Here is a 115343-nt window from a genome sequence, read left to right on the forward strand (position 1 = left end):
ACCAGTCCTTGATGAACACTCGCCCCGGGCCGGCTACGAGGCCATATGCCTCGAGGTTCACCGAGATGCGCTCGGGGGCCTCGTCGGTCAGGAGTACGAGGCTGCGCTGGGCGTCGGCGTGCTGCAGGGTGCCCGTGAGCTCGATGACGCCGAAGTCGACGGCGACGCTGTGCTTGATGACGGGCGGTGCGATGGTCTGGTCCATGGTTCTTCTCGCTTTCGATGCCTGCACAGGCAGGTGAATGGTTGTTGACCCCGGGCCGCCGTGGCTTCGTTGCCGGGCTGCGGCAGGAACGGTGTGTCCGGCGCTTCTCGCGACGGCCCGGGGCTGTTCGTGGTGCGGCAGTGGGCCGCATGAAGTCTTGACCCAGCCCCGCAGGAGGCCAGGGGGGCCGGAAGGGGTCTCTTTAGATTCCCCGGCGGGCCCAGTCGTAGACCTCGGCGGGACCGCGACGGGACCTCGCGGAGCCCTGGTGGCCCTGCCCCTGGATGAGACGAAGGGTCGGGCGGGCGGTGGGTACAGGAATGGGAACGAGCGAGCTGTCTGCCTCCTCGGCCTGCGGCTGCTGTGCTGCCGCCTTGTCTGTATGTCTGCGCCGGAGCGCAGCCTCGGCCTCGGCGTAGAGCCAGATGAGCCCGAGCACAAAGACGGCGAGCAGCACGATGAGGGCCCAGCTCTGTAGTGGTGTCATGGGCATGAGCGGGACGCTCCTTCGCTGGTCGGTGGTTCAGTCGATGAGTCCCCCGGCGCAGCTGCGCTGCGTCGCTGCATCCCTGCCCCGGGTCAGGAGGCCCGGCGGGCAACGGTGTGCCCACAGGCGAGGTACGCGATGTCGTAGAGCGGGGCCGGGCCCCAGGCGGCCTTCCAGGCCGCGGGCAGCGGCAGCGGCTCCGTCGTACGCAGGACGACGTCCTGCGGCATGCCAGGGATGCCGCCCTCGACATCGGGCACCGGATCGTCCCCGGGGGTGCAGCCGCCGCACCACTCCTGTTCGGGCAGGAGCGCAGCGGCGGCCTGCAGTTGGATCTGCTGTGCGATGGCGTCCGACGGCCGTGCGTCGTCGATGACGTCATGGAGGGGGCGGGCGATCGTCATGATGGAGTCCTTCGGTCTGTGTGCGGTCAGTGGGATGAGCGGGATGGCAGCCACCCGCGTCAGGGCCGCCGGCTCATCCCACGGCGAGCTGCGTGGCCCGCGACCAGCTGCCCATCCGGAACCGGATGGTGGCCGCCGGCGGGACATGGGTCCGGCAAATGCCGTCGGTGCCGCCGGTGCGCCAGGCCTCGTAGGCGAGCACGGCGATGGAGCCGGTCTTGATCCAGCACTCGCGCAGGGCGTCGAGGATCATCTCCTCGGTCCACTTCGTGGTCGCGCCCTGGAAGTGCAGCGGCTGCTCGGTGGTGTTCAGGCCCGCTCTCTCCAGGGCTGCATTCCAGGAGCCGAACCGGCGCTCCAGCAGCGGCGCGGATGGTTCGTCGTCGTGTCTGCGGCGGATGTAGTCGTTGCGCGGGAGGCTGTCCTGATCCGCGGCGCAGCGCAGGAGCGCGTCGACCATCTGCTGTTCGGTGTAGGTCTGGACAGGCCCTTGGAAGGCTCGGGCCGGCTCTGCGGGGTCGAACGCCGTGCAGGCGTAGCCGTTTCCGGCCAGCGCGTGGGAAATTGTGTGCTCCGAGATCCAGTGATCGTCCGTGTGTGGATCGGGGTTCTCGCACTGCACGCCGCCGCTCTCGTGGTGCTGGCACGGCAGGTGCTCCTGCACCTGCGGGTCTGCGATCTGGCAGCGCGGCATCAGGTCCGTCGGCACAGTCGTCCGGGTCATTGGCAGTCCCTCTCTCGCTCGGCGTCGTCCGGGCGCAGCAAGCCGTCCCGACCCGGCCCACCCAGGGACCGGGTGACGCGCTCGGGACGCGTCGAGCACCCGTCCGGATCAACTCCGTTGATCCCTCCCAGCCCAGCTGCCCCCTGGCGATACCAGGCATCGCCAGGGCCTGGCGCAGACCTTCTGTCAGCCGTCTTTTGTGTCGCTCTTCGCGCATCAACCGATAGACCATTCGATTGACCTATCGGATAAGATGTACTGGAAGACCAGTCGGATGCGGGCTCTGTGCCATCCGGCGCAGACATCGACCCGACAGGAGAGGCCATGGCGATGAAGACCCCGATGACGAGGAAGGCGGCATTGTCCGCCGCCGCACTGGCGGTGCTGGGCAGCCTGCTCGCCGGATGCTCCGCCGGTTCAGAGACGGCGCAGCCATCGCCGAGCCCGAGCACCAGCGCGGCGAAGGTGACCAGCGAGAACCTCGGCAAGGCGCTGGACCGGCTCGTGTTCCAGGGCACCGGGGCCAAGAGCGCCGACGGCGGCGCGTGCCTGGTCCGCGCCGTAGAGGACAAGAAGCTCTCGGACGCCGCGCAGGCTTACATCGTGGGCAAGGGCAGCGACGACATCGCCGCGGTGGCAAATGGCCTGCGCGAGGTCAGCGCGATGGACGCCGCGATCATGCTCTCCCCCGAGCTGCGCGACAAGTTCGACGCTTGCGTCGACGCGGTGATCCCGCCGACCCCGGCCCCGTTTGCCACGACCAGCAAGGACGGCAAGGACGGCAAGGATCAGGTCTACGTGCCGCCGAAGCAGGGACAGGAGCTCCCCCAGGCCCGGCAGCCGGATCTTACGCCGAAGTTCCCGGTGCCGCAGGGCGCGAGCATCAACTCCTCCTCACAGCTGACCGCGGGGCTCGTTTCGACGTTCTCCTCCTATGCGCTGAACGAGGATCAGAAGAAGACCTACGCAGCCTCGGGCGCTTGCCTGGCGGGCGTCGTCTTCCAGGCAGGGTTCTCGCAGGAGACGCTGCGCTTCCTCGCCGGCGGCGCACCAATAGGGACCGGATCGATCTCGGACTTCCTGCCGAAGGACGAGGACAAGAAGATCTGGAAGTCGAAGGACTTCACCTCGGCACTCGTGGACTGCACGGCCAGCGCAAAGGTCTGAGGCTCATCCATCGCGGGTTTTCGTCCTGCCGTTGATTGGCTTCTACCGATCAAAAAGAAGAACCGGTGCATACTCGCACCGGTTCTTCTTTTCCTGTTCACAAGGCTGCCGAAGTCATAGCAAGCCCCAGATGGCAGCATTCCAGAGCGGAGTCCGCGTCACAGCACTTCGATGGCGACGTCGGCACTAGAGCCGTTTTGGCTGCGCATTGCCGAGGTGCGCGCGCACCACGGCAATGTCCCTCGTCGGGTCGCGCCGGATCCGCTTCGACTTGACGATGAACGCGGACTTCTCGATCACAACGAGCTTCAATCCATGTTCGGGGATAAGAAGGCGCTTGCGTTCGTCGTAGAGGCGACGTTGCTCGCCGCGACCGACACCAGAGACGGTCTGCCGCCGATCGAAGAACGGCGACGGCTTCGAATGCTGCTCCTCCTGGAACTCGACGACGAGCTTGAGATCGGACCAAAAGCCGTCCACGGGTAGCTTGGTGCCGAGGGGTCGCAAAGGGGACGGGTCGCCGCGGAGCCAATCGAACGTCGCTTGGCGACAGCTGCTCATGCCGAGGACGCCATCGCACAGGTCAAGCACGTAGTGCTCATCGGACGCAGTGCGGTCGACCATGCCGTGATTCTTGCAGAGTTCAGCCGAGAGGCCCATGCTTCATAGGTTCAAGAACGACGTTTGGTCCGCTCTGAGAGCTTAGGATCTCGGAACCAGGCTGATTCGGTCAGTGCCGGCGGCGGCCTGATACGGCCCGGTGCCAGTAAGCCGCTTCTGCACTTGTCAGAATCTCGTAGATCTCCTCGACCACGAACTTGCCCAAATAAGGGCGTTCCTCGGCGCTCAAAGTTCCCAGAGACACCAGTGCAGCCGCCAACAGCACATCGTCTTCAATCGAAGGCTCAACCCATTCCCGCACACCATCGTCGGTAAGGTCCTCCCAGACATATGGCGAGGTTGCTATGGCCTCCCTAACCGCGGCGAGTCGCACCCTTACGTCTCCGCTGCGGGACCGCGCGTAGAGACGGATCTGATATTCATCCGAGGCCGGGGGCACAAGGGGTGCCCCGCCGGCTAACGGATGATGAGCAGCAATGACCTGGTAGCGGGCCCGGGCAGGGTGTCGGTCATGGAGGTCCTGGCGTATTTCCCTGATGCGGTGCCCGGGGCGCAATGTTGCAATTCCAGGGATGCGGTTGTCCCGCCTATTCGCGTTGTGTGGTGCCATGACCTGTCCCGACAAGCGGCCAATAGGTGTCCCCCTCCCTCATGATAGGCCCGGTTCGGACGGAGGTTGAAGGGCACCGGATCGAGGCGGCTGGGCATACCGGAACGAGCTTGATCGTCCCTGCGGTTTTCCACATACGCCAGGACTCCCCTACCGGCAGTCGGCAACCGATGCTGCACTGGAGGCATGCTCAGCTACGAAGACATCATTCTGCTCGGCGAGGAACGGGTCTTGGTCATCCAGGAACACAAAGAGGGCCGTTGCTGGTGTGGCCAGACCTGGCAATGACCAACCTTGACGGGCGCTGTCTTGGTTGTATGGCTGGTGCTTCCTGATGCCGGACTGCTTGCTTCAGGCCGGACCAGGACCTTGCTGGGAATTCAGCAGGGTATCCGGGCGGAGGAGCATACTGAAACGGTTACACCTCACGGTCCGGAACGCGAATGATGATCATCCGGGATCCTTCCGGGATTTTGGCCTTCGCAGCAGCCAGGGTGGTGCCATAGTCGGGGCCCGTCGCGCTGACGCGCATCATTTCGCCCTGGGCATCTTCAATGGTCAATTCAACCTCCATAGCTCTGAGCATAGAGCCCTGCCCGGCCGTCCTCTGTCCGTTGGAGAAGAGAAAGTTGTCAAGTAACAGCATGCGCAGTGAGTAGCCTGCCTAAGACCGGAGCGAGACTGGGATTGCCGGTAAAGGATAGACTGCCTGAGTGCCCGGTCATGATCAAGAAGGCCCGTTCGATCGGGCGCAGCCGCTCAATCCATCACGTCTTCAGCAGCCCAAGGACAAGTCAGTCCAGTCTGAGCCCATTGAAGTGCCCAACCCTGAGGCCGCCGGAGCCTGCGAGCAGGATATGAGCCAGGGCCCGACCCGCTGGCAGCGGATCAAGGAGCATCCGGCTTTCAAGACAGGTCTCGCCGTTGGCGCTCTTGCGGCTGCTGGCGCGGTCACGTTGTTGACACTGAAGTCGCCCGAAGTATTCAAGCAGGTCAGCGCGGCGGTCTGGGAGAAAATCCCTGAGTTCACGGAGGCGGCTTTCGAGGGCATCGGCGAGGAGGCCAGCAGAAAGTCTCCGACCGAGCATAATGTCAGCGGGCACCAGCGCGTGCAGCACTACGGTCCCGGCGGCACCGAAACAAAGTTCGTCCAGGTATCGCCTTACTCGCGTGGAGGTAGTACCTAACAGGCGCATGCGATACTGACCGTGTCGAAAATTGCGGTTGTGCTTGTCGTCAGCGGTTTATGTCATATCAGAAACGGCTTCGGCGGGACGTATTGGGACGGTAGGGCCTTTGGGTATCTTTGATTTCCTTGCGAAGAAGGAAAAAAGCTGGGACGAGATCGATGTCTACGAGGGTGAAACGCCCCCGTGCCCCAACTGTGGGACGCCCCTGGTGAAAAAGTTTGTTTACTCCGAGATGTACTGCCTTGAGTGTCGCTACGGTCTAGATGACGATGACGACAGCGAGGCGCTGAGTGTTTACGATGCAGCTCAGATCTGGGCCTCACACGGTAAGGATGAGGATTACATGTTCGGGTATTCCTCGGAGGAACTCGAAGCCGCGCTTTAATGTGGCAGGTCGCTGCTCGAGTTTGCTGCCGGCGCGGGTGCTGTTGAGGTCCTGCGCTTCCCTTACCCCGCTATGCCACAGCGACCGGCAGCTCGTCCCAGTGGGTCGTGCAGCGCTTCGAGAGCATGGCGCGCTTCATCTCCCACGCCGGCGGGGTCTTCATGCCACCCAGGCCCACACCCACTGCCTGCGCGCCGAGCTTTCTCGTGATTTCGTCAAGTACCTTCCCTACTCCCCGATCTTCGAATTCGGATTGGAACACAGGTAGGAACTGAACGCCGTCACCCGCGCGCAGTCCCGTGAGTACAACTCCTGCACGGGCGTAGCGGATACCGGCGGTCGGAAACAGATCAGGCAGGATCACACTGGCAGCTTTCGTAAGCGCGATCGGGTCATCGGTCGGCATGGCCAGCGGAACAGCCCGGTGGGCTGAATGCGGGACGGTTCCTTCGTCGGCCCAGCCGGTCGAAGCCCACACCGAGAGCACGCCGGCGACGGACCCCTGGGCCCGAAGACGTGCTGAGACCCGCTGGGCGTAGATCGACAGAACCTGATGCATCTCGTCAGGGTCCGTAAGCTTGCGCGAGAAGCTCCTGGAATAGATCAGCTGGTCCTTGGCAGCCGGCGGCTGGGTCTCCAGCTCGATGCATTTTTGCCCGCGCAGCTCCAGGATGGTTCTTTCCATGACGACGGAGAACCGTTTGCGGAGCCATTTGGCATCAGCGTCGCGCAGTTCTCTGGCCGTGTGGATGCCGAGCGCAGCCAGGCGCTTGCCGTTACGCCCGGCGACGCCCCAGAGGTCAGTCACATGGAGGGAGTCAAGGATCCGGTCAAGCTGCTCCTCCGAAAACCGCCGGAGATCGAGAACACCATTGAACGCGGGGTTTTTCTTGATGCCGAGAGCCGCTACCTTGGCGAGGGTCTTCGTGGGACCGATCGCGACGCGGACAGGAATTCCGGTCAGCTGGAGGACAGTCCGTCGGATCTCCTGTCCCCGTGATTCGAGTTCTTCAGGAGCCCCCCGCAGCTTCAGCCAGCTTTCGTCGATCGAATACACTTCCTGCCACGCACTGAAGCGGCCCAGAATGGTGGCAACCCGTGCACTCAGCGAGCCATAGAGCTCATAGTTCGATGACCTGGCTTCGACGCCCTTGGCCTGGCACCAGCCGCGGATCTTGAACCACGGCTTGCCCATGATGTCAGGATCGAGCTCCTTCACCAGCGGGCACGCGGCAACCACACAGCCGTCATTGTTCGAGAGGACAAGGGTCGGCCGGTCATGCAGCGTGGGGTCGAAGACACGCTCCGCGTTGGCGTAAAAGGAGACGCAGTCTACGAGAGCGATTTGATCGGGTGCTGGGGTCAGAGTCGTCATTGCCACGGCTGGAGACTATAGGCGGGGTCTGACACCACGTTTGATTTTCGCAGGAGACAGAATCCATGTGACCACGCCCCAGACTGACATCTCCGTGTGTTCGTGGAGAACGATGTCCGCATAGTCGAGGTTCTCTGCCACGAGAACGGTACGTCCTTGGATGACGTCCAGCCGCTTGACGGTGTATTCGCCGTCAACGACGGCGATCACAATCTTGCCCGGAACGGGATCGATCCCCCGGTCCACGAGCAGCAGGTCGCCGTCATTGATTCCGGCTCCGGTCATGGAATGGCCGGCTGCACGCCAGACGAATGTGCAGGTTGGGTCCCGGACCAGGTGCTGGACAAGATCGAGGTCCCCCGACCAATATCCCTCTGCAGGGCTGGGGAAGCCGCAGGCGACGGCTTCCGGCGCAAACGGGAGTATCAGCGGCTCGTCGAGCGCCAACGGTTCTGGCTGCGAGGCCTGCATGTCCACTTCCTTTTCGAACATATGTTCGATGGAATCGTACGCCCGGGCGGGAACGGCGCGCAACGTGGAGCAAAATGCCGGGCGGACTGGACAGGCCTGGGCTCTGGGACGGCAGCCAGGAATAAAGGCCCCGGTGCGCTTCATGCGCGTCGGGGCCTTCTCTTTTTCCCACGAACGGGAGGTGCGAACCAACGTCCAGCGGCCCCGGCCTTGGGGTCGAGGAACCGAGGCCGCCTGGGACACGCGATCAGGCGCTGACCGGGTGACGCAGATGACCCTACCTCTCTGCCCGACCTCTCCCAAAGGTCTGTCACAAGTCATTGCCCAATCATTCGTGACAGGCATTCGAATGACGTTAGAATGGACTCGTACATCAGTCGAATATGACAGGAGAGGCCAGACATGACCGTCGTCGACGAGCCGAAGGCTGCGCCTCCCGCTGCGCGGGCTGCGACCAGGTCCGGTGGACCGAGCACCGACCAGAACGGCAGCGACCGCAGGGAGCGGGTCTTTACCCGCCTGTCCTCGGACGAGAAGCAGCGGGCGGAGTACTGGGCGCAGCGGCGCGGCTACCCCTCCGCCAACGAGTACTACGCCGAGGCGATCGCCGAGAAGATCCGGCGCGAGAATCTCGACTTCGACATCCCTGATCTGCTCACCGCGCGCATCAACCAGGTCGTCGACGAGCTCAAGGCGCTTTCGACGAACAACGCCAACCTCGAGCGGGTCGTGACCATGGGCTTCGATTCCCTGCTCGGGCTGACCAGGGGCGACAACTATCTGCTGGACGAGGAGAACGGGGAGCTGACGTGAGCCAGGGGCTGAACGAGATCATGCCGTCCACCGACGAGCTGATGGACGTCGACACGTCCTTCCTCGATGCGTACCGGACCGGCGGGAGCGAGGGCCTGAAGCGGGCCCAGGAACGGGCACAGCCGGCGGAGCCGGAGCAGGACACGCCGGAGAAGGATGAGGCCCCGCAGCAGAGCGCCGAGAACCTTGACCGGGAAACCGGTGCCGGCCAGCGGGGAGGCTCGGGAGCAGGCAGCGCCACTCCCCCGGCCCAGAGCGACGCCGTCGTCGTGGACACAGCAGCGATGCCGCAGGTGCACGACGACGCAGACGCCGAAGCACACCCCGCGGCCCTCCCGGTGTCGCCGCCGGAAGATGCCAACCTCCTCCCGCCCGTCCCGCTCCAGCACACCGACCATCAGGAGGCCGTGCAGTCTGCGGCGGCCAGGGGCGGCTCCGGCGGAGGGGACGAGGGCAGCGAGTCGTTGCCACAGAGCGGCTTCCGGCTCGACGGCGTGAAGAGCCAGCCTGCCGTCCGGGCCCTGCCCGAGGCCATCGTCGGCGCGCTGCGGGAGCAGCTGCGCTCAGCGGCCGTCCGTGAGCTCGGCGTCGGCGACACGGCGGCCCGCGAGTTCACCGAGCGGTTGAGCCAGGCAAGCCTGGTCACGGCCTTTCTGCTGGCCCAGCTCGACCTTGGACTGGCGACCGATGCTGCCACCCGGCGCGCGGCGCAGCTGTTCCGCTCCCGTGATCCGCTGCTGGGCAGCATCGCGGCGCGCATGGAAGCCCTGGAGCAGATGGGCCGTGAGCAGACCCAAGGCCTGGCCGCGCTGCACGGGCAGCTGGGTGAGGTAAAGGAGACCAGCGCGGCGATCGAGCAGGCACTCGCGTACTCGATCGCGGACCGCACGAGCAACTTCCTGCGCGGCTCGCACAATGTCCACGAGGCTCCGATCACGCACAAGGACGCGGTCTTCGTCCGGGACCGGGTGCGGGAGGCGACGAAGAAGCAGGCGAAGCTCGAGCGCGAGCGGGAAGGGCGGCCGATCCGGTGAGCACCGCCACGCACAGGAGTACAGCGACCGACGCCGAGCGGTTCTGGGAGAAGGTCGATAAGGAGGCGGGCAGGCTCGACGGCACAGGCTGCTGGGTCTGGACCGCCTCGGGCCGCTTCGGCCTGTCGAACGGCCGATCCTCGGCCACGCCGCGCCGATACGCCTGGGAGGCCCTGCAGCAGGAGCTCGGGCTCGGGTCCCTGACGCAGGACGAGATCCTGCGGATGGCCTGTGGTCGCAGTGCCTGCGTCAACCCCGGGCACCTGCAGAAGGGGGCCAAGCCGCTGCGCCGGCCGGGCAGCCGTACCTGTGCCCGCGGGCACACGATGGACGCCGACAACGGCTACTGGGCCAAGGACGGCACCTGGGTGTGCCGTCCCTGCAAGCGCGACCACTCCCGCCGGTACCGCCAGGACCCGCAGTTCCGGGCCGACCAGGCTGCTGCCAGCGCCAGGTACATCGCCGCGGACCCGCAGCGGGCCGAGCGCAAGAAGCAGCGGCAGCGGCAGCGGTACCGCGATGACCCCGATTACCGCGCCCGGATCCGGGCGGCGGCGCGCGAGAGGCGCGCCAGGAAGAAGGCTGAGGAGGGCCGCGACGACCGGTCCGGCAACGCAGAAATGAAGGAGGCCGGGCGTGGCTGAGGTGCTGTTCCCGAAGAGACAGCGGTGCAAGGGGTGTGGCAAGGGTCTGGCGCTGCGTCCCCAGGACCCGGTGCTGCTCGGGCTGTACTGCGCTCCCCGGTGCGCGGGGATGTCCAACCCCGCCTCCCGGGCCGAGGACGCCCCGCGCGAGTGCACGACCATGCGCGAAGGGAAGAAGGTCTTCAAGCGCCGCTACCGCAGCGAGGGCGAGATTCCGGACCGGCTCCGCGAGGATCCCTCGACGAGCTGGTACAGCTGTGGACACTGTGGCCACTGGCACCTGGGTCATACCCGCATGGGGGCCGCCGAGAAGTTCCGCATGTTCGAGGACCTTGACGAGGACCTGCCGGACCTGTTGGTCAAGCTCCGGGGGAAGGCCTCCCACAAGCAGGTCGCCGAGGTCGCCGGCGTCCGTCCGATCCGGATCAGGGAGCTGGAGTCCGGTGTAGACCATCCGGAGAACCTGAAGACGCTCGGCAAGGTCCTGAAGGCCTACCGGGTTCGTCTGGGCGTCGCGCTGCCGCCCGGACGGTGATCAGCGCCGTACAGCATCAGCGATGCATGGACAGACGATCCGTGCTACTTTATAGCCATCACGATCAGCCCGTTGCCGCAAGGCGCGGGCTGATTTTCTTTTCAGGGGGAGGAACGTGGCGGAGTACGCGAAGCCATGGCTGTCGGTCGACGCGCAGATCGACCGGCTGGCGTGGCACGGGGCCGACGTCGGGGACCGGGCAGCCGTGCTGCTGGGTGCCGTCGGCTACTACCGCCTCACCGGCTACCTCTACCCCTTCCGCGAGTCCGAGCGCTACGCCGACGAGGACGGGCGCTCCCGCATCCGGGTGCTCAGCGGCTACCGGCCGGGCACGACGTTGCGCCACGCTGAGGAGATCATCGACTTCGACCGGCAGCTGCGCATGCTCGTCATGGACGGCGTCGAACGCATCGAGGTCGCCGCGCGGATGCGGATCGGCTATGTCCTCGGCCGCCGGTCCCCTTTCGCCTACGAGGACCCGGAGTGCTTCACCGAGGCCTTCACAGCCGAGAGCACCGATGTGCGGGATCCCGCGCCGAGCCCGCATGTGCGTTGGCTCCAGCGCGTCAACGAGCGGCGGGCCAGCTCCGACGAGCAGTTCGTGGAGCACTTCAGGCAGAAGTACGACGACAGGATGCCGGTGTGGGCGCTGACGGAGATCCTTGAGCTGGGACACCTGTGCGTGCTTTACCGCGGCATGCACCAGCAGGATGCCGAGGAGATTGCCCGTGAGTTCGGCGTGCCGACGAAGAAGGTCATGATCAGCTGGCTCGCCAGCCTGAACTACGTGCGGAACGTCGCTGCCCACCATGCCCGACTGTTCAACCGCAAGCTCCAGAACGCGCCGTCGCGGCCGAAGGTCGGAGTGGTGCCGGTGCTGGACCACCTGCGCGATGAGCAGACCGCCAAGGGTGTCTTCGGCACGTACAACGCCCTGGCCGTAATCGCGTACCTGCTGCGCGCCATCGACCCGGACACCGGTTGGTCCGGTCGGCTGGCGGCTCTGCTTCGCCAATTCCCGGTCTCACACGCCCTGACCATCGAGTCGATGGGCGCGCCTGTGGGCTGGGAGTCGCTCGAGCTCTGGCGCGGCTGAGGCGGAGCTAGGACCGGACGGTGAGCCGGCCTTCCTTCATGTCGTCACGCAGCTGCGACAGCATGTACCAGTGCGCGCCCTTGGGCTTGAGTGAGATGTAGTGCTCGTGCTGCTTACCATCCTGCTCCCAATCCAGGACCATCTCCGGACGGCGCAGCAGGCCCTGGTATTCGTCGACGTCGGCACGGATTTCCACGCGCACACGTTCGTCCGCAGGCGGCACCAGCAGCACCGCGACGTCGCCCTCGTAGCTCAGTGAGACCTCCTGGGCGAGGAGCCGCCGTACGTCGGCCGTGCAGATCTCTCCGCGGGCGACGTCGAAGACGTTCTTGCCGTGCGTGGCGCTCTCCCAGGCATCGATGCACTCGATCAGCATCGAGCACCCCTGGGCGATACGGATGATGTCCGCCTCGTCCGGCGGCCAGCTGCCCTCCTGCATCTCGATGAGCATGCTGCTGAAGTCCTGTGGTGTGCGCAGGAAAGCGTGGTCGAGGGCCATGGGATTCGTGCTCCTGGGTCGGGCGTGAGCGGGTGGCGACTCTATAGACGTTACCTCGATCCGGGGTCGCCGTGAATGATCCAGGCCCTCTCTGACCGGCGTGCCGGCGCGGGTCTCGCCGCTCCCATTCGACTCGCTGTGCGACTCGCTTAGACTCGTCATTCAACTCATTCTATCGATAGACTTGTGACTGATTTATGAGTCGACTGGTTTATGAGTCACCGACGAAAGGGAGTCATGATGGTTGTCGGGATCCTCACCGAGAAGCCGAGCGCGGCGCGGCACTTCGCTGCAGCCCTCGGCGGCATGAACGGCACGTACAACGGGGAGCAGTTCGTCATCGCCCACGCCCGGGGGCACCTGTACGAGTTCGTCGATCCGCACCGGATGGTGGCGGATCCGGACGTGGCCGGGAAGTACCGGACCTGGGACCTGGGCAACCTGCCCTGGGACCCTCAGCAGCTGGACTGGAGCCTGGAGGTGATCAAGAACGCGAGCGCTGTCGCCGCGGACGTGAAGCGGACCCTGGGCAAGTGCGACGAGATCGCGATCGCCACCGACGTCGACCCCACGGGCGAGGGCGGCATGATCGCGGTCAATGCCTTCCTCGAGTTGGGGCTGAAGCCGGGCAAGTGGTCGCGCATGTACTTCACTGATGAGGCTCCGGCCTCGCTGCAGAAGGCCTTCGCCGCGCGCAAGGTCATTCCGTCACTCCTGGACTTCGACGAGTACCGCAAGGCGCGCTACCGCTCACAGTTCGACCTGCTCTCGATGCAGTTCACCCGCATCGCCACGAACATGGCCCGCCAGTCCGGGCAGGACATGGTGCTGCGCCAGGGCCGGCTGAAGTCGGCGATGGTCAAGCTCGTCGGCGACCAGCTGAAGGCGTATAACGACTACGTCAAGAAGCCGTTCTTCCAGAACCGGTTCCGTGACGAGAACGACGTGATGTACACGAACCCGGAGGAGCCGCGGTTCGACCAGAAGGACCAGGTACCGAATCAGTACGGCCCCTCCCCCGTGGTGCTTGACGGCAAAGCGAACAAGCAGACTGCCCCGCCGAAGCTTCTGGACCTTGCAGCGTTGTCCTCCCTCCTGGTCGGCAAGGGCATCAAGGCCCAGCTGGCGCTCTCGACATACCAGAAAATGTATGAGTCCCAAGTTGTCAGCTACCCGCGCACCGAGGACAAAACGATCACGCCTGAGCAGTTCAACGAGCTTGCGCCTCTGGTGGACAAGATCGCCGGCGTGGTCGGGGTGGATCGCAAGCATCTGACGCACCGCGAGCCGCGCAAGGCCCACGTGAAGCCGCAGGGGGCGCACGGTGCGAACCGTCCCGGCCCGAAGGTGCCGTCCTCGCTGGACGACGTCGAGCAGCGTTTCGGCAAGGCCGGCCGCCTGATCTACGAGACCCTAGGCAAGAACTACCTGGCGATGATTGCCGAGGACTACGTCTACGAGCAGCAGAAGGGCCACGTCAAGGACTATCCGGACTTCGTGGGCATCGCCAACGTGCCCATGTCGGCGGGCTGGAAGGCGGTGTTCGATCCGGACGCCGGCGACGACACCGCCGAGGGCGACGAGAACGAGTCGGCCAAGGGCCTGGGCACCAACGCTGAGCCCTTCGTCTTCGAGGGTGCGAACAAGCGCCCCGAGCACCCGAGCATGAAGTGGCTGATGAAGCAGCTGGAGAAGCGCGACGTGGGCACGGGTGCCACCCGGACCTCGACGTACTCCGAGGTGACCTCGACGAAGACGAAGTACCCGCTGCTGCTGGAGAAGGGCCGCAAGCTCACCCTCGCCGAGGCCGGGGACATGAGCTGGCGGCTGCTTCCGGGCACCCGGATCGGCGACCTGGCGCTGACCGAGAAGGTCTATGCCGATATGAAGGAGATTGCCGTAGGCACCGGCCCGAGCGCAGAGGAGCGCCTCGCGGTCGTGGCCGACTGGGTGCGCGAGGACATCGCGACCATGCAGAAGAACGCCGCGACGATGCGCTCCGCACTGGGGCTCAAGGAGGAGGCCGTCACCCGGAAGGAGCGGGCGCAGGGCACCTGGGCCAAGACGGGCAAGGATGTGGTGTTCGCGCGTGAGTGGGGCGGCCACCGCTTCACCGACGACGAGGTCGCCCGGCTGCTGGCCGGGGAGACGATCGAGTTTTCGGCGAAGAGCACCACGGGCAAGGCCTATGAGGTCTTCGGCGAGCTTGGCGAGGGCACCTTCAAGGGCCGGACTTTCGTCGGGTTCCAGAAGCTCGGCTTCGGCCGGCGCGACGCCAGCGGCAACGCGCTGCCGCCGGCGTCCTGGTGCCACTACACCTTTACGCCCGAGGAGATCGACCGCCTCATGGTTGGCGAGGGCGTCGAGTCAAGCGACTTCGTCTCAAAGAAGGGCAACCGCTTCCAGTGCAAGGTCTTCTTCCGCGAGGAGAAGAAGGGTGAGGGTAAGAAGATCGTGCCTGACTTCGAGGCCTCCCTGGACTCCCCGCCGAAGAGCTGGTGCGGGGTTGCCTTCACCGACGACCAGCTCGCGGCACTGGCCGCGGGCAAGACGATCAAGGGTACGGGCTTCACCTCGAGCAAGGGAAAGAAGTTCGACGCCGAGCTTCAGTGGAGGAACGAGGGCGGCAAGAAGAAGCTCGTCCCCTCCTTCGGCTGAGGTTGCGCGGACTCGTTCCTGAATGATTATTCGGATGCCAGTCCGATAGACTGCCCGTCCACTTAAATCAGCACGCCACGGTACCGCCCGACGGCATCGGATCGCACGTCCGAGTCGCTGGGCGGTGCCATTCTTGCGTCAGTCGCGCTCGATTCGATAGGTCTATCTAAGGTAGAGTGGTCATGTATCCCTCATCTATGAGGGCATTCGGACAGGCGCAGACAAATCAGTGGTGGCAGCAGGGAGAGATTCATGGCGAAGATGTCGTACAAGGTGCCGACGAGCCTCAACAGGTCGTTCCTCGACCACGAGATCACGCTCAGCAAGGGCGGCTGGGCGGCCAAGCCCTCCCCCATCAAGCAGCTGTTCTTCTTCGGCGGGGGCGCGCTGGCGCTGCTGTGGGCGGTGACGCAGACCTTCGTGGCGAGCTCGGGTCCGGTGTTCATCACGCTCTTCGTCATCTGGGGCCTGGCACTGATCGTCTACTTCGGCGGCATGACCAAGACCAAGGAGCTGCGGGCGATGAACGTGCCCGCCCTGCTGGCATACGCCCCGTCCCGGGCACGCAACGTCTTCACCCGCCGCAGCTCGGACCCGAGCGACTTCCACTCGATCGTCGGTATCGACGGCATCGAGGAGGACGGCCGGATCCACTTCTCCGACGGCGGTGAGGGGCAGGTCTACTTGGTCGTCGGTTCAGCGTCGTACCTGCTCTTCGACGAGGACCGCATCGGCATCCTGGACCGGGTCGACGCCTTCTGGCGCAAGATCGACACGAACTGCGAGTGGGCCTTCGTCACCACGAAGGAGCCGCAGCGGATCTACCACCAGGTGGCCTCGCTCGAGCACCGCAACCACGCCCTCGCGGTCCGCGACCCTGACCTGATCGAGCTGCAGAACGAGCAGTATGACATCCTCACGCAGCACGTCGGTGGCAAGTTCACCTCGATCCACCAGTACCTGCTGCTCAAGGGCAAGAGCGCTGACGCTCTGCGCCGGGCGCACATGGTGCTGCAGTCCGAGGTCGAGGGGTCCGCGCTGATGATCAAGGAGGCTACGGTCCTCGACCGCGAGGAGACCGAGCCCATGCTGCGGGTCTTCTACCAGGGCATCGAGGACGACCTGCACTCTCTCAAGGCCTCACTGAACTGACCGGGCCGAGCTGGACGAACAAAGGAAGGACGAAGGGTGACATGGCGCTGATGACGAAGGCCCGCGCGCAGCTGGGCATTCCGGGGAAGAAGCCCCGGGGCGGGGACGCGACGGCCGTGCCGGGCGTGGATGAACTGGAGGCCGCTCTCGACGGCGATCCCGCCACGGGCGGGACGGCGGAGCCGTCCGAGGTGACCGCGCCGGCGGTCGCCGCTGAGCCGGCCGAGGTGGCCGAGCCGAACAAGAACTGGTGGCAGCGCCGCCAGGAGATGAAGAAGCTGGAGGGGCGGTTCGACTCGTATCCGCACCTGCTGGCGCTCAAGCCTCGGGAGAAGTACGTCTTCCGCTCCGACTACTTCGAGGTCGACGGTTCCGTGGCGTGCGTGCTCGCGTTCTTCCACGACGACGCCGCGCACGACAACTTCGCCGCGTTCTGGGGCATCGACCGGATCCCGGACGGGCTCGACGAGCGCGTCACCGCGGTCGTCCTGGAGCAGGTGCGCCGGATGGACGAGAAGTGGGTGGATTCGTTCACCAAGCAGTCGGAGAAGCTCGACCGCCTTGACGCGAACGAGCAGGAGGAGACCGGCACGACCTCTTCCAAGCGCAAGGCCGCCAAGATCTCCTCCGACCTTGAGGTCACCATCGGCGAGATCCAGGACGGCGCGAGCTACCTGTCGGTGCACAACCGCCTGTTTCTCAAGGCTCCGGACCTGGAGACGCTGGACGACTCGGTCGACCGCGTCACGCGGCTGTACATCGACCGCTTCGGCACGCTGAAGGCTGCGGCGTACGCCGGCGAGCAGCGCCAGGAACTCTCGGGCCTGTTCAAGAACAACGAGAAGAAGCGCGGCAAGGGCTTCCACTTCACCTCGACCGAGCTCGCGGGTTCGTACTCGCTGGTGACTAACGGCCTGAACGACCGGGGCGGCGAGTACGTCGGCTACATGGTCGGCGACGTCAACAACTCGGCCGTACTCATGGACGTGAACCGGTACGAGCACCACGTTGTCGTGGCAGACGCGACCCTGAGCGAGTACCTGGACCGCCAGCGTGTGTCGAACATGTGGTGCTCGAAGATCTCGCAGGCCTGCATGCTCGGCAACGGCTCGGTGGTCCACCTCGTGCTGGACGGGGCGGACCTGGACAAGCTCGGCCCGAACTTCGAGCGGCTGACCTCGCGCGTGGACCTGAACCGCGGTGACGTCAACCCCTTCGAGCTGTTCGGCGACGAGGACGACGAACTGACGGTCTTCGCCGCGCAGATGGAGAAGCTCAAGCTGATGTTTGAGCAGCTCTACGAGACCACGGACGGGGCAATCGGCTCGATCATCCGCTCCGCGCTGGAGGACACGGCGACCGACTTCTACGTCGAGCAGGGCATGTGGCGGCACAACGCCAAGGACCAGCGGCACCGCCTGCGCGTGGTCAACATCCCGCACCAGCAGGTGCCGCGGCTGCAGATGTTCGTCTCGTACCTCGACACCGCGCACAAGGCCCTGCTGAACTCAAGCAAGACCGACCCCGACCAGCTGCGCGCGTACAACGTGCTGCGCGGCATCGCGAACACGATGCTCAGCACGAATGGCGACCTGTTCAACAACCACACGGCATCGGCCGTGGACGGGGTCCGGGATGCCCGGCGCGTGGTCTACGACTTCTCGCGGCTGATGCGTCGCGGCAAGGGCGTGGCCATGGCCCAGCTGGTCAACATCGTCGGCTTCGCCGTCGGCAAGCTCGGGCTCGGGGACACCGTGGTGATCCACGGCACCGAGCAGATTGACGACCGCGTCAAGAAGTACCTGCACGACCAGTTCGACCACATGCACGAGCGCGGCGGCCGCGTGGTCTACAGCTACAACGACGTGGACAAGATGCTCGCGGACTCGGACTTCAACAAGTTCGACGCCGCGGACTACACGCTCTTCGGGCCGATGCGCGACCGCACGGTGGCGGAGTACCAGAAGCAGCTGCACCAGCAGATCCCGCCGGACCTCGCCCAGCTCATCACGACCAAGGGCGAGAACCTTACCTACCTGCGCCGGGACGTGTCGAACGTGGTCTTCCACCTCGACCTCGCGCTGGGGATCAACCCCTTCCGCGAGGCCCAGCGCAGGCAGGTTCGTCTGGAGGCCGCCAAGGCCGACGAGGCGGCCCGGATGGACCAGCTGATGAAGGACGAGCCGGCACCCGGCGCGAAGCTCACCAGTGCCCGCCAGAGCGTCGAGTCCGAGGAGGACCGCTCCGAGGACCATGTGGGGCGGGCCGACCGCAGGAAGGCCATGAAGAAGGCCGGGACGGCCCCGTGGAAGCTGGGTAAGTCATGACGGCCATCACGGACACGACAGACAGGAAGGGAAAGATGAACGGGACCATCACGCTCGCGGCGCGGGCCCGGGCCGCGGCGACTGCCCGGGGCGGGCTGGTGCGCGTCCTGGCTCTGTCGCTGCTCGTGGCACTGGTTGTGCCGCTGCTGATGACGGTGTTCGCGCCATCGGCGCACGCTGCCGACGACGAGGACCGCGACAATTACTCGCTGTACCAGCTGGCGTCGAATGCCTCGACGTACTTCAGTCAGGAGAACTCTCCCGAAGGCAAGGACAAGCCCGAGGATCGGATGAACGAGGACTGGCGGGCGATCACCGCCGACCCGGCGACGGGCGGCGACATGCTCGGCTACGCCGACTCCGAATTCAGCCTCTTCAACGTAGTCGGTTGGCTCTTCGCCGAGGCGACGGGCTCCACGCAGACCATCGGGTACGACACGCTGAATGCGACAGCCAGCGGCAGCGGAAAGAACGTCTACTCCGGCATGGTGGACTACGCCCACTTCGGCGCGGCCAACGCCGACCTCGGCCTGGACACGATGTCCTCGGGCATCGGTGGACAGATCCTGTCGCTCATCGGCGGCGGCGCGATCTGGCTGCTCTACGCGATGGCGCTGGCCGTGGGCACGCTGTTCTATCTCATCATCCAGCTGTTGAAGGTGCTGAACCCGTTCATGTGGTTCTACCAGGCGGTCGCCGGCGTCGCGGACTCCGGCGGCAATACGAACAGCGCGCACCAGCAGGACCTCGCCGACGGGATGACCGGTGGCCAGGCCGGCGGCGGTGCCCTCGCGGGCCTGCAGCACTGGATCGCAAGCTGGTACGGCCTGCTGCAGTCCATCGCCTGGGAGGCGCTGGTCCCGCTCTTCATCGGGTTCCTGATTATTGGCCTGGTGCTGTTCAAGAAGATGGACCGCGGCTCGGCGATCAAGAAGCTCGTCGTGCGCGTCGTCTTCATTGGCGTGGGCCTTCCGCTGATGGGTTCGATGTACACCGGCGTCCTGGACAAGTTCGATGACTCGCTGCTGGGCCAGCACGCCGGCCCGACCCGCGTGGTGCTCTCCACGTACGTGGACTTCGAGGCCTGGATGATGAACGACCGCCTCGGCGTTCCTGATGAGGCCGTTATCGCCTGGGACAACGGCCAGGCCAGCAACAACGCGATGATGTCGGTGCGCACGACGGCACTGGCGATCAACAAGCAGGCGCACGGTTCGACCTTCCGCGACATCAGCGTGGGCCCCGGTGCGACCAATGCCGAGACGGCCTGGAAGAACAGCCTGGTCGGCATGGAGGGCAGCCCGGCGGGTGACTTCAACGCCGTGGGCGAGACCTTCGGCATGCTCAACAGCTACATCTCGGGCCAAATTACATCGGCGTCGGACTTCGAGTCGGGCATCAAGAGCGCGATCACCAACCTGCCGGTCAACAGCGACGTGAAGAAGGAGTGGTTCATCGACAAGAAGTCCTACGGTGACAGCGACAACTTCGGCGGGCACGGCGAGTCGGACTACATCCCGACCAACCACCCGGTGCTGGCGGTCGGCGGCAAGGGCCTGACCTCCTCGAACCCGGGCGGGAACACGACGAGCTTCTCGACCCAGGGCACCAAGCACGGCTGTGGGTTCTCGGTCTGGGCGGACAACGCCCCGGTTTCCTGCAACATGTCGGCGCTGTCGGCGTACAACTACCTGAACACCGGCTTCGGCCCCGACTCGATGACGATGTACAGCTCGAACAACGTCACCAGCGGCCTGACCCGCGAGGACCACATGGCGGTCAGCCAGGTCGGCACGGGCCCGGCGAAGTTCATGTACTGGCAGAACGCCGGCGTCGTCCTGGGCAGCATGGTCCTGCTCGGCTTCTGGTACGCCATCGGCATGCTGGTGGGCGCGGTCAAGCGCACCTTCAGCCTCGTGGCCGCGGTGCCGTTCGCCACGCTGGGCGCGATCGCCGCGATCAGCAAGGTGATCGTCTACTCCGTCGCACTGATCCTCGAGGTGCTGGTGACGCTGTTCATCTACCAGTTCGTCTCGGAGCTGCTGATCTCCATCCCGGACATCATCTCCGGACCGGTGTCGGCCTGGATGTCCCAGGACGGCCTGTGGGGCTCAGGCATGCTCGGCGGGATCATCGTGGTCATCCTGACCCTGATCTCCTCGCTGCTGATCATCGGCATCACCTTGGCGCTCCTGCGGGTGCGCAAGGTCGTGCTGCAGGCGATGGACGAGGTGTTCACCAAGCTGGTGGACAAGTTCCTCGAGACCAACACCGCACCGAAGCCGGACAAGAGCAGCATGCTCCCCGCGCTGGCTGCGGGAGCCGGGGCCGGAGCGGGCATGGCCATGGGTAACAAGCTCGCCTCCGGCGTCGGCGGCAAACTCGGCGGCAGCGGGGCCACGAAGCCCGGCGGCACCCCCGGTGGCGGCAAGGGCTCGTCGACCAACGCCGGCGGCCTGAACGGTGAGCAGAAGTCGCTTGCTGCCGGGAAGGGCGCACTGGCCCTGGCCGCCGGTCCGAACGACGGTCCGGAAGCCGGCCCCGCCGGTCCCGGTCCGGTTCCCGGCGGTGGTGGTGACAGCGGCGGCCGCGGCCCGTCCGCTGGTGGTCCCGAGGGTCCGGGCGACAAGGGCGGTCCTCTGCAGCTCACGGGCGGCAAGGCGGGGAGCTCCCGCTCCGACAAGGAGACTGCTCAGACCTTGAGCGGCAAGGGCGGCCTGTCGAACCTCGGCTACAGCACCGGCCAGGGTCCCTCCTCGCGGGGCGGCCAGGCCACCGGCGGCCAGACGAGCTTCGGGCTCGGCGGCGCGCAGGGTGCTCCTGGTACCGGGCAGCAGGGCCATGGCCAGGGTCAGGGCCAGAAGCGCGACGGGCTCACGGGCGGCACCGATAGCGGTGCGCACACCAGCGGTGGCCGCAAGGCGGACGCCGGCCAGTCGGCACCGACGCAGTTCGGCACCGGACAGCAGGCGGCTCCGGCCTCCTCGGGCCAGGGCCCGCGCTTCACCGCTGGTACCGGCGGGCCCGCGCAGGTGAACCCCGTCATCGCAGCGGTCCCGGGGATTCCGGGCACCCGGGCGACGCGGGCCGCCGAAGGCCAGCAGCCGCAGGCCAACGCGGGTTCCGGCTCCCGTGCTGTGCAGGCGGGACCCGGTATCCCGCAGGCCAACGGCAGTCAGCGCCGCAGCCCGCAGGCTCCGATCCAGCCCCGCACCGGCGCTCCGGCGCAGGCGCAGGGCCAGTCCGGTCAGCGTCTGCAGGCCCCGGCTCCTGCTCCTGCTTCTACCCAGCCCCGTGTCGGTGGCCGGGTTACCGGAGGCACTCAGGGCAGCCAGGGTGTCCAGCCGACTCCACGCAGCGGACGTCGATCGGCACCGGCGGCTCAGGCTCCGAAGGCCCCGGCCCCGAAGCCGTCGCAGCCGGCTCCGGCCCAGCCGCGGCGGACGGCGGATCCGGCTCCGAAGCGCACGGACGGTCCCGTGTCGCGGAGGAAGCCGGCTGAGGACCCGAAGAACTGATCGTTGGTGATGAGGGCGGCGCACTCCGACAAGGGGTGCGCCGCCCTTTGCCTGCCACGGGGGAAAGGATGGAACGGATGAATCTGCGAGGCAAGGCGCGCGACGAGTTTCCGCTGGGCTGGTGGCACTCGGGGCGCTGGTGGCTCGAGGGAGCGCGCGAGCTGGCGGTGAACTGCCTGGCCGCGTTGGCTGCTGTGTTCTTCCTGCGCGAGGCGCTGCGGCTGGTCCGCCATCGCGACAGCCCCGCTGATCTGGCGCGCCGGCGGGTGCCGACGGAGGGTTGGGTGGCCGGGCTCCTGCTCGGGTGCATGGCTTTGGGTAGTTCAACGGCCCTGGCGGCCCTGGCAGCACAGACGGGCTCCTCTGAACGGAGACTGGTCCAGGCTGCGGTCCTCATCGCCATCTTGTGGTGGCTGGCCAACGTGGTCGTTTCAGTAACCGCGCTTGCCGTGCTGGCCAGGTCGCGGGTCCGGCACCGGGACACCTGGGCCGAGATCGATTTCGTCGAGACACATGCGCCAAAGTACGGACGGCCGCCGGAGACGATCGAGGAGTACCGGGCGCTGCGCCTGAAGGGCGGACGGCTGTAGGGCTCATACGGGACTGCCAGCCAGTCAGACACAAGAAGACCCCGTGGACGTGATGTCCACGGGGTCTTCCTTTCCCGTCGGGCGGCAGTCGTACTGCAGCACCGGCCTCAATCCCTCCGGGGGCCCTTGTCGAAGATCCGCGAGATGCGGTCGATTCCCTCGGCGCTGAAGATGTCCGAGACGGCACCGGCGGTCCCGCTGCGCGGCAGCTCCGAGCGCAGGGTGAGCTTGGCGTACCCCCTGGTCGGCCGGGACTCGATGACGTAGACGATCTCGTGCGAAACGAAGGCCGAAGTGGCCGAGTCCGGCTTCTTCTGGTGGGTGAGCACCCGGAAGCCGGCCCGGGTGCCGATGTAGTCGAAGAAGCGTGTGAGTTTCTCCTCCTCGAGCTGCCGCCGCTCCCCCGCGTTGCGGCCGGAGACTTCGATCAGCTGGATGTGCGTGCAGTCCACATCGTCCGTCGGCCGGCGGATGTCGTCGAAATCCCAGGTGGCTCTTGCCGTGCGCAGCTGCTCGTCGCTGGGGTACGCCACCCGCCCCTTGTAGTACCTGATCGGTCCGATGAGCGTCATGCCCGACCTCCTGCATCCTGTCTGGCGCGCGGGCGCATCCCGGGAGAGAAAAGGCAGAGCCCCGCGGACGCGTGGTCCACGGGGCTCCGGTGCTGCAGGTCGATCGGGGCAGTCAAGGGGTCAGCCTCCTCAGCCGCAGTACTTGGTCTTGACGGCCTTGCCCTGCTCGCTGTCGACTGGCACGAGCACGACGTCGTTGACGCCGTTGGAGAAGACGAACTCCATGGTCGACTTGTCCTTGCCGAAGCTGATCGAGCCGGTCTCGGTGGTGCTGCGGCCAGCCTCGGTCCAGTCCACGGAGGACTTGGACTCGTTGATCTTGCCGGTGCCGCGGACGGTGTAGGCGTCCTTGAGCTCGCCCTTCGCCGCGGCCGCCTTCGGGTCGTCGAGGACGGAGTTGATGGAGTGGCAGGCGAGGTCCTGGCGGCTGGCGGTGTCGAAGTAGGTGATCTGGTCACCGTCCACGACGACGATGTCGCCGTTCTGTCCTTCCGAGGTGGCGAAGTACCGCCCGTCCCCGCCGGAGCTGCTGCAGCCGCTGAGCACGAGCGCGGCGCATGCCAGGGCTGCAGCGGTCGCGGCCAGCTTCGTCCGCGTCACGTGTGCGGTCCTGGTGATGTCCATGGTCTTCTCGTCCTTCTGGTCGGTCCTGTCGTCCTGGCTCTGTGTCCAGGCAATGAGTGTTCGGAAGGTCCAGCGTCTCGGCTCCACAGTTCAGAACTGTTTCCCCGAGCCCCCGTTCCCAGGCCATGCCCGGGAGCCGAAGCTGGACTATCCACGCCCGCCTGGACGGACGATCTGCTCAGCCGGGGCTGAGCAGGATTTCCACTCGTATACCTGTTTTCTCTACCAGTATGGCAGACCACGTACCACCTGTACCACCTTGCACATGTCAGTCAGGAGATGACAGGGACAACTCCAGACACAGAGAGCAGCACGCGGATCCCTGCGCGGAGAACGCCTGCAGGACCCCGGCGTCGTGTCCGGTGTGCCACTCGGACCCGTCGGGGCCGGGGGTTACACCGCACGCGGGGAGGAGGTGACCGGGTGTGGAGTAGAGGTGGTGGACGGTGCAGGGGGCAGAAGCAGCTGGCATGTCCCCATTGTCGGACACTGCGCCGCTTTGTGCCGAACCGGCAGCGGACCAGGATCAGTCCGTTCCGGACGTTGTCGGAGCCCTTTTATAGCTTGGTGCCCAGGGGATCGAAAAACAGGACCAAAGGTGATTCCCGGGAGAGAGGCGGCCGGCCGTAGCCGCCATCTTTGTGGGTCGCCTATTCGAATATGTGTTCTAAGGTTGTGTTATGTCCTCCGAAGAGTTCGCCGCTGCACTGCAAGCGCAGTATGCGCGGCGGGCCGGCCCGATCGGGCTGACCGTGGAGGAGCTCGACTTCGAACATTTCCCGGCCAAGAACGGGTATCCCGGAATCCCCGTCAAGGCATGGATCCGGTTCCCGAACTGCGCAGAACTGGTGGACGGCGAGGTCTTCGCCTGGACAGCGAAAGCGGTCGAAGTGACATGGAAGGACGGGCCGGTGACGTACCGGACCTGGGTGTGGAGTTCGGCGGTTACCCGCCGGGAAGAAATGATTAACAGGAATCTTGGAGAGCGGACCCGTGGCAGCAACAGCATCAAATAGCAAACCTCTGGACGCTCCAGTGGAGGTCCGCTTCACGGCGAAGGGGGTTCCCCTGGCCGTCAGGCATGACGGCAGGATCTGGGCCGTGGCCGCGGAACCTGTGCACTGGTTCACCCGTGCCGACTGGTGGAACACCGCCAAGCGGGCACCGGTGGGCAGCGGCGACCTGATCAGCGTCGAACACTGGCAGGTTCAGGTCCGGTTGACGTCCACTTCGGCGCTGCGAACCTTCGAGCTGCGCCGCGACCCTTTGTCCGAGCAGTGGCTGCTGGCCGGGATCAGCGACACCGGGGCTGCCGCGGCCTGAGCCCGCTCCATCTCGTCGACTCATCCCCGAGTGTGACGATTCGACTCGTATCAGATTCCATTCGATTGATCCTCTGACTCATTAGTTGATAGAGTGCCGATAGGCATTCAAAGCACAGCTATCTGAGGCAGGCAGTCATGACAGGACAGGTCACCACCGCTGAACGCGGTGTGGCTTCGTCTGCATCTGCCTCCCCGCGCAGGCCAGTGCAGATCTCGGCGGCAGCTGCAGCCGCGATCGCCGTCCGCCCGATCCCGGTGGAGGCCATCAAGGCCGGAGCCGCCGTGGCGGCCTCGGTGGCCATCCGGCGGGCGGAGGCAGCTGAGGCTGCCAAGCCTGCGCACTTGGGTCGCCGTCGGGCCGCCTAGTCCCCGAGAGTCAGCTCCACGACTGGCGTGAGCCCTTGACCCCGTGCTTGTTGCGGCGGTGGCTGGGCAGCCCGGGCAAAGGGAATTCCTGGCCGCACTCAGGACACGGCACTGGCTGCGGGTGCGCGTAGTTCATGTGGTGGCGCAGGTTGTTCCGGTAGCGGAACGTCCGGGGTTCTTCGCACTTGGGGCACTGGTAGCTGCCGTTCGAGGGCATGAGCGAGTACCCGCCCCCGCGGCGCGGCTCCTGGTCGTCAGCTTCGCCGAGATACCAGAAGCCGATCCGGCTCAGGTTCGTGCCCTGGGAGCCGAACATCCCCTTGACCGACCCGCGCTTTCCGTCGTCGGCGTAGACCACGACCTTGCGGAGGAAGGCCCTGATGATCGACTTCTGCTCCGTCTCGGAGAGCTCGAGGAACTCGGCCCCGCTGATGTCGGGGATCGCCCTCGGTCGCCCCTCGGTCTTCTCCGAGATCCGCATCTCGATCTGGCCCTTGAGGGCCTCCTCCTCACCGATGCGGTTCAGCAGTGCCGACATCGCGCTGGCCGGCGCGGTGTTGATCTGGGCCCGCAGGATCAGGATGGAGTCCCCCAGGGCATCAGCCTGTTCGTGGAGCTCGGACAACTCCGAGCTCGCGCTCCCTTCCGCGGCCTGGTTCAGCCTCTCGGCCTGCAGCTCCATCACCTCGGGGCTGTCGAGCGATCCGGCGACGACGTCGCGGATGAAGCGCTCCAGGGCTTCCCTGTTGATTGCAACGCCGGGGCAGTCAGCGCCGCGCATCCGTCCGTTGCACACGTACGATCCCGACTCACCCATCGACCTGTTGCTGGTCATCTTGGTGCCGCAGCCGGCGCAGTAGACGAGGCCGACCAGGGGAAGGCCTCCGGCGCGGGCCCGGGTCCGCTTGAGCGGTTGGGGCTTCATCAGCAGGCGCAGGGTTTCCCACTCGGCCTCCGTGCAGACCGCCTCATGACTCTTGACCGGACGCCCATCCTTGTCGATGACGATCTTGCGCGTGTCGCGGAAGTCCGGACCTGGGCCGCCGCCGCGTCCATCGGCCTTGGCCGTGAGCGAGTTGTATCCGGCCAGGAGCGGATGGCGCAGTAGCGAGGCGACGGCGCGGTATTGGAACGGCCGGCCCTCGCGGTTGGTCAGACCCTTCTGGTTGAGCTCCCGGACGATCTCGGCGACGGAGAGTCCGTCGAGCCGCCATTCGACGATTCGGCGGACGGTCTTGCTCTCCTCCGGGTGCAGCTTCAGCGTCTTCACGCCGTCGGCGTTGCGCTGCTCGGGCCGCATCCAGCCGTACGGCGCAGGGCCGTTCCAGCCGCCCTTCTGGCGGATGTTCTCGGCGGTGCGCTTCAGCCGCTTGCTCGTGGTCGCCGCCTCGGTCTCCGCCAGGCCGCCGAGGACGGAGATCAGCAGGATGGTGTCGGGCGATCGAGGGGCGAACACGCGGTCATGGGTGTAGATCGTGACGTTGTGGCGGTTGCAGGTGTCGACGATGCGGGCGGTGTCCATCAACCGACGTGCCAGCCGGTCAAGGTCCCGGACGTAGAGCGCCTTGACGTCGCCTTCGGCGAGGACCCCTTCGAGGCGGTCGCGCTCTGGGCGGTGCCGGTCGCGGTAGGCACTGACGACTTCTTCGAAGATGTCGTGCTTGGCGACCGTGTGGTGGTGCTTCCGGCTTTCCGCCATAATCCAGGCACGCTGGTCGACGAGCGACGCGTTGCCCTCGGTGGGATCTTTGGATCTGCGGATATAGGCAACGGCTCGCACCCGTAAAGCATACATTTTTAAGGGTGGTGACCCTCGTGGTCTGTGTATCGGTGTGATGATGGCCTCTGCAAGTGCTGCATTCCGCAAGGCTCGGCTTGGCCGACCACGTGGGTCGGACTCGTCAGCCGCCAAAATATCGCGAAGCGTAGAACGTGCGCCTCGGAACATGGAAGGCATCCTTGTTCCTAACTATCAGCGAGTTTCATCGTTCCTTTGCAGGTCGGGTACCCGGTGCAGCCGAAGAACCGGCCGTAGCGCCCTTTGCGTTCCCTCATCGTGTGTTTCTTGCATTTCGGGCAGACCACGGGGGTGATGTCGTCGCCTGTCGCGGATCGGATCTTGACGACACGATCTCCGACCAACTCGAGGAGGAACGCTGATTCCCTACCGGCGCGCGTCACCAAGAGCGCTGAGCGCTTGGCACGGGTCAGTGCGACATAGAACAGGCGTCGTTCTTCTGCGTGTGGGTAGGAGTCGGGGGCGGCCATGGCCAGTTGCAGGAGAGCATCATCCTCGACAATGCTGGGGAATCCGTTCCTCTCAAGGCCGAGCACAACGACGTAGTCTGCCTCCTTTCCTTTCGAGGCGTGCACGGTGTTGAACTCGATGGTCAGGTTGGCGTATCTGGCTTCCAGCGCCGAGGTGACATCGTCCTTGGACCGGGAGTACCGGCCGAGCAGCAGCACAGTGGCTGGCTCAGTGAGCTCTGAGTCAAGGGTTGTCAGGTGCTGCCGAACGGCCGATCCGTAGTGGCTGCGCTCCCGTACACTGACGGCGCATACGGTCTCGTCAGCCTCCGGCGCTGAAGATCGGACGTTCTTGGAGATTTGATTGGGGTTTTTCATCACGAATCCACCCGCGACATCGCACAGGGACTGCGGGGACCGGAAGGTGCGGTCCAGCCAGATGGTGGACGCTGTCCCGAACCAATTATCGAAGCGGGTCATCACACTGAGGTCTGAGCCCGCGAACCTGTTGATCGACTGCCAGTCATCACCGACCGCGTAAAGGTAGTTTCCAGGAGTCTTCATCAGCGCCCTCACCAGCGCCGCACGGGCAGAGCTGGTGTCCTGCATCTCGTCGACCATGACGAGCCGGTAAGGGCTCATCCAACGGCCCGACTCGACGTGATCGGTTGCGAGATTCAGCATGTCCTCGAAATCGATCTGGCCCGCGGCTCGGAGCTGACGGTCCCATTCGGCGAGGATGACGCCGTACAGGCGTGTGAAGAGCCTGGCCCGCAAGGTTCGGCTGGCCCGCTGCGTCAGCACGTCAGGGGTGAGGCGGTTGCCCTTCGCGTGGGCCATGAACGACCGCATCAGCGTCATCATGGCTGGTTCGGTGATCGGAGGCTCCCCTACCGCCTCCCGGTAGGGGTCTTCCTCGAGTTGGATTCCGTGTCGGCGGAGCTCCTGTTCGAGGTGCTCGAACCCGGACCCGTCCCGGATGGTTGCCGAGGTTGTCTCGATAAGTCTTGTGCTGTATCGAGTGTGGGTCTGACGCCGCCACGCCACACTCTCGGCATACCCGTCAAAATTTGGCGGCGGGTTGCCGTCTGAACCGAGCGCCCAGTGCTCATGCCAGACGTCGATGTCCGGATAGTAGAAGTCCGGCTGATACTGACGGTGGTGCGCGTCCGCAACGTCGTGCGCGTAGGGTCGCTCGTATTCATATCGGACGCCGTTCAGGAAGAGCCAGTTTGCGATCATCACCTCTTCCTGGCTCTTGACGACCTCCCCTGCGAGAGTGCCGAAGCCGTTAATACCTTTGTTCCTGTCCCACGTCTCAGGCTCGTCTTCGTCCCCGAGGTCCGGCAGTTGCCTGCCGAACACGAGCCGGAAAAGGTCCCAGTCACGCCGGAAGGCCGGGTCCCGGTCACGGAGCCCATCAACGATCGCCGCGAGCCGCCCGATCCCGTTGCCATTGGTGATGTCATCGGGGACTGAAGGTTTTCGACCGGTGGCTTCACCGACGACTCGCAGTCCGAAGGCGTGAAAAGTGCTCGACGCTACCGACGCACCGTCATCGCCGAGGCGAGAGACAAGCCGCTCCGAGAGCTCACCGGCTGCCTTCTTGTTGAATGCGAGGGCAAGGATCTCCGTCGGCTGGGCGATGCCACGCCGGATCGCATACCCGGCGCGGGCTACCATCGTCGACGTCTTCCCGGAGCCCGCGGCCGCGATAACACGCACCCGGTTGTCGAAGCAGACCGTCGCCCTCGTCTGCTCTTCCGTCAACGGCGACTTCTCGACCTTGCGGAAGAAGTCGGCAAGGTCGTTTTTCTCCCACTCCAGGAACGCCTCGTTGCGCTGGGCAGCCCACCTTGACAAGTCAGTGGTGCAGCAGGCGTCGACTGCGGCACGCTGGTCCTCACGTTTGCCCTTGGGAAGCCCGGAGAGCCTCGGATCGCTGTCGGCAGCCAGCCACACAGCGACGTCCGGACGGGAGTCCGCGAGCGCGGCGATCGTGTCCTGGTCCGCCCACCGTAGTCGGTCCATCACATCCCGGACCCGGGACCACCACAGGCTGGCCGCCTCGCCCTGCTCCTCAGCCTTTGAGAGCAGGGCGGCGAGATGCCGTCGCTCATCGAGCTCGGAGTGGTACGAAGCGGCAACCTCACGCACCGCGCGACGAGACAGCCCATTGAGCACCGTCTCCGTCCCGTGGACGAGAGTGACGATGAGCTGCCCTGAGCCTTCATCGACTGCGAGTCCGAGGACGTCGATGACATCAGCGTCCACCTCCCGGGGGATTCCGCAGACGCGCAGGCGGCCCTCACGGATCGACAGCACCCATGACCCGGCACCTCTGAACGCGCGTGCCCACCAACCCGGCTTCCACTCCGTCATGCTTCCCCCGACTCACACACGTCTTCAAAAGGAGACTATTTGCCCTCTTTCCACGGTATCAGCGAGGAATTGTGTGTCGTCGAGTGCGTTCACCGCGTTCGTGCTGATCCGCAGGTACTGGACTCGGCGGGCTTGCCCGTCAACCCTTCGATGGCATGGTGGAGGCGGGCCTCCCCATCATGGAAGGATATGGCAGAGGTCTTGGGAGAAGGAACGGGTTGTGAGCACCACACACGAAGAAGTGAAAGCCGACCACGGGGCGCAAAAGAAACGTCCGCTCGTCCGCGTTGAGCCGCAAAGCCACCGTGACGACGGGTCGCCCATCGCAGGTGAAGGTCAGGCGTATGTGACCCGGTCGGGCAAGCTGTTCCACACTCAATGGTGTGGGATCATGGACGGCCACTGGCGCGCCACCAATGGAGGCATCTACTTGACCATGCTTGCGGATGTGGGCCTGCGGGGACGTTGCCCGCAATGCGACCAGGACCCTGAAGAGAAGAAGCGCTCCAAATTGGAGCGTGCGGAGAAGCGGGCAGAGAGGCTGCGACTCAAAGAAGAAGCGAAAGCTGAGCACCGGGCAAAGGAACGGCCGCTCGTTCGCGTTGAGGCGCAAAGCCACCGTGACGACGGGTCACCTGTGGCAGGTTACGGACAGGTGTACGTCACACGAACCGGGAAACTGTTCCACACTCAGTGGTGCTCGATCATGGATGGTCAGTGGCGATCCGGCCAAAGAGGCATCTATGTGACCATGATGGCTGATGTGGGCCCGAGGGGACGCTGCACGCAATGCGACAGGGACCCTGAAGTGATGAAGCGCTCCAAATTCGAGCAGGCAGAATTGCGGCGACTCAACCAGGAACTGGATCAACTGGGCAGGACCATAGCGCGAACCCTCGTGGTGAAGGGACCGGAGGGGGTCAACACATTGGGCCCTCAAGTGATCCGGTTCAGGGAAACCGAGGCAGAGCTGACTGCATTGTCCGGTCGCGTCGGGGGCTCGTACTCATACGAAGCTCCGAACTCGTAGTTACTCCTTCATCGGACGACATCGGCCGGCTGCGAAGCTGGCGCGGACGGTTGCGAGATTCGACCAAGTTTGTCGTGGCTTCGCTGTGCTTCAGCCGGCGATTCCGAGTTTGCCGGCTCGCCCGCCCTTGATGCCATGGTCCTTGCCGTAGCGCCACAGGATGGCGTCGATGATGCGCAGTTCGGAAATGGGTGTCTGGACCGTAGAAAGCTTGTGAATGCGCCCCAATCGTCCAGCAAGGTCGGGGTCTTCCATGAAGAGGTTGTGCCAATTCAGCCATTGGCCTTCAGAGGTGTCTTTGCCCACGACTGCCCCAATTACTTTGTCCCAGATGGGGATGAGATGCGGTCGCTTCCTCGCCATGATCTTGCTGGCTGTGGTGGCCCCGACATCCCAGCGCGTTTTGGGTGTGCGTCTCAGCTCCTGCCAGAGCAGCCATGGGGGGCTGCCCTCCCCGAGAGTGGCTTCTGCTTCGGCGACCGTGAGGTCGCTCATCTTCACGTCGGTGGGTATATCAGCCAGGAGATCTCGTATTTTCCCCGCCAACAGCTCCTCCTGCAGTCCGATGATGGCCTGGGCCGGCACTTTGACGCTGAGCATGGACACGGCGACGGCGTCGCTGTCGGTGATCCTGTCCCTCACCTTCGGGTTGTCGCCGCGGTTCGCCCATTCATCAAAGTAACTGCCGGTACTGAGCAACCCCGTCTTTGTGGACGGTTCAAGGTAGTAGCGCCGGAGCAGTTCGGCTGCGGCTTCGACGTTATCTTCTTTCAGGATGGCTGGTAGTTCCATGAATCCCCCTATGGCTCCAATGCGCGGACTATGACCCTGACTGACCCTGCGACGTCGCTGGGTAGTCAGTCTGTATGGCGAACCTCAATTCCGGGGTGGTTCTCCATGACCCAGGCGGCCATCCGACGGCTCCGTGCCGAGATGAACTCCAGCGTGGCCTCCCGGTACGTTACGTACTCGTCTTTTGTGGCCGGCATCCCGGAACGCTTGAAGTTGTCGAAGGGCAGGTAGAACCGAACCTCTTCGTAGTCGGGTGTCACGAGGTCTTGAAAGTGGAAGAACTCCACAAACTCCTTGAACCCGTCGAAGAGCGCAAAGAAGTCCGCGTACGCGTTGATGACATCGGCCAGAGGGCTCTCCGGCTCTCCTGCGTAATGACGCCGGATGCACTCCAGGGTCAGATCCATCCGGTCGGCGATGAGCGACCTGAACCCCCGGGCCTGGTTCATCGTGGGTCGGTCCTTCTTCCTGACGGGCCAGATCATCGCGCTGCCGATGGTATACGGCGGATTCAGGTAGCGGGACCGCTCGTCTTCGTTCAGCGAGGCGATGGCGTTCGCCAGAGACCTCGTACGTGCCCGGTCGGTGTAGGAGTGCGTGATGGCATCACTGCCGTACCAATGCCTCGCCTCGGAGGGGTCAGTGAAGATGAGGTAGCCGTCCCCACGCTTCGGCGGCGCGGTCGGTTCGAAGACGACGCCGGGTCGCAGCTCCTTGGTCCACAGCAGCTCGTGGTCCGCCCGGAGATTCGGACTGCCACTGTCCGGGTCAGTCCCTGGAGGGGTGTCGGTCATGTAATTGAACGAAGTATCGAAGACGCGCGGCTGTTGCTGCTGCGGGTATTCCGGATCACTCAAGGTTCCCCCAAAGACCAGAGTTATAAGACGAACGAACCGGTGGTTGGGTCCGCAAATGTCTCGGCCATCGGCTCTGTCCCAGACTAGGTGTCACTTCCTGATATTGAAACCCCAAGTGGCCGACTGACTCTCGGCAACGCCCATGTTCCCTGGGGTTCTGATTGTGTGCCCATGCAGCACTGCACTTTCAGGGAATTCTTCCCATGTCCTGTACGTTGCAGGATCGGTAATACCCCCTCAACAGAGAAGAGATGCACCTCCGTGGCAACCGATTACGATGAGCTGCGCACCGACGTCAAGGAATCCCAGGAAAACTCCCTGGAGGCCCTGAAGTCCGCCAAAGCCCCGGATGCGAAATCCGTGGTTCAGGAGCTCGACGAGGCTGACGCCCTGGACGGCCTGACCCCTGGCGGGGAGTTCATTGCCGAAGAGCTGGTCGTCCAGGTCATTCCGCAGGCTGATGATGAGTTCACTTGCTGGTCCTGCTTCCTGGTCCGCCACCGTTCGCAGAAGGCCCGCGAGAAGGACGGCCATGCCTACTGCGTCGAATGCGAAGACTGAGCGGTTTTGGCCGGCTGTCCCGGAGCATATCTGGAACAGCATCCGCGAAGAATTCACCCTGCCGACAGCGGCAGACCTGGAGACGCATTTCCAATCCCTCGGCGACCCGGAGGCCATGCGCCGGGCAGTTCGGGTATTCATCGGCGAGGGAACCTTCTGCCCGGGCTTCCAGCTCAAAGATGGGCTCTTCCACGAAGCGGTGCTGCGCCTCTTTGACCAGGCGATGAGCCTGAAGATTCCTCATAACGTGTTCGCCGCCTGGATGGTCAGCCCACTGCCGGCAGAAACCCGTTCCCGGCCAGTGGACATACTGGGCAGCATGACGCTGCTCCAGAGCTCCTTGGTCGCCTTTGGTGACAGGTACCGGCCGGCCGAAAAGCGTAACTAGCGGCTTGGCTCTGCCGTATCCTAAGTCAGATGGCTTCGTGGAGGGCATGAATAAATGGCTGCACATGTACCCGACCTAGCGGGCATCCTGCCCGCGGTCCAGAATCTGACGAACCTCGCGAAAAGCTTCGAAACGGCGGTTGGCACGGACTTCCCGAACTGTGACGACGTCGAGGGGGCCCATGCTTCATCATGGGAGCCTGGGCAGGCGGCCGGACTGCAAATTCACTACCGATCGATGCCTGACTTCGTTCCCGCAAGCTATCCCCTCGGTGTGGTTCCGAGCGGCCTGGAACGTGGGCACCTGACTCAAGCAGGTTTAAACCGGGAGGCAACCGTCTCACGCATCCTCGCCACCGCAACGTCGCCGGCTGGCTCTTCTACAAGCACTTTGGCCAGCCGTTTCGGCCAGAGTACATGAATGCCATGGGTCGAGAATGCGCCTCCGATCAAGGGCCAGTCGGCTTCAACAAAGCACAGCGCCCCGGTGACCGGAACATCCCCGACGAGGTCTCGCACGACGTCGACCTGTTTGAGCACCCCATCGACCAATTTCGTGCAATCCCGTCGGCCGACGAGGAGCTTCTCGACGCGGGGGCGAAGGATGCCACCCTCGATCTTCAGTTCAGGCCGTCCCTTGTAGCGTTTGGCGTCGATGACCCAGATTCCACTGGAAGTGATGGCTATGTGGTCGATGTTGGCCTTAGATCCGGGGATGCGTCGGTCGTGAAGGACGGCCAGGCCATCGGCGGCTAGGGCATCCAGCCGAGCGCCGAGGCGTTCCTCGCCAATCGCGCCTCGATCCCAGGCCTTGGTGCTTTGGCGTTCGTCGGAGACGGCGACTGCGATGCCGCCGAATGGCCCCCACTTCTCGCGGAGCTTTTCCTCGTCTTTCGCTTGGCGACGCTCATACTCGCGTCGGGCTGACGAGCCAGCGATTCCGGACTCAGTGGACAACGAGTTATCACCAACTCGTTCCAGGTGGGGGGTTGTTTCCGGGGTCTCGGTGGCACACTCCAAGCATCGGACGGTCTTCGTCTCGCTCTCGTAGATCGCTTCCGTCCCGGCCGGAAGAGATGCACCGCACAGCCGACACGCTCCGGCGTACCGGAGCCGCATCTTCTTCATGAGGACACAGGGTGGAGCATCGACACGGACCCAATCTGCTTGTAGATCACGGCGGTTAAAATGCGGATACGTTTACCATGGCTCAATCCTCGCCCACCGCATGTCAATTCCCTGCAAACCGTCCCAGGAGCTGAGTGGAAATCTTGACCGCCGGCCTTCCGGCGAGCTGTGATGACCTCGGGTGAACGCCCCGTAGGTCACTACGTTGTCTGCTGGCTGTCTGTATCCGGGAATTCACGGAGTGTGGCCGCTATGGCTCTGACTGCCGCCGGGTCCTCGGTCCAGTGCCGGGCCGTACGTGTGCAGGCGTGGAAGTTTTTCACTTTCGATGCCTTGGCGGCCTCAGTTAGTTCTGCCCACGCTTCCCGCAGTTCCGCTTGGAGCTCAGGTGACATGGGCGCGCCGGGGACGCGTTCCGCCGCCACGACTGGACTTATGGGTGCCGCGGTTGCGCCTCTTCGCCGAAAAAGACTTCTAAGACCCATTTCTGTTCCCCCTTTCCCCTCTGCCCAGAGTATCAATGTCCTCTCAATGCGTCCGGGACACTACGACCGAGCGCCCAGCCCCATGGCCAAGCGGATAGCAGCAGCCGAACAGACGCGTTATTCCCGTGCGGCGGGCGGCGTTTCCAACGCCGGAAACAACCCCGATCCATGCCCCAGACAAAGAGAAGAACGACAACTAGGAACTCGTTCGTTTGACCTCTTAGTCCAGTCGATGTTCCATGCGCTCTGCTGTACCGTGGCGGCTGAAGGCCTGCCGGTCCCCCATCGGTGGGCCTTCTTTTTCCCTCACTGCGGGGCACGATGGGCGAATTCGTGGCCGAAGTTGCCCCTGAAGTCGCTAAGAGACTGACGAAGCAGCCGCTGGATATCAGTCCGCAAGGGTACGGAGCTTGGCGGCGCTGAATTCCTCGTCAGAGAGTGCACCCTTCGCGTGGAGTTCTGCAAGGAGAGCCAGTTCTGCCGCCAGGGACCTTCTGCCCCGCATTTTGCCAAGTAACATCCGATGCCCGCCCGTGCGGGCTTGGGCTGCCGCTGGTTCCTGCGTCTGCCGTCGTGATGAACCTTTGATGCCAAATGCGATGAGTAGGGTTATCGCGAGGACGCCTAGCGCGATTCCCAAGGGGGCTCGGAACGGCTCCGTTGCGTTTGCCACGACGGCGATAACCACCCCAGCAACTGAAAACGTCCCAGCTATCCGAAGCCACCCTCGGCTGAGGCTGAACGCAAATATGTATTGGCCTGGTTCGGTCGGTACTGCATGTTGGTTCATCTGCCGAGGATAGCCCTACGAATACTCATAGAACATCCCCTGATGTGAACGCGATGAACTGCCGAACGCTGAACTCGTCATAGGCGTCCTTGGTCCACTTCCCGTTCCCATCGGGGGAGTAATTCTTGCGACCCTTCCCAAAATACGAAGTCAAGATCGCGTCGTTGTGAATTCAAGCGTTGCCTGGGTTGTCGAGTTGCTTGCGCAGCCGCTGGACTTCAGCCTCCGCCGCGGCGAGTCGAGCCTCGATCTTCTCCCGATCGAGGTTCGTCGACGGACGCGGTGCCGGCCTCGTCCTCGTCCTCGTAACGAGCCAGCCGATCCGCTGATAGCCAGTGATCCGCCGCACCTGCGTACACGTGAAGCAGTCCCTCTCGGGCTCAGGGCGCGGCCAGCGCAGATCGATCATCTTCCGGATGTGGTCTCGCTCGAAACCCTTTTCAGGCCATCCAGGGTTATCCGCTGCCGCCCAGCTTTCCTCGAAATCACGGCGGATTTCCACGATGCGCTCCTCGGACACCAGCTTGGGCCCGTCCTCGGGCTTCCAATCCACATCAGTGCAGACTTGCTCATAGTGCCCGCAGGAGAGCTTGACCCGCCAGAACGCCGACGAGTGTGGCTTGGGTTTCCGGATCTTCGCCCAGTCCTCGGCGTCCATCCAGTCGTATTCCGGCTCCACAGGGTCCGCCGGGAACTCCGTGACCTTGCGATCGACCCACTCGACGATGTCCCGATACGGCTTCTGAGCAGGTCCGTGGTCAGTCGTACACCAGAACTCCCCGGAGGGAAGCCTGCACTGACTGATGAGGTCGGGGAAGCGGCGATCGTCCGGATACTTGTCCTCTCCGTGCGTGTAGACCTCGTGCGTACATCCGCACTCCAACTCGACGCGCCAGCGAAACATGTTCTTGGCTTCCGGGACGAAGAGCGGCCAGAATACCGGGTCGTAATGCTGACGCAACTGGGCGACACCCTCCTCGAACTCCCGGAGGGCCTCCTTCTGAGGCCGCGCCCGCCCAGGTACTCGCTTCAGCAGTCTTGCGGATTCACGTGTCTGGTCATCGACCGGGGCAGTGTCGGCGGCGCTCACTATTCAATGCTCGTCCACAGCGTCACCCAAGTCTAGGAACAAGACGGACATCATCCCGAAAACGTAGCTTTGAACAAAAGCCAGGTCCTGCGCAGTTCCAGCTGATGGTTTCTCGTTCGGCTAATTGTTGGCACCAATCTGCTAGGAGACAGCAGCCTGGTGTGGACGGATAATGAGCGGCTATGGAACCAAATGCTGAGGTTTCCCGTGGTCCCTGCCCGGGGGAAGAGTGGGCCTACAGGCTGCGTGACGATGCGCGGTCCGAGCGGGTGCACATCGTGGCGGTGCACCAGGAGGGTCGAAGATTCCGGGTCGACATCCGTCACATGCACGGCCATCCACCGGGCAGGGAAGAGAACGTCCCTCGTTCCCGGCTCAAGGTACCGTGGGAAGACGTAGTCCCGTACGATGCCGCAATGGATGGCTGGAGGCGGCTCAAGGCCGAGGCCATCGACGAACATGAGGCGTCGGCCCTTTGGGCGGCCCTTGAGCTGCTTGTACCTTCGGAGGTCGCCGAGCTGTCTGTCGCTTCAAGCGACGATACGTTGACGGTCCACGATCACGTCGCCTTCGAAGCGCTCACCGGACAGACCGTGGCTGCCTTCCAAGCCCGATTTTCCTGGCTGGTTCACGACGGCGAGGTGTTCCTATCGCCGCGTGCGGCGCTGGCTGTCGTGGAGCTGGCCTGTCGCAGGAACCCGGCCCCGGTCCTGGACCTCGTCATGGCCGAGGAAGCGGTGGCTCGAGAAAAATCCAAGCGGGGCGGAACAATTGAAAACTGGGAAACCCGAGAACCGGTAACGACTTCAGCCGAGTTTGAATACGACTCTTACCTGCGCCGCCAAAAGCCCGTTCATGAGATCCTCCGCCAATGGTGTGGTTATGGCTCGGTGACGGCCCATGAACGGCTCTTGGCTGCAGAAGCGGAAGTCAATCGCCTCGACGTCCTCCTGGCCTGGGCAGTGGACCACATCCGCAGGACTGACAAGAGCGCCGCAGAATTGATCGAGAGGGAGCACGAGGAGGACCGCATCACCCCTTATACCATCCGCCCGGTTCCCCAACGTCCACTGAAACCTCACGAAATCCCGCGGATTGAAGTCCCCACCCGCCGCGGCTGGTACCGCTGACACGTACCCACTAACCGCAGACGACGTGGACACTGCTTGCGTCTGCGGATCCCGACTCACTTCTGGAGCCAAGCGGGATACAGCACATGAAGACTTCCATCAAGCCATGGCTCGACAAGAGGAACCAGGCCTTCACCGCCGGAGCGAGGAGCGCAGAGCATGTCGACCCGTGGAGACATGCTCTGGGCCGGCAGCCCGAGTTGGGAGCGGCATTAGGCTCCGGTTCGCATGTAAGTGATGGGTACCGTAATAAGGCTTAAGCGGACTGAGCGGTCCGGGTCACTGGTCGAGCGAAGCACGTAGTCTGGTTCGTCCGGATGCTCCAGATTCTCTCGCAGGTTAAGGAAGAGTTTGTGCTCACGAATCGCTGTCTGCGCCTTCGCCATAGCCTCGGACATGTACTTCCTGTCACGGATGAAGATGATCAGGGCTGCTCTGGTGTTCCGCCAGACCACGTAACGGCCCATGAGCTGGTCGATCGCTGCCTGTAGCCCTTTTTCCCCTTCCCAGAGCTTGCACTCGGCGATGAAAGCGTCCCTATCTTTCCATCTCAGGAGGATGTCGCTCTTCCCGATGCCGATGAAGGTCTCGCCCGTGGCGGTACCGTCCCAGTTGGCATTGAGAATGAACAGCAGAAAATCACGGAGTGTCTGCTCGTCGCTTGTCAGCAGCGCGTCGGCTGATTCAGGGAGCCGTTCCAGCGCTGTTGCGAAGGAGCGAATGGTTCCCAGTAATTGCGCCGCTATCTTCTCCTGGAGCTCATATTCGGGTACGCCGCTGGCTGCCGATCGGTCCACGTGGCTAAGGGTCAGCGATGCCGGTCGAAGAGCTATCTCGATTCCACCTTCCACAGGGACCAAGTTAATTCCGGCCCTCCGCATCGATTGTCGAACCATTCGCGAGGCGCGTTGCTTGTGCTCCAGGATGGAGGAGAGCTGGGCTCGCATTCGTTCCTGGTGCTCCATGATCACATTGTTGGCCTTCCCAACAGCCTCGTTGACCTTCTCCACCCACTGCCGCTTCAAGTTGGCTATGGTTTCATCGAATTGCTGCTGGGTGACTTGGTCCAGCCCTTTGCTGGTCAGCGTCAGATGGATTTCATATCGTTCGCCCCGCAAACCAGTGTTTCCGCAGCTGCCGATCACCCCCGGATCGGAGACACGGATCAAAAGATCTGCCGCGCCCGTACATGGAATGGTGAGCTGCACCTGCACGACCCTTTCCCCTGGCGGCGGGATCTCAGCCATCGTGGTCTTAGGCCAGGATGGGGTTGCGTGCATCCTATCGACATGGATTTCAATGGGTAAGGCCGCCCACATCTTGACGATCTCACCAATCACAACGTCGACGTCCGTGTCCTCGAGTGTCTCGTCGTCGACGAGCTCGGCCGTTTTCCTGGCACCGTCTTCCCGGAAACCGAAGTCCGACTCAAACTCTCGTTTCGTGTTGCGAGGAGGCTGTTGCATTAATCTTTGTCTCCAAAAGGGCGCGAGGAAAATCCAAAGGGATAAGGCTGTTGAAGCCCAGCCTACGGCACGCAAGAGCGCCTTCCGCGGCACACCGCTCCGCGTCGAGGACTATGGATGAAGAGGCGACGGGGGCTTCCTTGCACTGACGGCATTCTGTAGTCTCTGGAGCTTCGGACCAACCCCGCGCCTTGAGGAGGACAGAACGCGGCGACCCCTGATGACGTCCAAGGCGGTCTGCATTGGTGGTCTCCGTCCAGACGTTGTGGAGTCGTTGGTACGATCCGGTCATGGTCGATTGGCTGGAGGACCCTCGAAACCTCGAGCTCCTCATGAATGCTTCTGCCGTGGTGCTGAGCGTGCTCGGGATACACCTGACAGCCCGCGGCGCGGCCAGGATATTGTGGGACCTCATCCGGAAGCGGACGGTTGTGTCCCCCGCCGGGATTCCCTCCGGCGCGAGGCTTGGCGACGCATCCATTATCAGGGATACAGTGTCGGCTGAGCTGACAAGCCCCGAGCTCGAGCGCCGATTGGAAATCCTCGAGCAACAGATGCATGACTCGTACAAGCAGATTCAAAACCTGCAGTCCGTCCAGAACCTCATTCGGACAGCGCTGGACGAGCTTCGCAGAAGCCACGCCGAGCTGAGTGCAGACATCACGCGGAAGATCGATCGCGCATCCCAGGAAAGCATCGAGATCAACGCGATCGGGATCCCGTTCGTCGTCGCTGGGATCGTGCTCGGGACATGGCCGTCTCTGTGGATGAATCCTTGGGCCGTGCTGGTCATGATCCTCGTCGCCGCGCTGATCCCGACGGCGATCTGGAGGAGGGACCGGAAGCTCCGGGCCAGGCGAGCGAGCAGTTAGAGGCGGCCACAGCCGGGTTCCCGCCCTTGCCGCGGGAACCGCCGGGCGGCGCGGCGGGGTCGTAGTGGCTCTCCTCGTGAAGAGACATCTTACCCATCCTCTGGTGTGGGGTGGTCTGCCATGCGGCGAGCGCATCGTCAACGTCCAGGCGGGCCTCGTCCGCGAGCGACTGGACACCATGGTCGACCTGTTCTAAGCGTCTCGGGGATGCAAGCGCGGCAGGCCCGTACAGCGGGGCTTTTATCGGATGAAGGTGGCGGCACGGGTCGATTCATAGGTGGAGAAGAGCGATCTGATCAGCACCAATACAGCCCGAACACCTAGGGTTCTGGGGCACGGTGAGTCAGGAAAGATGATCCGTACGAGCCACGCCGGCACTGCACCACCGAGATGTCGTTGGTGGCCTCTAGAGTCTGCCTATGACTCAGTACATCTATGCGACATCTGGCCAGGCCGTGGGCTTCGTTCGAGGCCGATATATCCACTCGCTCCACGGCGCTGCCATCGGTCAACTCCATGGAACCCATGTCCATCGGCTTAGCGGTCAGTACGTCGGAGAGCTCCACGACGACCAAGTCGTGGACAAACATCTCGGCAATTTAGGTAATATCGGCAATCCAGGAAATCCGGGGAACCCTGGCAATCCAGGAAACCCCGGTAATCGAGGCAACCGGGGCTGCCCCTACCCCGATGTCTTCCAAAAGCTCCTTTAGCTGCCGAATGGCAAACCTGTGACATAGCGGCACGCACGCCCGGAATGATGGAACGGTCGAGCGACCGGCACGGGCTTGCTGACGGTCGATGGGTGGTTCGCCTCCGCGATCTCGAGGCTCAACGAGAAGCTCTCCGCGGTTGACCACATCTGATCGCCCGAAGTGTTCGGAGTGCCCGTTGCTGACCACTAGCGCGTGATAAATGCGCACTCACCTCTCGACAGGCTGGTCGTTCTGGCCGAACTCCCGAGCCTCATCTTGCCAGCCCTTCAGGACTTCAAAGTTGTGCAGTACGAGGTTGGGGGCGTAGTCATAGGTCACCAGCAGCCGCGACATCCGCTCGAGCACCTCCTCGTCGTTCAACTGGGCCAACCACGCCGCGATCTGCGGGCTGCTCGGGGACCCGCCCATCTGGCCGATCATGTCGACCAGATCAACCCGTGCCGATGCCGCAACGAGGCGCTGCTTGTGGCGTTCCCCTGCGGACGTCGCCGATCCCACCGAGATCGCTCGACGCTCGTCCCCATGCCCGACGGCGATCTCGTAGCGCGTCGGAAGCGCAGGCTCGGGCGGTTCTGTCCCCGTGATCAGGCGCGGCACCGCCTGCGTGCGGACCCAATGGGCGATCTCATCGAGTTCCTGCGTCAGGACCGGCCACCGGTCCGTGTCTGGTCGGTTGATCCCGACCGTAGGAAACATGGTGACAGGGACCCTGGTGCCCATCGGGGTCTCCGCGATGATGTCGCCAACGCGCAGCGGTTCCTCGGGCCGGGGAGCAAGGTCGCGCACTGAGCGAGGCATCTGGTCGTCCTGGTACATGGCAGCCAGACGCACCGCCGTGATCGCCGGCGTCCTGTGCTTGGCGTGGTTCGTGTGAAGCACAAGCCGGGCCAAAGGGTGTAATTGAGGCTCGTTCCGACGGTGGAATGGCTGCAGGCCGTCGATCCGTCGTACGAGCTCACTGCCGGCACGCAGTGACGGCGGGCCATTGCGTGCTCGCTTCTTCTTCCACTCCTCGAACTTCTCGTAGCTGTCTGACGCGGGCATCTCAACCAGCTTGGCGGCCTTCTCGTCGAGTGGCGCGCCGTCCACGAACTCGACCTCGGCAAAGAGCGTGTGCTCGAGTGCGGCCCGGAGCGCCACGAGCGCGTCGGCAACGAGCAGCGGCACCTTGCGCGGGATCGGATCTACGCGCTCTACAACGGTTCGGCTGAACCTGCCCGCAGGCACCTCGCGCAGGCCGATCACGCCGTCTGGCTGCGTCTGGTAGTCGAAGAGGAGATCCGCGACCTGCCCGATCAGCTCGTCGGCGTGGGAAATTGTCGCGGCGACGCCGAGATGGCGCTCAGGGAGCCAGGTATACGTCCGATCGGTCATGACGATACTCTAGGGGTCGCTGCCCGTAAGCCGGCTTATCGTCACCGTGGGTCACATGATGTGGTCGTGCTCATGAGGGTCGAGCCATTCGCTTAGTTTCCGGGTGAGAGCTGACGACGAATTGTGGAGCGTGTTTCGGCATTGAGCGTGCTATCCGCGGCGACCAGCAGGCCGGTATCATTTTCGTTCGAGCAATCCGGCCACCCGTCACAAACAGCGATCACGAAAGCGCACTGGGATGCGCTGACTGGACGCAGCGTTTTCTCGGAAGAAGGAATCCTGCTGCGCTCGGTGCACACGTCCGCCGCTCATCTGCTGCGGGGTGTCTGTGCGATGTATGTCCCTACTTCCACTAACCCCAACCGTCAATGATCTTCTGTTCCTCAGGAGTCGGACGAGGAGCTGCGGGTATGTGCCCGGACCACCATCGATTGACCACACGGACGGGTGCATCGTGCTGGCCCTCCCATCTTCGCGGCGTCCAGAATCGAAATAGGGATTCGTCCGAATTGGGTAAGTCGATCAGCTGAGACCGGATGCTGACCGGCTGCGAGGGAAGGTATAGCCTCTCCGCAATGCTGTCTCCCGCGCAAGCGATCGCGAAGCTATGCGCATTCGCGAGGATCGAACTGTTTAGGTCGATCGCTTCGCTCGTCGTTAGCATCGAACCAGGCTCCAAGGGAGGCTCCAGATCACGTCGGTACATAGCAAGCACAGAATAGGGGCCCAGAGGGAAGGCCAAAATCGGAGCGCCCCACACCCCACCCCCTATCGCGGGATTGGCCATGTACTCATGTAGCTCGATGACAGGCTCATCACAAGTAATTAGCGCCCTTCGAGTCCCATAAAGCGTTACATGGCGTGTCATGAGGATGCCGGCGATATGTGTCGCTGCTTTTGCTGAAGACTCCAGGTCTTCTTTCCGTGGGAGCGGCAGTTGCGACGGATCGGTGCGGAAACGTTCGACATCCGCAACAAGCTTTTCGAGGTCCTCGGAGGCGAACGACTGGTCACCGGCGGACAATTCGCGAGCTAGTTCGCCAGGTCCGCCGATCTCCAGGACCCGGGCCATCTGCTCGGCAATCATTGCACGCCGCCGCAGACGCGCAGAGCGGCTGCGCGTCATCTGCACAGCCAGAAAGAGACATAGCCACTGATGTGCTTCGTCGTCCATGGCCCCCGGGCCGGCAGCATCGATGCGTGCGATCGATGCCGCGGCCTTCCTCTCGACCTCCGAAAGCCACGCTTCCCAATAGACCGGCGACGTCTCATCGTCCGGCTCATCAAGTCGATAGAAGTCAGTCTCCAACGCGGCCTGGGCCGGAGAGAGTTCGTAGGCGTTCCGCCCGCGCAGTAGGTCAACGACTCTTACTCGCCCATCGACAGCCCAGCGATCGATGTAGAACCGGGGGACGAGATGATGGCGTCTTGGCTCCTGCCCCGCCGCTGTCATTGCAGCAGCCCGCGCAGCTGCCGTAGCCCATAGGTCATACGTAAGTTCCGCTCCCATCTCAGGAGCGTATCCAAAGAGGACAGCATTGGCGGAACTGTGTCTGGCCACGCGTCATTCCTTAACCTGCGCAAACCTTCGGAACCGGGACTCCCCATTGCGGAACCAGAGGCTCGTTTCGGTCGAGCCCGACTGCAAGGCTGACTTGATGGCGGCCGTGGTAGCGCCACATGCTCATGCTGTCGCCGTCAGATAAGGCGGAAAGCACAAATGAAAGCCGCGATCTCTCCCTTACTTCGGGAATGTATCTTTCCAACCCCTCGACTTCCGTCGGCAGCGCTGCCCGCTGATCCTCAAAATGCTTTCGAAGCTGATCCTGACACACAGTAGTTCGTTCGTATCTTTCATGAACGCCGCCGAACCGCCCACAGTTCGTTCTTCGTAAGGATATTCATCAAGGCGGCACCATCGGTGCAGTGCCCAACCAGTGCCGGCGCATTCTTCTCATGCCCCGAGCCCACGCTGCTCATGGTGTTGGGCGTTCACGCTTCGCCGGGAGCATCAGCCAACACGAGCCAGCGGAAGCAGCTCGGAGTCCGACTCAACATTCGGCTGGGTCTGCACCATCTTGAAGAATATGTCTGACTGCGCTGCGGTCAGATACTGGAAGCTCTGCGGGGGACGAAGGGTCGTGCCCAGTTCAGACAGGGGGACTGGTTCAAGGAATCGGCCAGCGGTCTCGACAAGGATCCCTGTTCCGTGCTCCCGCTGGTCGTAGTAGTCAAAGAACCTGCTCTTTGAGATCCCACCAACTGCACGGAATGTGGACCAGAGCCTCTTCGGGGACATGGTCTTCTGCCCGCGGACAGCAAACCACCCAAGAAGTGAGCCAACAGGCATGGTGGCATAGATCAGAACGTGGCTGACGTCATCGGCGACGGGCCGCTTGCGGAACTCCACAATCTTCTCGCCGGCGAGAATCGCATTGGCAAACTCCGGCCTGATAGACATCAGGGCTACCCTTCCTGGAGTGTTCTTGCCCACTGAATTCCTCCCTCTGATTTGATTTGGGCGATGGATTGCGGGGACTCTTCCATGACTCCCAGCATTTTGAGGTTTTCGCGCGACACTGGCGCGTCGAGCACTTGGTCAAGCCTGAATTTGACCGCCAGTACTTCCTTTGCGCACATCTTCTGGAGTTCCTCGGCACGGTATACGGTGCGTGCTCCGGCGAAACTCAGCACGTCGGCCAGGACGCTGGTGCGTCGTGTTTCTTCAACGACGCCAACAGCGTGCACAGCCCGCCTTTCGTGCGTCCGGAGAAAGAAAAGAGTGTCGCCCGGCTCCAACGTTTTTATACCCGAGTGGCAGATGTATACCTTACGGATTGCGTTTCCATAGGTCGAATCGAAGAAAGACTGCTGTGGTTCGGACGCAGGGAAGAGCATGCTGTGGAATACCGGAATGATAGGGACGAGGAATGCCCTGTTCACACGTCGCTTTCCAGGGCCGTAGCGCCTGTTGTACTCGAGGGGGTGCTCAGGCGGCTCTTGGTCGACGCTGGGCTCCAGGATCTTGCCAAGCATAATTTGTCCGGACGCCCCCGGTTTGGGCCCCAAATCGAAGAAGCCGAATTCCTTCAGCATCGCGAGCAACGGCTCTTTGTCCAAAGAAGCCTCGATGAAGCAGGTGTCAGCCCGCATCGACCGGATGCGGGCTATGACGGCTTCCAGCAGTGTCTCTCCCAGTTTCTTGCCCTGGTTGGCTTCGGCAATCTTGAATGTACAGATCTTCACGCTGTTTCCGGTCAATCCGGACACTTCCGGTTCCTGACGATCGAGGACCGCCAGGCCACGGATGTCCCTGCCGCCCCCTATGACCAGACAGGCCCGTCTTTCGGCAACCACTTTCTCCCACCAGCTGGAAAAGTCCCCATAATCAGCTCGGAGTGAATCAAAGAACGGTTGGACTGGATCTATGGTGTGAGGCTGGACGTCATCGACAGAATAATGAACTGGCAGCTGCCCCGACAGTGCCGTCAACACCCCTTGGGCGTCATCGAGCATCATCACGCGGTCTTGAAGTCCCGCATGACGGGCATGCGCGTGGAGCTTCCGGTCCTCAGTTATCAGCCAGGTGGCGGCGTTACGTTGCAGTGCAAGAAGCAGCGCGGCGTCCACGCCATCGTTACTGCGGGCCCCAAGATCCGGTGCATAACGTGCCTCATTCAGGAACCCTGTGGTGAGTTCAACACGTCCCAACCGCGGATACTTCTCCAACTGACGGCGCCGGCGGTCCCTTAGGTGGCGATCCTGAATCCGCGAGATGTCGTCAAATTGATTCTCCATGATGGAGATCTTGCCGCCGGTGTCCAGAACAAGGCGATAAACATTCGACGCCGACTGGTGGTTGACGTGATCTGCATCCTCATCACCCTCGATGGCGAGAACAATATTTGTGTCCATCAGGACTCGCAGGTCCCCCATATGCCCCGCGTGGCTTCCCATTTTCTCCCCAAGCTCTCGAATGCGGCAGACCATCCGCGTTGTCCCTGCTGCCTACGCTACCGACCTGAGCTCACGCTGGCCCTTTGCCACGGCGGCGGTGCAGAAAGTGACTCTAGAAGCCGCCGGCGGCCAGCTGGGCCGCCTTAGGGCCGAAGACAAGACCTATGAACTGGCCAAAGCAGCCTCCGAAGCCATGACCCCCGAGGGCTCGAAGGCAATCGCGATCCGGCCTGCCTTCCGCACAAGACCCTGCCACTGGATATTCAAAGTGAGCTACGCATCAGATACTCACTGAGCAGCCTGATAAGACGAGGACCAAGGTGTCGAGTGAAGTCGTCGACAACGCTACGGTCATCAAAGCTGTCCAACACGCCCCCGTACCGCCGGATGACCTGCTCTCGACGAGGCGTCGGAGCGAAGAGCGCACCGTAGAAGGCTCGTTCCGCTCCGCGGGAGGAGCTGTCGCGGCACCGCGCCGGGCGAGGTCGAACAGGTGAATGCGCTCGAAGTCCCTCAGCCGCACCCAGCCGAGCGCGACGTTCGTCTTCGAGAACTGCGCGCTGCATGGCAGGCGGTCCCAAGACCACTCATGAGCACCCAGACTCCGAGGGCGACGGCCGCTGATCACTCGTTCCAGGACGTCTCCGGCGACCGTGTCGACACCAGATAAGCCTGGTATACGAGTGCATCATCATATCTATGGTTAAGAGCAATGACCCGGAGGTGCAGGAAAGCGTAAAGACCATGTGTGCGCGCCCTGCTGACACCGAAATTCTGGCTGATTTGTGGACGGTAGCCAGGATCGGTCCGACCAACTCTGGGGTTCTCGTGGGTACCTGAAGACCTACAAATTCCGATGGCATGTCCTCCAGAATGGGGATACACCAGGGCTAGGCTGGCGGAACAAAGTCGGATTGGGGGATCCCCTGAAGCGCAGAACCGGGTTGTTAGCGGCCAGGAAAACTGCCCATAGGGGCGGGGAAGCCCGGGCCAACCGCCGCTTCGAAGCGTTCCGCGAGGTCCGCCGGCTATTGAACGGTGACCCGGTGGTATCTAGGCGAGGCTCTAGCTGCGCTTTTCGAGCGGACGATACCTGTCACCAAGCATGCGCGCCCCGGCACCGGGGCGCGCATGCTGTACCTTCTCGTCGCCGGAGACAGTCCCTGTCCGGGTCCGCCTAATGAATTCCGGCCGCAGCGGGGGCGTTGGCCTGTGCCGCGGTTCGGGAAGGCAAGGTAGCTGCAGCCAGTATTCCTGCAGCCACCAGCAGCCCAGCCGCGACGGCAAGTGCGCTGCCGTATCCGGCGACCAGTTGGCCTGCCTCGGTGACGGCCGAATGCTGGCTGCTGTTGCTGACCGTTGCAGCAACGCCTGCCAAAACGGCCAGTCCGAGGGCAACGCCGATTTGCTGGGCCGAGTTCAGCAGCGCAGAGGCAATTCCGGCCTCCGTTTCCTTCGTGTAATATACGGCGGCCTGGGTCAGGGCGATAATGCCGAGGCCGAACCCAAGGGCGAGGATGAACATGGCCGGTGCCAGGTACAGCCAGTAGTTCGTGTTTACCTGGATGAAGGAGAACCAGAAGGCAGCCCCGGCACTGAGCAGTGCCCCCGCTGCTGCGATGAGGCGCGCGGCCATCTTCAGCAGCAGCTTAGGCGCGGCCCCTGCCCCGAGCACCAGCCCTGCCGCGAACGGCAGCCAGCTGGCACCGGTCCGCAGAGGGCTGTAATGCTGAACCTGCTGGAGATAAAGGGTGATCACGTAGAAGCTGCCCATGGGACCAATGGCGAGCAGCAGCATGGAGGCGTATGCGCCAGCGCGGCCACGGTCCCGGAACAGCCCCAGTGGGACCAGCGGCGTGCTGCTGCGGGATTGCAGGGCGATAAAGGCAGCCAGCAGCAGGGCTGCAGCGGCTACCAGACCAAGGCCCAGAGGATCCGCGAAACCCTCCTCGCCAAAGCGGGTAATTGCGTACACCAGGGCGACCATGCCGCTGGTTCCCAATACGGCGCCCCTGACATCGAGACTCCCGGCGCGCCGTCCTGCGCTCACCAAGGTCCGGCTGCCCAGGAGCACGAGGATGGCGATGGGTACGTTGATGAAAAAGACCCACCGCCAGCCGAGGGTGTCGGTCAGGACGCCACCAAGAAGCAATCCCACCACAATTCCGAGAGCGGACATCGCGCCGTACAGCGACAGGGCTGCATCACGGGTCTTGCGTTCGGAGAAGGTTGTCGCAATGAGGGCCAGGGTGTTGGGCGCAACCAGTGCTGCTCCCAGTCCCTGAATCGCGCGAGCAGCGATGAGCGTATCGCTGTTGGGACTGAGGCCACCGGCCAGGGAAGCCACAACAAAGAGGGTGAGGCCTGCCTGCAGGATGCGGCGCCGGCCGTAGAGGTCGCCAAGCCGGCCGCCCAGGAGCAGCAGAGCGCCAAATGCGAGGATATATGCATTCACAATCCAGGGTAGATGCACGGCGCTCACCCGGAGTTCCTGCTGGATGCTTGGCAACGCGATGTTCACAATGGAGTCATCGAGCACCAACATCAGCTGGGCGGTCGCGATCACCAGCAGCGGTACCAATCCGCGCTGCTGGCCTGGCTTTCCGGTCATAACATCTCCTCTTAGATTGGCGGGCAGCGGCCCGCAGAAGCTTTGGAAACCCCGAGGGGGCATCACTCTGTTGAATTTGGGGCGTCGCCAACAGGACCCCGCGAAAGTCGAATCCTCCCCGTTGCCGGTTCAGTCCGTTTGTGGTGGACCTGCCGGGGGAATCGTTCGCTGCTGGCTGCACGTGCCCTTCCTCGCGTCTCCTTTTTCGGGAGGGGCGCCGGATTTGAGTGCAACCAGCAGGGGCTCGGGAAGTTGCAGGGGCTCAGTCGCCTACAACTGTGTAATCGGCGGACATGACGGCCTGACGCACAGCGGCTCCGGCGGCCTTACCACCTACAAGGAGGTGGGAAGGGCCGCCGGGAACGAGCTCAATAGCCACAGACTCCACGCCCTCAAGGGCTGAGACGGCCTTCTCAACAGTGCGGGCGCAGTGCCCGCAGGTTAGGCCCTCGAGAGTGAGCTCAGCAGCAGCCGGGGTGAAGGCGGGTGGCGAAAAGGGTTCTGATGAGCAGCAACTGCACGCCGCGCCCGATGGGGCCAGGAGCAGTTGAGTGCGGTTTGCAGATTCAAACATGCCAGTTTCCATTCCTTGACGAAGCATCAATGGCGCTGGGGTTGACGGGCTGTGAGGGGCGGTGCAGGGCACACGCCGGGACATACCATGTCACTGACAACAGTTGAAAGCATACCCCCCAGGGGTATAGGAAGCAAAGTGTGGCCCGGCTGGAACGGCCCTCCGTAACGACGCCAACAGAGGCTCGGTCAGCGTCGCCACAGCGCCAATCTTCGCTTTGTGTCATGGTCCACCGTGTGCACGATGGACAACCTTCGGATGGTCCGCCGGTCAGGCCTCGATGAGAGATGGTTTTACGGATCTTTCGGGTGCCGGCACGATTCCTCAACACACCGGTTATGACGAAGCGCCCGGCTGGCTTTCCCAGCCGGGCGCTTGCCCATTCCTTAGTTCATCGAAGAAGGTCCCCCTGCTTCGGCACATCTGACCCGATGCGGGGGCCAGTCATAAGGACAGTGTCACCGTACTTTCTTCACGGGGAGGATCGTCAGTGCCCCCAACAGGGCGATCCCGGCCGCTACGGCGAGCAGGAGGTCGTAACGGCCACCACCCATGGTAACCAGGGCTGCCGAGACCGCCGGGGCGAGTGTCTGCGGACCTGTCATGGCGATGTTGAATACGCCGAGGTCCTTCGCTGTGTCATCAGGATTCGGAAGGACATCGATGACGAGGGCGAGGTCAACAGCGATGTAGATGCCAAAGCCAATGCCGATGACCAGTTCCGCCCAGTAGAACCCACTGGTGGAGTCGGCCGCAGTGAGCATCCAGGTGCCGATGCCGAAGATTATGGCCGAGGTCCAAATGAAGACTTTCCGCCGCCCTAGCCTGTCGGAGATCCATCCGGCAATCTGGCCGGCCGTAACCAAGGCGAGCGTGTAGATGAGAACGCCGGTTGCCAGTGCGCCGGCCGCATCCTGTTTGGACAGGCCCAGATCCTGCTGTAGGTACAGGAGGCGGAAGGTGACGAACATAAACATCGCCAGGACGACGAGGAAGCGGGAGACCCAGGCGAACGCGAAGTCGGGGTTCTTGCGGGGGTTTACCCAGAAGGTCTTCAGGGCGGTCCGCAACCCGCCTTCTGAGGCAGGGCGGCGCTCCATTGGCCGGTCCGGCAGTACGAAGGCGAAGACAAGGACCAGCACCAGGGCGAGGACGCCGGGGACCAGGAAGAGTAGGAGCATGTTCTGCCCGAAAAGGCTTGCCGAATAGGCTGCGCCGAGGGAGGCTGCCTGGGAAGCAATGCCGATCATGCCGCTTACTTTGCCTCGCTGCCACTGGGGTACCTGGTCTGCCAGGGTCGCCGTATGTGCAGCGACCGCCGCGTTGCCGAGAGCCTGCGCGAAGAACCAGCCGATGCCCAGCACTACGGCATTCGGGGCCGTGGCGATGACGGCCAGGCATGCCAGGAGTCCCAAAGCTCCGGCAACCAGCCAGGGACGGCGGCGGCCGAAACGTCCGACGGTGCGGTCGCTAAGGCGGCCAAAAACGGGGTCGAAGAGGAGGGCTGCGAACGCGCCCATGGAGATGACGGTGCCCAGTGTGGCGGCAACGTCCGGTCCCGGAACCAGAGACTGCACCTTGAGTGTCATGCCGGCGACGATGGGCATAAAAAGGGCAATCATCAGTCCCAGCCGCGCGAGCACCATCGTTGTGATGACACTGGCCTGGGCCTTTTCGACGGGGACGGGAGCGTAGGACAACGAGTTGGGCGCTTCGGGTCCTGCAGCAGAATCAGACACAACCATGGGTCTCATTGCTTTCTATTGGGAGAGGGGAGGCGGGCCAGACGTAGCCCGTGTGATAGGAACCACAGTACCGCAGACCGACCGAGTATGCGGTCGGTTTATCAAATCGTTACTTTTTCGTCGCGCAAAGCTTGTGTTACCGACCGTGTAGTCGGTCGGCGTGCTATCGTTGTGATTCGAAGCACAACAGAAGGGGCACCAGTCCCGAAATTCGCCACTTTCCTGACGAAGGAGTCTTCCGATGAGCGTTCCTGCCACTGATCTTCCTGTCGTGTCCGGCGTGCAGTCGGACTTCATAGATGAAGCGGTGCAGTCCCTTGACCTGACAGGAAAGATCCGGCTGCTTTCCGGTGCAAAGATGTTCAGCCTCTGGGGTGATGCTTCCATTGGCTTGGACGAGATTGTCATGTCTGATGGCCCGACCGGTGTGCGTGGTGAAGAAGTTGTCGGTGGTCGCGAGAGCTGCCTGCTGCCGAACGCCACACTGCTGGCGCAGACGTGGAACTCTGGCGTGCTCGACGAGGTCGGCGCACTTCTGGCAGAGGAAGCCATGGACCAGCAGACCCACATCGTCCTGGGCCCCACGATCAACCTCCACCGCACTCCCCTGGGTGGTCGCCTCTTCGAGTGCTTCAGTGAGGACCCGTACCTCACCGGTGTCCTCGCGGCCGCCTATGTCCGCTCCCTCCAGAGCCGGGGCATCGGAGCGTCCCCGAAACATTTCCTCGCCAACGAATCCGAAATACAGCGCACCACTGTTGACTGCGTCGTTGACGAACAGACCCTGCGGGAGCTTTACCTGCTGCCGTTCGAAATCGTGAATCACGACGCGCAGCCGTGGACCGTGATGGCCTCCTACAACGGCGTAAACGGCGTCACCGCCACGGAGCACGATGAGCTCCTCAATGACATTCTGAAAAAAGAGTGGGGCTTTGACGGGCTTGTCATGTCCGACTGGTTCGCCACAAAGACGGCCGCGGAAAGCGCGAACGCCGGCCTGGACCTGGTGATGCCCGGGCCCGAAACGGTCTGGAGCACATCCCTGGAGAAAGCCGTGCGTTCCGGCGACGTCCCCGAAGAAGCCATCGATGACCACGTTCGCCGGTTACTGATTCTTGCCGCCCGGGTCGGCGCCTTCGGCACACGGCGTGACTGGCCCGCTGACATTGCCCGGCCCGACAGCGGAGTCCGCCGCGAACAGCTGCGAAGGATCGCTGCCCAGGGCATGGCAGTGCTCAAGAATGACAACGCCACCCTTCCGCTCGCCAACGAAACGGGGACCGTGGCCGTGATCGGTCGCCACGCTACTGACACCGTCGCCCAGGGCGGCGGCTCCGCCCGGGTCCGCCCGCCGCACATTGTGAGCATCGCAGATGGCCTTACGTCCGCGCTCGGCCCGGGGGCCACGATCGTGGACGGGGTGGAAACCAGGACGCGAATGGTGGCCGCGCCTGCCTCGACTGTGCGCGATCCCGAAAACGGCACTCCCGGGATGCGGGTCCGCGCTCTCGACGAGCAGGGCAACGTCATTGAGTCCCGCCACTTTGACGTAGCCGAACTTGAAGTAGCTGACGATGGTTGGCTCGCAAATGCGGTCAGGATCGAGCTCTCGGCCGACGTCGCCATGTCGTCACCGGCCCGGATGCGCGTCGGCGTGATCGGACCCGGCCAATGGACCGTGACGGCGCCCGGCCACCACGAGACGTTCGCCGTAACCCCGCATGATGGTCCCGGCGGCGGCCTTCACCGGCCCAAGAGCCACGTCGCAGTGGTGCCCTTGGAAGCCGGCGCCAGGATTACCGCCACCACCGGGCCCCACTTCGAAATGAGAATCATCGGGCTCGTCGTCACAGCGGCCGCCCGCCCCGCCGCCGCCGCGATCCGTGAGGCCGTGGTGGCAGCGGCATCGGCTGACACTGCCATTGTCGTCGTCGGCAACACCCAGGAACAGGAAACCGAAGGCCAGGACAAGAAAACGCTGGCATTGCCCGGCGACCAGGACGCCCTCGTGGCCGCCGTCGCCGCCGTCGCACGGCGTACTGTCGTCATCGTGAACGCCGCCACACCGGTCCTCATGCCCTGGCTTGATAATGTCGACGCCGTGCTCTTCGCCGGGCTCCCCGGGCAGGAAGCAGGAGACGCAGTCGCTGCAGCGCTGACCGGTGACATCGAACCGTCGGGGCGACTCGTTACCACCTTCCCCGCCCGTGACGGCGAAGGGCCGGCCTGGGGGACCATGCCCACCGACGGGCGTCTCGAGTACGCGGAAGGGCCGCGAGTAGGCTACCGAGGATGGCACCAATCCGGGACACAGCCCTTGTTCTGGTTCGGCCACGGCCTCGGCTACACTTCCTGGGACTACACCTCAGCGCACATCACCGGGCAGGACGGGACGGGGGTTAAAGCCGTTGCCGTGGCCCTGACCAACACAGGTCAGCGTTCCGGCAGGGAAACCGTGCAGGTCTACCGCGTCCCCGCCGGCGAGGATCAGCCTGCACGTCTTATCGGATGGGCACAGGTTTCCCTCGATCCCGGGCAGAGCGCTACTGTTCAGGTTGAGTGTGATCTCCGAACCCAGCGGATCTGGGACGTGGAAGAACACATATGGCTGCCGCTCTCCGGCGGTTCAATCGTGATTGCGCGTGGCCTCGGCGATCCCCGCATCACGGTTCCGCTCGAAAACGGACAGGAGTCCTAAGGCATGTCTTACCCACCCGGCTACCGCATTGAACGCGAGCGGAACCGCACGGAAAAGGCCGGCGACATCGCCCGGGCCAAGGCCATCCAGGCGGCGATTGAGCTGTTCTCGACCAGCGGGTACAACAAGTCCTCCATCGCCGAGGTAGCACTCCGGACCGGGCTGTCCCAGTCAGGCCTCCTCCACCATTTCCCCAACAAGACCGCCCTGCTCACTGCGGTGCTCGAACAGCGGGAAAAGGAAGACAGCGAATTCCTCTTCGGAGAAGGCGCGGCACCCATGGGATGGGCGGCCTTCGACTCGCTCGTCGCCCTCGTTGCCCGCAACTCCACCCGGCCGGAGTGGATCGGCCTGTTCGTCCGGATCTCGGCAGAAGCCACCGAAGCCAAACACCCGGCAAACCAATGGATGCTCGATCACTACCGCAGCACCCGGGAATGGCTCACCCAAGCCATCGAGGACGGCAAGCGAACGGGCGAGATCCTCCCGGACGCCCCCGTTGAAGCCATCGTCCGCAACACCATCGCCGTGCTTGACGGGCTCCAGCAGCAATGGGTGGCCGAACCGCACAGCATGTCAATGGTCGCGGAGCTCCGGGTGTACCTTGACCAGCTTCGTGCTACCTGGGGAAACTCTCAGCAGTAACCACAGCACCTGCCAGGCCCAGTTGCCCGCCGCGCGTACCAGTCGAGCGTGCGGGGCATTCTGGCGTACCCGTTCCCACCCTGAAAGGCGCCCCCTCATGCCCGCTCTCCCCCAGCACATGTACGACTTCATCTCCCAACCCAATCCTGCAGTCATGTCCACGGTCGCCTCCGACGGGCGCCCTGTCAGCGTCCAGATCGTCTATCTCGCCGAAGATGCCGGGCACATCCTCCTGAGCATCGCTTCCGGAAATTCCCGCGGCGGCCGGCTCCAGCACCTGCGAGAAGACCCCCGCATGTCCCTCACCGTGCTCAAGAACGACGACTGGACAGAGGCCGTCACCGTTCTGGGAACCGCCGTTGAATTCTTCGACGACAAGGACCTCCAGATCATCGATGCCATGACCACCCACTACTTCGGTGCGCCCTACGCGATCCGCAACCCGCGCACGGCAGTGAGGGTCCGCATCGACGAATGGACCGAACACTCCAACGCGATGTTCCGCATCAACAAAGCCGGAGAAGGCGAGACAGTTGGCTGAGCTCAATCGCTTTCCCAAAAGAGTCTTCAGCCAGGGAGATGAACCGGACCCACGGTTCAGCCTCGCTAATGAACGCACCTTCCTGGCGTGGATCCGCACCGCACTGGCTTTACTCGCCGGCGGGGTCGCTCTCGAGGCACTGGGCCTCGGCATCCATCCCGGGTACCGGCTCTCTGCGTCCATCCTGCTGATCCTCAGCGGGATCATGTCGGCCATCCAGGCCTGGGGCGGGTGGACGAGGACGGAACAGGCCCTGCGGAAGAGTTCACCCCTTCCCCCGACGATCCTCTCGCTCCCCCTGACTGTTCTGCTGGTAGCGGTTGCGGTCCTGGTTCTGATTGGAATCGTTCTGAAGTGACCGGGCTCTTCGATCCCGGTCTCCAACCGGAGCGCACGGGTCTGGCCTGGCAACGGACCTGTCTTGCGTTCCTCGCAGGCTCCCTCGTCGCCATGAAGGTCCTTCCGCCCATCCTGGGGCCCTGGTCACTGCTGTTGGGTGTGGCGGGCGTTCTGGAGTCCGTGCTCTTACTGTTTGTGGTCCGTCGGCGATACCTCCAGCACCATCAAATTCTCACAGCCCCGGACGGGCCACCTGCCCGGGCCGCCGACGGCTTCCTTCCGGCCGCTCTTGGCGCCTCGACATTGGTTGCAGGGTTTGTTTCGCTGGCTCTGGTCCTGACAATCCGGCTTTAGGGACGTCGTCGGATATTCCGCCCTGGAGAGGGCAACTGCGTGGAACAGTGTGTTCAGTATCGGGGGCGGTACAGCTTTCGTACTTGTCCGGTCTACAGAGCAGGGCGCTGAATTGAAGCAAGGCGTCACTGCTGACGCCTTAAACCACGAAGGAGTAGACGAAGAACTATGACTACAGACCTCTCGCGCATGCAGAAGGCCAATTTTGTCGACGAGGACAATTACGAACTCATCACTATCGGGCGGATCACGAAGAGGATGGTGACCCTTGACGGGGCCAGCGCCGTTCTCGTCCGCTTTCCGGTGGGGGCATCAGTGACGGAGGATGCGGTCAAGACCGGAATTCTCGACACGGATATGTGTCCTATGCCGCATGTCGCCTACATCCTGGAAGGCAGTTTGGGGGTGCGCCAGCGTACCGGATCCGAGGAGGAATTCTCAGCCGGAGATCTTATGATGCTGCCGCCGGAGCATGAAGCATGGACCGTCGGGGACAGGGACTGCGTCTTTATCGAATTCATGCGTGGGACCAGTGACGTCTACGACTACTGGCCGGAGCACTGAGCGGGCGCGTAGGCGCCATGTGAAGTGCGGGCACGATGAGCGCTGAAGATAGCGCTCATCATGCCACGTCTCCCGTTGGGCAAGTCGCCGCGCCTAACGGGAGGCGTGCCAGAAGTCATCATCTAACTGTTCGCCGGCTTCGTCCCAGAGGGGATGGCGGCGCTGTAACATCGAGGGTGTTGACGACAGCCAGGCTGCCTACTTCCGTCGCCGGCGGTCTGCCTGTTCGACCAGTTCCGTAATCCATGGCCGATGTCCGCGTCGAAATTCCATCCACTCAGGCAGGCCCTGAATAGAGGGGCCGGACCTATCGATGTCGATGGTGATCCGGCCGCCACCAACAGGTGCGTTGGTGATGTGCAGATCACCATAGGCTTCCGGAAGCACAGGATCCATCCACAGTCCCCGACGGGAGACATGAACGTCGTACCGCATCAGGTTCGTCACCAGGAGGATCGGGGCCGTTGCTGCCCAAGCCTGGGGCGAACACGCCGTTGGATAAGGTACGGGTTCGGCGAACTGATCACGGCTGAAGCCGCAGAAGAGCTCGGGCAAGCGCCCGCCCGAGAATTCGGCGGCTTCCAATATCGCAGTGGTAATGCGCTGTGCTTCCGCCACGAAGCCGTATCGCAACAGACCGGCAGCGATGATTGCATTGTCGTGGGGCCATACCGAGCCGTTGTGATAGCTGGCCGGGTTATATGCGCCCATGTTGCTGGCCAAGGTCCGTATACCCCAGCCGCTGAACATCTCCGGAGACATAAGCCGCTCGGCAACCTGCGGAGCCTTGTCCTCGTCTACGAGTCCGTAGACCAGACAGTGGCCCATGTTGGAAGCACACGCGTCCACCTGTCGCTTCCTGCCGTCGAGTGCGATTGCATAGTACCCCCGGTCCGGCATCCAGAACTGCTCGTTAAATCTCCGCTTCAGTTCCGCCGCCCGATCGGCGAGATCATCTCCCCGTGCCGTGTCGCCCGCGTCGTATGCCATCCAGGCACGCGCGGTATACGCAGCATAGACATAGGCCTGGACTTCACAGAGCGCGATCGGGGGCTCCGCAAGTGTTCCATCGGCAAAATTGATGCCGTCCCAGGAGTCTTTCCAGCCTTGGTTTATCAGGCCCTGGTCGTTGAGCCGTTCATACTCGACGAAACCGTCGCCGTCCTTGTCCCCGTAGTGACGTATCCATTCCAGGGCGCGGTCCGCGTGGGGCAGCAAACCGGCGATAATATCCGCACCGAATCCCCACCGGCTGACGGCTCCGAGCACATCCACAAATAACGGAGTCGCGTCGACGCTCCCGTAGTAGGCTGATTTGCCTCCAAGGGCCAAACCGGCATTGAGGCTAAGCCTTACTTCGTGCAGGATCTTGCCGGGCTCCTCCTCCGTCAGTGGGTCCACGACGCTTCCTTGCCGGTCCGCCAGCGTCTGCAGCGTCCCCAAAGCCAGTGAGGGATCCACCGGTAACGCCATTTCCGAGGCCCACAGGGAATCCCGGCCAAAGAGCGTCATGAACCACGGCGCACCTGCCGCCACCACAACGCGTTCGGGATGATCCGGATCCTCGATCCGGAGGGCACCCAAGTCGTCGTAGCTCCGCCGTAACGTCCGCTCAATGGATCGGTTACCCATGCGAACGACGGGAATCCTGGCAACCCATTCCTTGCGGCGCCGGTCACTGGGGGACAACTCCTCCCCCTCAGGGTGGACAAGGGTGGCGCTCCGGCCAGAGCCTTCAACCTCAACCCGGGCACTGACGACAGCGCTCCAGTCCCCTTGCGGTGGGACAGATACCAGAAAGGTGACCCCCTCCGGCTTCACCTCTGCTCCCGGAGCCTGAATAACCACCCGTTTTCGCATGCCTTGCCAGACACCGGAAATGGTCAGCTGGTCCCCATCCACGTACCGGGTTGCGTCCCACGCACGCTGGATCCGGGCTTCCTTCACTTCAAAAAGGTCCGCGAAGTCAGCTTCAACCTCGAGGGAAATCGCGCATTCGACGGGTTTGGTTGAATAATTGCGTACGGTAAGTCGCTCCTGAATACCCGCGCCGACTTCCCGCAGGCGCTCCACGATCAGCGGGCTGTCCGCATATCCGTCGGAACGGGGAACGCGACCTGCAAACAGGGCCCGGAACGGCTCGCGCGTCTCGGCAGCCAGGGACTCAAGCGGATGACTGTTAACTGTCAGGTTCCAGCGGGACAGGAATCGGGTGTCCTGCACGAACAGGCCATGCGGGTGCTCGGGATGAATGTCGCCATTGGGCAAAGAAATGCAGAACGAGGTTTCCTCGACCAGGGTGACGGTCCCTGCCCCTACTGGGCCGGCAGCCGTGTCAGCATTCCATCCAGCCATCCTGGTTCCTCCAAGAAAGCAGCGCCGGCACAACGTGGTCTCTTAGACACGCTTGGGCGACGGCACCTCTGTTTACTTGACCCTACTCTCCCCCGGCTAAGGGGTGTAGACCCTGTTTCATATCCCTGCATGGCATCCAGAAACAGGACCCAGTGCAACGTACCTGTATAGCAGGAAGCCGGGAAAAGGCGGGCCTGTCAACCGCGGGGCACCGTATGGTGGGCGCTGACCGTTAGGAAGCTGCCCGAGGGGCGAACCAGCCGGAGAAGTCCGCAGCCCACTCTTGCGGGCCAACAAACCCGATGGAGCCCAGCTGCCGCGCCTCCTCACAGCGGCGCAGACCCCACCAGAGGTCGTAGAGCACCCGCGGGGCGACATGAACCTGAAGATCCGGGACACGTTCTGCGCGGCCGATGCTCGCGGTTGTCTTGCTGTTCTCTGTGCAGATCCAGCCATGAAGGGGAGCTCCCCTGACGTTGTCGAACTCGAACCCCAGGACAATCGACTTCCTGGGCAGGGAATCTGTCACAAGGCCGCGGCCCATGTGTTCGAGCAGCGTGCCAAGCCCTGTCCGCAGGTCATTCTCAAAGGGCGCATGCCAATGACTCGCCCAGAGGCCCAGCGACTCCAAGGTCTGCCGCAGCGCGTAGCCGACCGGCGTCAGTCTGTAGCGTCGTGAGCCGCGGGGGCCGGTTTCATCGTTGCGAACGACAAGCTCCAGCTGGACCAGGCGCTTGAGCCGCTGGGAAAGCAGTGTCCGCGAAAGGTCAGGCAGGGCCCGGGACATATCGTTGAACCCCATTTCACCGCAGAGGAGTTCGCGCACGATCAATAGGGACCAGCGGTCACCCAGCAGCCGCAGCCCTTGTGATATCGACCAATAATCGGCACTCGGGCGCCCTGCTGTTTTCGCCAGGTCGTCTTGTTCCCGGGTGAACTGCTCCGCAATGGTCGTCATCGTCCCTGAACTCCAAGCGATCCGTGAGTTGTGCTGCCACCATTCTTCCCGACCCTTCGAGGTGCTGTGTGTGCGCCACGCACATAAGTTGATGCCCGCCTGTCCGTCGCAGGCCTTCACCGGTTCTGCCTTTAAGCAAGAATCGAAGGTTGGCCGATAACCGTCCAACCTTCGATTCTGCGGTCCGTTTGCTAGAGCCGGATGTCTGCAGACTCCCCCGGTTTCAAGGCGATGAGGAGTTCGCTGAGCCCGGCATCTGCGAAAAGCTTGCTGATCTGGTCAGCATTCTGGCTGAAATGTTCCCACGAATCCTCGTGCACTGGAACGACCTTCTTGACACCCATGATCTTGGCCGCCTCCAGGGCCCGGTCATTGCTGAGGGTGATGTACGCGCCATCTGCGATCACATCGAATTTTGCGCCGCCGACGAAGAGCACAGCGATATCAATGGCTGGAAAACGATCCGCAATTTCGCGCACGATATCCAGCTCGGAGTTATCACCGCTGATGTAAATCGTCGGCATGCCCTCTGCTTCGAGGACAAAGCCAATAACGGGCCCGAGTGCGTCCCACACGCCCTCCGGGCCATGATGCGCCGGCACTGCCGTGATTTTCATCTGCCTGCCATCGGGAAGCGTAACGGTATGAGTCTCGTAGTCGCTGGTCCCGCGGACGTTGGGGCCGAAGTTCTTCGCAGCCTCCGTCGTGGTGAGGGCAAGCGGCACCATCGTCAGAAAACCCCGGCCGGCCACGTCCAGATTGTCGATGTGCTCGTGGGAGGCGAGTGCCAGGTCAACGTGGCCAAGCTCCTCGGGGGTGGCGCTGGGGGCGAGCTTCTTGATGACGGGTCCGGCGATTGGGTGGTGGTAGACCTGGGGGGAATCGAAGGTGGGGTCAGTGATCATCCGGTAGCCGGCGATCTCGAGGAGCAGGGTCGGTCCTCCAATGAGGGTTACTTTGACGTCGTCCATAATTTCAGTCCTTATCGGGTCGGTGGGGGCCGGGGTTCAGCTCTTGCTCGTCATTTGAGCCGTGATGTCTTCCGCCCCGTGCAGGACATAGACGAGCTTGCCGTCACCATCGAAAGCCGGAGCGTTCAGGGGCTGGAACCACCGGGGCTCGAAAATCCCGTCTGAGTTCTCGATGTCATACCGAACAGGCGGAAGAATATCGATCTTGCCGGTTTCGACAACACGCTCGATGGAGCTGCGCAGAATCTCTGTTCCCTTGGCGTCAGGGTTGTCCGGGTTGTCCGGAAAAGCCTCGAGGATGTCCATGCCGACGATTCCCTCGCGGCTCTTTCCCGTAGATGCAAGGAACGAGTCAGTGGCAGCGACGATCGTTCTGTCGGGGGTGACGATGATGTATTGGTTCGGCAGACTTTCGAAGATTTTCTGAAAGTCGGGGTTACGTGCATCTGAGGATGACACTTCGACTCCTTTCCCTGATGAGCGACTCTTTCGCGTCTCGTATTGCCATTGCAGCAGGTGGGGCCGTCCCGCACTAGTGCAATACATGGACTGGAAGGAGTCAGCGTCCCTGCTGTTTCGCCGACCAGGGCCTGCCGCAGATGCCGGGAAAAACGGGGATGCCCTTTGGCTTGGGCCATCGGCGGCATTTGTCCCAGATCCCTAGAGTCCGAAGGCGGTTCCGTGGCCATGCTCGAACACGAGGTTGGTCTGGGTGCCTGCGACGGCAGGATTCGATGACAGATGGTCCAGTACGAATTGACGGATGTGCTCGGTATTCCTGGCCGTGATGTGGATCAGGAAATCATCTGCACCGCCAAGAACGAAGAATTGCTTGATCTCGGGCAGGTCCCGCAACTCATTTCCGAAGGCATTCATCAGGTGCCGGGCCCCAGGCCTAAGCCGCACGCTGACCAGGGCCTGGAGGGGCAGGCCCATTGCTTCGGGTGCGACTTCGACGGTGAACCGCTTGATTACCCCCGACTCTTTGAGCGCCTTGAGGCGGGCAAGACAGGTTGACGGCGCAAGTCCGAGGGCCTCCGACAACGACTGATTGGTACGCCTTGAATTATTGGACAGCAGGCCTAGAAGCTTGTGGTCCACTTCGTCCAATGGCACCTGTTGCAGTTTCTGCGAGTCCGACACTCTGTAACGCTCCTCACAATGCAGGAATTAATCAGCTGCTTCCATTCTGCCGCAGATCCTGCGAGCAACGCGCAGCTCTCCGCATTTTCTGTCATTCTCTTCCCCACAAGCATCAATCTCGTCAGAAAGCATGAGTCATGATCATCTCCGTCCCCAAGGAAATCAAGAACAACGAGTTCCGCGTCGCCATCACGGCCGCCGGCGTGTATGAATTCAAAGCAAACGGCCACGACGTGCTCGTGGAAACCGGTGCCGGCGCTGGTTCCGGCATCAGCGATCAGGTGTACGCACTCGCCGGAGCCGAGATCGTACAGAGTGCAGAAGAGGCCTGGGCGCGGGCCGACATGGTGATGAAGGTCAAGGAACCCGTGGCATCCGAATACCGCCACTTCCGCGAGGGCCTGCTACTTTTCACCTACCTTCACCTCGCAGCGGAACCCGCACTGACCCAGGCGCTTGTCGACTCCGGCGTCACGGCCATCGCCTACGAGACCGTCCAGGAAGGCCGAACGCTGCCGCTGCTCGCACCCATGTCCGAGGTGGCCGGCAGGCTCTCCGTCCAGGTCGGTGCGACCTCGCTCATGGCGCCGGCAGGGGGCAAGGGTGTGCTGCTCGGTGGCGTTCCGGGCGTCCGTCCCGCCAAGGTTGTCGTCCTCGGTGCAGGTGTCGCAGGCACCAACGCCGCGGCCATGGCGCTCGGCCTCGGCGCCGACGTCACCATCCTGGACATCAACATCAACCGGCTGCGCGAACTCGACGCCCAGTACCAGGGCCGGCTCAAGACCGTGGCGTCGAACTCGTACGAGATCGAAAAGTCAGTTATCGATGCAGATCTCGTCATCGGCTCCGTCCTGATTCCGGGAGCGAAGGCACCCAAGCTCGTCACCAACGACCTCGTGGCCCGGATGAAGCCCGGCTCGGTCCTGGTGGACATCGCGGTGGACCAGGGCGGCTGCTTCGAGGACACGCACCCCACCACGCATCAGGAACCCACGTACAAGGTTCACGAGACGATCTTCTACTGCGTGGCCAACATGCCCGGCGCTGTCCCGAACACCTCCACCTACGCGCTGACCAACGTCACGCTCCGCTACGCGGTGGCTTTGGCCAACTACGGCGTCAAAGGTGCTTTCGACCGGCTCCCCGCTCTGGCCGGCGGTCTGAACGTGGCGGCGGGAAAGGTCACTCACAAGTCTGTCAGCGATGCCCATGGACATAACCTCGCCGACTGGCAGGACCTCGTAACGGTTTAGGACATCGGCTGTGCCTGCCCGATAGAAGGCAGGCACAGCCCGCTCCATAGGAAGGGCACGGCATCAAATGGCATTTCATCTGCAACCCAAATGGCAGCCGCTGGTCGGTCAACTGGTCATCGTGAAACTTCTGGATAAGGAGATCCGCCGCGGAGTTGTCGATGCAGTCACCGATGATGATCAAATCCTATGGCTCGACAGTCACGGCGCCGAGCCCCGCCGTCTCTTTCACCGGGCAGACGGTTTCAAGGTGTGGGTCGACTATAGATGGGAAACCGACAGGTCCAGCCTCTGCCCTGGCTTCCAGCATGCTGCTGCACCATGACGTGCCAACACTCCGCTGCCCCTGGACGCGTACAGCTTCTGGAACAGCTGCATGATGATAATGAGTTAGCAAGAGCCATTACCCGACTGCGCTCTGAAACAGTCCCGGATGAAGCGTCAGGCGTTCTTGTCACCTGGTACGGCCCTTGGTCCTACACCCTTGAACTCAGCCATCAGATTCCTCCTGGTCTCGTCTACGAGTGCGTCGCCCCTGAACAACTGAACTTCTCAGACTGATTCAGGACCGCCGGCCTGACTGGTCGAGCCCATCAGCGCCCCTCCCTCCAACGGCGGCGCGCTGGCGGCGCCCTTCCAGCAGGCTGTCGACCTCACGAGCCGACCGCGGGTCCACCGTCCTCACGGATAGGCACCAGGCACACAGCCGATGCGAACGCTGTGCCCGCAGTACATATCGATCATCTGAGCCGGCACGAAAATGGTCGAATATGAAGAGTCGGTAAGCCACTCCCATTCCTGGTGAGTCGGGAGCGGGAGCCCCACCGGCCGTGTGCAACCTGGCAACGAGAAGGAACCCTGATGTCCGAACTTCCTGTGGAAAGAGCAGATCTCGGCATGGCCTGGGCGGTGAAAGAGAGCTTTGTACAGTACGTGCAGTCTATGCGCGATGGACGCATACTCCTGCGCGAGGGTGCTGCCGTGACAAATACCCGACAGTTCTATTTCCCGTTCAGAAGCCTGGATCAATCCGACGGGAACAACTTTGTGCTCCAGTTCGGTGGAGAGGCCCGCTTCCTCGCCCATCACGGGCTAATGTCGGTCTCAATTTGCAACCCAAGAATTAAAGTCGGGCCCGACGGGGCATGCCTGTCCATCGAACAAGGAAACGAGATCGTGCACCTCGCCCATCTCAACTTGCCGGCGGTGTCGGTGGAAGAAGGCATCAATATGTGGGCAAATGTCCCGGTAGCTCTGACCAGCGCAGGAGCGGCTGTTTTCGCAGATAGCTACTCAGCCGGAGAAACACTGGCTCCACTGACCGTGAGAGCACCATCCATTGTGGAAGTATCCTGACCGCGTTCTGCGGGGGACTGGCGGCACCACTTGGGACACGGTGCTGGGCCAGGCATGAACACGCCGTGCCTTGCCCCGCTCCCGACGACTCGGTGGATCCGGGCACGAGAGACTGGCAAGGACCTGTTCCTGCCCGCAGACTCAATGGGTCCAGAGGCAGGAATCGCTGCATCGACTAGTGTGTCCAACCCGCGGCCGCAGCACCACCACGCACTGTTGGTTACTGAGTAGCCACTGTTGCGGTCGTTCGGACCAGGTGGGCGAAGCGTCGCGCCATCGCCTCGGTATGCTCCCTCACGATCTGGTCTTGATTCTCGAATGCTTTCATTCCGCGGCCGGCCCGCTCTACGGCATCCGTGTCATTCTCCTTGACCAGGGACAACCACTGGCGGTAGACCACCGGCGAGATTTCCGGGTGAAACTGAACTCCCCATGACATCTCGCCTACTCGAAAAGCTTGGTGCGGATACTGGGCCGTCATCCCGAGCCATACCGCTGACGGCGGGAGTTGTTCGATCATGTCCCCATGCATGGCGCCTGCGAAGAATGGACCCGGCAATCCGGCCATCAAGGGATCCTTGGCAGCATCGGGCCGTAATGCCACCTCTACGACCCCCGCCTCGAGGCCCTGGTCTCCCCTAGCCACGGTCCCGCCGAACGTCTGTGCCATCAGCTGAGCTCCAAGGCAGATCCCTAGCGTGGGCTTTCTATGTCTGTCGGCGGCCGCCATAAGGCGCCGGATGTCGGAAAGCCAGTGATAGGCATCGTCGTCCAAGGAGCTCATGTCTCCACCAAGAACCACCAAGGCGTCCTCCTGGATCACGTCCGGGATCACGTCGCCAATGAAAGGCTGGATAATTCTGGTGGTTATTCCCTCGTCATGCAGCCAAACACCGAGACGGTCCAGCGGGCAGTGGAAATCTGGCTGTATGACGAGTGCCTGCAGGGTACCGGTACCTCGGGGCAGGTTTGGCTGATTGGTCATGCTCGAATTCCTTATCGGGCGATCGGGGTTTCAGCGTTCGAAACCCCCGGTTGTGAAGGGACGGTGGCATCCCGTGCGGTTAACCCGGACACCAAGGCCCCATGGCCTTTAATCCCCGACCCCCGCGGACAACTTCAACGTAGCGAACAGCATCGCCGGGACCGCAGTGCCGTTTGCACATTAAGATCCAAATGTGTGTGCCACACCCTGGTGCTCTTGGGATCACGCGAATATTCCTCAGCGAACTCCGGCCGCTGTTGCCGTCATTGAAGAACCGCGCGGTGGCCTTCGCGCATCGCCAGTCGCGCTGCAATGCCCGTGGGAAGCCAGTCGCCGGCTTCTTCGAATGAATGACCGATGAGCTGCTCTACACGCTGGAGCCGTTGCCGGAGTGTGTTGCGGTGGATGTGCAGTTTTGAGACCGTGTCGGCAATGGATCCTTTGTTGGATAGGAGCATGGCGACTGTTTCGGCCAGCTGGGTTCCATTTTCCGCGTCGTAGTGCGTGAGGGACCTGAGTTCCGCGAGCACGTCCCTGATCTCCGCAGACATCCCTTCCCCAACAAGCGGCAGTTCCTGCAGGTGTTCTATGTCGCTGAAAGAGGTTACCCGTCTCCCGGATGTCCTGCCGACCAGTTCTGTCCATGCCAGTGCGGTTTCGGCGTCTGAAAGCGCTGGCTGCAGAGAGGCGACGTCCCGCGCCAGTGGACCTACGCCGGCGAAAGCTGAGACGCCACGGTGTTCGTCGAGGTCAGAAAGAGTTGTCTCCAACTTCGCCTTGATCTCTTCTCCGGAGCCGGAGGCGGTATCGATAAAGAGCAGGCTGAGGGGGCCTTCAGTGAAGACCAGGGATCGGGAGCCAGCCAGCTCCTGAAGATAGGGGGCGATGCGCCTGGACACCGCGTCAGAGTCGAATTTCAGCCGTTTCACTCGCACCAGAACCGGCAGAGTGCGGCCCTTGGACCAACCTGACTCCTCGAGAATCCGGGCGAATGTGCTCGTGCCGACGCTTCGGAGCAAGCGTGAAGCATGGGATGAACCGACGGACTCCAGTTCTACTGCTTCAAACAGAGCGGCCAGCTGAGAGCAAATGGCGCTCAGCCGATCGAGCTCTCTGGCGGAATAGCGGCGTGGACGATAGCACGTGACAATGCCCCGGGTGCTCGTCAGGCCAAAGGAGACAGATATCCGCTCGTGTCCAGCGACGTTGGATTCAATGAACTCGGACGTTGCCGTTCGTGAATGAGTGGTTCGAACCATGATTCCGCTCCGCTCGCCCTTGTCCATTGCAATGGCGGTGGGCGGCGACGTGGCTGGACCACGCCCGAAATATTCAATGACGCAGGCGTCCGAGCTCATGTGCTTAAGAATCGACCGGGCGGCCACCTGGGCGCACTGCAGGACGGAAGTGGCGGAGTTGATCGGGAAATCGACAAGGAAATGCGCTGCTGCGGATTGGCGCCGCAAGTCATCAACAGTCTCAGCCTGCAGCAGGCCGCTGGCAAGCAGCACGCCCACCTCGTCAGCAATCAGCTTCGACTCCCAGGTGAAGGTTTCCTCCTCATATGACCAGAGGCTAAACACGCCTAGCAGGGTCCCGGTCGGTGCCACGATCGGGACAACCAGCATCGAATTGAAATCTTCTTCTTGCAGTTCGCTGATGCTGACGAACCGCGGGTCCTGCTGAATGTTCTTGTTAAGGACAACCGACTGCCTAGTAAGCCCTACCCAGCCAGTTACACCTTCGCCGAGGCGAAGGGTGACTCTTCCCACTTGCTGGCTTTGCACTCCAGCGGTGCCTGCGCGCATGACAAGGACTTGTTCCTGTTCATCCCACAGGTAGACGAAAACCCCTGCTGAGTTTGTTGCCCTGGCTACCAAGTCCACTGCTCTTTGAGCAAGCGCGAGTGGATCCGGTCCTTCCATCATTAGCTGCGTGAGCTCGGACAAGGTATCTGCGCGAAGCTCTGCTATTTGGAGTTTATGGCGATAGTCAGCGGGCAGGGCCTCATTCGGTTGCGAGGCCGCGGGCTCAGCAGGGGGTTTCATGGTTTCAGCTTAGAAGGCTCATGCCCATGGACGCCCGGCTGAACTGCCGTGGCGCGTTGACGCCTATCCAAGCCACGTCCTCCTCCGCAGATCCAATCCGGTACAAGGCGGCGTTGCGTTCCTCTGCAGCGTATACCTGTACGAGTTCGCCTGCCGACGGAAGCATTCCGTGTACCTGTACCTTTCGGCCGAACTGCTCCGTCCACCCGTACGGAGCCTGTTCCAGTTCCGTGGAGTCGAAACCGGCAAAGTATTCAGCCAGGGCTGCGCCATGCCGTTGGGCCTGGGTCCAACTCTCGAACCGCCGAAAGGTTCCGTCCTCCGCCTGCCGGGCCGAAACGTCTCCGATAGCGAAGATCCCGTCGGCGATTTCACCGCTGGCCCGCAGGGCTTTCCCGTCCGCAGTGCAACGGACTCCGTTGGAAACGTCAAGCTCGCTATAGGTCAGCCATTCGGTATTGGGCCGCGCACCGATAGCGCTGATAACCAGGTCGGCGTGCAGGTCCAGGCCGCTGACCCGGACCGTCCAGTGCGCATTCGTTTTCTGAATGGATTCCACAGCAACCCCAAAATGAGTGACAACACCGGCCTGGTGCATCCATGCCTTCGCTTCCTCCCCAAGATGCCCCGAAAAGAAGCGCTGCATTGGTTGCGGAGCCAAATCCACTACCGTGACGGCAAGCCCACGTTGGGCGAGAGTAGACGCCAGTTCCGCACCAATGGTTCCGGCGCCGATGATGATCGCACTGGCAGCTCCTGCATCCACAGCGTTGCGCAGGGCCAGGGCGTCCTGGGCGGTTCTTAGGCTTAGAACGCCCGCTGGCTCGTTCGGCAGCCGGATTGAACCGGCTCCTGTTGAGATGACGACCGCGTCAGCAGCTACCTCTCCGAGCTTGTCCAGCAGGACAGTTCGCTTGTCGGTGAGCAGCCCGATCGCCTTTGCGTTGAGGATCGGTGTAGCCTCCGGCCACCACTCGGCCGGTTCAACGGGACCAGTGCCTAGAAGGAATTGCTTGGACAGCGGGGGCCTGTCGTAGGGCGCGTTCGGGTCTGAATCAATGACGATAAATTCGCCTGCAAAGCCCAGCTCGCGACTGCGTTCAATCAGCATTGCTGATGCAACCGAAGCGCCAATGACCGCAACCCGCTCTGGCAGATGTGTCACGACGCCGAAACCTCTGATGCTTTCTCGCTGGCCTCGTTCGTTTCCCGTTCCAGGATTGCCCGTTCGGGGCAGTTCCGGATGGCCTTTCGGACGTTGGGTTCATCGCCGCTGTTTTCGCGGCCAGGAATGACGTGCGCGTAGCCTTCCTCGTCGATCTCAAAGGTTTCGGGTGCCAGAGCCCAGCACCGGGCGTGGCCTTGGCAGCGCCCTCCGTCGACCCAAAGTTCTCCCATGGTGATCAAGCTCCAATCTTGAGGGTAAGCGGGCCGACGCCGTGCCACGGTTCGTCGTCATTCGCCCGTTCGAAGTGAGGGACAGCCTTCAGGAATTCCTCCATGGCGATAACCATTTCGGCGCGGCCAAGGTTCGAGCCAAGGCACCGGTGGATCCCTCCGCCGAAGGCCAGGTGGCGGTTGTCTTCGCGGTCAATCTTGATGTCATTGGGTTCTTCGTAGACCTCTGGGTCACGGTTGCCCGCGCCGAAGACGAGCACGACGCGTTCACCGGCCTTGATCTCCTGGCCCCGGACGACTGTGTCCTTCTTCGCGGTGCGGGCCATGGCCTGGACCGGGGAAAGCGTCCGCAGGAATTCTTCTGCAGCTGTGGGGATCAGGTCGGGGTTTTCACGCAACTGCTGCTGGGCCTGCGGGTTGCCGGCCAGGTACCAAAGGGCGGAACGGATCGCCCAGGCGGTCGTGTCCAGCCCGGCCAAGAAGAGCAGGTAGCAGTACGACAGCAGCTCTTCACGCGTGAGCTTCCGGCCTTTCACTTCCGCTTTCAGAAGCTGGGTGATCAGGTCATTGCCGGCTTCTGCTTCCGGTCCGGCCTTTTCCCGTTCGTCGAGAAGACGGTCGAAGTAGTCGTTGAGCTCGCGTCCGGCCGCGTATGCCTTTTCCGGATGAGCGGTCCGCTCATAGATGATCTCGTCAATCCACCGGTCGAAGATTGGCCAGTCCTGTTCCGGATATCCGGCCAGGCGGCTGAAGATAATGGTCGGCATCGGGCGGGCAAGCTTCGCCGAAACATCAACGACGTCGCCGGCTGCAAGGACTTCCTGGCACAGCTGCTTAGCGGTCTCCCGCATGCCGGGTGTCAGCTTTGAGATGTTCATGGGTGTGAACATCGGTAGCAGGATTTTGCGGAAGTCAGCGTGGGTCGGCGGATCGATGTCGATCGGAATCAGGGGGACGTCAGTGCCGAACGCCGGGAGGAGCATTGAGGGACCGACAGCGAAGGTGTCGGGGTCCTGCTCGGCGTTGAAGATATCCTCGCTTTTGGTGATGTACCAAAAGCCTCCATACTTGTTGCTGTGTCCAACAGGGCCGTTGGCCAGTATGTCCTGGTATTCGTCGAAAATGTTGTCGAGCGACCGTCCGTGGAAGTCAAAGTCTGACTTGTTGTGGCTGAGTCCCCGCTCAGTTTCTGTGCTCATGAGAATTGCTCCTGAAGTGGTTTCTGTGACTGTGCGTACGCTGCGGCCTTCTCCACGAGATCAACGAAGAGGGCCTTCTGGGCTTCGTGATAGTCGACCATGTGCTCGGGATGCCATTGGACTCCGATGAGGCGGGCATCATCGGCTTCAATTGCTTCGATGACGTCGCCTTCCCGTCCCACGACACGAAGACCTGTTCCGAGCTTTCCCAAGCCCTGATGGTGGTAGCTGTTCACGGGAATGCTCAGGCCTTTGGCGATCCGGGCAAGTTCGGAACCGGGCTCCAGCTGTACCTTGTGCCATGGTTCGTGTGAGGGGTGGTCCTGCCAGTGCCCCCTGTCCGGGCTCACTTCCTGGACGAGGTTTCCGCCGCGGATGACGTTGACAAGCTGCATCCCCCGGCAAGTGGCCAGGATGGGCAGGCCGCGAAGCATGGCCTCGTTGTAAAGTTCTATTTCGAAGTCGTCCCTGATGTCGCAGACGTCATAGACCGTGTCGATCGGGTCCTCGCCGTACAGCCGGGGGCTGATGTCGCCGCCGCCGGTGAGGAGGAGCCCGTCAAATCCTTCAAGAGCCGCATCCGGGATTGTTGCCGTGGACGGAAGAATGGCGGGACGGCCGCCCGCGGCAAGAACGCCGTTGGCGTAGGCCATGTTCTGGACCGTTGAAGGCATCGGGCCGAAGGCGGTATCGACGGTTTGCCGGGCCGCGGAAATGGCAATAAGGGGCGCCCGCATGTCAGTAAACCAGCCAACCACCGTCGACGTGGATGGTGGTACCGGTCACCCAGCTGGCCTCGTCGCTGGCCAGGAACGCGACGGCGTTGGCAACGTCAGAGGGCCGTCCGATTCGTCCGAGCGGCGTACGGTCGAGGAGGAACTTCACGGCCTCCTGGTTTTCCAGCACGGACTTGGTGAATGGGGTCTCGATGAAGCCGGGGGCGACAGCGTTGACGCGGATTTTGGAAGCTGCGGTTTCGATGGCCAAAGCCTTCGTGAACATAAGGAGTGCACCCTTGGATGCGTTGTAGTGGACCTGGGGGTGTCCGCTGCTGGCGATGACGATGTGGGCCTCGACAGAGGTGATGTTGACGATGGCACTGGTTGAATCGTCGCCCCGGGCGGCAGCGCCCTTCTCCAGCAGCGGCCGTGCGGCCTGGCTGACCAGGAACGGTCCGGTGGAGTTCACGGCGAAGACCTGGTCCCATTCCGCTACGCTCACGTCGTCGAAGTTGCTGCCCTTGACGATGCCTGCGTTGTTGACTAGGGTGTCGAGCCGGCCGAATTTTGCGTCGATCTCGGCCATGCCGCTGCGGACCGAGGCTTCGTCGGCGACGTCCATAACAACAGGCACCATTTCCGGGTGCTGGGCAATCAGACGCTCGAGCGCGGCCTCGTCACGGTCCAGGGCTACGACGGTGGCGCCCTCCTTGAGCAGCTTTTCTGCGATGGCAAGGCCGTTTCCGGACGCGGCTCCGGTGACTGCAGCGATCTTTCCGGGGTGAGTAGTCATTGGGTGCTTCTTTCTGAGTATTGAAAAATGGAAATGGAGCTCTTAGCGCGGTGTTGGGCGCTAGATTCGTTCCAGGTAACGTGCGATTTCGAAGTCGGTGACACTGGTCTGAAGCTTGCGGAGCTCCCAGCGCCTCGTCTGGACGTAGTGGGTAACGAACGTTTCGCCGAAGTACGCCTTGGCGACCTCGCTTTTCTCGAACTGTTCGATGGCCTGGTCGAGTGTTCCGGGCAGCTGCTTTACCTGGTGTCCTTCCTCCAGGGCGTAAGCGTTTCCTACCACCCGCTCCGGGGCAGTCAGTTCCTGCTCCACGCCGTGCAGGCCGGCGGCGATGCTTGCGGCGATGACCAGGTAGGGATTGGCGTCAGCGCCCGGTACCCGGTTTTCGATGCGTGCAGCACTGCCCTTTGACGGAATGGACCTGATTGCGACCGTACGGTTGTCGAGCCCCCAGGTGGCGCTGGATCCGGCCCACTGACCACCTTCGGTCCGCTTGTAAGAGTTGATGGTGGGCAGGTAGACGGCCGTGAGCTCCGGCGCCGTCTCGACGACGCCCGCCAGGTAGTTGTACCCGATGGCGCTCAGTTCGCCGGGCTCGTCGGCATTGGCGAAAGCTGACTTGCCAGATTCCGGATCCCAAAGGCTCTGGTGCATGTGTCCGGAAGAACCGGCCCACTCCGGGTTGATCTTGGCCATGAACGATGCCGTGTAGCCGGCTTCAGCTGCAGCCTCCTTGACGGTGGCTTTAAGCCGGAGGGCGTTGTCCGCGGCTGCGAGAGCATCCGAATAGTGGATGTTCATCTCGAACTGGCCTGGACCGTTTTCACTGTTGCTGGCCTCGATGAAAATGCCCTGCTCAGACAGGCGGCGTCGGATCTCACCGATGAGGAACTCGGTGCCTGTGTCCCTGACAAGGCTGTAGGTATGGCTGCCCGCCGTGATGGGGGTCAGGTCGCGCCAGTCCTTGGCGGCCAGGTCCGTCGGAGTGCCTTTGAGCAGGTAGAACTCGAACTCGTAGGCGCAGACTGGCGAGTATCCAAGGTCTTCGGCTTTCTGCACGACCCGCTTGAGAATGCTCCGGGGACAGATTGCCGCAGGCTCGCCCGACATCTCGTAAGCGTCGCAGATGACGGAAGCCACGCCGGGTTCCCCGGGAACGACCTTCAGGGTACTGAGATCGGGGAGGAGCGTCACGTCAGGGTAACCCGTGTCCCACCCCGTGTAGCTGAGATCAGAAATGATTTCGTCCTGAATGTCCCAGCCGAAGATGATGTTGCAGATATTCGTTCCGCTCTCAGCGACACTTTCCAGGAAGTACCTGGCAGGGATGCGCTTGCCGCGCCAAACACCGTCGAGGTCCACCACGCCCACTTTGAACGTTTTGATGTCGTTGTCGGAGACGAACTTTTGCAGTTCGTCATGCGCTGACGCCGCTGCGGATTGATCCTGCATGTCGATTGCCTCGAGTTCTTGGAGATCCTCCGGGACCTGTGTGATGGGATTCACTGTGTACCTCTTATCCTCATTGATATTGCTTACTAAAAACACTAAGAGCGGGATCCTATTGGCGTATGTGCAAGCTGCACATCATGATTGCCGGCTACATGCATGCGGTAAGGCAGATCACATCCAGAGCCGTACGTAGGCCAAGACTTTTTTCGAGTCCTGCCGAGTATCCGGGACACGAAAGCCCTGGTACTGGGCAGGGTTCAGATGGGGCCTAGTAGACGTCCTTGACGTAACGGCCCTCAGTCTTCATGGACTGCACGTAGTCGTACGCCTTTTCGCGGGTCATTGCGCCGTGGCTGCCCAGCACCGCCAATAGGGCTTCGTCGATATCAGGTGCTATCTGTTTCCCACCGCACACATAGACGGAAGCTCCGTCCGATAGCCAGGCAAAGATGTCTTCACCTTCTTCGCGGATCCGGTCCTGGACGTAGACCTTGCCCTGTTGATCCCGGGAGAAAGCCAGGCTGAGGCGGTCCAGCACACCGTTGCTCTGCAGTTCTTCCATTTCCGCCTGATAGAGCCAGGAAGGCCTTTCATGGCGGTCCCCGAAGAACAGCCAGTTCCGGCCCCGGGCTTGTGAGACTTCACGGTCACGGAGGAATCCGCGGAACGGGGCAACTCCGACACCTGGACCGATCATGATCACATCAGCTGAGCTGTCCTTGGGCAGGTGGAACTCGTGCGCGGGCAGCGGGAACACTTTCATAGCTTTTTTGGTGCGTGCGGCGGACTGGAGGAAAGCGCTGCACGCCCCCGAGTGCCGGCGCCCGGCGGTCTCGTATCGCACAGAGGAGACCGTCAAGTGGACGCGGTTGCCGTCGGCGAGGGGACTGGAGGCGATGGAGTACGACCGGTGCTGCAGAGGCCTCAGCTTTGAGAGGAACTCGCCGGGGTCGACATCTGTTGTCCGGGTTTCCTGCAGCACGTCCAGCATGTCCCGTCCCCACAGCCAGTTCTCCAGCGCGTTCCGGTCACCGGACTCGACCAGGTTCCGCACGGGATGATCCGGTGCGAGATCTTCAACGAGCCAGGCAACGATGCCCAGGTGGGGCAGCCGAAGCTCATAGTCGTTTTGAAGCGTCTCGCGTACAGTCTTGCCGTCCTCACCGAACGCCTCGCTGCCCTCGAGGCCAAGGAATTCGAGGAGGTTTTCCACGAGCTCGATGGAGTTGGTGGGGATTACGGCAAGTGAGTCACCTGGCCGGTAGTTGCGGCTGTCGCCGCTGACCTCAAGCTCATAGTGCCAGACCTCTTTTTCGGACTCTGGAGCGCTTAGGAGGCGGGCCTCGACGACGGTGGCAGTGTCAGGTTCCCGGCGTGTGCTTTTGGGCTGCTCGGCGGGGTTTGCTCCTGGAACAGTGGAGTCTTGCGGGCTGTTGTCCCGCTTCTTGGGAACAACTGTCGTGAAGGTCTCGAGCATGCCCTTGATCCACTTGCCTGACGTCAGGTCATAGTCGACATCGCAGTCGAGGCGGTCGAGGATTCTCTTGCCGCCGAGTTCGCCAAGGCGCTCGTCAAGGTCGATGCCGGCTTTGCAGAAGTCTTCGTACATGGAGTCGCCAATGGCAAGGACTGCGAAGGGAACGTCCCTGAAGAGGTCTGAGCCGGCGCTTTGAAGCTGATCCCAAAACGGTTGCGCGTTGTCCGGCATGTGGCCGTTGTCGTGTGTGGCGGTAACGATCAACAGGCGGTCCTTGCGTGCCGCATCTTGCGGGGTCAGCATGTCCAGGCTCATAAGCTCGGCTGAGTAACCCTGGCCGTTTGCCTTGTCCACGATCTTGGACGCAAGGAACTCAGCGTTCCCGGTCTGGCTGCCGTAGAGGACGCTGAGGGTCTGCACGGCGGTGTCTGTCTCACTGGATACTCCGTATGAGGTGCCTTGGTTGGTCCGAACCAGCTCCCCTGTGTCAGTTGTCACGGTTCTGTCCTTACAAATACGGTCTTGAGTTCTGTGTATGCCTCGATGGCAGCTTGGCCCAGTCCGCGGCCGATGCCTGACTGTTTGAAGCCGCCATAAGGTGTCTGGATTCGAATTGATGAGTTTGAGTTGACCGAGAGAGTCCCGGACTCGAGTGCCCGCGCCGTCCGCAGGGCCTGGCCGACGTCGTTGGTCCAGATGGAGCCGCTCAGGCCGTAGATTGAGCTGTTGGACAGCGCGATGGCTTCCTCTTCGGTGTCGAAGGGAATCACCGAGGCGATGGGGCCGAAAATTTCCTCGGTTGCCACCCGGCTCTTGGGGTCGGGGGCGATGACGATTCTGGGTGCCATCCAGAAGCCGGGGCCATCCGGTGCTTCACCGGCGGTGACGACGTTGAGCCCGTTTTCGAGGAAGCTGGAAACGGTGTCGCGGTGGGCAGCCGATACCAGCGGTCCGAGGTTGGTCTTGTCGTCCAGCGGGTTACCGATTTTCAGTGCCCGCGTAGTTTCGATGAATCCCTCAACGAACTCGTCGAAGATTCCCCGCTGCACGAGAAAGCGGCTGCGTGCACAGCAGTCCTGGCCCGTGTTGTCGAAGACCGACATCGGGGCTGCCCGCAGACACTTGGCGAGGTCGACGTCGTTGTAGACAATACTGGCGGACTTCCCGCCGAGCTCAAGAGAGACTCTTTTCATCGTCGTTGAAGCCGCTTGGACGATGGACCGGCCGACCTCGGTGGAACCAGTAAAACTTACTTTGTTAACATCCGGGTGTTCAGCGAGGGCATTGCCGATCCGGGCGCCCGAACCTGTGAGAACCTGAAGCGCGTCTCCGACGACGCCCAGTTCCTTCACGATTTCACCAAATCGGACAGTTGACAGGGGGGTAAGGGCGGCGGGTTTCACAATCACGGAATTGCCGCTGGCCAGTGCCGGCGCGATACTCCAGGATGCGATAGGCAGAGGGAAGTTCCAGGGGGCAATTACGGCCACCACGCCCAGCGGCTCGCGGAAAGTCATGCTGACGCCGCCGTCGACGGGAATGGTGTCTCCGAGGATCTTGTCCACCGTTCCGGCGTAGTACTTGAAGCACTCGGCGACACCAAGAACTTCCTGTCGGGCCGCCGCCAATGGCTTACCAACGTCGGTGGATTCGAGTAAGGCCAGTTCGTCGCTGTGAGCGATGACAGCATCGGCAATAGCCCAGAGGGCATCACGGCGTTCAGCCAGTGGCTTGCGGACCCAGGCGCGCTGGGCGGCCCGTGCGCGTTCGACCGCTGCATTCACGTCCGGCAGGTCGTAGGCGGGCACCTCGCCTATCTGTTCTTCTGTAGCGGGGTTGTAGACCGAAATAACGCTGCTCATAATCGGGTGCTCCTTCAGGAGAAGTGGGTTTTGTCGAAAATTTCCTAGTCCCGTGTGGAGTCTGGGAAGCTCCGTTAGTTCCGACAATGCCTGAGGAAACTGCGGCCAGCGAGTGCTGGGAGCACCACGATAACTAGCTGTATGTGCGTGGTGCACATTCCAGAAACTCTTCGGTCATCGGACCGCGTCCATTCTTTTGCCAGCCGGTAGCTGTGCATCAAGACCATGCGCAGGACGGATGTATGTGCAGGCTCAACACCGCAAACCCTGGGGTAACTCCTACGCTGTAATCCAATTCACAGTGACGTTCGGCAAGGGGGCCGGCCCCACTTGTGGGTTCCGCGATGCCGTTCAATTCCGCCTTGTCGAAGGCATCGCGATGACACTCAGCTTCTACGTCCAGGAGGGACGAATGGCAATTAAAGATGTTAAATTTGAGCCGGTGGATGCGGGACCGAACAGCATATTGAGCCCGGACCGATTGCTCAGCAGGGGCCTTGGAGTCCGGTCGATCGTGTTCATGGTTGTGGCGGGAGCTGCGCCCATGACAGCTGTCGTGGCTGGTTGGCCTGTTGTCGTTTCTGCATCGGGAAGCACGGGCGGTCCGCTGTTCTTCCTTATCGCGACCGCTATTCTGTTTCTGTTTGCCGTTGGCTTTACGAGGATGACGCCCTTTGTAAAAAATGCTGGAGCGTTCTATTCCTACATCCAAACGGGGCTGGGCCGGGGTGTTGGCATGGGGGCTGCCACTTTTGCGCTCGGAACATACTTGCTGCTGTTTCTTGCGTTGTGTTCATACCTGGGATCAGCGGCCCAGACCACGGTTCACGATCTGGGCGGTCCGGATCTTCCCTGGTGGCTGTGCAGTCTGGTGCTGATGGCAACCTGCGGTGCTCTTGCTTACCGGGACGTCGAGCTCTCCGCCAAGGTGCTGGGCGTGGTCCTGGTCATCGAAACAGTCGTTCTGCTGGCAGTAAACATCGGGGTGATTGTCCACGGCGGCGCGGAAGGTTTGAGTGGTGACTCGCTGTCCCCCGCGCGTTTGGGCGAAGGTGTCCCGCCTCTGGGCGTCATGTTTGCCTTCTTCTCGTTCATCGGTTTTGAGGCCACCGCCGTCTTCCGGAACGAAGCACGTGACCCCGATCGCACTATCCCTCGGGCAACCTACATCGCCGTTATCGGCGTCGGCATTTTCTACACTTTCACTGCCTGGGCCTTGCAGGCGGGAGTCGGAAGCAGCCAGATCGTCGAAGCCGCGACGAATGATCCCACCAGCATTGTGGTAGGGCTCGCGGGACAGTACGTGTCCCCGCTCCTTGCCACCCTGCTCCAGGTTTTCCTCATCACCAGCCTTTTCGCCTGTATCCTCACCTTCCAGAACGTACTGACCCGGTACCTCTTTACCCTTGGTACTCAAGGTGTTCTTCCGTCTGGACTTGGTGCAATCCACCCACGTCACCACGCTCCGTCCAGGGCAGCCTTGATCGTCTCGGTAGTTGCGATAGCACTGCTTGGTGTCGAGGCGATCATCGGGCTCGACCCGGTAACGCAGGCCTACACCTGGTTCTCAGGCTCGGCCACATTGGGCATCGTTGTTCTGATGGCTCTCACGTCACTCGCGGTGATCGTGTTCTTCCGGAGGAATGCACACAACAAGAAGGTCTGGGGCACGTTGCTGGCCCCCGCGCTTGCCCTTCTCGGACTCGGGGGAATTGTCTTTCTGGTCCTTCAGAACTTCGGGCTTCTCGTCGGCGGCGACTTGGCGGCGGGAATACTGTTGGCGCTCATGGCCGCACTCTTCCTGGGAGGCGTGACTACCGCGCTGGTTATGCGATCCAAGCGGCCGGCGACGTATGCCGCACTGATTCCGGCAAGTTCCAGCAGCGAGGAAAGATCTACAGCGAGCTAAGAAAAGAAGATCTATCTCCGTAGCTTCCGTCGCACAGGTCTTCTTGGGGCGATCGTAACGGTGTCCGGTCGCGCAAAGCGCGGCCGGACACTCGCGCCCATGGACAAAAGGATCTTCCAGAGATTTCTCTACCCGTCACTGCATTTAGTGAGCTGCTAGAGCAGCTGCCGATATTTAGGAGCTTCCCATTTCCGACAGCGCACTGTTAAAGCAAATCATCGACAGGAAGTACCCGACAGTTGCCTACGGCGAAGGCGTCTTCCTGTATGACACGGAAGGGCGCCAGTATCTGGATGGTTCAAGCGGCGCCATGACCGCCAGCATTGGCCACGGTGTGGAGGAGATTGCTGAGGCGGTGAAAGAACAGTGCCGCCGCGTGGCTTTTACGTATAGAACCCAGTTCACCAACCTGCCCGCTGAAGAACTTGCCCGCCGGCTCACCGACATTGCTCCCGGGGACCTCGATATGGCTTTTTTCGTCAATAGCGGGTCAGAAGCATCCGAATACGCCATCCGCACCGCAGTGAGCTACTGGCGCGAAAGGGGGCTCCCAGGCAAAGTCAAAATCCTTGGCAGGACCATCAGCTATCACGGCATGACAATGGGCGCCCTGTCGATGTCCGGGCATGCAGCACGTCGCCCCGACTACGGATCCTTGCTGCATGCGTTCTCCTTCGCCCCGCCGGCCTACGCATACCGCTTCGCCCTGCCAGGCGAGAGCGAGGAAGCGTACGCTGCGCGGGCTGCGAAAGCCTTCGAAGATGCCATTCAGAAGGAGGACCCCGGCACAGTCGCGGCAGTCATCGTCGAACCAATCGTAGGAGCCGCCGGCGGAGTCCTCACACCTCCAGCGGGCTACTTCGCCCGGCTTCGGGAAATCTGTGATCGGCTGGACGTGCTGATGATCATCGATGAGGTCATTACCGGAATGGGGCGCACGGGCGACTGGTTCGCGAGTTCCTACGAGGACGTCGTGCCGGACCTTCTTCTTATCGGCAAAGGAATGAGTGCCGGTTACTCCCCTGTTGCTGCCGTCTTGCTGCGGAGCCACATCGTTGAGTCGTTCAGAGAGGGCAGCGGCGTCGCGCCGTTCGGCCACACCTTCTCGGGGAACCCCCTGGGGGCAGCAACCTGCCTGGCGGTCCTGGACTTTATGGAACGCGAGGATATCCTAGCGAACGTCCGGCAACGGGGGAAGCAGCTCGAGGAGGGTCTGCTCTCCCTGGCAACAAGGTACCGCTGCATGGCAGATGTCCGTGGGCGGGGCCTGCTCTGGGGCTTCGAGTTCGTTATGGACCAGGAAAGCAAGCAGGCACCCGATCCTGCGCTGGGAGCGGCCAACGCATTCGTGCAGGAATGCCTGGCCCAAGGGCTCATTGTCTATCCGGCCGGTATCGCCCCGCTGAACAACGCCGTGATCCTGTCCCCGCCCTTGGTGATCACCGAAGAGGAGACACGCGTACTGCTGGCGAAGCTGGAGAAAGCCCTCCGCGCCATGGAACGCCACGTTAAGCGCTGGGCAACCGTGGGTGACGACCGGCATGGATCCCGAGTTGGAACCGGAAGCTGACTCTCATCCCGGCCGTTCCACAGTGGAGCCGGAGGTCAGGTTGCACATAGTGGTCGTAAAGGCTGTTCCCTCCACACACTTTTGAAACTCGACCAGGGCTGAAGATGGTCGAAGCGACCCATCTGCCAGCACCTCAACCATCAAGGAAGCCAAGTGACTACACCGATTCTTGCCGCCGTGCTGGAAAAGCCCGGAGCCCCTCTTCAGATCCGCGAACTGCTGCTTGACGATCCGGAGGACAATGAGGTTCTCATCCGGACTGAGCGAGTGGGCCTTTGCCACAGCGATCTGCACTATATAAAGGGGTCGCTGGATATCTCCCTGCCGGTAGTCCTCGGGCATGAAGTCGCAGGCATTGTCGAGCGCGTCGGTTCTGCGGTCACAAGAATTAAGACCGGTGACCGGGTCGTGGCAACGGTCACCCCCTCCTGTGGGGCATGCCGCAACTGCATAAGCGGGCGCCCGACCCAGTGCGAACGGGTCGACTCGATGCGTGAGCGGCATCGACCCAGGCTGCTCGCACCTGATGGATCAAGCGTTGAGTCGCTCGGCGGTATCGGCGCATTTGCAGAAGCCTTCCTTGTGAAGGAGGCATCCGTTGCAGTGGTCGGCTCGTATCTGCCTCCCCAGGTGGCGTGTCTTCTCGGTTGCTGCATTAGTACAGGAGTAGGCGCGGTTATTCACGGCGCAAAGGTAGGGCCAGAGGATACTGTTGCCGTAATCGGTTGCGGCGGTGTCGGCATAGCAGCCATTCAAGGTGCCAGGTTGGCTGGGGCACGACGAATCATTGCCATTGACGCCGTGCCGGCGAAGCTGGAGCTCGCCCGCAACTTCGGTGCCACGGACACTGTTGTCTCATCACCCGACCCGACAGAAACACTCATCCAGGTCCGATCACTACTTCCCCAAGGTGTCAGCCATGCAATCGAGGCCGTGGGCCGCAGCCAGACAGCGGAACTCGCCTTTTCGCTCCTGAGCCCGAACGGAACCGCCACCATCCTCGGTCTCATGCCCACAGGGTCCGAACTGCGTATCCCCGCAGATGCACTCGTCTACGGCGACCGACACCTGCAAGGCGCCTACATGGGCGCGAACAGGTTCCTCAGCGACGTCGACATGTTCACGGACCACTACCTGAACAACCGACTGGATCTCGATGCAATGGTCACCAAGGAACTGCCCTTCGAACGTATCAACGAGGGATTCGAAGCGATGGCAGAAGCCTCGACGATCCGAGTTGTGCTGAACATGACCGACAGGCAATCGTGATCCGGGCAACCTGAAGACCATTCAACAGCTGACTATTACGCCGATCATGATCTGATTTTCCGCCACGGCCAGCGTCGGAACGAAAGCTGCGCAACATGGCGCTGCAAATCCTCCCGAACATAAACGGTCAACGTCAAGGCTCAGCCCCTGCCGTCGCTGGTCCCGGACGACAAAGACAACAACGAAAACCAGAGGAGCACCTTGAATGACTGCTGAAGGACTAACACAACTGACCGCTATCACCCCCGACCTTGTCGAGCAACGCTCCTTTGTCGATGGCGCATGGCTGCAGCTCGACGAAAACGGCCGCTACCTTACCAACCCAAATACGGGCGAACCTCGGCAGCCGATGCGAAAGACCGGAAAGGCTGACGTCGAGTGCGCACTCGCCGCAGCGGCGACACTGCACGAGTCCGGGACGCTTGAAGACATCAAACTCCGGGACCGTCTTAAGCTCCTGACGAAGGTAGCCGCATCTCTCGATGCTCAGAGCGAAGAAATCGCGCTGCAGGACAGCATCAACACGGGAGTCCCTATCCGGACCACTCGCCTGATTGCCGGTGCACTCGGGGACAGAGTCCGGGGTACTATCGCTGAAGCGGAGCAGCTTGGCGAGTCGGAGACCCTGGACGGCGGTGACCGGTCTGTGGTCATCCTGCGCAAGCCCCTCGGCCCGGCCCTCATCGTTGGCCCCTGGAATGCTCCAACCTTCACCGTGGTAGGCAAGGTGGCGGCAGCAATGGCGGCTGGCTGCCCGGTCATCCTCAAACCCTCCGAGAACGCCCCCGGAGGTTGCCAGCTCTTCGCCGAATCGATCGTCGCCGCCATGACCGAACTCGATTACCCGAGCGCCGCGTTTCAACTGGTTCATGGGAATTCGGAGACAGGATCACTGCTGACTTCGGATCCCCGCATCGAGGCTCTTTCGTTTACCGGCGGCGATTCGGCAGGCCGCACAGTCGCGCAGGCTGCAGCGTCCAATCTCGCTGTCATGCAGATGGAGCTCGGATCCAACAATCCCGTGATCATTCTGGATGATGCCGATGTCAGCTCAGCGGCACAGTCCATTGTGCAGGGCATGACCCGTCTCAATGGCCAGTGGTGCGAGGCGCCCGGCAAGGTACTGGTTGACGGGTCGATTCACGACCGTTTCGTTGAAGCTATGAAGTTCGAACTCAGTAAGCTTCGGGTAGGAAATGCCTTGGATGAGACAACGCAAGTGGGTCCCCTGGCGTTTGAGCGGCAGCGTGATGGTTTGAAAGCCGCAGTGAATCGACTCCTCGAACTGGGGGGAACGCTGGTCACTGGCGGCGACCTACCGGATCTAGACGGCTGGTTCCTGGCACCGGGGATGATTGTCGGATGTCCCGCCGGAGCCGCCACGGAAGAACTCTTCGGGCCGCTGGTCACGGTACATTCCGTGCATTCCGTTGAAGAGGCGCTTAGCCATGCAAACGGACCGGCAACCGGTCTTGATGCCTACGTATTCGGTGGCGACGAAACACGGGCCATCGACGTTGCATCCCGTATCCGTGCCGGGGAGGTCCGCATCAACGGCACGTTCATGAGCGACCTGGCCGGCAATTCGCGCCAGAGTTTCTGGGGTACCAGCGGTATCGGAGGCCACGGTCCCCAGTACGGCGTACGCTTCTTCACCGGCGACCGCGTGGTTGGCGTGGACAGGACGGATTTCCCGCTCTAGGGGCCATATCCGACCCCAAAAGCGTAGGCGAGGCTGCACTGGGCCTGGGACAAAGATTCCGGGAACGTGACGCGTGGCTCAGACGGGGGCTCCGCGTCCTCTCGGGAAAGCAGCAGGCCAAGGCCTTGGCAACATGAGACGAGAAAGTCCTTCAATGACAGATACTTCAACGACAGATACGGTGCGGCTTTCAACGCTGAGCTTCCTTGAGGGCGCCGCAGCGGCGATCCCGGCCTTTGAAACCGACCTGGTCGATTTCCGTAGGGAAATGCACGCCGATCCTGAAGTCGGCCTGTATCTGCCCCGCAGCCAAGCCCGGGTCCTTGAGGCACTCAAGGGACTCGATCTCGAAATAAGCCTGGGAAAAGCAGCCTCGTCCGTGGTAGCGGTACTACGTGGCGGGGCCACCCAGGCCCCCGTCGGGAGCCGCCCCACTGTACTACTCAGAGGCGACATGGACGCCCTTCCTCTGGCTGAAAAGACGGGGATATCCTTTGCCTCGACCAATGGAGCGATGCATGCCTGCGGCCATGACCTGCATACAGCGGGCCTGATTGGTGCCGCCCGCCTGCTCTCGTCCGTACGTGACAGCCTGACCGGCGACATCATCTTCATGTTCCAACCGGGGGAGGAAGGACATGACGGGGCCCGCATCATGCTGGAGGAAGGCGTTCTTAACGCAGCCGGGAGGCGGCCGGATGCTGCCTACGCCCTGCATGTCGTTTCGGACATCCCGTCAGGCGTGTTCACGACCCGGGCCGGCTCCTACATGGCAGCCTTCGGAGATCTGTCCGTCAAGGTTATCGGGCGTGGTGGGCACGGTTCGCGCCCCTTCCAAGCTCTGGATCCCATACAGGTAGCTGCTGAAATGCTTGGCGCGCTACAAACGTACATCACCCGGCGATTCAACGTTTTTGATCCCGTGGTACTGTCCGTGGGCCAATTCCATGGCGGTTCCGCCTCTAATGTCATACCTGATTCGGCGGAATTCAGGGCCAGCGTCAGGTCTTTCAGCCCCGGTGTCGAAGCGCGGCTCGCACAGGAGTTGCCGGATCTTATCCGGCAACTGGCGACCGCTCATCAGCTGACAGCCGAGGCAACGTTCACTCCGGTTATGCCGGCCACCGTCAATCACGACAGTGACGCCGAACTCTGGGGCAGGACCGCACGGACGTTCTTCGGAGAGCACCGGTTCGTGCCCAGCCCGTCCCCCAGGACCGGCTCTGACGATTTCTCCCGTGTCCTCGTGGAGGTCCCAGGAGCGTACGGGCACCTCGGAGCTGGGTCTCCAGATATCGACCCCATGGAGTGGGCTCCCATGCACTCGCCCAGGGCAGTGTTTGACGACAGTATCCTCGTCGACCAGACACAATTTATGGCGGGCGTGGCGCTTGGAAAGCTCCAGGAGTTGGAGGTCCTGGGGTAGCGCAGTACCGGTCTCGAAGCCCCGAATGGATGGCAGTTCAACCACTATCAGATTGGCGTACAACCCAACCGGACGTCAGACGATCCGCAAAAAATGCGTCAAGATGGGCTCAAAGTGCTCTTCCTTGACACCCAGCGGCTGAATTCTGAGATCTCAATCTGACACCTAGTGGTGGGCAGCACCGCTGTTCTTGTCGGACCTCCTGGTTAGCGTTAAGCCCGACGACACAATTAGGGGGACACATGTTTGACCGAGACACCGACTACCCAACAGCCGTAGCGAGCTACGACGACGAGGGCGTCAGCGCGGCGATCGACTGGTGCGTCGAACACATGCAGACGGATGACACGCTCTCTGTCTGGACGGCACTACAGTCGAACCTCAGCAACTGCGACGCTTTGGAGCGCCTCGTGCAGCGACACAGCAATGTGTCGCATATCACCGGTCGTGGTGGCGGTACGCCACAAGGTACCGGTCCGGTGCTGATGGCTTGGCCGGACATGGACGACATCGGGAAGCTGGTGCGCTACGGCCACGGGATCCGCGGCATCTGCGTCATCACCTGGAACGCCGACCGAATCCGCTCGTGGGTCACGGCGATGAAACCGGACATTCTTGGCGACGGCTCAGACTGGAAGACTCCCTCCGCCGAACTCGACCCGATCATTATGGAGGCTCTGAGAAGCCTGACGCTTACGGTGAACCACAACAACACGATATCGGCCGGCTTTGAGAAGGATCAGGTCGTCGGCGTACTCCTGGCGCTGCGCGACGCCAGAATCCCGATGGACGCCGACGCCATGCAGGGCTGGGCCCTTGCTCACGGGTGGGCCGGCAAGAATCCGGAGCGGCTGGCGCAGTACGTCCGGGACATCAACGGCGGGAAGCGCCCGCGAGCCCGGCACGTGCTCCGTACGGACTATATCGACTACCTGCGGCAGAAGCTGGCATCGGGTGACGATCCTGACGCTGAGGATTAGGAATCGCAGTCGGGTAGTTTCACTACCCCATCTTCTGGCTCCTCTGCGAGTCCGAAGAGCACGGCGATGTCGCTGAGTCGTCATCCCAGCTTTCGTGCATGACGGGCAGGAGCTCGGAAAGGGCTCTGTCTACCCGAGGAGCACCGCTCCGCATGGTGAGAAATGCCCGTCATTACAGGGAACACATCACATCATTACTTAAGGACATACCCCCGGCGGCCCGGTGAGGAGCAGATGATGGGCGCCCGCCGCCGCCACTTCCAGAGCCCTGCGGGCTTCGCCCTGCCCGGAGACGTCTGCCATGTCGGGACACGGGCCGGGAAGCGCCTGGCCGTCACCGGCGTCATCGGCCTCGTCCGGTTCGAAGTCCAGGGCAAGTTCCTGGGGGTCCGCCCCAAAGTCGAGGGCAAGCCGGGCAAGCGTGCGGTACCCGCGCACCTTGGCTCCGGGGACCAGGGAGGCCTCGGCGAGGTTGGCCTGGGCCACCACGATCTCCGGATACCCGGCCTGCACCGACGCCATGACCGCCGGCAGGATTCCCCGCACCGGCCGCAGCCTCCCGTCGAGCCCCAGCTCGGCGATAAAGACTGTGCGCCCCGTGGGCTTGATGTCGTTCGCTGCCCGGAGGACGGCCATGGTGACGGCGAGATCGAAGCCGGAGCCTCGTTTCGGCAGTGAGGCAGGAATGAGGTTTGCGGTGATCTTCCTTCGGCTGAGCGGGATCCCGGAGTTCTTCGCGGCTGAGCGGATGCGCTCCTTGGCTTCGTTGAGGGAAGCGTCCGGCAGCCCAAGAATGACGAAGGCCGGGAGCGTCTGGCCGATGTCAGCCTCGACTTCCACCATGTAGCCGTTGAGCCCGACGAGGGCGATGGAGTAGGTGCGCCCGAGGGACATTACCCCACCCCCTTGAGGTGTTCGACCACGGGTTCCCCGCCGCCGTCGTCCACGACGGCTATGACGTCCACGCGGCGCAGCGGCATCCGCAGTTCGCGGTCACGGCACCAGGCAGCAGCGAGGCGGTGCAGCCGGGCCAGCTTTTCCGGACCGACGGCTTCAAACGGATGGCCGTAGTCGAGCGAACGGCGGGTTTTGACTTCGGCGATCACCAGCGCATCGCCGTCGAGGGCGACGATATCAATCTCGCCCCCGGCGCACCGCCAGTTGCGCTCCACCACCAGCATGCCCAGCGCTTCAAGATAGCCCACGGCAAGGTCTTCGCCCCGCCGGCCCAACAGGTCTTTGGATTTCATGTGTACCTCCGCAACCAGCCTGGAGGCGAAGGGCCGCGGAAGACAGAAGGCCCCTGCCGTATGTGGACAGGGGCCGGTGTGGAGGGGAAGTCAGGGTCCCGCGGGACCCTAGTTGCCCAGGTCTACATCCTTGGGCAGGGCCAGTTCCTCGTTGCGGGGCAGTTCCTCCACGTTCACGTCCTTGAAGGTCAGGACCCTGACGCTTTTGACGAACCGTGCCGAGCGGTAGACATCCCATACCCAGGCGTCCTGGAGGGTCAGGTCGAAATAGACCTCACCATCGGCGCTGCGGGCCTGGAGGTCCACATGGTTGGCCAGGTAAAAGCGCCGTTCGGTCTCGACAACGTAGCTGAAGAGGCCGACCACGTCGCGGTATTCACGATAGAGCTGAAGCTCCATGTCGGTTTCATAGTTCTCAAGATCCTCAGCACTCATGCTTCCATCTTGCACCATGTCCGGCACGGGTGCCGCGGGTGGCGGGGGTCAGTCTTCGTACGGTTCGTCCCCGTCGGGCACCTCGGCGTCCTGCAGTTCCCCGCCAAGCAGCCGCCAGCTTACCCTGTGGTACGGTGTGGGCCCGGCGGCGCGTAGGACGTTCCGATGGGCTGCCGTGGCATATCCCTTGTTGATGTCCCAGCCGTAATCGGGATATTCGGTGTGCAGTTCCCGCATCATCCGGTCCCGTTCCACCTTGGCAATAACACTTGCGGCCGCGACGCTGAGGCACTGCATGTCCGCCTTGACCTTGGTATGGACCGGCGCTTCACACGCAGCCTCCAGCACGGGCTGGTCGAACAGGGACAGCTGGCCTGCCGGGGAAAGCCAGTTGTGGCTTCCATCAAGCAGCACAGCCTCCGGGATGATGCCGGCGCTGATGATGCTGTTCCACGCGCGGGTTCCCGCCAGCCGAAGGGCAGCGATGATGCCGAGTGAATCTATCTCGCCGGCGGAAGCGTGTCCCACCGCCGATGCGATACTCCACCGGCGCACCAGGGGATCCAGCCGTTCCCGTTCCGCAGGGCTCAGGAGTTTGCTGTCCCGCACGCCTGCAAGCGGCTTCTGGCGTTCCAGGTCAACGACGGCGATTCCCACGCTGACAGGACCGGCGAGGGCACCCCGGCCAACCTCATCCACCCCGGCAAGCAGGCGCACCCCCTGGGCCTTGAAGGTACGCTCGTGCCGCAGCGTGGGCGCCTTGGCTCCGCGTGCTGCCGGTTTTGAGCCGGAGCGCGCCTTCACTGCCGGGGTAGTCTGCACCGCTGGGGACGCCTGCACTGCTGAAGGCACGGTCAGTGGGCCGCCGGGACGCTGCGGAACACGTCCGGGTAGTTGTCCAGGGTCTTGATCCTGTTCAGCGGCCAGGCGATGACCGCGGCCTTGCCTTCGAGGTCCTTGAGATTGATGAATCCGCCGTCAGTCTCCATGTGCGCACGGGAATCGGCAGAGTGGTTCCGGTTGTCACCCATCACCCACACCTTGCCTTCCGGTACGGTGACGTCAAAGTTGCGGATCTGCGGGACTTCCGCGGGATTGATGTAGGTCTCGTCAATCGCGGTCCCGTTAATGGTCAGTTTACCGCCGGCGTCACAGCAGACAACGTGGTCGCCCGGGAGCCCGATGACACGCTTGACCAGGTGCTGTTCGGAGTTGTCGGGCAGGAGGCCGACGAACGTCAGGCCGTCCTGGACCCAGGTGAACGGTCCCTGTGCCTTGGCCGGGGCCGGCGGCAGCCAGCCCTTGGTGTCACGGAATACCACCACGTCGCCACGGCTGAGCGCGAAGGGCTCCGGCACCAGGAGGTTCACGAAGATCCGGTCATCCACGTCGAGGGTGTTCACCATGGATTCCGAGGGAATGAAGAATGCCCGGAACAGGAAGGTCTTGATAAGGAAGGACAGCACCACGGCGATGACCACCACCGTGGCGATTTCCCTGAGCCAGCCGAGCACGGGATTGCCGCCGGACTTGGCGGCCGCTGCCTTCGACGCCGTCCTGTGCCGCCGATGTACGGGGCCGGCGGTTTCCGGGGTGTCGCCGGGTACGGAGGGAACTGGAACGGTGGGCGTTTCTGATGCGCCGTCATGGCGCGGTTCAGGTTTCCGCGCGTGATTCTCGGGCATTTACCGTCCGTTCTGTGTTGTCGGCCCCGCTGCGGGCGGCCGTGCTACTGGAGCAAATCTATCAAGCGGCCAAAGGATCTGGACCGGCCGGCCAATCACCCTGTCCAGCGGAACCAGTCCGCCGCCGGGAGCACCGAGCAGGCTGCGGGAGTCAGCGGACACCGAGCGGTGGTCCCCCATCAGCCAAAGCCTGCCCTCCGGAACCGCGGTGCTGAACTTCTGCGTGCTCGGCGCGTCGCCGGAAAAAATGTAGGGCTCATCCATGGGAGTGCCGTTGACGGTGACCTTGCCGCCGGCGTCACAGCAGGCCACAGTGTCGCCGGGAAGGCCGATGATCCGTTTGACGTAGGTTGTGTCGCTGCCGGTCAGGCCGAGCCACTGCATGGCGGCAGCGGCTGCGTCCGGCAGCGGACCCTTGCCGCTGTTCAACGGTGCAAAGCTGCCACGGCCATCGAAGACGACAACGTCCCCGTGCCGGATGGGTTCGGACTGGAAGTCCGTGCGTGACACCAGGATCCGGTCCCCGCCCTGCAGGAGCGGCTCCATTGAATCCGAGGGGATGAAGTAGACGTCAAGCCACAGGGACCGGACCACTCCGCTGATGGCCACCGCGAGGAGCAGGGCCAGTAAAACAAAACGCCAGCCCATTTTGCGGGGCTGGCGTTTTGTCTGGTGCATGGTCCGTATCCTGGCGCTGGTGCATTGCTCCGGCGCATGCCGGGTACGGCCGCGCTCCAGCCTGGCCGTAAGTCCGGGCAGAACTTACTTACTTGGCGGAGCTGAAGTCGCGCTTTTCCTTGATCTTCGCGGCCTTGCCACGCAGTGCACGCATGTAGTACAGCTTGGCGCGGCGGACGTCACCCTTGGTGACAACCTCGATCTTTTCGATGATCGGGGAGTGCACCGGGAAGGTACGCTCCACGCCGACACCGAAGGAGACCTTGCGAACGGTGAAGGTTTCGCGCACGCCGTCGCCCTGGCGGCCCAGGACGAAGCCCTGGAAGACCTGGACACGGGTGTTCTTGCCTTCGATGATGTTCACGTGCACCTTGAGCGTGTCGCCGGCGCGGAACTCGGGAACATCGTTGCGCAGCGAGGCTGCATCGACGGAATCGAGAATATGCATGATTGCACTCCTGGTGAACGCCACAGGTCATTCACTTTGGGTCACGGCGGGCAAGTCCGGCTGCCGGGAGGCAGGCCGGGTCTCACCGCCGAAGTAAAATAGTCCGGCCGCTTCAAGGGTTGATGGGGCCGGTTGTCCGGCTGTTGGCCGCGCTACCCCCTGTGGCAGGTGCGGACCCAGCAGACACAAGGGTTAATTTTGCCACAGCGGCAGGGTTACGCCAATTCGCCCGGCACTAATCCTGCGGCGCGGCTGCCGCTTCCGGCCGGCGAACCAGCCTGCCATCCACGATGTCATACCCCAGGTTGTGCAATTCGGTGCGGTCGGCACGCGGGAGGCTGCCGGCGTCGAACCCTTCCAGGAGGTCCGGACGCCGCGCCGCCGTGCGGCGGTACTGCTCGTGGCGCCGCCATTGGGCGATCCTGCCGTGGTTGCCGCTCAGGAGCACCGGCGGCACCTCGCGGTCACGCCACATGGAAGGCTTGGTGTAGACCGGATATTCCAGGAGTCCGTCCGAGTGGGATTCCTCCACCAGGGATTCGGGATTGCCCACTACACCGGGCAGCAGGCGGCCAATGGCTTCCACCATGGCCAGGACGGCCACTTCCCCGCCGTTCAGCACATAGTCGCCCAGGCTGACAGGCCGGACCGTGAAGTGTTCCTGCGCCCATTCGATGACCCGTTCATCGATGCCCTCATACCGCCCGCACGCAAACGCCAGGTGCTGTTCCTCGGCCAGTTCATAGGCGAGGGCCTGGGTGAACCGCTCGCCGGCCGGGGATGGGACGATGAGGACCGGCTTGCGCTGCGGATCCGGCCGCTCCTCCGCCACGGCGGCGAGTGCCTGGGCCCAGGGTTCGGGCTTCATGACCATTCCGGCGCCGCCGCCGTACGGGGTGTCGTCGACAGTGCGGTGCTTGTCCGTGGTGAAGCTGCGCAGGTCATGGACGTGCAGGTCCAGGATGCCGTCGTGGCGGGCCTTGCCAATCAGCGAGAGTTCAAGCGGGGCGAGGTATTCAGGGAAGATGCTGACGACGTCGATGCGCATCTAGTCCCTGCTTTCCGGTTCCGGGGCAGCGGCTTCGTCGGTGTTGAGTTCGAAGAGTCCGTCCGGCGGGGTGAGGAGGATGAAGCCTTCCTCGATATTCACTTCAGGCACGATCTGTTCCACGAACGGGATGAGGATTTCCTTGCCGTCCGGGGTGGTGACCATGAGAAGGTCCTGCACGGGCATGGTGTTCAGCGCAGTCACCTTGCCCACAACCTGCGCCCCTACCCGGGCCTCCAGGCCGACAAGCTCGTGCTCGTACCAGCCCTCGTCATCATCCCCGTCCAGTTCTTCGGTTTCGATGAACAGCTTGGCGCCGCGGAGGGTTTCAGCCTGGTTGCGGTCCGCCACCTCCTCAAAACCGAGCAGCAGGATGTCCTTGTTCCAGCGCGCACTCCGCACGGTCAGCCGTCCTGCCACGGCGTCCTCAACGACGAATTCCGTTCCCGGGACAAAGCGGTCCTCCGGCGCGTCCGTCAGCACCTGGACGGTGACTTCCCCGCGAATGCCGTGCGGCTTGCCGATCCGTGCCACCTGAAGCTGCATCTGTTCCTCTGTTCCGGGTTGTGGTGGTTCCGGTGGAAGCACCATGTTGGTCAAAGCACTCCGGCCCCTCCACCTGGCGGTGAAGGGGCCGGAGCAAAAACTGAATGTTGCCGAGCGCTCAGCGGCGGCGGTCGGTATCGACGACGTCGACCCTCACCGGTTCGCCACCGGCCAGTGCTGCCACCACGGTGCGCAATGCGCGGGCGGTGCGGCCCTGGCGGCCAATCACCCGTCCAAGGTCGTCCTGGTGAACGCGCACCTCGAGGGTGTCCCCGCGGCGGTTGCTCTTCGAACTGACCTTGACGTCATCCGGGGAATCGACGATTCCGCGGACCAGGTGTTCCAGCGCTTCTGCCAGCAATCTACTCAGCCTCGGTGGTCTCAGCTTCGGCGTCGGCCGGGGCCTCGGCAGCGTCAGACTTGGATGCCTTCTTGGTGATGGCTTCCGGGATGATGACCGAGCCCTTCTCCGGGGCAACAAAGGCTTCCTTCGCGACCTTGGTCTTGAGGGTGCCTTCCTGGCCCGGCAGGCCCTTGAACTTCTGCCAGTCACCGGTGATCTTCAGGATCGCGGCGACCTGCTCGGACGGCTGGGCGCCGACGGAGAGCCAGTACTGCGCACGCTCGGAGTTGACCTCGATGAACGAGGGCTCTTCGGTGGGGTGGTACTTGCCGATCTCCTCGATGGCGCGGCCGTCACGCTTGGTGCGTGAGTCCGCAACGACGATGCGGTAGTACGGGGCGCGCATCTTGCCGAAGCGCTTAAGGCGAATCTTTACGGCCACTTTTGTGGTCACTCCTGTTTCAGAAAAGGGGTGAACCCGGCTTTCTGCACCCGTGGGGCGGGCCGTACTTGCGGGTTCGAAGGACAGGATCCGGACGCGGAGAGAGGGGCCACGCAGATCGAGTACCTGTTTATTGTGCCAGATGAACGGCGTTATTTCGACTTGGGCCACCGCGCCGGCGCCGCGGCCGGCCCTTGTGGAGGCGGAGGACGGCCGAAACCGGCATCACGGGGTCAGGCCGACCAGACGTACAGTCCCGTCCGCTCGGAATCGTCGATCGAGGCGGCCAACTCCGCCACCTGCTGAACGTAGCTCCGGGCCTGGCCGGCGTCGAACGGCATATCCTCCTGGCCGGCCCACTGTTCGGCGACGTCGTCAAGGACATTGCCTTCGCCTTCGGTTTCATAGGAGAGCAGGTCGGCCAGCGCACGGACCATGGCCGGCGGCACGGCAAGGAGCGAATCGCTGGCGACGTCCACCATGGTCAGCTCATAGTCGGCCCCGCCGGCGTGCACGGCAGTCCCGGCAAGATCGCCCAGCTGTTCGACTTCGAAGTCGCTGATGCCCTGGATCCGCACCGCCTGGCCCCCGGGCCCGCTGTCCGCCGCGGAGCCGCTTCCCTGGTCAAGGATGCCGGCGCGTTTCAGCGCGGCGTCATGGGTGGCGACGAAGATCTCGGTGAAGCCCATGGCGGGTGCCCTTCTTCCGTTGGCGGAGCTGCGTGCCGGGAGTTGCAGCCCGGCCGTACGGAATCAGCCTAGTTGCTGCGCGCCCGCCGGCAAACGCGCCGGGCCGGAGCCCGCGAGCCCCAACACTGGCCCGTCAGCACTGGCGCACGGCCCGTGCAGGAGCACCGGTCAGCGGACTGCCACCCGGAGCCGGTTGCGCCACGGGTCCTCGAACCGGAGCTCCGCGCCGGTGTGGTGGGCGGGCACCCCGGCGACCCTCAGGCGGTCAGCCAGCGCCCCGACGTCGTCACCCGAGGAAACCTCGATGAGCACCTCGCCCAACCCAAGGGTGTCCTTGCGGGGGCCGGCGCCGCGACTGTTCCAGACGTTCATGGCCATGTGGTGGTGGTAGCGGCCCGCGGAAACGAACAGGGCCTGCCCATGCCAGCCCGCCGTCTTCTCGAAGCCCAGGGTACCCACGTAGAAGTCCCTGGCGGTCTGGACGTCGCCAACCTGGAGGTGGACGTGCCCCACGCCTGCGGACGTCCGCCGCTGGCCTTCGAGGGATTCCTCAGTGAGGTGCTGCTCCAGGTAGCGCTGCGGCGGAAGCGCCAGGCTGTCCATCACCACGTCCGTCCCGTTCCAGGACCAGTTGCTGCGCGGCCGGTCCCAGTACAGCTCGATGCCGTTGCCCTCGGGGTCGGTGAAGTAGAAGGCCTCACTCACCAGGTGGTCGGCGCTGCCGGTGAAGGACCGGGGTTCGTACTGGGCTGCCGTGGCGATGGTGGCCGCCAGGGAAGCCTGGTCCTCGAACAATAGGGCGGTGTGGAACAGGCCGGCCTCTCCCCTGCCGGGAAGGTGCAGCCCGGGGGCCGGCGCCAGGTGGACCAGCGGCCTGCCGAGCCTGCCCAGGTAGAGCCCGCCGTCCTGCTCCGCCACCGCCTCCAGGCCCAGTGCGCGCTGGTAGTAGTCGGTCATGACCTTCATGTCGCCCACCTTGAGCATTACCGTGCCCATGGCGAGGTCGGCAGGAAGAAGATCCTGGCTGCTGGCTGCGTCGGTCATTTGAAGGCTCCTTGTGTTGGAGGCCGTCACTTCGGCGGCCTGTCACATATTAAAATTACTTGAAGCTTCAATTTATTCCAAATAGCGGAACCAAATAACTCAACGGATGATGCGGCCGCCCAGCACCACGTGCTCCAGCGCCGTGATCGTGTCCGGGGTGGTCCGGGGGTCGTCCCGGCACACCACGACGTCGGCCCGCGCGCCTTCCTCCAGGTTGTCAGCGCCCAGCCACGCACGCGCTGCCCAGCAGGCGGCATCCAGGGCCGCATGCATGGGCAGGCCGGCCCCGTGCAGGGCGAGGATCTCATCTGCGATCCTGCCGTGCCGGATCACGCTGCCTGCGTCCGTGCCGGCAAAGATCCGGACGCCGGCGGCATGGGCCTCCGCCACCCGTTCCAGCCTGCGTTCCCACAGGGCACGCATGTGGGCGGCGTAGCGCGGAAACTTTGCGTCCGCCTGCTCCGCGATATCAGGAAAGGTGGCGATGTTGATGAGGGTGGGCACGATCGGTACGCCCTGCTCCACGAACCGGGGCAGGTGGCGCGGCAGCAGCCCCGTGGCGTGCTCAATGCAGTCAATGCCGGCGTCCAGCATTTGGTCCAGGGTGTCTTCGGCGAAGCAATGTGCCGTGACCCGGGCACCTTCATCATGGGCAGCCTGCACAGCGTCACGCACGACGGCGGCAGGAAAGGAGGGCGCAAGGTCGCCGGCGCTCCGGTCGATCCAGTCGCCCACCAGTTTGACCCAGCCGTCGCCGTCGCGCGCTTGCTTCCGCACGGCCTCCACGAGCCCGTCGGGTTCGACCTCCGCCGCGAAGCCGCGCAGGTAGCGGCGTGTGCGGGCCACATGCCGTCCTGCACGGATCAGTACCGGGAAGTCCCGGCCGCCCTGCATCCAGCGGGTATCGGCAGGTGAGCCGGCGTCGCGGACCAGCAGGGTTCCGGCGTTGAGGTCAGCCAGCGCCTGCTCCCGGGCAATGGCGGGTTCCACCGGGCCGTCGGGACCCAGGCCGATGTGGCAGTGGGCGTCGACGAACCCCGGCAGCACCCAGCCGTCGAGTTCCCGCGCCGGAGGGGCAGCGGGCCGGCTGAACGTGAGCTTGCCGTCCACCGACCAGAGTCCATGGCGTACCCGGTCCGGTGCGGCCAGGACGGGTCCGCGAAAGTAGATGATGTCTGCCATCGGGCTTCCTTTCGATGCCCGGTCAGGCTAGCACCCGCAAATGTGACACCGCCCTTCCGGGGGCCTGTGGTAGCTTCTTCTCTGACCACACGGGAGCCCTTGCAGGGGCTGAGATCGGGCTGACGCAGCCTGCGACCGTTGAACCTGTCCGGGTAATGCCGGCGAAGGAAGTGAGTATTCCCTTGAGTACGCAAAACACCCAGTTGAACCCTGCCCACCTGCCGTCCACCGGGGGTTCCGGAGCCGGCTCCACGCCCCAGGTGAACCAGTCCGAAGTGACCCGGTCCCTGGCGTCGCATTCGCTGGCCTATATCGACGACGCCGGGTCCGGCATCCGGGTACCCGTCACGGAAATTGCCCTGGAGCCATCGCCCAACGGCCAGCCGAACGCACCGTTCCGGACCTACCGGACGGCGGGGCCGGGAAGCGACCCCGTCCGCGGCCTGGAGCCCTTCCGCGCGGAGTGGATCGTGGCGCGCGGAGACACCGAGGCCTACAGCGGCAGGGAACGCAACCTGCTCGACGACGGCCGCTCGGCCGTCCGCCGCGGCGCCGCCTCCGCGGAGTGGAAGGGCGCGCAGCCGGTGCCCCGCCGCGCCGTCGACGGCCGGACGGTGACCCAGATGCACTATGCCCGGCAGGGCGTCATCACGCAGGAGATGCGCTTCGTGGCGCTGCGCGAGAACTGCGATGTGGAACTGGTCCGGAGCGAACTGGCCGCCGGCCGCGCCATCATTCCGAACAACATCAACCATCCGGAGTCCGAACCGATGATCATCGGCAAGGCCTTCCTGGTGAAGATCAACGCCAACATCGGAAACTCGGCCGTGACGAGTTCCATCGCGGAGGAGGTGGACAAGCTCCAGTGGGCCACGCAATGGGGTGCCGACACCGTTATGGACCTGTCCACCGGCGACGACATCCACACCACGCGGGAATGGATCATCCGCAACTCCCCCGTCCCGATCGGCACCGTGCCGATCTACCAGGCCCTGGAGAAAGTCAACGGCGAGGCCAACGCGCTGACCTGGGAAATCTTCCGGGACACCGTCATTGAACAATGCGAGCAGGGCGTGGACTACATGACCATCCACGCCGGCGTGCTGCTTCGCTATGTCCCGCTGACCGCCAACCGGGTGACGGGCATTGTGTCCCGCGGCGGCTCCATCATGGCCGGCTGGTGCCTGGCCCACCACCAGGAGAACTTCCTCTACACGCACTTCGATGAGCTGTGCGGGATCTTCGCGAAGTACGACGTTGCCTTCTCCCTGGGCGACGGTTTGCGCCCCGGTTCGACGGCGGACGCCAACGACGCCGCCCAGTTCGCGGAACTGGACACGCTCGCCGAGCTCACCCAGCGCGCGTGGGAGTACGACGTGCAGGTCATGGTGGAGGGGCCCGGCCACGTTCCCTTCCACCTGGTCCGGGAAAACGTCGAGCGGCAGCAGGAACTCTGCAAGGGGGCCCCGTTTTACACCCTGGGCCCGCTGGTGACAGATGTTGCTCCGGGCTATGACCACATCACCTCAGCGATTGGTGCCACTGAGATTGCCCGTTACGGCACCGCGATGCTGTGCTACGTCACCCCGAAGGAACACCTGGGCCTGCCCAACAAGGACGACGTGAAGACCGGCGTGATCACCTACAAGATCGCCGCGCACGCGGCGGACCTGGCCAAGGGGCACCCGGGGGCGCATGAACGGGACGACGCCTTGTCCAAGGCGCGGTTCGAATTCCGCTGGCGGGACCAGTTCGCACTGTCCCTGGACCCGGTGACGGCTGAGGCGTTCCACGACGAGACGCTGCCGGCTGAGCCTGCCAAGACGGCGCACTTCTGTTCGATGTGCGGGCCCAAGTTTTGCTCCATGCGGATCAGCCAGGACATCCGCGACGAATTTGGTTCCGCGGAGGCGCAGGCGGCACTGGCCGATGCTGCGGCCGGGATGCGCGGGAAGAGCGAGGAGTTCCTGGCAGCCGGCGGCAAGGTCTACCTGCCGGAACTGCGGGTGCCTGCTGACAGCTAGGACGCGCGGGCCGGCTGGCTCCGGCTGACCTGGCTGATGAACTGCCGGATGGCCCGGTCCCCGTCCGGGGAGTCATGGGGCCGGTGTCCTCCCGCGGCAACGCGGTGCAGGGCCCCGGTCTCCCGGAGGTACCCGGCGATTTCCTCGTAGAGCGGTTCCCACCCACCGGTCAGCACCAGCGTGGGCACCCCGGGAACAATGTGCAGCGGCGCCTCCCATGACGGGGCCTGGAGCCGCAGCCTGCGGGCGGACCTTTTTTCTTCCGTGGTGGCGGGCTGCTGGAGGTCGGTGGCGAAGACCCGCCGGACGAATTCGCGCTGGAAGTCTTCGTCGCTGAGCTGGTGGCGCACGTCGAAGAGGGGCTGCATGAGGCTGATGTGGGCGGCAGTGGCCGGGAGTTCCGCTGTCAGGGAGAGGCAGGCCGGTTCCACCAGCGTCAATGAGAAGACCAGGTCCGGACGTTCGACGGCGGCCATCATGGCCGCGATCGCCCCCTGGGAGTGCGCCACCACATGCCCGCCGGCGGCGCCGCGGCCGTCATCGGCAAGGGAGCGCAGGATGATGGCGGTGTCCTCCGCGAAGGACGACTCCAGTGGCTCCGCGAGGACGTCAAAGCCATGGCGGCGGAGGAACAGGGCGTCATAGGACAGTGCCATGCCGTGCTGGCGCGGCCACGCGGCGGCACCGAAGGTTCCGGCGCCGTGCACGAACACTACCCTCTGCTTGAACATGTCCCAACCCTATTCCACGGCACTGACATCCCAAGCAAGCAGCGCCAGGTGTCGTTCTGAGAGGTCAAAACGACACCTGACGCTGCGTTGCCGGGGAACTGCTACTTGCCCAGGAACTTGTCGAAGCCCTTGGGGAGGTTCAGCTGGGACGGGTCGAAGTCCCCGCCCTGCTGGCCGAAGGCGGCGCCCGTAGGCAGCGCCTTGGCGGCGTTGGCACGGCGGGCTTCCGCTTCCTTGCGCTCCTGGGCAGCCTTGGCCGGGTTGCCGGACTTTGCCTTCTTCTTGGGCGCGTTCTTGGCGTTCTTCCGGGCACCGCCGCCGGCGCCGGGCAGGCCAGGCATCCCCGGCATTCCCGGCATGCCGCCCTGGGCCATCTTCTTCATCATCTTCTGGGCCTGGGCGAAGCGCTCCAGCAGGCCGTTGACCTCGGAGACGTGGACGCCGGAACCACGGGCGATGCGTGCCCGCCGTGAACCGTTGATGATCTTCGGCGCCAGCCGCTCGTGCGGTGTCATGGAGCGGACGATTGCCTCGACGCGGTCGATCTCGCGTTCGTCGAACTGTTCCAGCTGCTGCCGGATGTTCTGTGCACCCGGCATCATCATGAGCATCTTCTTCATGGAGCCCATGTTGCGGATCTGCTGCATCTGGGCCAGGAAGTCCTCGAGGGTGAAGTCTTCCTGGTCGGCGAACTTCTTCGCCATCCGGGCGGCCTCATCCTTGTCCCAGGCCTTTTCGGCCTGTTCGATGAGGGTGAGGATGTCGCCCATATCCAGGATGCGCGAGGCCATCCGGTCCGGGTGGAAGAGTTCGAAATCGTCCAGGCCTTCGCCGGTGGAGGCGAACATGACCGGCTTGCCGGTGACCGACGCGACTGAAAGAGCGGCACCGCCTCGGGCGTCGCCGTCGAGCTTGGACAGCACGATGCCCGTGAAGTTCACGCCTTCGTCGAAGGCGAGGGCCGTGTTCACGGCGTCCTGGCCGATCATGGAGTCGATCACGAACAGGACTTCGTTGGGCACGATGGCACGGCGGATCTGGCGCGCCTGTTCCATCATGTCGGCGTCCACGCCCAAGCGGCCGGCCGTGTCAACGATGACGACGTCGTGCAGCTTCTGGCGTGCTTCCTCGACGCCGGCGCGGGCGACGGCGACGGGGTCGCCGGCGGGCTGGTCCAGCTCGGTGGAGGTGGCACCCGGGTGCGGGGCGAAGACGGGGACCTTTGCCCGCTGGCCCACCACCTGGAGCTGGGTGACGGCGTTAGGGCGCTGCAGGTCGCAGGCCACCAGCATGGGGCTGTGCCCCTGGGCCTTCAGCCACTTGGACAGCTTGCCCGCAAGGGTGGTCTTGCCGGCACCCTGGAGGCCGGCGAGCATGATGACGGTGGGGCCGTTCTTGGCCAGCCGGATCCGCCGGGTTTCGCCGCCCAGGATCTCGACGAGTTCCTCATTGACGATCTTGACGATCTGCTGGCCGGGGTTCAGTGCCGCAGAGACCTCGGCACCCAGGGCGCGTTCACGGACCCGGCCAGTGAACTCACGCACAACGGGAACGGCAACATCGGCGTCCAGAAGCGCGCGGCGGATCTCCCGGACGGTGGCATCGACGTCGGCCTCGGTGAGCCTGCCTTTACCGCGGAGATTCTTGAAGGTTGCTGTCAACCGGTCAGAGAGTGAATTGAACACGCGACGTGCACTTCTTTCAGTGGATGATCGGGACTCGACTATCTAGGGTATCAAGTCAGGCCCGGTAGGTGGCATGCTGGCAAAATGACGAGCCAAACGACTGTGAAGACCCTGCTCATCCTCGGCGCCTCGGGCGACCTCACCGGCCGGCTCCTCCTGCCCGGCCTGGCGCGGCTCGTTGCCGCAGGCCGCGCGGAGGGCCTCACCCTGGTGGGGGCAGGCTCGGATCCGTGGACGCCGGAACAATGGCGGGAGCGGGTCCAGGCATCGTTCGCTGCTGCAGCCGGCGCGGCAGACAGTTCCGGAAAGGACGCCCTCGAGCTGCTGCAGAAGGAGACGGCGTACCACCAGGTGGACGTCACGGCCAAGGGTGCCCTGGCCGCCCTGCTCGCGGGGCTGGAAGGCCCGGTGGCCGTTTACTTTGCGTTGCCGCCCCGGATCAGCCAGCAGGCATGCGAGACGCTCCAGCCGGAAGAGGTTCCGGAAGGCACCCGCCTGGTAATGGAGAAGCCCTTCGGCTTCAGCGAGGAATCGGCCCGGTCGCTGAACCGGACCCTGGCACGGCTGGTCCCCGAAGACCATATCCACCGGGTTGACCATTTCCTGGGCAAGGCCACCGTCCTGAACATCCTGGGCCTTCGGTTCGCCAACAACTTCCTTGAGCCGGTATGGAACAGGCAGCACGTGGAAAAGGTGGAGATCTTTTTCGATGAGGACCTGGCCCTGGAAGGCCGAGCGCGCTACTACGACGGCGCCGGCGCCCTCCGGGATATGATCCAGAGCCACCTCCTGCAGGTCATGGCGATCATGGCCATCGAACCTCCGGCCACCATCGGCGAGCGCGACCTCCGCGACGCCGTCTCCACCGTCCTGCGGGCCAGCAGCGTCAGTGCCCCCTTCACTGGCTCAACGCGCAGGGCCCGCTACACCGCCGGTTCCGTGGCAGGCAAGGACGTCCCGGACTACGCCAAGGAGGAAGGCGTGGATCCCGGAAAGGGAACCGAAACCCTTGCCGAAATCCAGGTGGGCATCGACAACTGGCGCTGGCGGGGGGTTCCCTTCATCCTGCGTTCCGGCAAGGCCCTGGGCGACAAGCGCAAGGAAGCGGTGGTCACCTTCCTTCCGGTGCCACACCTGCCCCAGGGCTTTACCGGGGTGGACTCCCCCAACCAGCTCCGGATCGGTTTCGGCCCGGACACACTGGAGTTCGACGTCGACGTCAACGGTCCGGGAAACATCTTCAGCCTGGGCCGGGTCACCCTGGAAGCCGAACTGAGCGCCTCCGATCTCCTGCCCTACGGCGAAGTGCTGGAAGGCGTGCTGACCGGCGATCCGTTGCTGTCCGTCCGGGGAGACACTGCAGAGGACTGCTGGCGGATTGTTGAGCCGGTCCTCAAGGCGTGGGAGCGCGGGGACGTCCCGCTTGAAGAGTACGACGCCGGTTCGGCCGGCCCGGCATCCTGGCCCACCAACCGCTCAAAGGACTGAGCAGTCCGCGGCAGCACCGGCAGCGTTAACAAGAGGCAGGGCGGGAACCTTTCGGTTCCCGCCCTGCCTGTCTTTATGGTTCCGTGCCGGTGCCTAGATGGCGGCCACTCCGCGTTCCCCGGTCCGGACCCTAACTGCTTCATGGACATCGATGGTCCAGACCTTGCCGTCCCCGGCCCTGCCGGTATTGGAACTGGCAATGATCACATCCAGGATGTCGTCTGCCTGCTCGTCCGTGGCCAGGACTTCCACCCGGATCTTGGGCAGGAGGTCCACGTTGTATTCGGCTCCGCGGTAGACCTCGGTGTAGCCGCGCTGCCGGCCGTATCCGCTGGCTGCGCTGACGGTCAGGCCCTGAACACCATAGGATTCCAGTCCCTCCCTGATGGCTTCGAGCTTTTCCGGCCGGACGATTGCAGTAATCAGTTTCATGCCCCCACGCTTTCCTTACCTGTTGCTGACTGTGACTTCTGCGTGCCCGGCGTCCCCTGGACTGGCGCGTGGGACTCGCCCTGGCCCTTGCCGGTGATCATGTCGTGCAGCGGCTGGAAGCTTCCGCCGTGTCCGCTCAGTCCGAACTCGTAGGCAGTCTCGGCGTGCAGGCTGAGGTCCACACCCACCGTTTCCTGTTCCTGCGAGACCCGGAAGCCCATGGTCTTGTGGATGGCCAGCGCAATGATGGCCGTCAGGACTGCGGAGTAGGCGATGGCGACGCCGGCTGCCGCGAGCTGCGCCCAGAGCTGGGTCAGTCCGCCGCCGTAGAAGAGGCCGCCGCCAACACCGTCGGTGGGCAGTGCGATGAAGCCGAGCGCCACGGTGCCGATGATGCCGGACACCAGGTGCACGCCGACGACGTCCAGCGAGTCATCGAAGCCCCAGCGGAACTTCAGGCCGACTGCCAGGGCGGAGGCTACGCCGGCCACGACGCCCAGGCCGAGTGCACCGACGGGGCTGACGTTGGCGCAGGCCGGGGTGATGGCGACGAGGCCGGCCACCACGCCGGATGCGGCGCCGAGGGAAGTGGGGTGTCCGTCGCGGATCCGTTCGGTGACCAGCCAGCCGAGCATGGCTGCTGCCGGGGCTGCGAGGGTGTTGATCCAGATCAGACCCCCCTGTTCGGCAGTGGTGGCTGCACCGCCGTTGAAACCGAACCAGCCGAACCACAGGATGGCTGCGCCGAGCATGACGAACGGGATGTTGTGCGGGCGGTGGTTGGGGTCCTTGCCGAAGCCCTTGCGGTTGCCGATGATGAGGACGAGGATGAGCGCCGCCACACCTGCGTTGATGTGGACCACGGTGCCGCCGGCGAAGTCGATGGCGGGGCCGAGGGCCTTGCCGATGGCGCCTTCGGGGCCGAAGAGTCCGCCGCCCCACACCATGTACGCCAGCGGGCAGTAGACGAGCGTGACCCACACGGGAACGAAGACGGACCAGGCGCCGAACTTGGCGCGGTCGGCGATGGCGCCGCTGATCAGTGCCACGGTGATGATGGCGAAGGTGGCGGCGTAGCCAACCTTGATCAGACCGTCAGGGGTGGTGATGCCCTCAAGGCCGAATGTGGCGAACGGGTTGCCCACGATCTCCAGGAAGCCTTCACCGGAGCTCATGGACGCGCCCCACAGCACCCAGACAACACCCACCATGCCGATGGAGATGAAGCTCATCATCATCATGTTCAGTGCTGCCTTGGCGCGGGTCATGCCGCCGTAGAAAAATGCCAGACCGGGTGTCATGAACAGCACAAGGGCTGCCGCCACCATGACCCAAACGTGACCTGCGGTAAGTTCCATGGTGCACGTCCTCTCTCATCGAATCTTGCGGAGTACTCCGCCTGCCAACGCCTTTTTGCGTCCTGTAATGAGTTTGTGGGCGGCGTGTTTCGCCCGCGGAGGATTTAGATTGCGGGCCTGTTACAACAACCTCTAGGAAGTAAATGGTGCATATCCGCCTTGTTACGGTTATGTTTCCGCACCCGCGCAGCCACCCGGCTCCCTTTCCTGCAAGGACTCCTTCACAATGACGGCAACACCCCGCGAAAGCGGCGCCACTTCGAGGTTTTTGGCCCGGCTAAGGCCTCGGCGGGAGAAACTTCCCCGCGACATTAAGGTGATGCTGGCCGCGGCGTTCCTGATTGCGCTTGGATTCGGGCTCGTTGCGCCTGTATTGCCGCAGTTCGCAACAACCTTCGGCGTAGGGAACACCGAGGCAGCCGTCATCGTGGCGATCTTTGCCTTCATGCGCCTTGCCTTTGCACCCGCCGGCGGAGCACTGATCGGCAAGCGCGGTGAACGGCCCGTCTATGTCGCTGGGCTGTTGATCGTGGCCTTGTCCACGGCGGCCTGCGCCTTTGCGCAGGACTATTGGCAGTTGCTGCTGTTCCGCGGCCTTGGCGGAGCCGGGTCCGTGATGTTCACGGTGGCATCGATGGCCCTGGTGGTCCGCCTGGCCCCACCCCAGAGCAGGGGCAGGGTCTCAGGTGCCTATGCGTCCGCTTTCCTGATCGGGAATGTGTGCGGGCCGATTGTGGGCGGTCTGCTGGCGGGGCTGGGCCTGCGGGTCCCGTTCCTTGCCTACGCCGGGGCCCTGCTCGTTGCCGCGTTTGTGGTGCAGACCCAGCTCAGCCACCAGCGCCGGGGCGGCGGTGAAACCCAGCACCGTCCGCCGGACATGCGCTTTGGCGAAGCCGTGGCTGCCGGAACCTACCGGTCGGCCCTGCTGTCCAGCTTTGCCAACGGGTGGGCCACGTTTGGCGTCCGCATGGCAACGGTGCCGCTGTTCGCCGCGGCAGCCTTCGGGGCAGGACCGCAGGCGGCCGGACTGGCGCTGGCAGTCTTCGCTGCCGGGAACGCCGCCGCGCTGACCTTCTCGGGGCGGCTGGCGGACTCCCTGGGGCGCAAGCCGATGATGATCTCCGGCCTGCTGGTGGCAGCCTTCGCGACTGCGGCGATCGGCTTGACCTCCGACCTGCCCTGGTTCCTTGCCGCATCGACGCTTGCCGGCGTCGGGTCCGGCCTTTTCGGCCCGGCGCAGCAGGCCGCCGTCGCCGATGTCATTGGGAACGCACGCTCCGGCGGCAAGGTCCTGGCCGTCTACCAAATGACGTCCGACGTCGGAGCGATCGTCGGACCGGTGGCGGCCGGGCTGCTCGCGGACCGGCTGGGTTTCGGCTGGGCTTTCGGCGTGACCGGCGGCGTCATGCTCCTGGCCGCCGTCGGTTGGCTGCCCACCCGCGAAACACTCCGGGTTAAACCCAACTAGCCCGCAGTTGTTGTCGTTTTGAGGGCTCAAAACGACAACTAATGCGAGCTGGTTGGGCTGGCTTAGCTAGTTCAGCAGGGCGTCGACAAAGCCTTCGGTGTCGAACGGGGCCAGGTCGTCGGCGCCTTCGCCGAGTCCGATGAGTTTGACGGGCACGCCGAGCGTCTTCTGGATGGCGACGACGATGCCGCCCTTCGCGGTTCCGTCCAGTTTGGTCAGGACGATGCCCGTGATGTTGACAACCTCCGAAAAGACCCGCGCCTGGTTCAGGCCGTTCTGGCCGGTGGTGGCATCCAGAACCAGCAGGACCTCGTCCACCTCGGCCAGCTTCTCCACCACGCGCTTGACCTTGCCCAGTTCGTCCATCAGGCCCACCTTGTTCTGGAGGCGGCCGGCGGTGTCGATCATGACAACGTCCACTTCCTGCTCAATGCCTGCCTTCACGGCCTCGTAGGCAACGGAGGCGGGATCGGCGCCGTCGATGTCCGACTTCACGGTGGGGACGCCGACGCGCTGCCCCCACGTGGCCAGCTGTTCCGCCGCGGCGGCGCGGAACGTGTCCGCGGCACCCAGCAGGACGTCCTTGTCCTCTGCCACCAGCACGCGCGCCAGCTTGCCGACGGTGGTGGTCTTGCCGACGCCGTTCACGCCCACCACCATCATCACGGCAGGCCTGTCCGCATGGCGCTGGACGTTCAGGCTGCGGTCCATGGAGGGGTCGACAAGCTTGATGAGCTCTTCACGGAGCATGGCCTTGACGTGTTCGGGGGTCCGGGTGCCCAGCACCTTGACCCGTTCGCGCAGGGCATCCACCAGCTGCATGGTGGGTTCGGTTCCCAGGTCCGCGAGGAGGAGTGTCTCCTCCACCTCGTCCCAGACGCTCTCATCGATCCGGTCGCTGGACAGCAGCGCCAGCAGGCCCTTGCCCATGATGTTGTTGGAGCGGACCAGCCGCTCACGGAGGCGGGTGAGGCGGCCCGCGACAGGCAGCGGTGTTTCGACGGGAATGGTTTCCAGCCCGGCAGCGTCGTCCGGAACCGTAGTGGTGTCAAGCCCTTCGAGGTCCACGCCCGCGGGCGCCGTGCGTTCGATTGGTCCGGCGCTGTCCGCTACGGCGGTGCTGCCGCCGGAGCGGACCTCAGGATCGTTGGCATCCCGCGTGCCGGGGTACCGGGTGATGTTCCTCCGCGTCTTGAGCAGGACCGGAATCAGGCCGCCGATGACCACCAGCGCAACAAGAATGGACAGGACAATGGGAAGGATGTCATTCACTCCCCTAGCTTCTCACAAACGGCCTGCCCGGTTCGGGCGCGCAGCCCGCCCCTGACCTGCCCCAATGCGGCGCCCCCGCGGCCGCCGGACGCCGGCGGTGCTGCTACACCTCGGAAACGAGCCGCTGGCTGATCACCGTGGAAACGCCGTCGCCCCTCATGGTGACGCCGTACAGTGCGTCCGCCACCTCCATGGTCCGCTTCTGGTGGGTGATGACGATGAGCTGGCTGGACTCCCGCAGTTCCTCGAAGATGGTGATCAACCGGCCGAGGTTGGTGTCGTCCAGCGCCGCCTCCACCTCGTCCATGACGTAGAACGGCGAGGGCCGCGCCTTGAAGATGGCCACCAGCAGCGCCACCGCGGTAAGGGACCGCTCGCCTCCGGAGAGCAGGGACAGCCGTTTAATTTTCTTGCCCGCAGGACGGGCCTCCACTTCGATGCCTGTGGTGAGCATGTCCCCCGGGTCCGTGAGGACCAGGCGGCCCTCGCCGCCGGGAAAGAGCCGCTCAAAAACCCGGACAAACTGGACCTGGGTGTCCTCGAACGCCTCGGCGAAGACGCGCTGGACCCGGTCGTCCACTTCCTTGATGATGTCCAGCAGGTCCCGGCGGCTGGCCTTAAGGTCCTCAAGCTGGGTGCTGAGGAACTGGTGCCGCTCCTCCAGTGCCGCGAATTCCTCCAGGGCCAGGGGGTTGACCTTGCCCAGGCTGGCGAGGTCGCGTTCAGCTTTGCGCAGCCGTTTCTCCTGCTCCTGCCGGACGTAGGGCTTCCCTTCCCGGATTTCTTCCCCGCCGGCGTCAACGGGAGCCCGCAGCGCGGCCCACTTGTCGCCGGTCTCCTCCGCAGGCACGGGAACCGGGACGTGCGGCCCGAACTCTGCCACCAGCGCTTCGGGGGTGATGCCCAACTCGTCCACGGACCGGGATTCCACTGCCTCGATCCTGGCCCGCTGCTGCGCACGGGCCAGCTCGTCCCGGTGCACGTTGTCGGTGAGGTCGGCCAGTTCGCGGGCCAGGGCGTCGTTGGCTTCCCGGATGTCCCGAAGCCCACGGTCACGCTGTTCGCGGTTTTCCTCGGCCAGGTCCCGTTCGTGCCGGGCGAGGTCCACCGATACGTCCACGTAACGCAGTGCCAGTTCCGCCGCGGCGGAAACGGCGGCCGCACGCCTGGCCTGGATGCGGCGGCGCCGGGCACGCTGGGCTGCTTCCTCCCGGGCACGGCGTTCGGTGGCGGCGGCGCGCTCCAGGGACGCCACCCTGTTGCGGGTTGCCGCCAGCTGCTCTTCGGCGCTGCGCAGGGATAACCGCGCCTCCACTTCCGCTGCACGGGCGGCGGATGCGGCACGGGCCAACGCGTCCCGCTGTTCGGTGGAGGGCTCCTCTTCAATCGGAGCCTCCTGGGCGGCGGCCAGCCGGGCCGTGATGGCAGCGAGCGCCTCCTCCTCCGCGGCAACGTTCTCCGCAGCGCGTGCCAGGGAGGCAGCCAGGCGGTCGCTCTCACCGACGGCGCTGCGCAGGACTGAATTCAGGTGGCCCAGGCGTTCGGCCACGGCGGCCAGGCGGGCATCGGATTCGTGCAGTTTGTCCAGGGCAGCGTCCGCCTCCTCCTGCACTCCGGCGCGGCGCGCCTCGGCGGCGGCCAGGGCGAACCTGTTCCGCTCCAGGTCTGCCGTGACCGCCGAAAGGCGGGGGTCGGCGTCGTCCACCGCCGCCTGCACCTCAAGGAGGGAGGGCGCCTTGGCAGAACCGCCGGCAACGGATACGGCGGTGAACACGTCCCCCTCGCGGGTGACCGCCGTGAGTCCGGGCAGCCCGGCCACCAGCGCAGCCGCGGCGTCGATGCTTGCGACGACGGCGGTTCCGGACAGCAGGTGCCGGACCAGCGGGATGTGCTCCGCAGGTCCGTCCACCAGGTCGGCGGCCCATTGCGCACCATCGGGCAGCGGCACTGCTTTGGGGGCGGCCGCTCCTCCCGGCGTGGACTCCGTGGCGGGGTCACCCAGGTGGCCTGCCACCGCTGATGCGAGGAGCAGCGACGCCCGCCCGGCGTCGTCGTCCTTGAGCACCTTCAGGACGGCGGCCGCCGTGTCCTGATCCTGGACGAGGACTGCCTCGGAGGCCTCTCCCAGCGCGGCAGCGACCGCCGCCTCGTAACCACCCTGCACGCTGATCCCGGCCGCCAGGCTGCCCAGCACCCCGGACAGCCCTGACTCCAGTACGTGCCTGGCACCGTCCTTGCGGTCCAGGCCGAGCTTAAGAGCGTCGAGCCGGGCGGCAAGGGCGTCCCGCTTGCGGACGCCTTCGTTGACGGCGGCCTTGAGCTGGGCAATCTCCTGAAGGACCGCATCAAGTGCTTTACTGGCGGCCTCGTAATCGGCGTCGAGGGATTCCTCCCCTTCCTCCACGCCGGCCACCTGGTTTTCCAAGGCCGTGAACTCGGCCTGGGCGCGCGCCCGCCGTTCCGTGCCGGCGGCAAGGGACTCCCGCAGCCGGCCCAGTTCTGCCTGCGCGGATTCCACCCGGGACCGGGCCGCCGCCACTTGTCCGGCCAGGCGGGCCAGGCCTTCCCGCCGGTCCGCCGCGGCCCGGAGCTGGGCCGTGAGCCGCCGGTCCTCGGCCACGGCTGCCTGCTCTGCCTCGGCCTTCGCGGCGCTGGCCGTGTCCAGGGTGGTGCGCCTGGCGTGGATGTCCCGTTCGAGCTCGGCCAGCTCCTGCCGCACCCTGGCGGCTTGGCGTTCGAGCTGTTCGGGGTCCCGCGCGGATGCCGGTGCGGCATCGTCGGAGCCGAGCAGGCGGCTGCGCTCGGTGGCCAGCGAACCGAGCGACCGGAGGCGCTCCCGTGCAGTGGACAGCTGGTACCAGGTGTCCCGCGCGGCGTTGAGCCGGGGTGTGGCTTCGGCAGCCAGCTGCTCCAGCGCCGCCTGCTGCCGGCGCCCGGCTTCGAGTTCATGTTCGACGGCGGTCCGGCGGGCTTTGAGCGCTGCCTCGTCCGCCACGTCCTGCTGCAGCGCCTGCTGCAGCTGGACGAGGTCATCGGCGAGCAGCCGGGCACGGGCGTCCCGGACGTCGAACTGGACGCGCTGGGCGCGGCGGGCCACTTCGGCCTGTTTGCCAAGGGGCGTCAGCTGGCGGCGGATCTCCCCGGTGAGGTCTGTGAGGCGCTGCAGGTTGGCCTGCATCGCCTCCAGCTTCCGGACGGTCCGTTCCTTGCGCCGGCGGTGTTTGAGGATCCCCGCCGCCTCCTCGATGAAGCCGCGGCGGTCCTCGGGGGTGGCGTGCAGGACGCGGTCCAGCTGCCCCTGGCCCACGATGACGTGCATCTCCCGGCCCAGCCCGGAGTCGGAGAGCAGCTCCTGGATGTCCAGCAAACGGCAGGCGGCACCGTTAATGGCGTATTCGGAGCCGCCTGTCCGGAAAAGCGTCCGTGAGATGGTGACTTCGCTGTATTCGATGGGGAGCGCGCCGTCGGCGTTGTCGATGGTCAGCGAAACGTGGGCGCGTCCCAGGGGCGGCCGCCCGGACGTCCCGGCAAAAATGACATCCTCCATCTTGCCGCCGCGGAGAGTCTTGGCCCCCTGCTCCCCCATGACCCAGGCCAGGGCGTCCACCACGTTGGACTTGCCGGATCCGTTGGGACCCACGACGGCGGTGACGCCGGGTTCGAAGTCGAAGGTGGTGGCAGAGGCAAAGGACTTGAACCCCCGGACGGTGAGGCTTTTGAGGTGCAAGGCTTTTCAGGTCTCCTGGAGCGGATAGGACAGTTTTGCTGGAACCGGCTCACTACAATCTACTGCGCAGGACCGACAATTCCCGGCAGCAGCACCCGGAAGCCGGGGCCGGCGCCACGGCCGGATATGCCGGTTCCGGCCCGGCAAAGGCATAGTTAAGCTCTTGAGCCTGCGTTTATGTGGGTACAGTCACCGCATGAATGCGCGACGGAAACGAAGAGGGGCTTGAATTGGCAGGTAATGCAACCTTCCGCCACAGCAACACCGCGCTGCTCTCGGTGAGCAGCGTCGAGGCTCCAAGGATCGTAAGCTCCACGGACTTCGACCGCCACCTGGCGCACACCCTGAAGCGGCTGAAGTTTCCACCCCGGCTGCTTGAGCGCGTTGCGGGCATTACGCACCGCCGCTGGTGGGCCCCCGGAACATCGTTCGACGACGCCGCGGTGGAAGCCGGAGCCAAGGCCCTGGCCGAGGCAGGCATCGAAGCCTCCGACGTCGGACTGCTGATCAACACCTCGGTCACGCGCCGCAACCTCGAACCGTCCGTGGCGGTGAAGATCCACCACGGCCTGAGCCTGCCGTCGTCGGCCATGAACTTCGACCTCGCCAACGCATGCCTCGGGTTCGTGAACGCCCTGACCCTGGCAGCGAACATGATCGATTCGGGGCAGATCAGGTACGCCGTCATCGTCAATGGCGAGGACGCCCAGCTGACGCAGGAGGCCACCCTCGCCCGGCTCCAGCGGCCGGAAACCACCCGCGACGACTTCAACCGCGAGTTCGCCACGCTGACGTTGGGATCCGGGGCCGCAGCGGCTGTCCTGGGACCGGCCGATGAGCACCCCGGGGCCCACCGCGTGGTGGGCGGCGTGATGCGTGCCGGCACCGAGCACCATGAATTGTGCGTGGGCGGCATCGACGGCATGAGCACGGACACGAAAGGACTGCTCGACGGCGGCCTCCAGCTGGTCGTGGACGCGTGGCATGAAGCGCAGCCCGAGTGGGACTGGGCGGCCATGGACCGCTACGTCACGCACCAGGTCAGCAACGCCTATACACAGGCCATCATTGACGCCATTGACCTCGACCCCGACAAGGTGCCCATCACGTTCCCGCACTGGGGCAATGTTGGGCCCGCCTCGCTGCCCATGACGCTTGCGGCCGAGTCGCAGTCCCTGGATACCGGGGACCGCGTCCTGTGCATGGGCGTGGGTTCCGGCCTGAACACCGCAATGCTGGAAATCGTTTGGTGATCGCGGACTGGCCGGGCGTGGCCGCCGGGTGGTCGCGCCAGATTGATGTCCCTTCCACAGCCGGCGTCGACGCGCCGGGCACGGTGCGCCGCTGGCACCTGCTGGACAACGGCGCAGAACTCGCCGGCCGTGGCCTGGTTCCCGCCGGGACCCTGCTGTGCGTGCACGGCAACCCCACCTGGTCCTACCTGTGGCGGAGCCTGCTGGCCGCCGGATGCGACCCCGCGCATCCGTGGCGGGTGGTGGCGGTTGACCAGCTGGACATGGGATTCTCCGAACGCACGGGCACCTTCCGCCGGCTGGCAGACAGGATCCAGGACCTGAACGACCTGACGGACGCGGTGGCCTTGGAGGGACCGGTCGTCTCGGTGGGGCATGACTGGGGCGGAGTGGTCAGCCTGGGCTGGGCGCTGGCCCACCAGCACCAGTTGGCCGGCGTGGTACTGACCAACACGGCCGTTCACCAGCCTGCAGGCTCGTCCATTCCCCCGGCCTTGCGCCTTGCCCTGCACCCTGCCGTGCACACATGGGGAACCACCACATCCGACTCCTTCCTGCGGGTGACGCATTCGCTGGCGCACCCGCCGCTGCCCGCGGATGTCCGGAAGGCGTATATGGCCCCCTACCGCGGAGCCGAGCGGCGGGCCGGCGTGGGAAACTTTGTTGCCGACATTCCCGTGGACGCCTGGCATCCCAGCTTTTCTGCGCTCAGCGGCGTGGCGGAAGGCCTCCGGAACCTGAAGGTCCCTGCCCTGATGCTGTGGGGTCCGCGCGACCCGATCTTTTCCGACCGCTACCTCAAGGACCTCATCACCCGCCTCCCGCATGCTGACGTGCACCGCTACGAGGGCGCAGGACACCTGCTCGTGGAGGACCGCGACATCGCCCCGGCGGTTTTCGACTGGCTGGCCGGGCGCGTCAGCGGCGGCGGCAACGGTTCGCCCGCGGTGGGGAACGCCGCTTCCCAGCCACCGGCCCGCGCAGGTTTCCAGCCACTGTGGACGCTCCTCGCCGAACAGGCGGCAGGACCCGCCGGAGGTAAGCCGGCCGTCGTCGAAATGGCTGCGGACGGCACCGTGGCCCGTTCCCTCACGTGGCAGCAGCTGGACTCTGACGTCCACCGCCTGGCCACCGGCCTGCACCTGGCAGGCGTAAGGCCGGGCAGCCGGGTGAGCCTCATGGTCCCGCCCGGGGTGGACCTGACCGTGGCCCTGTATGCCTGCCTGCGGCTGGGAGCCGTAGTGGTGGTGGCCGATGCCGGACTCGGAACGAAGGGACTGAACCGGGCGGTCAAGGGGGCTACTCCCGACTTCCTGATCGGCATCGACAGGGCGCTGGCAGCTGCCCGCGCCCTGGGATGGGCGGCCAGGCGCATCAGCGTACGCGACCTCCCGGCCGCCCGCCGCCGGATTCTCGGAGTGGAAACCTCCCTGGCCGCACTAACAACGGCGGGTAGGGTGCGCTCCGCCGGGCCTGGCGACGGCAACGGCAACGGCAACGGCAACGGCAACGGCACATACTGGCCGGACCCGGACTCCCCCGCCGCCGTGCTCTTCACCTCCGGCTCCACCGGTCCGGCCAAGGGCGTGCTGTACACGCACCGGCAACTCGCCGCGATGCGGGACACCGTGGCCGAAACCTTCGGGATCCATCCGGGCCAGCGGCTGGTGGCGGGTTTCGCGCCCTTCGCCCTGCTCGGACCGGCACTGGGAACCGTGTCCGTGACGCCGGCGATGGATGTCACCGCGCCACGAACCCTGACCGCGCGGGCCCTCGCGGACGCCGCAGCGGCCATCGACGCCACCGTGGTCTTCGCCTCGCCGGCTGCCCTGCGCAACGTCGTCGCCACCAGCGGCGGACTCAGTGCGGAGGGCACCGCAGCGCTGAAACGGGTTGAACTGCTGCTCTCCGCAGGCGCCCCCGTTCCCGAACCGCTCCTTGCGGAGATGCAGCGGCTCCTGCCGGGTGCCTCCCTGCACACGCCCTACGGAATGACGGAAGCGCTCCCCGTCACCGACATCAGCCTCGAACAAATCAGGGCCGCGGCTTTCGACGCCGGATCCGGAACAAAGCCCGGCGCCGGCAACGGTGTCTGCGTGGGCCGGCCCGTCCACGGCGCCCGGGTGGCCGTCATCCCCCTGGCGGCAGACGGCACAGCCCCCGGTTCAACTCCTGTCACGGACGCGGGAATCACAGGAGAAATCCTGGTCAGTGCGCCGCACGTCAAGGATATGTACGACCGGCTCTGGCTGACCCAGGAAGCCAGCACCGGCGTGGCCGGATGGCACCGCACCGGCGACGTCGGCCACTTCGACTCCGACGGCCGGTTGTGGGTGGAAGGCCGGCTTGCGCACGTCGTCACCGCGCCCGGTTCGGTGGTGACACCGGTCGGCGCCGAACAGGCCATCGAACGCGTGGCCGGCATCCGGATGGCCGCGATTGTTGGCGTGGGGCCGGCGGGGACGCAGGCCGTCACCGCCGTGGTCGAGACGGTCCCGCCCGTCCGGAAAGCCGGGCCTGCCGGTCCGGAACTGGCTGGAAAGGTCCGGGAAGCCGCGCGCACGGCGGGCATTTCCGTGGCCGCCGTGCTGGTGGTCCCCGCGCAGCCTACCGATATCCGCCACAACGCAAAGATCGACCGGACGCGCCTGTCCCGGTGGGCTGCCTCCGTCCTGGCCGGCGGACGCGCGGGGACGCCATGAAAGTCCTCGTTACCGGTGCAAGCGGACTCCTGGGCCGCGGAGTCGCCGGACAACTGGTGCACCGGGGCCATGACGTCACCACCTTCCAGCGGCGTCCCTCAGGGGTCGACGGCGCCACGGACCACCGCGGATCCCTCACCGATGACGCCGCGGTCAGCGATGCCGTCCGGGGTGCCGAGGCAGTCATCCACCTGGCGGCCAAGGTCTCCTTCACCGGCCGTGCCGCACAGTTCGACGAAGTAAACGTCCACGGCACCCGGCGGCTGCTCCTCGCCGCCCGCGCGGCCGGCGTGCGGAACCTAATCTTCGTGTCCTCGCCGTCAGTGGCCAATTCCGGCGCCGCCATTGCGGGCCTGGGGGCAGAGCCCGCGGACCCGGAGCATGCCCACGGGGACTACTCCCGCACCAAGGCCCAGGCGGAACTGCTGGCCCTTGCCGCGGACGCCCCGGACTTCCGCGTTGCTGCCGTTCGGCCGCACGTGGTCTGGGGACCCGGGGACACGCAGCTGGTGGAACGGGTGCTGGCGCGGGCTGCCCGGCACCGGCTGCCGCTGCTGGATGCGGGCGCCGCCCTGATCGATACCACGTACGTGGACAACGCCGCGTCGGCGATTGTTGCCGCGCTGGAGCGCATCAGCCACATCCATGGCAGGGCGCTGGTTGTCAGCAACGGGGAGCCACGGCCGGTGGGCGAACTGATTGCCGGCATCTGCGCCGCCGGTGGCGTGCCTGCCCCGTCGTGGTCCGTCCCGGGGCGGTTTGCCAGGGCGGCGGGGTCCGTAGTGGAAAAACTGTGGCTGAGGCTTGGAATGCAGGACGAACCGCCCATGACGAAATTCCTCGCTGAGCAGCTGTCCACCGCCCACTGGTTCGACCAGCGCGAAACCCGGGAACTCCTCGACTGGACTCCGGCCGTCCCGATCGACGAAGGCCTGGCGCGGCTGGCAGCACACTATGGCACCCGCTGAGCCCATCGCCTGGGCGGCCCGGTGCTACCAGCGGCCGTTGCGTGGCCGCGGCTGGCACACGGGGCAGGTGTGGGACGAACGGTTCATGAACTGCTCGCGGCGGATGACCGCCTGGATTCCTGCGGCCGCGCACCTTTTGCACGGCTCACCCTGGCGGCCGTACGCGTTGAGGGACCGGTCGAAGTAGCCTGAGGCGCCGTTGACGTTGACGTACAGGGAATCGAAGCTGGTTCCTCCTGCGGCCAGGGCATCGAGCATGACCTCGCGGGCGCTGTCGAGGACACGCCGGGCGTCCCCCCGGCGCAGGGTATCGGTGGGCCGGGCGTAATGCAGCCGGGCCCGCCACAGCGCTTCGTCGGCATAGATGTTCCCGATACCGGAGACCAGGCCCTGGTCCAGCAGTGCCCGCTTCAGGCCGGTCCGGCGCTTCCGAAGCCGCTGGTAGAAGAGGTCGAAGGAGAACGAAGGGTCCAGTGGATCGCGCGCAATGTGCGCGGCTTCGGCGGCGATCAGGGGAAGGGGGGATTCCGCGAGGCCGCCCGGGCCGCCGTCGTCCGTGGGTACCAGTGCGGTGACAAAAAGGCCTCCGAAGATCCGCTGGTCCACGAACCGCAGCTGGTCCGGCATGCCGTCGCGGGGACTGAGCCGGAAACGGACCTTGAGGTGCCTTTCATCGGGAACGCCGGGGCCCTGCATCAGCAGCTGCCCGCTCATGCCCAGATGCGCCATGAGTGCCACCGCGGGAACGCGGGTGTCCTCCCCGGCGTTCGGCAGCGCAGCGGTGCCGTCCAGCAGCGGCATCCAGAGGAACTTGCCGCGCCGCACGACGTCGGCCACCGTGGCGCCTTCGAGGTTGCCGATGAAGTCCCCTGCCCCGAGGGCGTGGCGCCGGA

At 63.8% G+C, this 115343-nt stretch carries 105 protein-coding genes, 1 pseudogene and 1 riboswitch (2 of these 107 cut by a window edge); of the genes and pseudogenes, 44 read left to right on the plus strand and 62 right to left on the minus strand.

Features of this window, described 5'->3' with window-relative positions:
- The 4 genes from FB478_RS04595 to FB478_RS04610 form a co-directional block, all read right to left on the minus strand.
- Positions 1–205 carry the 5' portion of a hypothetical protein gene (locus tag FB478_RS04595; RefSeq protein WP_056387637.1) on the minus strand. 116 nt of this gene lie to the left of the window's left edge, so the window shows 205 of its 321 coding nt (coding positions 1–205); it begins with the start codon at positions 203–205; the stop codon falls past the left edge of the window.
- A gap of 202 nt (positions 206–407) precedes the next feature.
- Entirely contained in the window at positions 408–698 is a 291-nt protein-coding gene (locus tag FB478_RS04600; protein WP_056387639.1) for a hypothetical protein, read from the minus strand.
- Positions 699–784: 86 nt separating this feature from the next.
- Entirely contained in the window at positions 785–1096 is a 312-nt protein-coding gene (locus FB478_RS04605) for a hypothetical protein (RefSeq protein WP_056387641.1), read from the minus strand.
- Between the two features lie 73 nt (positions 1097–1169).
- Positions 1170–1820, minus strand: a complete 651-nt coding sequence (locus FB478_RS04610) for a homing endonuclease associated repeat-containing protein (protein ID WP_142133550.1) — start codon at positions 1818–1820, stop codon at positions 1170–1172.
- 324 nt (positions 1821–2144) lie between these two features.
- Between FB478_RS04610 and FB478_RS04615 the strand changes: the two genes are divergently transcribed.
- On the plus strand, positions 2145–2987 hold the full coding sequence (locus FB478_RS04615) for a hypothetical protein (protein WP_202986597.1): 843 nt from the start codon (positions 2145–2147) through the stop codon (positions 2985–2987).
- Positions 2988–3173: 186 nt separating this feature from the next.
- Here the strand turns inward: FB478_RS04615 and FB478_RS04620 are convergent, their stop codons facing one another.
- Positions 3174–3611 (minus strand): hypothetical protein, encoded by a 438-nt coding sequence (locus FB478_RS04620; protein ID WP_056388145.1) that lies wholly within the window; start codon positions 3609–3611, stop codon positions 3174–3176.
- Between the two features lie 1025 nt (positions 3612–4636).
- Positions 4637–4780, minus strand: a complete 144-nt coding sequence (locus FB478_RS21070) for a hypothetical protein (RefSeq protein ID WP_156400145.1) — start codon at positions 4778–4780, stop codon at positions 4637–4639.
- Between the two features lie 151 nt (positions 4781–4931).
- Between FB478_RS21070 and FB478_RS04625 the strand changes: the two genes are divergently transcribed.
- Both FB478_RS04625 and FB478_RS04630 read left to right on the plus strand, forming a co-directional pair.
- Positions 4932–5405, plus strand: coding sequence for a hypothetical protein (locus FB478_RS04625; protein ID WP_142133549.1), 474 nt, complete (start codon positions 4932–4934; stop codon positions 5403–5405).
- Between the two features lie 109 nt (positions 5406–5514).
- Positions 5515–5793, plus strand: a complete 279-nt coding sequence (locus tag FB478_RS04630) for a hypothetical protein (protein ID WP_144599827.1) — start codon at positions 5515–5517, stop codon at positions 5791–5793.
- Positions 5794–5863: 70 nt separating this feature from the next.
- Here FB478_RS04630 and FB478_RS04635 read toward each other — a convergent pair whose 3' ends face one another.
- Both FB478_RS04635 and FB478_RS04640 read right to left on the minus strand, forming a co-directional pair.
- Complete coding sequence (locus FB478_RS04635; RefSeq protein WP_082581623.1) at positions 5864–7168, minus strand: Y-family DNA polymerase; 1305 nt, start codon at positions 7166–7168, stop codon at positions 5864–5866.
- A gap of 15 nt (positions 7169–7183) precedes the next feature.
- Positions 7184–7660, minus strand: coding sequence for a LexA family transcriptional regulator (locus tag FB478_RS04640; RefSeq protein WP_235009458.1), 477 nt, complete (start codon positions 7658–7660; stop codon positions 7184–7186).
- A 381-nt stretch (positions 7661–8041) separates the two neighbouring features.
- On the opposite strand from FB478_RS04640, the gene FB478_RS04645 reads away from it, so the two are divergent.
- The 5 genes from FB478_RS04645 (at position 8042) to FB478_RS04665 (ending at position 11761) form a co-directional block, all read left to right on the plus strand.
- A complete protein-coding gene (locus FB478_RS04645; protein ID WP_056387660.1) occupies positions 8042–8452 on the plus strand; it encodes a hypothetical protein in 411 nt (136 codons plus the stop codon).
- Positions 8449–9486 (plus strand): hypothetical protein, encoded by a 1038-nt coding sequence (locus FB478_RS04650; RefSeq protein WP_056387663.1) that lies wholly within the window; start codon positions 8449–8451, stop codon positions 9484–9486. Before FB478_RS04645 ends, FB478_RS04650 begins: the two co-directional genes overlap by 4 nt.
- Positions 9483–10130 carry a hypothetical protein gene (locus FB478_RS04655; protein ID WP_144599828.1) on the plus strand — a complete coding sequence of 216 codons (648 nt, stop codon included), beginning with the start codon at positions 9483–9485 and terminating at the stop codon, positions 10128–10130. Before FB478_RS04650 ends, FB478_RS04655 begins: the two co-directional genes overlap by 4 nt.
- 109 nt (positions 10131–10239) lie before the next feature.
- Entirely contained in the window at positions 10240–10665 is a 426-nt protein-coding gene (locus tag FB478_RS04660) for a helix-turn-helix transcriptional regulator (RefSeq protein ID WP_144599829.1), read from the plus strand.
- 115 nt (positions 10666–10780) lie between these two features.
- Entirely contained in the window at positions 10781–11761 is a 981-nt protein-coding gene (locus tag FB478_RS04665) for an Abi family protein (protein WP_056387671.1), read from the plus strand.
- Between the two features lie 7 nt (positions 11762–11768).
- Here FB478_RS04665 and FB478_RS04670 read toward each other — a convergent pair whose 3' ends face one another.
- Positions 11769–12260 (minus strand): hypothetical protein, encoded by a 492-nt coding sequence (locus FB478_RS04670; RefSeq protein ID WP_056387674.1) that lies wholly within the window; start codon positions 12258–12260, stop codon positions 11769–11771.
- Positions 12261–12497: 237 nt separating this feature from the next.
- Here FB478_RS04670 and FB478_RS04675 point away from each other — a divergent pair, with 237 nt between their 5' ends.
- The 5 genes from FB478_RS04675 to FB478_RS04695 all read left to right on the plus strand — a co-directional run bounded on the left by FB478_RS04675 (position 12498) and on the right by FB478_RS04695 (position 22505).
- Positions 12498–14918 carry a type IA DNA topoisomerase gene (locus FB478_RS04675; RefSeq protein ID WP_222430051.1) on the plus strand — a complete coding sequence of 807 codons (2421 nt, stop codon included), beginning with the start codon at positions 12498–12500 and terminating at the stop codon, positions 14916–14918.
- A gap of 252 nt (positions 14919–15170) precedes the next feature.
- Positions 15171–16070 (plus strand): hypothetical protein, encoded by a 900-nt coding sequence (locus FB478_RS04680; protein WP_056387676.1) that lies wholly within the window; start codon positions 15171–15173, stop codon positions 16068–16070.
- 41 nt (positions 16071–16111) lie between these two features.
- The gene (locus FB478_RS04685; protein WP_056387679.1) at positions 16112–18397 is read left to right on the plus strand and encodes a hypothetical protein; all 2286 of its coding nucleotides are present in this window, start codon (positions 16112–16114) and stop codon (positions 18395–18397) included.
- Positions 18394–21915 carry a hypothetical protein gene (locus tag FB478_RS04690; protein WP_144599830.1) on the plus strand — a complete coding sequence of 1174 codons (3522 nt, stop codon included), beginning with the start codon at positions 18394–18396 and terminating at the stop codon, positions 21913–21915. Before FB478_RS04685 ends, FB478_RS04690 begins: the two co-directional genes overlap by 4 nt.
- A gap of 77 nt (positions 21916–21992) precedes the next feature.
- The gene (locus tag FB478_RS04695) at positions 21993–22505 is read left to right on the plus strand and encodes a hypothetical protein (protein ID WP_056387685.1); all 513 of its coding nucleotides are present in this window, start codon (positions 21993–21995) and stop codon (positions 22503–22505) included.
- A gap of 107 nt (positions 22506–22612) precedes the next feature.
- On the opposite strand, the gene FB478_RS04700 is transcribed toward FB478_RS04695, so the two are convergent.
- Complete coding sequence (locus FB478_RS04700) at positions 22613–23077, minus strand: hypothetical protein (RefSeq protein ID WP_056387689.1); 465 nt, start codon at positions 23075–23077, stop codon at positions 22613–22615.
- A gap of 129 nt (positions 23078–23206) precedes the next feature.
- Positions 23207–23788: a hypothetical protein gene (locus FB478_RS04705; RefSeq protein ID WP_071416348.1), complete on the minus strand. Its 582-nt coding sequence runs from the start codon at positions 23786–23788 to the stop codon at positions 23207–23209.
- Positions 23789–24381: 593 nt separating this feature from the next.
- Between FB478_RS04705 and FB478_RS04710 the strand changes: the two genes are divergently transcribed.
- From FB478_RS04710 to FB478_RS04720, 3 genes are all read left to right on the plus strand, one after another.
- Complete coding sequence (locus FB478_RS04710; protein ID WP_056387696.1) at positions 24382–24717, plus strand: hypothetical protein; 336 nt, start codon at positions 24382–24384, stop codon at positions 24715–24717.
- Positions 24718–24736: 19 nt separating this feature from the next.
- Positions 24737–25024, plus strand: a complete 288-nt coding sequence (locus FB478_RS04715; RefSeq protein ID WP_056387699.1) for a hypothetical protein — start codon at positions 24737–24739, stop codon at positions 25022–25024.
- A 137-nt stretch (positions 25025–25161) separates the two neighbouring features.
- Positions 25162–25392 carry a hypothetical protein gene (locus FB478_RS04720; protein ID WP_056387702.1) on the plus strand — a complete coding sequence of 77 codons (231 nt, stop codon included), beginning with the start codon at positions 25162–25164 and terminating at the stop codon, positions 25390–25392.
- A gap of 10 nt (positions 25393–25402) precedes the next feature.
- Here FB478_RS04720 and FB478_RS04725 read toward each other — a convergent pair whose 3' ends face one another.
- Positions 25403–27172 carry a recombinase family protein gene (locus FB478_RS04725; RefSeq protein WP_160141484.1) on the minus strand — a complete coding sequence of 590 codons (1770 nt, stop codon included), beginning with the start codon at positions 27170–27172 and terminating at the stop codon, positions 25403–25405.
- A gap of 185 nt (positions 27173–27357) precedes the next feature.
- A complete protein-coding gene (locus tag FB478_RS04730; RefSeq protein ID WP_056387706.1) occupies positions 27358–30021 on the minus strand; it encodes a UvrD-helicase domain-containing protein in 2664 nt (887 codons plus the stop codon).
- Between the two features lie 220 nt (positions 30022–30241).
- Here FB478_RS04730 and FB478_RS04735 point away from each other — a divergent pair, with 220 nt between their 5' ends.
- The gene (locus FB478_RS04735; RefSeq protein ID WP_056387708.1) at positions 30242–31051 is read left to right on the plus strand and encodes a hypothetical protein; all 810 of its coding nucleotides are present in this window, start codon (positions 30242–30244) and stop codon (positions 31049–31051) included.
- A 90-nt stretch (positions 31052–31141) separates the two neighbouring features.
- Here the strand turns inward: FB478_RS04735 and FB478_RS04740 are convergent, their stop codons facing one another.
- Together FB478_RS04740 and FB478_RS04745 are read right to left on the minus strand one after the other, a co-directional pair.
- Positions 31142–31843, minus strand: a complete 702-nt coding sequence (locus FB478_RS04740) for a DUF6308 family protein (RefSeq protein ID WP_056387711.1) — start codon at positions 31841–31843, stop codon at positions 31142–31144.
- 65 nt (positions 31844–31908) lie between these two features.
- Positions 31909–32700, minus strand: a complete 792-nt coding sequence (locus FB478_RS04745; RefSeq protein WP_395858335.1) for a DUF6994 family protein — start codon at positions 32698–32700, stop codon at positions 31909–31911.
- Positions 32701–32961: 261 nt separating this feature from the next.
- On the opposite strand from FB478_RS04745, the gene FB478_RS04750 reads away from it, so the two are divergent.
- Complete coding sequence (locus tag FB478_RS04750) at positions 32962–33261, plus strand: DUF4193 domain-containing protein (RefSeq protein WP_056387717.1); 300 nt, start codon at positions 32962–32964, stop codon at positions 33259–33261.
- A complete protein-coding gene (locus FB478_RS04755; RefSeq protein WP_142133544.1) occupies positions 33233–33649 on the plus strand; it encodes a hypothetical protein in 417 nt (138 codons plus the stop codon). The genes FB478_RS04750 and FB478_RS04755 overlap by 29 nt, the downstream gene beginning before the upstream one ends.
- 308 nt (positions 33650–33957) lie before the next feature.
- Here the strand turns inward: FB478_RS04755 and FB478_RS04760 are convergent, their stop codons facing one another.
- From FB478_RS04760 to FB478_RS04775, 3 genes are all read right to left on the minus strand, one after another.
- On the minus strand, positions 33958–34776 hold the full coding sequence (locus FB478_RS04760) for a nuclease-related domain-containing protein (protein ID WP_235009457.1): 819 nt from the start codon (positions 34774–34776) through the stop codon (positions 33958–33960).
- Positions 34777–35649: 873 nt separating this feature from the next.
- Entirely contained in the window at positions 35650–36051 is a 402-nt protein-coding gene (locus FB478_RS21510) for an SHOCT domain-containing protein (protein ID WP_395858336.1), read from the minus strand.
- Between the two features lie 172 nt (positions 36052–36223).
- Positions 36224–37141, minus strand: coding sequence for a hypothetical protein (locus FB478_RS04775; RefSeq protein WP_056387723.1), 918 nt, complete (start codon positions 37139–37141; stop codon positions 36224–36226).
- Between the two features lie 182 nt (positions 37142–37323).
- Here FB478_RS04775 and FB478_RS04780 point away from each other — a divergent pair, with 182 nt between their 5' ends.
- On the plus strand, positions 37324–38271 hold the full coding sequence (locus tag FB478_RS04780) for a hypothetical protein (RefSeq protein ID WP_144599832.1): 948 nt from the start codon (positions 37324–37326) through the stop codon (positions 38269–38271).
- 212 nt (positions 38272–38483) lie between these two features.
- Here the strand turns inward: FB478_RS04780 and FB478_RS04785 are convergent, their stop codons facing one another.
- Entirely contained in the window at positions 38484–39737 is a 1254-nt protein-coding gene (locus FB478_RS04785; protein WP_056387729.1) for a hypothetical protein, read from the minus strand.
- 290 nt (positions 39738–40027) lie between these two features.
- On the opposite strand from FB478_RS04785, the gene FB478_RS04790 reads away from it, so the two are divergent.
- Both FB478_RS04790 and FB478_RS04795 read left to right on the plus strand, forming a co-directional pair.
- Positions 40028–40609 carry a hypothetical protein gene (locus FB478_RS04790; RefSeq protein ID WP_142133541.1) on the plus strand — a complete coding sequence of 194 codons (582 nt, stop codon included), beginning with the start codon at positions 40028–40030 and terminating at the stop codon, positions 40607–40609.
- A gap of 419 nt (positions 40610–41028) precedes the next feature.
- Entirely contained in the window at positions 41029–41322 is a 294-nt protein-coding gene (locus FB478_RS04795) for a 4-fold beta flower protein (RefSeq protein ID WP_082581626.1), read from the plus strand.
- Positions 41323–41532: 210 nt separating this feature from the next.
- Here the strand turns inward: FB478_RS04795 and FB478_RS04800 are convergent, their stop codons facing one another.
- The 4 genes from FB478_RS04800 to FB478_RS04815 all read right to left on the minus strand — a co-directional run bounded on the left by FB478_RS04800 (position 41533) and on the right by FB478_RS04815 (position 46614).
- The gene (locus FB478_RS04800; protein WP_144599833.1) at positions 41533–42699 is read right to left on the minus strand and encodes a hypothetical protein; all 1167 of its coding nucleotides are present in this window, start codon (positions 42697–42699) and stop codon (positions 41533–41535) included.
- Positions 42700–43051: 352 nt separating this feature from the next.
- Positions 43052–44209, minus strand: a complete 1158-nt coding sequence (locus tag FB478_RS04805) for a DUF4238 domain-containing protein (RefSeq protein WP_142133540.1) — start codon at positions 44207–44209, stop codon at positions 43052–43054.
- 501 nt (positions 44210–44710) lie between these two features.
- Positions 44711–45193: a hypothetical protein gene (locus FB478_RS04810; protein WP_200830697.1), complete on the minus strand. Its 483-nt coding sequence runs from the start codon at positions 45191–45193 to the stop codon at positions 44711–44713.
- The gene (locus FB478_RS04815; RefSeq protein WP_142133539.1) at positions 45166–46614 is read right to left on the minus strand and encodes a hypothetical protein; all 1449 of its coding nucleotides are present in this window, start codon (positions 46612–46614) and stop codon (positions 45166–45168) included. Before FB478_RS04815 ends, FB478_RS04810 begins: the two co-directional genes overlap by 28 nt.
- Before the next feature lie 61 nt (positions 46615–46675).
- Between FB478_RS04815 and FB478_RS04820 the strand changes: the two genes are divergently transcribed.
- Positions 46676–46951, plus strand: coding sequence for a hypothetical protein (locus FB478_RS04820; RefSeq protein WP_142133538.1), 276 nt, complete (start codon positions 46676–46678; stop codon positions 46949–46951).
- Positions 46952–47833: 882 nt separating this feature from the next.
- Here the strand turns inward: FB478_RS04820 and FB478_RS04825 are convergent.
- The 3 genes from FB478_RS04825 to FB478_RS04835 all read right to left on the minus strand — a co-directional run bounded on the left by FB478_RS04825 (position 47834) and on the right by FB478_RS04835 (position 51586).
- Positions 47834–49267 (minus strand): MFS transporter, encoded by a 1434-nt coding sequence (locus FB478_RS04825; RefSeq protein ID WP_144599834.1) that lies wholly within the window; start codon positions 49265–49267, stop codon positions 47834–47836.
- Between the two features lie 262 nt (positions 49268–49529).
- Positions 49530–49925: a heavy-metal-associated domain-containing protein gene (locus FB478_RS21515; RefSeq protein WP_110504011.1), complete on the minus strand. Its 396-nt coding sequence runs from the start codon at positions 49923–49925 to the stop codon at positions 49530–49532.
- Positions 49926–50299: 374 nt separating this feature from the next.
- A complete protein-coding gene (locus FB478_RS04835) occupies positions 50300–51586 on the minus strand; it encodes an MFS transporter (RefSeq protein WP_056387753.1) in 1287 nt (428 codons plus the stop codon).
- Positions 51587–51827: 241 nt separating this feature from the next.
- On the opposite strand from FB478_RS04835, the gene FB478_RS04840 reads away from it, so the two are divergent.
- The 6 genes from FB478_RS04840 (at position 51828) to FB478_RS04865 (ending at position 56727) form a co-directional block, all read left to right on the plus strand.
- Entirely contained in the window at positions 51828–54284 is a 2457-nt protein-coding gene (locus FB478_RS04840) for a glycoside hydrolase family 3 C-terminal domain-containing protein (protein ID WP_056387762.1), read from the plus strand.
- A 3-nt stretch (positions 54285–54287) separates the two neighbouring features.
- A complete protein-coding gene (locus tag FB478_RS04845) occupies positions 54288–54929 on the plus strand; it encodes a TetR/AcrR family transcriptional regulator (RefSeq protein ID WP_056387765.1) in 642 nt (213 codons plus the stop codon).
- A gap of 97 nt (positions 54930–55026) precedes the next feature.
- A complete protein-coding gene (locus FB478_RS04850) occupies positions 55027–55470 on the plus strand; it encodes a pyridoxamine 5'-phosphate oxidase family protein (RefSeq protein WP_082581628.1) in 444 nt (147 codons plus the stop codon).
- The gene (locus tag FB478_RS04855) at positions 55463–55828 is read left to right on the plus strand and encodes a YidH family protein (RefSeq protein ID WP_056387771.1); all 366 of its coding nucleotides are present in this window, start codon (positions 55463–55465) and stop codon (positions 55826–55828) included. The genes FB478_RS04850 and FB478_RS04855 overlap by 8 nt, the downstream gene beginning before the upstream one ends.
- Positions 55825–56163 (plus strand): DUF202 domain-containing protein, encoded by a 339-nt coding sequence (locus FB478_RS04860; RefSeq protein ID WP_056387774.1) that lies wholly within the window; start codon positions 55825–55827, stop codon positions 56161–56163. Before FB478_RS04855 ends, FB478_RS04860 begins: the two co-directional genes overlap by 4 nt.
- Positions 56164–56331: 168 nt before the next feature.
- Positions 56332–56727 carry a hypothetical protein gene (locus FB478_RS04865; protein ID WP_056387777.1) on the plus strand — a complete coding sequence of 132 codons (396 nt, stop codon included), beginning with the start codon at positions 56332–56334 and terminating at the stop codon, positions 56725–56727.
- A 198-nt stretch (positions 56728–56925) separates the two neighbouring features.
- On the opposite strand, the gene FB478_RS04870 is transcribed toward FB478_RS04865, so the two are convergent.
- From FB478_RS04870 to FB478_RS04890, 5 genes are all read right to left on the minus strand, one after another.
- Entirely contained in the window at positions 56926–59082 is a 2157-nt protein-coding gene (locus FB478_RS04870; RefSeq protein WP_056387780.1) for a glycogen debranching N-terminal domain-containing protein, read from the minus strand.
- Positions 59083–59314: 232 nt separating this feature from the next.
- Positions 59315–60040, minus strand: coding sequence for a helix-turn-helix domain-containing protein (locus tag FB478_RS04875; RefSeq protein ID WP_056387782.1), 726 nt, complete (start codon positions 60038–60040; stop codon positions 59315–59317).
- 191 nt (positions 60041–60231) lie between these two features.
- Positions 60232–61011 (minus strand): MBL fold metallo-hydrolase, encoded by a 780-nt coding sequence (locus FB478_RS04880; protein WP_110504009.1) that lies wholly within the window; start codon positions 61009–61011, stop codon positions 60232–60234.
- Between the two features lie 36 nt (positions 61012–61047).
- Entirely contained in the window at positions 61048–61470 is a 423-nt protein-coding gene (locus FB478_RS04885; RefSeq protein ID WP_056387787.1) for a PAS domain S-box protein, read from the minus strand.
- A 201-nt stretch (positions 61471–61671) separates the two neighbouring features.
- Entirely contained in the window at positions 61672–62154 is a 483-nt protein-coding gene (locus FB478_RS04890; protein WP_056387789.1) for an Lrp/AsnC family transcriptional regulator, read from the minus strand.
- A 137-nt stretch (positions 62155–62291) separates the two neighbouring features.
- Between FB478_RS04890 and ald the strand changes: the two genes are divergently transcribed.
- The 3 genes from ald to FB478_RS04905 all read left to right on the plus strand — a co-directional run bounded on the left by ald (position 62292) and on the right by FB478_RS04905 (position 64763).
- Positions 62292–63407 (plus strand): alanine dehydrogenase, encoded by a 1116-nt coding sequence (gene ald, locus FB478_RS04895; protein WP_110504007.1) that lies wholly within the window; start codon positions 62292–62294, stop codon positions 63405–63407.
- 67 nt (positions 63408–63474) lie between these two features.
- On the plus strand, positions 63475–63732 hold the full coding sequence (locus FB478_RS04900) for a hypothetical protein (protein ID WP_110504006.1): 258 nt from the start codon (positions 63475–63477) through the stop codon (positions 63730–63732).
- Between the two features lie 536 nt (positions 63733–64268).
- On the plus strand, positions 64269–64763 hold the full coding sequence (locus FB478_RS04905; RefSeq protein ID WP_235009456.1) for an HtaA domain-containing protein: 495 nt from the start codon (positions 64269–64271) through the stop codon (positions 64761–64763).
- A 220-nt stretch (positions 64764–64983) separates the two neighbouring features.
- On the opposite strand, the gene FB478_RS04910 is transcribed toward FB478_RS04905, so the two are convergent.
- The 10 genes from FB478_RS04910 to FB478_RS04955 form a co-directional block, all read right to left on the minus strand.
- Entirely contained in the window at positions 64984–65748 is a 765-nt protein-coding gene (locus FB478_RS04910) for a type 1 glutamine amidotransferase (protein WP_056387794.1), read from the minus strand.
- A gap of 263 nt (positions 65749–66011) precedes the next feature.
- Positions 66012–67796 (minus strand): GAF domain-containing protein, encoded by a 1785-nt coding sequence (locus tag FB478_RS04915; protein WP_082581629.1) that lies wholly within the window; start codon positions 67794–67796, stop codon positions 66012–66014.
- Between the two features lie 4 nt (positions 67797–67800).
- Entirely contained in the window at positions 67801–68961 is a 1161-nt protein-coding gene (locus FB478_RS04920; protein WP_235009455.1) for an NAD(P)/FAD-dependent oxidoreductase, read from the minus strand.
- Complete coding sequence (locus FB478_RS04925) at positions 68958–69194, minus strand: ferredoxin (RefSeq protein WP_056332056.1); 237 nt, start codon at positions 69192–69194, stop codon at positions 68958–68960. The genes FB478_RS04920 and FB478_RS04925 overlap by 4 nt, the downstream gene beginning before the upstream one ends.
- A 5-nt stretch (positions 69195–69199) precedes the next feature.
- A complete protein-coding gene (locus FB478_RS04930; RefSeq protein ID WP_056387803.1) occupies positions 69200–70393 on the minus strand; it encodes a cytochrome P450 in 1194 nt (397 codons plus the stop codon).
- On the minus strand, positions 70390–71130 hold the full coding sequence (locus FB478_RS04935; RefSeq protein ID WP_056387806.1) for a gamma-glutamyl-gamma-aminobutyrate hydrolase family protein: 741 nt from the start codon (positions 71128–71130) through the stop codon (positions 70390–70392). Before FB478_RS04935 ends, FB478_RS04930 begins: the two co-directional genes overlap by 4 nt.
- Position 71131: 1 nt before the next feature.
- Positions 71132–71905, minus strand: a complete 774-nt coding sequence (locus FB478_RS04940; protein WP_056387811.1) for an SDR family NAD(P)-dependent oxidoreductase — start codon at positions 71903–71905, stop codon at positions 71132–71134.
- A gap of 60 nt (positions 71906–71965) precedes the next feature.
- Positions 71966–73411 carry a glutamine synthetase family protein gene (locus FB478_RS04945; RefSeq protein WP_235009454.1) on the minus strand — a complete coding sequence of 482 codons (1446 nt, stop codon included), beginning with the start codon at positions 73409–73411 and terminating at the stop codon, positions 71966–71968.
- Positions 73412–73625: 214 nt separating this feature from the next.
- On the minus strand, positions 73626–75332 hold the full coding sequence (locus FB478_RS04950) for a sulfite reductase flavoprotein subunit alpha (RefSeq protein ID WP_144599836.1): 1707 nt from the start codon (positions 75330–75332) through the stop codon (positions 73626–73628).
- The gene (locus FB478_RS04955) at positions 75329–76696 is read right to left on the minus strand and encodes an aldehyde dehydrogenase (RefSeq protein ID WP_110504005.1); all 1368 of its coding nucleotides are present in this window, start codon (positions 76694–76696) and stop codon (positions 75329–75331) included. The genes FB478_RS04950 and FB478_RS04955 overlap by 4 nt, the downstream gene beginning before the upstream one ends.
- A 301-nt stretch (positions 76697–76997) precedes the next feature.
- On the opposite strand from FB478_RS04955, the gene FB478_RS04960 reads away from it, so the two are divergent.
- The 6 genes from FB478_RS04960 to FB478_RS21075 all read left to right on the plus strand — a co-directional run bounded on the left by FB478_RS04960 (position 76998) and on the right by FB478_RS21075 (position 85552).
- Positions 76998–78605, plus strand: a complete 1608-nt coding sequence (locus FB478_RS04960; protein ID WP_235009453.1) for an APC family permease — start codon at positions 76998–77000, stop codon at positions 78603–78605.
- A 217-nt stretch (positions 78606–78822) separates the two neighbouring features.
- A complete protein-coding gene (locus tag FB478_RS04965) occupies positions 78823–80175 on the plus strand; it encodes an aspartate aminotransferase family protein (protein WP_082581630.1) in 1353 nt (450 codons plus the stop codon).
- 153 nt (positions 80176–80328) lie between these two features.
- Entirely contained in the window at positions 80329–81444 is a 1116-nt protein-coding gene (locus FB478_RS04970; RefSeq protein ID WP_235009452.1) for a Zn-dependent alcohol dehydrogenase, read from the plus strand.
- A 205-nt stretch (positions 81445–81649) separates the two neighbouring features.
- Positions 81650–83146, plus strand: coding sequence for an aldehyde dehydrogenase (locus FB478_RS04975; RefSeq protein WP_056387826.1), 1497 nt, complete (start codon positions 81650–81652; stop codon positions 83144–83146).
- Positions 83147–83300: 154 nt separating this feature from the next.
- Complete coding sequence (locus FB478_RS04980; RefSeq protein ID WP_056387828.1) at positions 83301–84572, plus strand: M20 family metallopeptidase; 1272 nt, start codon at positions 83301–83303, stop codon at positions 84570–84572.
- A 242-nt stretch (positions 84573–84814) separates the two neighbouring features.
- On the plus strand, positions 84815–85552 hold the full coding sequence (locus FB478_RS21075) for a hypothetical protein (protein WP_186447727.1): 738 nt from the start codon (positions 84815–84817) through the stop codon (positions 85550–85552).
- A 210-nt stretch (positions 85553–85762) separates the two neighbouring features.
- Here FB478_RS21075 and FB478_RS04990 read toward each other — a convergent pair.
- The 14 genes and pseudogenes from FB478_RS04990 to FB478_RS05055 form a co-directional block, all read right to left on the minus strand.
- Positions 85763–86446, minus strand: a pseudogene (locus tag FB478_RS04990) (magnesium chelatase domain-containing protein); the annotation flags it as partial.
- On the minus strand, positions 86446–86802 hold the full coding sequence (locus FB478_RS04995; RefSeq protein ID WP_018768278.1) for a YraN family protein: 357 nt from the start codon (positions 86800–86802) through the stop codon (positions 86446–86448). The gene FB478_RS04995 and the pseudogene FB478_RS04990, both read right to left, overlap by 1 nt.
- Positions 86803–86910: 108 nt before the next feature.
- On the minus strand, positions 86911–87237 hold the full coding sequence (locus FB478_RS05000; protein ID WP_056335405.1) for a DUF2469 domain-containing protein: 327 nt from the start codon (positions 87235–87237) through the stop codon (positions 86911–86913).
- A gap of 48 nt (positions 87238–87285) precedes the next feature.
- Positions 87286–88041 (minus strand): ribonuclease HII, encoded by a 756-nt coding sequence (locus tag FB478_RS05005; RefSeq protein ID WP_056388162.1) that lies wholly within the window; start codon positions 88039–88041, stop codon positions 87286–87288.
- Between the two features lie 50 nt (positions 88042–88091).
- Positions 88092–88922, minus strand: coding sequence for a signal peptidase I (gene lepB, locus FB478_RS05010; RefSeq protein WP_144599837.1), 831 nt, complete (start codon positions 88920–88922; stop codon positions 88092–88094).
- Positions 88923–89600 (minus strand): signal peptidase I, encoded by a 678-nt coding sequence (gene lepB, locus FB478_RS05015; protein WP_144599838.1) that lies wholly within the window; start codon positions 89598–89600, stop codon positions 88923–88925.
- Positions 89601–89688: 88 nt separating this feature from the next.
- The gene (rplS, locus tag FB478_RS05020; RefSeq protein ID WP_018768283.1) at positions 89689–90048 is read right to left on the minus strand and encodes a 50S ribosomal protein L19; all 360 of its coding nucleotides are present in this window, start codon (positions 90046–90048) and stop codon (positions 89689–89691) included.
- Between the two features lie 235 nt (positions 90049–90283).
- Positions 90284–91096 carry a tRNA (guanosine(37)-N1)-methyltransferase TrmD gene (gene trmD, locus FB478_RS05025; protein WP_018768284.1) on the minus strand — a complete coding sequence of 271 codons (813 nt, stop codon included), beginning with the start codon at positions 91094–91096 and terminating at the stop codon, positions 90284–90286.
- Positions 91097–91642: a ribosome maturation factor RimM gene (gene rimM / locus FB478_RS05030; RefSeq protein ID WP_186447728.1), complete on the minus strand. Its 546-nt coding sequence runs from the start codon at positions 91640–91642 to the stop codon at positions 91097–91099. It lies immediately after the preceding gene.
- A 118-nt stretch (positions 91643–91760) separates the two neighbouring features.
- On the minus strand, positions 91761–92003 hold the full coding sequence (locus FB478_RS05035; RefSeq protein ID WP_013601399.1) for an RNA-binding protein: 243 nt from the start codon (positions 92001–92003) through the stop codon (positions 91761–91763).
- A 1-nt stretch (position 92004) separates the two neighbouring features.
- Positions 92005–92427: a 30S ribosomal protein S16 gene (gene rpsP, locus FB478_RS05040; protein ID WP_018768286.1), complete on the minus strand. Its 423-nt coding sequence runs from the start codon at positions 92425–92427 to the stop codon at positions 92005–92007.
- 233 nt (positions 92428–92660) lie between these two features.
- Entirely contained in the window at positions 92661–93116 is a 456-nt protein-coding gene (locus FB478_RS05045; RefSeq protein WP_056387866.1) for a hypothetical protein, read from the minus strand.
- A 168-nt stretch (positions 93117–93284) separates the two neighbouring features.
- Positions 93285–94160, minus strand: a complete 876-nt coding sequence (locus tag FB478_RS05050; protein ID WP_134163883.1) for a VOC family protein — start codon at positions 94158–94160, stop codon at positions 93285–93287.
- A gap of 99 nt (positions 94161–94259) precedes the next feature.
- On the minus strand, positions 94260–95342 hold the full coding sequence (locus FB478_RS05055) for an amidohydrolase family protein (protein WP_134163882.1): 1083 nt from the start codon (positions 95340–95342) through the stop codon (positions 94260–94262).
- Between the two features lie 79 nt (positions 95343–95421).
- Positions 95422–95529: riboswitch (TPP riboswitch) on the plus strand.
- Here FB478_RS05055 and thiC point away from each other — a divergent pair.
- Positions 95525–97366: a phosphomethylpyrimidine synthase ThiC gene (thiC, locus tag FB478_RS05060; RefSeq protein ID WP_043424745.1), complete on the plus strand. Its 1842-nt coding sequence runs from the start codon at positions 95525–95527 to the stop codon at positions 97364–97366. It overlaps the preceding riboswitch by 5 nt.
- Here the strand turns inward: thiC and FB478_RS05065 are convergent.
- A complete protein-coding gene (locus FB478_RS05065) occupies positions 97363–98097 on the minus strand; it encodes an alpha/beta fold hydrolase (protein ID WP_018768291.1) in 735 nt (244 codons plus the stop codon). The genes thiC and FB478_RS05065 overlap by 4 nt on opposite strands.
- Before the next feature lie 101 nt (positions 98098–98198).
- Positions 98199–99782 carry a signal recognition particle protein gene (gene ffh, locus FB478_RS05070; protein ID WP_018768292.1) on the minus strand — a complete coding sequence of 528 codons (1584 nt, stop codon included), beginning with the start codon at positions 99780–99782 and terminating at the stop codon, positions 98199–98201.
- 84 nt (positions 99783–99866) lie between these two features.
- Between ffh and FB478_RS05075 the strand changes: the two genes are divergently transcribed.
- Positions 99867–101270 (plus strand): glucose-6-phosphate dehydrogenase, encoded by a 1404-nt coding sequence (locus FB478_RS05075; RefSeq protein ID WP_026265613.1) that lies wholly within the window; start codon positions 99867–99869, stop codon positions 101268–101270.
- A gap of 93 nt (positions 101271–101363) precedes the next feature.
- Here FB478_RS05075 and FB478_RS05080 read toward each other — a convergent pair whose 3' ends face one another.
- Positions 101364–101702 carry a P-II family nitrogen regulator gene (locus FB478_RS05080; RefSeq protein WP_018768294.1) on the minus strand — a complete coding sequence of 113 codons (339 nt, stop codon included), beginning with the start codon at positions 101700–101702 and terminating at the stop codon, positions 101364–101366.
- Entirely contained in the window at positions 101699–103060 is a 1362-nt protein-coding gene (locus tag FB478_RS05085; RefSeq protein ID WP_018768295.1) for an ammonium transporter, read from the minus strand. The genes FB478_RS05080 and FB478_RS05085 overlap by 4 nt, the downstream gene beginning before the upstream one ends.
- Before the next feature lie 226 nt (positions 103061–103286).
- Between FB478_RS05085 and FB478_RS05090 the strand changes: the two genes are divergently transcribed.
- Positions 103287–104528: an MFS transporter gene (locus FB478_RS05090; RefSeq protein ID WP_026265614.1), complete on the plus strand. Its 1242-nt coding sequence runs from the start codon at positions 103287–103289 to the stop codon at positions 104526–104528.
- Between the two features lie 66 nt (positions 104529–104594).
- Here the strand turns inward: FB478_RS05090 and ftsY are convergent, their stop codons facing one another.
- The gene (gene ftsY / locus FB478_RS05095) at positions 104595–105800 is read right to left on the minus strand and encodes a signal recognition particle-docking protein FtsY (RefSeq protein ID WP_018768297.1); all 1206 of its coding nucleotides are present in this window, start codon (positions 105798–105800) and stop codon (positions 104595–104597) included.
- A 103-nt stretch (positions 105801–105903) separates the two neighbouring features.
- Positions 105904–109527 carry a chromosome segregation protein SMC gene (gene smc, locus FB478_RS05100; RefSeq protein ID WP_144599839.1) on the minus strand — a complete coding sequence of 1208 codons (3624 nt, stop codon included), beginning with the start codon at positions 109525–109527 and terminating at the stop codon, positions 105904–105906.
- 200 nt (positions 109528–109727) lie between these two features.
- Between smc and FB478_RS05105 the strand changes: the two genes are divergently transcribed.
- Genes FB478_RS05105 through FB478_RS05115 form a run of 3 tightly spaced genes read left to right on the plus strand, consistent with a single transcriptional unit; the run spans position 109728 to position 114450 of the window.
- On the plus strand, positions 109728–110780 hold the full coding sequence (locus tag FB478_RS05105; RefSeq protein WP_056387874.1) for a 3-oxoacyl-ACP synthase III: 1053 nt from the start codon (positions 109728–109730) through the stop codon (positions 110778–110780).
- Positions 110774–113482 (plus strand): alpha/beta fold hydrolase, encoded by a 2709-nt coding sequence (locus FB478_RS05110; protein WP_144599840.1) that lies wholly within the window; start codon positions 110774–110776, stop codon positions 113480–113482. Before FB478_RS05105 ends, FB478_RS05110 begins: the two co-directional genes overlap by 7 nt.
- Positions 113479–114450 (plus strand): NAD(P)-dependent oxidoreductase, encoded by a 972-nt coding sequence (locus FB478_RS05115; RefSeq protein ID WP_056388168.1) that lies wholly within the window; start codon positions 113479–113481, stop codon positions 114448–114450. The genes FB478_RS05110 and FB478_RS05115 overlap by 4 nt, the downstream gene beginning before the upstream one ends.
- Before the next feature lie 24 nt (positions 114451–114474).
- Here FB478_RS05115 and mutM read toward each other — a convergent pair whose 3' ends face one another.
- Positions 114475–115343, minus strand: the 3' portion of a protein-coding gene (gene mutM / locus FB478_RS05120) for a bifunctional DNA-formamidopyrimidine glycosylase/DNA-(apurinic or apyrimidinic site) lyase (RefSeq protein ID WP_144599841.1). Its footprint extends 100 nt past the window's final position; the window shows 869 of its 969 coding nt (coding positions 101–969); its start codon lies beyond the right edge, outside the window — the gene reads right to left on this strand; it ends in the stop codon at positions 114475–114477.

It is taken from the genome of Arthrobacter sp. AG367, assembly GCF_007828995.1.
In the GTDB taxonomy this organism is placed as follows: domain Bacteria; phylum Actinomycetota; class Actinomycetes; order Actinomycetales; family Micrococcaceae; genus Arthrobacter.

What these genes read in the sequence shown, in the direction of transcription:
- FB478_RS04755 (WP_142133544.1), top strand. Translation starts at nt 33,233, where the DNA reads ATGCCTACTGCGTCGAATGCGAAGACTGAGCGGTTTTGGCCGGCTGTC.
- FB478_RS04760 (WP_235009457.1), bottom strand. Translation starts at nt 34,776, where the DNA reads ATGAAGAAGATGCGGCTCCGGTACGCCGGAGCGTGTCGGCTGTGCGGT.
- FB478_RS04875 (WP_056387782.1), bottom strand. Translation starts at nt 60,040, where the DNA reads ATGACGACCATTGCGGAGCAGTTCACCCGGGAACAAGACGACCTGGCG.
- FB478_RS04955 (WP_110504005.1), bottom strand. Translation starts at nt 76,696, where the DNA reads ATGAGCAGCGTTATTTCGGTCTACAACCCCGCTACAGAAGAACAGATA.
- FB478_RS04840 (WP_056387762.1), top strand. Translation starts at nt 51,828, where the DNA reads ATGAGCGTTCCTGCCACTGATCTTCCTGTCGTGTCCGGCGTGCAGTCG.
- FB478_RS04880 (WP_110504009.1), bottom strand. Translation starts at nt 61,011, where the DNA reads ATGGACGACGTCAAAGTAACCCTCATTGGAGGACCGACCCTGCTCCTC.
- FB478_RS04790 (WP_142133541.1), top strand. Translation starts at nt 40,028, where the DNA reads ATGGTCGATTGGCTGGAGGACCCTCGAAACCTCGAGCTCCTCATGAAT.
- FB478_RS04640 (WP_235009458.1), bottom strand. Translation starts at nt 7,660, where the DNA reads ATGTTCGAAAAGGAAGTGGACATGCAGGCCTCGCAGCCAGAACCGTTG.
- FB478_RS04910 (WP_056387794.1), bottom strand. Translation starts at nt 65,748, where the DNA reads ATGACCAATCAGCCAAACCTGCCCCGAGGTACCGGTACCCTGCAGGCA.
- FB478_RS04925 (WP_056332056.1), bottom strand. Translation starts at nt 69,194, where the DNA reads ATGGGAGAACTTTGGGTCGACGGAGGGCGCTGCCAAGGCCACGCCCGG.
- FB478_RS04670 (WP_056387674.1), bottom strand. Translation starts at nt 12,260, where the DNA reads ATGGCCCTCGACCACGCTTTCCTGCGCACACCACAGGACTTCAGCAGC.
- lepB (WP_144599837.1), bottom strand. Translation starts at nt 88,922, where the DNA reads ATGCCCGAGAATCACGCGCGGAAACCTGAACCGCGCCATGACGGCGCA.
- FB478_RS04675 (WP_222430051.1), top strand. Translation starts at nt 12,498, where the DNA reads ATGATGGTTGTCGGGATCCTCACCGAGAAGCCGAGCGCGGCGCGGCAC.
- FB478_RS04835 (WP_056387753.1), bottom strand. Translation starts at nt 51,586, where the DNA reads ATGGTTGTGTCTGATTCTGCTGCAGGACCCGAAGCGCCCAACTCGTTG.
- FB478_RS21510 (WP_395858336.1), bottom strand. Translation starts at nt 36,051, where the DNA reads ATGAACCAACATGCAGTACCGACCGAACCAGGCCAATACATATTTGCG.
- FB478_RS04865 (WP_056387777.1), top strand. Translation starts at nt 56,332, where the DNA reads ATGACTACAGACCTCTCGCGCATGCAGAAGGCCAATTTTGTCGACGAG.
- FB478_RS04785 (WP_056387729.1), bottom strand. Translation starts at nt 39,737, where the DNA reads ATGCAACAGCCTCCTCGCAACACGAAACGAGAGTTTGAGTCGGACTTC.
- FB478_RS21075 (WP_186447727.1), top strand. Translation starts at nt 84,815, where the DNA reads ATGTTTGACCGAGACACCGACTACCCAACAGCCGTAGCGAGCTACGAC.
- FB478_RS04905 (WP_235009456.1), top strand. Translation starts at nt 64,269, where the DNA reads ATGTCCGAACTTCCTGTGGAAAGAGCAGATCTCGGCATGGCCTGGGCG.
- lepB (WP_144599838.1), bottom strand. Translation starts at nt 89,600, where the DNA reads ATGCACCAGACAAAACGCCAGCCCCGCAAAATGGGCTGGCGTTTTGTT.
- FB478_RS04690 (WP_144599830.1), top strand. Translation starts at nt 18,394, where the DNA reads ATGACGGCCATCACGGACACGACAGACAGGAAGGGAAAGATGAACGGG.
- FB478_RS04820 (WP_142133538.1), top strand. Translation starts at nt 46,676, where the DNA reads ATGCGGCAGACCATCCGCGTTGTCCCTGCTGCCTACGCTACCGACCTG.
- FB478_RS04645 (WP_056387660.1), top strand. Translation starts at nt 8,042, where the DNA reads ATGACCGTCGTCGACGAGCCGAAGGCTGCGCCTCCCGCTGCGCGGGCT.
- FB478_RS04660 (WP_144599829.1), top strand. Translation starts at nt 10,240, where the DNA reads ATGTCCAACCCCGCCTCCCGGGCCGAGGACGCCCCGCGCGAGTGCACG.
- FB478_RS04845 (WP_056387765.1), top strand. Translation starts at nt 54,288, where the DNA reads ATGTCTTACCCACCCGGCTACCGCATTGAACGCGAGCGGAACCGCACG.
- trmD (WP_018768284.1), bottom strand. Translation starts at nt 91,096, where the DNA reads ATGCGCATCGACGTCGTCAGCATCTTCCCTGAATACCTCGCCCCGCTT.
- FB478_RS04695 (WP_056387685.1), top strand. Translation starts at nt 21,993, where the DNA reads ATGAATCTGCGAGGCAAGGCGCGCGACGAGTTTCCGCTGGGCTGGTGG.
- FB478_RS04680 (WP_056387676.1), top strand. Translation starts at nt 15,171, where the DNA reads ATGGCGAAGATGTCGTACAAGGTGCCGACGAGCCTCAACAGGTCGTTC.
- FB478_RS04975 (WP_056387826.1), top strand. Translation starts at nt 81,650, where the DNA reads ATGACTGCTGAAGGACTAACACAACTGACCGCTATCACCCCCGACCTT.
- FB478_RS04615 (WP_202986597.1), top strand. Translation starts at nt 2,145, where the DNA reads ATGGCGATGAAGACCCCGATGACGAGGAAGGCGGCATTGTCCGCCGCC.
- FB478_RS05080 (WP_018768294.1), bottom strand. Translation starts at nt 101,702, where the DNA reads ATGAAACTGATTACTGCAATCGTCCGGCCGGAAAAGCTCGAAGCCATC.
- FB478_RS04685 (WP_056387679.1), top strand. Translation starts at nt 16,112, where the DNA reads ATGGCGCTGATGACGAAGGCCCGCGCGCAGCTGGGCATTCCGGGGAAG.
- FB478_RS04915 (WP_082581629.1), bottom strand. Translation starts at nt 67,796, where the DNA reads ATGAAACCCCCTGCTGAGCCCGCGGCCTCGCAACCGAATGAGGCCCTG.
- FB478_RS05085 (WP_018768295.1), bottom strand. Translation starts at nt 103,060, where the DNA reads ATGGAACTTACCGCAGGTCACGTTTGGGTCATGGTGGCGGCAGCCCTT.
- FB478_RS05055 (WP_134163882.1), bottom strand. Translation starts at nt 95,342, where the DNA reads ATGGCAGACATCATCTACTTTCGCGGACCCGTCCTGGCCGCACCGGAC.
- FB478_RS05090 (WP_026265614.1), top strand. Translation starts at nt 103,287, where the DNA reads ATGACGGCAACACCCCGCGAAAGCGGCGCCACTTCGAGGTTTTTGGCC.
- FB478_RS05105 (WP_056387874.1), top strand. Translation starts at nt 109,728, where the DNA reads ATGCGCGACGGAAACGAAGAGGGGCTTGAATTGGCAGGTAATGCAACC.
- FB478_RS04710 (WP_056387696.1), top strand. Translation starts at nt 24,382, where the DNA reads ATGTCCTCCGAAGAGTTCGCCGCTGCACTGCAAGCGCAGTATGCGCGG.
- FB478_RS04600 (WP_056387639.1), bottom strand. Translation starts at nt 698, where the DNA reads ATGCCCATGACACCACTACAGAGCTGGGCCCTCATCGTGCTGCTCGCC.
- FB478_RS04850 (WP_082581628.1), top strand. Translation starts at nt 55,027, where the DNA reads ATGCCCGCTCTCCCCCAGCACATGTACGACTTCATCTCCCAACCCAAT.
- FB478_RS04995 (WP_018768278.1), bottom strand. Translation starts at nt 86,802, where the DNA reads ATGAAATCCAAAGACCTGTTGGGCCGGCGGGGCGAAGACCTTGCCGTG.
- FB478_RS04900 (WP_110504006.1), top strand. Translation starts at nt 63,475, where the DNA reads ATGGCATTTCATCTGCAACCCAAATGGCAGCCGCTGGTCGGTCAACTG.
- FB478_RS04815 (WP_142133539.1), bottom strand. Translation starts at nt 46,614, where the DNA reads ATGGACACAAATATTGTTCTCGCCATCGAGGGTGATGAGGATGCAGAT.
- rplS (WP_018768283.1), bottom strand. Translation starts at nt 90,048, where the DNA reads ATGCATATTCTCGATTCCGTCGATGCAGCCTCGCTGCGCAACGATGTT.
- FB478_RS04805 (WP_142133540.1), bottom strand. Translation starts at nt 44,209, where the DNA reads ATGGGAGCGGAACTTACGTATGACCTATGGGCTACGGCAGCTGCGCGG.
- FB478_RS05045 (WP_056387866.1), bottom strand. Translation starts at nt 93,116, where the DNA reads ATGGGCTTCACCGAGATCTTCGTCGCCACCCATGACGCCGCGCTGAAA.
- FB478_RS04870 (WP_056387780.1), bottom strand. Translation starts at nt 59,082, where the DNA reads ATGGCTGGATGGAATGCTGACACGGCTGCCGGCCCAGTAGGGGCAGGG.
- FB478_RS21515 (WP_110504011.1), bottom strand. Translation starts at nt 49,925, where the DNA reads ATGTCCCGGCGTGTGCCCTGCACCGCCCCTCACAGCCCGTCAACCCCA.
- FB478_RS04780 (WP_144599832.1), top strand. Translation starts at nt 37,324, where the DNA reads ATGGAACCAAATGCTGAGGTTTCCCGTGGTCCCTGCCCGGGGGAAGAG.
- FB478_RS05000 (WP_056335405.1), bottom strand. Translation starts at nt 87,237, where the DNA reads ATGAGTGCTGAGGATCTTGAGAACTATGAAACCGACATGGAGCTTCAG.
- FB478_RS04795 (WP_082581626.1), top strand. Translation starts at nt 41,029, where the DNA reads ATGACTCAGTACATCTATGCGACATCTGGCCAGGCCGTGGGCTTCGTT.
- FB478_RS05065 (WP_018768291.1), bottom strand. Translation starts at nt 98,097, where the DNA reads ATGTTCAAGCAGAGGGTAGTGTTCGTGCACGGCGCCGGAACCTTCGGT.
- FB478_RS04605 (WP_056387641.1), bottom strand. Translation starts at nt 1,096, where the DNA reads ATGACGATCGCCCGCCCCCTCCATGACGTCATCGACGACGCACGGCCG.
- FB478_RS04980 (WP_056387828.1), top strand. Translation starts at nt 83,301, where the DNA reads ATGACAGATACTTCAACGACAGATACGGTGCGGCTTTCAACGCTGAGC.
- FB478_RS04635 (WP_082581623.1), bottom strand. Translation starts at nt 7,168, where the DNA reads ATGACGACTCTGACCCCAGCACCCGATCAAATCGCTCTCGTAGACTGC.
- FB478_RS04720 (WP_056387702.1), top strand. Translation starts at nt 25,162, where the DNA reads ATGACAGGACAGGTCACCACCGCTGAACGCGGTGTGGCTTCGTCTGCA.
- ald (WP_110504007.1), top strand. Translation starts at nt 62,292, where the DNA reads ATGATCATCTCCGTCCCCAAGGAAATCAAGAACAACGAGTTCCGCGTC.
- FB478_RS04740 (WP_056387711.1), bottom strand. Translation starts at nt 31,843, where the DNA reads ATGGAACTACCAGCCATCCTGAAAGAAGATAACGTCGAAGCCGCAGCC.
- rimM (WP_186447728.1), bottom strand. Translation starts at nt 91,642, where the DNA reads ATGCAGCTTCAGGTGGCACGGATCGGCAAGCCGCACGGCATTCGCGGG.
- FB478_RS04930 (WP_056387803.1), bottom strand. Translation starts at nt 70,393, where the DNA reads ATGAGCACAGAAACTGAGCGGGGACTCAGCCACAACAAGTCAGACTTT.
- FB478_RS04730 (WP_056387706.1), bottom strand. Translation starts at nt 30,021, where the DNA reads ATGACGGAGTGGAAGCCGGGTTGGTGGGCACGCGCGTTCAGAGGTGCC.
- FB478_RS05115 (WP_056388168.1), top strand. Translation starts at nt 113,479, where the DNA reads ATGAAAGTCCTCGTTACCGGTGCAAGCGGACTCCTGGGCCGCGGAGTC.
- FB478_RS04825 (WP_144599834.1), bottom strand. Translation starts at nt 49,267, where the DNA reads ATGACCGGAAAGCCAGGCCAGCAGCGCGGATTGGTACCGCTGCTGGTG.
- FB478_RS04610 (WP_142133550.1), bottom strand. Translation starts at nt 1,820, where the DNA reads ATGACCCGGACGACTGTGCCGACGGACCTGATGCCGCGCTGCCAGATC.
- FB478_RS04620 (WP_056388145.1), bottom strand. Translation starts at nt 3,611, where the DNA reads ATGGTCGACCGCACTGCGTCCGATGAGCACTACGTGCTTGACCTGTGC.
- FB478_RS04700 (WP_056387689.1), bottom strand. Translation starts at nt 23,077, where the DNA reads ATGACGCTCATCGGACCGATCAGGTACTACAAGGGGCGGGTGGCGTAC.
- FB478_RS04935 (WP_056387806.1), bottom strand. Translation starts at nt 71,130, where the DNA reads ATGCGGGCGCCCCTTATTGCCATTTCCGCGGCCCGGCAAACCGTCGAT.
- FB478_RS05075 (WP_026265613.1), top strand. Translation starts at nt 99,867, where the DNA reads ATGACGAGCCAAACGACTGTGAAGACCCTGCTCATCCTCGGCGCCTCG.
- FB478_RS04940 (WP_056387811.1), bottom strand. Translation starts at nt 71,905, where the DNA reads ATGACTACTCACCCCGGAAAGATCGCTGCAGTCACCGGAGCCGCGTCC.
- FB478_RS04800 (WP_144599833.1), bottom strand. Translation starts at nt 42,699, where the DNA reads ATGACCGATCGGACGTATACCTGGCTCCCTGAGCGCCATCTCGGCGTC.
- FB478_RS05050 (WP_134163883.1), bottom strand. Translation starts at nt 94,160, where the DNA reads ATGACCGACGCAGCCAGCAGCCAGGATCTTCTTCCTGCCGACCTCGCC.